At 75.2% G+C, this 115,343-nt stretch carries 91 protein-coding genes; 39 read left to right on the top strand and 52 right to left on the bottom strand.

The genetic code is table 11. The annotated features are described in order from the left end of the window. Positions 1-27 precede the first annotated feature (27 nt). Positions 28-690: a DedA family protein gene (locus ABT014_RS16395; RefSeq protein WP_350639434.1), complete on the bottom strand. Its 663-nt coding sequence runs from the start codon at positions 688-690 to the stop codon at positions 28-30. Between the two features lie 496 nt (positions 691-1,186). Between ABT014_RS16395 and ABT014_RS16390 the strand changes: the two genes are divergently transcribed. Then, positions 1,187-2,557, top strand: coding sequence for an MFS transporter (locus ABT014_RS16390; protein WP_350639433.1), 1,371 nt, complete (start codon positions 1,187-1,189; stop codon positions 2,555-2,557). Between the two features lie 80 nt (positions 2,558-2,637). Here ABT014_RS16390 and ABT014_RS16385 read toward each other — a convergent pair whose 3' ends face one another. The 10 genes from ABT014_RS16385 to ABT014_RS16340 form a co-directional block, all read right to left on the bottom strand. Continuing rightward, on the bottom strand, positions 2,638-3,501 hold the full coding sequence (locus tag ABT014_RS16385; protein WP_350639432.1) for a class I SAM-dependent methyltransferase: 864 nt from the start codon (positions 3,499-3,501) through the stop codon (positions 2,638-2,640). Between the two features lie 71 nt (positions 3,502-3,572). Beyond that, a complete protein-coding gene (locus tag ABT014_RS16380; protein ID WP_350639501.1) occupies positions 3,573-4,358 on the bottom strand; it encodes a spermidine synthase in 786 nt (261 codons plus the stop codon). 62 nt (positions 4,359-4,420) lie between these two features. Then, the gene (locus ABT014_RS16375) at positions 4,421-5,377 is read right to left on the bottom strand and encodes an alpha/beta hydrolase (RefSeq protein WP_350639431.1); all 957 of its coding nucleotides are present in this window, start codon (positions 5,375-5,377) and stop codon (positions 4,421-4,423) included. Positions 5,378-5,431: 54 nt separating this feature from the next. Beyond that, positions 5,432-5,998 (bottom strand): flavoprotein, encoded by a 567-nt coding sequence (locus tag ABT014_RS16370; protein ID WP_350639430.1) that lies wholly within the window; start codon positions 5,996-5,998, stop codon positions 5,432-5,434. Next, complete coding sequence (locus ABT014_RS16365) at positions 5,995-6,570, bottom strand: GNAT family N-acetyltransferase (protein ID WP_350639429.1); 576 nt, start codon at positions 6,568-6,570, stop codon at positions 5,995-5,997. Before ABT014_RS16365 ends, ABT014_RS16370 begins: the two co-directional genes overlap by 4 nt. A gap of 56 nt (positions 6,571-6,626) precedes the next feature. Next, positions 6,627-7,742 carry an AI-2E family transporter gene (locus tag ABT014_RS16360; protein ID WP_350639428.1) on the bottom strand — a complete coding sequence of 372 codons (1,116 nt, stop codon included), beginning with the start codon at positions 7,740-7,742 and terminating at the stop codon, positions 6,627-6,629. A gap of 124 nt (positions 7,743-7,866) precedes the next feature. After that, a complete protein-coding gene (locus ABT014_RS16355) occupies positions 7,867-9,018 on the bottom strand; it encodes a winged helix DNA-binding domain-containing protein (protein WP_350639427.1) in 1,152 nt (383 codons plus the stop codon). Continuing rightward, positions 9,015-9,716 (bottom strand): glycerophosphodiester phosphodiesterase, encoded by a 702-nt coding sequence (locus tag ABT014_RS16350; protein WP_350639426.1) that lies wholly within the window; start codon positions 9,714-9,716, stop codon positions 9,015-9,017. Before ABT014_RS16350 ends, ABT014_RS16355 begins: the two co-directional genes overlap by 4 nt. 55 nt (positions 9,717-9,771) lie before the next feature. Further along, on the bottom strand, positions 9,772-10,188 hold the full coding sequence (locus ABT014_RS16345; protein WP_350639425.1) for a TOBE domain-containing protein: 417 nt from the start codon (positions 10,186-10,188) through the stop codon (positions 9,772-9,774). A gap of 134 nt (positions 10,189-10,322) precedes the next feature. Next, on the bottom strand, positions 10,323-11,519 hold the full coding sequence (locus tag ABT014_RS16340; protein WP_350639424.1) for an ROK family transcriptional regulator: 1,197 nt from the start codon (positions 11,517-11,519) through the stop codon (positions 10,323-10,325). Positions 11,520-11,607: 88 nt separating this feature from the next. Between ABT014_RS16340 and ABT014_RS16335 the strand changes: the two genes are divergently transcribed. The 11 genes from ABT014_RS16335 to ABT014_RS16285 all read left to right on the top strand — a co-directional run bounded on the left by ABT014_RS16335 (position 11,608) and on the right by ABT014_RS16285 (position 27,679). Then, positions 11,608-12,825 carry an MFS transporter gene (locus ABT014_RS16335; RefSeq protein ID WP_502894984.1) on the top strand — a complete coding sequence of 406 codons (1,218 nt, stop codon included), beginning with the start codon at positions 11,608-11,610 and terminating at the stop codon, positions 12,823-12,825. A gap of 117 nt (positions 12,826-12,942) precedes the next feature. Beyond that, a complete protein-coding gene (locus ABT014_RS16330) occupies positions 12,943-13,497 on the top strand; it encodes a hypothetical protein (protein WP_350639422.1) in 555 nt (184 codons plus the stop codon). 16 nt (positions 13,498-13,513) lie between these two features. Next, complete coding sequence (locus ABT014_RS16325; protein WP_350639421.1) at positions 13,514-15,580, top strand: CHAT domain-containing protein; 2,067 nt, start codon at positions 13,514-13,516, stop codon at positions 15,578-15,580. A gap of 35 nt (positions 15,581-15,615) precedes the next feature. Further along, a complete protein-coding gene (locus tag ABT014_RS16320) occupies positions 15,616-20,817 on the top strand; it encodes a hypothetical protein (protein ID WP_350639420.1) in 5,202 nt (1,733 codons plus the stop codon). Next, the gene (locus ABT014_RS16315; protein ID WP_350639419.1) at positions 20,814-22,133 is read left to right on the top strand and encodes a hypothetical protein; all 1,320 of its coding nucleotides are present in this window, start codon (positions 20,814-20,816) and stop codon (positions 22,131-22,133) included. The genes ABT014_RS16320 and ABT014_RS16315 overlap by 4 nt, the downstream gene beginning before the upstream one ends. A 46-nt stretch (positions 22,134-22,179) precedes the next feature. Next, a complete protein-coding gene (locus ABT014_RS16310) occupies positions 22,180-23,145 on the top strand; it encodes a deoxyribonuclease IV (RefSeq protein ID WP_350639418.1) in 966 nt (321 codons plus the stop codon). A 9-nt stretch (positions 23,146-23,154) separates the two neighbouring features. Further along, positions 23,155-23,895: a TVP38/TMEM64 family protein gene (locus ABT014_RS16305; protein ID WP_350639417.1), complete on the top strand. Its 741-nt coding sequence runs from the start codon at positions 23,155-23,157 to the stop codon at positions 23,893-23,895. A gap of 225 nt (positions 23,896-24,120) precedes the next feature. Continuing rightward, a complete protein-coding gene (locus ABT014_RS16300; protein WP_350639416.1) occupies positions 24,121-24,636 on the top strand; it encodes a DinB family protein in 516 nt (171 codons plus the stop codon). Between the two features lie 269 nt (positions 24,637-24,905). Continuing rightward, a complete protein-coding gene (locus tag ABT014_RS16295) occupies positions 24,906-25,301 on the top strand; it encodes a cell division protein SepF (RefSeq protein WP_350639415.1) in 396 nt (131 codons plus the stop codon). 138 nt (positions 25,302-25,439) lie between these two features. Further along, complete coding sequence (locus ABT014_RS16290; protein WP_350639414.1) at positions 25,440-25,994, top strand: TetR/AcrR family transcriptional regulator; 555 nt, start codon at positions 25,440-25,442, stop codon at positions 25,992-25,994. Further along, entirely contained in the window at positions 25,991-27,679 is a 1,689-nt protein-coding gene (locus ABT014_RS16285; RefSeq protein ID WP_350639413.1) for an MFS transporter, read from the top strand. The genes ABT014_RS16290 and ABT014_RS16285 overlap by 4 nt, the downstream gene beginning before the upstream one ends. 70 nt (positions 27,680-27,749) lie before the next feature. Here ABT014_RS16285 and ABT014_RS16280 read toward each other — a convergent pair whose 3' ends face one another. The 4 genes from ABT014_RS16280 to ABT014_RS16265 form a co-directional block, all read right to left on the bottom strand. Further along, positions 27,750-29,183: a leucyl aminopeptidase gene (locus tag ABT014_RS16280; protein ID WP_350639412.1), complete on the bottom strand. Its 1,434-nt coding sequence runs from the start codon at positions 29,181-29,183 to the stop codon at positions 27,750-27,752. Continuing rightward, complete coding sequence (locus ABT014_RS16275) at positions 29,180-31,675, bottom strand: tetratricopeptide repeat protein (RefSeq protein WP_350639411.1); 2,496 nt, start codon at positions 31,673-31,675, stop codon at positions 29,180-29,182. The genes ABT014_RS16280 and ABT014_RS16275 overlap by 4 nt, the downstream gene beginning before the upstream one ends. A gap of 304 nt (positions 31,676-31,979) precedes the next feature. After that, on the bottom strand, positions 31,980-33,092 hold the full coding sequence (locus ABT014_RS16270; RefSeq protein ID WP_350639410.1) for an aminotransferase class V-fold PLP-dependent enzyme: 1,113 nt from the start codon (positions 33,090-33,092) through the stop codon (positions 31,980-31,982). After that, positions 33,089-34,327 (bottom strand): MFS transporter, encoded by a 1,239-nt coding sequence (locus ABT014_RS16265; RefSeq protein ID WP_350639409.1) that lies wholly within the window; start codon positions 34,325-34,327, stop codon positions 33,089-33,091. Before ABT014_RS16265 ends, ABT014_RS16270 begins: the two co-directional genes overlap by 4 nt. 268 nt (positions 34,328-34,595) lie before the next feature. On the opposite strand from ABT014_RS16265, the gene ABT014_RS16260 reads away from it, so the two are divergent. Then, positions 34,596-35,153 (top strand): DUF3291 domain-containing protein, encoded by a 558-nt coding sequence (locus ABT014_RS16260; protein WP_350639408.1) that lies wholly within the window; start codon positions 34,596-34,598, stop codon positions 35,151-35,153. Between the two features lie 54 nt (positions 35,154-35,207). On the opposite strand, the gene ABT014_RS16255 is transcribed toward ABT014_RS16260, so the two are convergent. From ABT014_RS16255 to ABT014_RS16215, 9 genes are all read right to left on the bottom strand, one after another. Next, a complete protein-coding gene (locus ABT014_RS16255) occupies positions 35,208-37,685 on the bottom strand; it encodes a SpoIIE family protein phosphatase (RefSeq protein WP_350639407.1) in 2,478 nt (825 codons plus the stop codon). A gap of 207 nt (positions 37,686-37,892) precedes the next feature. Then, entirely contained in the window at positions 37,893-38,510 is a 618-nt protein-coding gene (locus ABT014_RS16250; protein ID WP_350639406.1) for a TetR/AcrR family transcriptional regulator, read from the bottom strand. A gap of 55 nt (positions 38,511-38,565) precedes the next feature. Further along, the gene (locus ABT014_RS16245) at positions 38,566-40,152 is read right to left on the bottom strand and encodes a 4-coumarate--CoA ligase family protein (protein WP_350639405.1); all 1,587 of its coding nucleotides are present in this window, start codon (positions 40,150-40,152) and stop codon (positions 38,566-38,568) included. A 129-nt stretch (positions 40,153-40,281) separates the two neighbouring features. Then, positions 40,282-41,466, bottom strand: a complete 1,185-nt coding sequence (locus ABT014_RS16240; protein WP_350639404.1) for an acyl-CoA dehydrogenase family protein — start codon at positions 41,464-41,466, stop codon at positions 40,282-40,284. 23 nt (positions 41,467-41,489) lie between these two features. Beyond that, on the bottom strand, positions 41,490-43,421 hold the full coding sequence (locus ABT014_RS16235; protein WP_350639403.1) for an acetyl/propionyl/methylcrotonyl-CoA carboxylase subunit alpha: 1,932 nt from the start codon (positions 43,419-43,421) through the stop codon (positions 41,490-41,492). 11 nt (positions 43,422-43,432) lie between these two features. Then, positions 43,433-45,031, bottom strand: coding sequence for an acyl-CoA carboxylase subunit beta (locus tag ABT014_RS16230; protein ID WP_350639402.1), 1,599 nt, complete (start codon positions 45,029-45,031; stop codon positions 43,433-43,435). Next, on the bottom strand, positions 45,028-46,650 hold the full coding sequence (locus ABT014_RS16225) for an acyclic terpene utilization AtuA family protein (RefSeq protein ID WP_502894989.1): 1,623 nt from the start codon (positions 46,648-46,650) through the stop codon (positions 45,028-45,030). Before ABT014_RS16225 ends, ABT014_RS16230 begins: the two co-directional genes overlap by 4 nt. A gap of 170 nt (positions 46,651-46,820) precedes the next feature. Next, positions 46,821-47,681, bottom strand: coding sequence for an ABC transporter permease (locus ABT014_RS16220; RefSeq protein ID WP_350639400.1), 861 nt, complete (start codon positions 47,679-47,681; stop codon positions 46,821-46,823). Beyond that, complete coding sequence (locus ABT014_RS16215) at positions 47,678-48,589, bottom strand: ABC transporter ATP-binding protein (protein WP_350639399.1); 912 nt, start codon at positions 48,587-48,589, stop codon at positions 47,678-47,680. Before ABT014_RS16215 ends, ABT014_RS16220 begins: the two co-directional genes overlap by 4 nt. A gap of 134 nt (positions 48,590-48,723) precedes the next feature. Here ABT014_RS16215 and ABT014_RS16210 point away from each other — a divergent pair, with 134 nt between their 5' ends. After that, positions 48,724-49,932, top strand: coding sequence for a sensor histidine kinase (locus ABT014_RS16210; protein ID WP_350639398.1), 1,209 nt, complete (start codon positions 48,724-48,726; stop codon positions 49,930-49,932). Positions 49,933-50,009: 77 nt separating this feature from the next. Next, positions 50,010-50,630: a response regulator gene (locus ABT014_RS16205; RefSeq protein ID WP_502894988.1), complete on the top strand. Its 621-nt coding sequence runs from the start codon at positions 50,010-50,012 to the stop codon at positions 50,628-50,630. Between the two features lie 176 nt (positions 50,631-50,806). Here the strand turns inward: ABT014_RS16205 and ABT014_RS16200 are convergent, their stop codons facing one another. Further along, positions 50,807-50,953, bottom strand: a complete 147-nt coding sequence (locus ABT014_RS16200; RefSeq protein ID WP_350639396.1) for a hypothetical protein — start codon at positions 50,951-50,953, stop codon at positions 50,807-50,809. A 146-nt stretch (positions 50,954-51,099) separates the two neighbouring features. Between ABT014_RS16200 and ABT014_RS16195 the strand changes: the two genes are divergently transcribed. The 3 genes from ABT014_RS16195 to ABT014_RS16185 all read left to right on the top strand — a co-directional run bounded on the left by ABT014_RS16195 (position 51,100) and on the right by ABT014_RS16185 (position 52,743). Then, the gene (locus tag ABT014_RS16195) at positions 51,100-51,828 is read left to right on the top strand and encodes a class I SAM-dependent methyltransferase (protein ID WP_350639395.1); all 729 of its coding nucleotides are present in this window, start codon (positions 51,100-51,102) and stop codon (positions 51,826-51,828) included. Between the two features lie 61 nt (positions 51,829-51,889). Next, complete coding sequence (locus ABT014_RS16190) at positions 51,890-52,273, top strand: VOC family protein (RefSeq protein ID WP_350639394.1); 384 nt, start codon at positions 51,890-51,892, stop codon at positions 52,271-52,273. An 83-nt stretch (positions 52,274-52,356) separates the two neighbouring features. Further along, complete coding sequence (locus ABT014_RS16185; protein WP_350639393.1) at positions 52,357-52,743, top strand: VOC family protein; 387 nt, start codon at positions 52,357-52,359, stop codon at positions 52,741-52,743. 76 nt (positions 52,744-52,819) lie between these two features. Here the strand turns inward: ABT014_RS16185 and ABT014_RS16180 are convergent, their stop codons facing one another. The 3 genes from ABT014_RS16180 to ABT014_RS16170 form a co-directional block, all read right to left on the bottom strand. Next, on the bottom strand, positions 52,820-55,021 hold the full coding sequence (locus ABT014_RS16180; RefSeq protein ID WP_350639392.1) for a M4 family metallopeptidase: 2,202 nt from the start codon (positions 55,019-55,021) through the stop codon (positions 52,820-52,822). Positions 55,022-55,272: 251 nt separating this feature from the next. Continuing rightward, positions 55,273-57,210: an RICIN domain-containing protein gene (locus ABT014_RS16175; protein WP_350639391.1), complete on the bottom strand. Its 1,938-nt coding sequence runs from the start codon at positions 57,208-57,210 to the stop codon at positions 55,273-55,275. A 128-nt stretch (positions 57,211-57,338) separates the two neighbouring features. Beyond that, entirely contained in the window at positions 57,339-58,340 is a 1,002-nt protein-coding gene (locus ABT014_RS16170) for an Lrp/AsnC family transcriptional regulator (protein WP_350639390.1), read from the bottom strand. Between the two features lie 142 nt (positions 58,341-58,482). Between ABT014_RS16170 and ABT014_RS16165 the strand changes: the two genes are divergently transcribed. Together ABT014_RS16165 and ABT014_RS16160 are read left to right on the top strand one after the other, a co-directional pair. Beyond that, a complete protein-coding gene (locus ABT014_RS16165) occupies positions 58,483-60,042 on the top strand; it encodes an MFS transporter (RefSeq protein ID WP_350639389.1) in 1,560 nt (519 codons plus the stop codon). Between the two features lie 24 nt (positions 60,043-60,066). Further along, positions 60,067-61,155, top strand: coding sequence for a PP2C family protein-serine/threonine phosphatase (locus ABT014_RS16160; RefSeq protein ID WP_350639388.1), 1,089 nt, complete (start codon positions 60,067-60,069; stop codon positions 61,153-61,155). A 19-nt stretch (positions 61,156-61,174) separates the two neighbouring features. Here ABT014_RS16160 and ABT014_RS16155 read toward each other — a convergent pair whose 3' ends face one another. After that, positions 61,175-62,191 carry a phosphatase PAP2 family protein gene (locus ABT014_RS16155; RefSeq protein WP_350639387.1) on the bottom strand — a complete coding sequence of 339 codons (1,017 nt, stop codon included), beginning with the start codon at positions 62,189-62,191 and terminating at the stop codon, positions 61,175-61,177. 278 nt (positions 62,192-62,469) lie between these two features. After that, positions 62,470-63,369 (bottom strand): Gfo/Idh/MocA family protein, encoded by a 900-nt coding sequence (locus ABT014_RS16150; RefSeq protein ID WP_350639500.1) that lies wholly within the window; start codon positions 63,367-63,369, stop codon positions 62,470-62,472. A gap of 210 nt (positions 63,370-63,579) precedes the next feature. Here ABT014_RS16150 and ABT014_RS16145 point away from each other — a divergent pair, with 210 nt between their 5' ends. Beyond that, the gene (locus ABT014_RS16145; RefSeq protein WP_350639386.1) at positions 63,580-63,864 is read left to right on the top strand and encodes a DUF427 domain-containing protein; all 285 of its coding nucleotides are present in this window, start codon (positions 63,580-63,582) and stop codon (positions 63,862-63,864) included. Between the two features lie 35 nt (positions 63,865-63,899). Here ABT014_RS16145 and ABT014_RS16140 read toward each other — a convergent pair whose 3' ends face one another. The 5 genes from ABT014_RS16140 to tdh all read right to left on the bottom strand — a co-directional run bounded on the left by ABT014_RS16140 (position 63,900) and on the right by tdh (position 69,308). Beyond that, complete coding sequence (locus ABT014_RS16140) at positions 63,900-64,817, bottom strand: LysR family transcriptional regulator (RefSeq protein ID WP_350639385.1); 918 nt, start codon at positions 64,815-64,817, stop codon at positions 63,900-63,902. Between the two features lie 113 nt (positions 64,818-64,930). After that, positions 64,931-66,541 carry an alpha/beta hydrolase gene (locus tag ABT014_RS16135; protein WP_350639384.1) on the bottom strand — a complete coding sequence of 537 codons (1,611 nt, stop codon included), beginning with the start codon at positions 66,539-66,541 and terminating at the stop codon, positions 64,931-64,933. Then, entirely contained in the window at positions 66,538-66,843 is a 306-nt protein-coding gene (locus tag ABT014_RS16130) for a hypothetical protein (RefSeq protein ID WP_350639383.1), read from the bottom strand. Before ABT014_RS16130 ends, ABT014_RS16135 begins: the two co-directional genes overlap by 4 nt. Before the next feature lie 200 nt (positions 66,844-67,043). Beyond that, positions 67,044-68,231, bottom strand: coding sequence for a glycine C-acetyltransferase (locus ABT014_RS16125; protein WP_350639382.1), 1,188 nt, complete (start codon positions 68,229-68,231; stop codon positions 67,044-67,046). A gap of 48 nt (positions 68,232-68,279) precedes the next feature. Then, the gene (tdh, locus tag ABT014_RS16120; RefSeq protein WP_350639381.1) at positions 68,280-69,308 is read right to left on the bottom strand and encodes an L-threonine 3-dehydrogenase; all 1,029 of its coding nucleotides are present in this window, start codon (positions 69,306-69,308) and stop codon (positions 68,280-68,282) included. 355 nt (positions 69,309-69,663) lie between these two features. Here tdh and ABT014_RS16115 point away from each other — a divergent pair, with 355 nt between their 5' ends. Further along, a complete protein-coding gene (locus ABT014_RS16115) occupies positions 69,664-70,452 on the top strand; it encodes a metallophosphoesterase (protein ID WP_350639380.1) in 789 nt (262 codons plus the stop codon). An 18-nt stretch (positions 70,453-70,470) separates the two neighbouring features. On the opposite strand, the gene ABT014_RS16110 is transcribed toward ABT014_RS16115, so the two are convergent. The 3 genes from ABT014_RS16110 to ABT014_RS16100 form a co-directional block, all read right to left on the bottom strand. Beyond that, the gene (locus ABT014_RS16110) at positions 70,471-71,328 is read right to left on the bottom strand and encodes a carbohydrate ABC transporter permease (protein WP_350639379.1); all 858 of its coding nucleotides are present in this window, start codon (positions 71,326-71,328) and stop codon (positions 70,471-70,473) included. Then, positions 71,328-72,224 (bottom strand): carbohydrate ABC transporter permease, encoded by an 897-nt coding sequence (locus ABT014_RS16105; protein ID WP_350639378.1) that lies wholly within the window; start codon positions 72,222-72,224, stop codon positions 71,328-71,330. Before ABT014_RS16105 ends, ABT014_RS16110 begins: the two co-directional genes overlap by 1 nt. A gap of 69 nt (positions 72,225-72,293) precedes the next feature. Next, a complete protein-coding gene (locus tag ABT014_RS16100) occupies positions 72,294-73,574 on the bottom strand; it encodes an ABC transporter substrate-binding protein (protein WP_350639377.1) in 1,281 nt (426 codons plus the stop codon). Between the two features lie 406 nt (positions 73,575-73,980). Here ABT014_RS16100 and ABT014_RS16095 point away from each other — a divergent pair, with 406 nt between their 5' ends. The 8 genes from ABT014_RS16095 to ABT014_RS16060 all read left to right on the top strand — a co-directional run bounded on the left by ABT014_RS16095 (position 73,981) and on the right by ABT014_RS16060 (position 85,417). Next, on the top strand, positions 73,981-75,021 hold the full coding sequence (locus ABT014_RS16095) for a LacI family DNA-binding transcriptional regulator (protein WP_350639376.1): 1,041 nt from the start codon (positions 73,981-73,983) through the stop codon (positions 75,019-75,021). A gap of 102 nt (positions 75,022-75,123) precedes the next feature. Then, complete coding sequence (locus tag ABT014_RS16090) at positions 75,124-76,398, top strand: glycoside hydrolase 5 family protein (RefSeq protein WP_350639375.1); 1,275 nt, start codon at positions 75,124-75,126, stop codon at positions 76,396-76,398. A gap of 122 nt (positions 76,399-76,520) precedes the next feature. Beyond that, entirely contained in the window at positions 76,521-78,956 is a 2,436-nt protein-coding gene (locus tag ABT014_RS16085) for an endo-beta-N-acetylglucosaminidase (protein ID WP_350639374.1), read from the top strand. 52 nt (positions 78,957-79,008) lie between these two features. Then, positions 79,009-83,256: a glycoside hydrolase family 38 N-terminal domain-containing protein gene (locus ABT014_RS16080; protein WP_350639373.1), complete on the top strand. Its 4,248-nt coding sequence runs from the start codon at positions 79,009-79,011 to the stop codon at positions 83,254-83,256. Further along, complete coding sequence (locus ABT014_RS16075) at positions 83,253-84,008, top strand: DUF7158 domain-containing protein (protein ID WP_350639372.1); 756 nt, start codon at positions 83,253-83,255, stop codon at positions 84,006-84,008. The genes ABT014_RS16080 and ABT014_RS16075 overlap by 4 nt, the downstream gene beginning before the upstream one ends. A 215-nt stretch (positions 84,009-84,223) precedes the next feature. Next, positions 84,224-84,580: a DUF805 domain-containing protein gene (locus tag ABT014_RS16070; protein ID WP_350639371.1), complete on the top strand. Its 357-nt coding sequence runs from the start codon at positions 84,224-84,226 to the stop codon at positions 84,578-84,580. A 166-nt stretch (positions 84,581-84,746) separates the two neighbouring features. Continuing rightward, complete coding sequence (locus tag ABT014_RS16065; RefSeq protein ID WP_350639370.1) at positions 84,747-85,121, top strand: hypothetical protein; 375 nt, start codon at positions 84,747-84,749, stop codon at positions 85,119-85,121. A 74-nt stretch (positions 85,122-85,195) separates the two neighbouring features. Beyond that, on the top strand, positions 85,196-85,417 hold the full coding sequence (locus tag ABT014_RS16060) for a hypothetical protein (protein WP_350639369.1): 222 nt from the start codon (positions 85,196-85,198) through the stop codon (positions 85,415-85,417). A 42-nt stretch (positions 85,418-85,459) separates the two neighbouring features. Here ABT014_RS16060 and ABT014_RS16055 read toward each other — a convergent pair whose 3' ends face one another. After that, on the bottom strand, positions 85,460-86,521 hold the full coding sequence (locus tag ABT014_RS16055) for an ATP-dependent DNA ligase (RefSeq protein WP_350639368.1): 1,062 nt from the start codon (positions 86,519-86,521) through the stop codon (positions 85,460-85,462). An 87-nt stretch (positions 86,522-86,608) separates the two neighbouring features. Beyond that, on the bottom strand, positions 86,609-87,331 hold the full coding sequence (locus tag ABT014_RS16050; RefSeq protein ID WP_350639367.1) for an SDR family oxidoreductase: 723 nt from the start codon (positions 87,329-87,331) through the stop codon (positions 86,609-86,611). A gap of 95 nt (positions 87,332-87,426) precedes the next feature. On the opposite strand from ABT014_RS16050, the gene ABT014_RS16045 reads away from it, so the two are divergent. Further along, positions 87,427-88,347, top strand: a complete 921-nt coding sequence (locus ABT014_RS16045) for an AraC family transcriptional regulator (RefSeq protein ID WP_350639366.1) — start codon at positions 87,427-87,429, stop codon at positions 88,345-88,347. Positions 88,348-88,424: 77 nt separating this feature from the next. On the opposite strand, the gene ABT014_RS16040 is transcribed toward ABT014_RS16045, so the two are convergent. From ABT014_RS16040 to ABT014_RS16010, 7 genes are all read right to left on the bottom strand, one after another. Next, positions 88,425-89,453 carry a hypothetical protein gene (locus ABT014_RS16040; RefSeq protein ID WP_350639365.1) on the bottom strand — a complete coding sequence of 343 codons (1,029 nt, stop codon included), beginning with the start codon at positions 89,451-89,453 and terminating at the stop codon, positions 88,425-88,427. Continuing rightward, on the bottom strand, positions 89,453-92,710 hold the full coding sequence (locus tag ABT014_RS16035; protein ID WP_350639364.1) for a hypothetical protein: 3,258 nt from the start codon (positions 92,708-92,710) through the stop codon (positions 89,453-89,455). Before ABT014_RS16035 ends, ABT014_RS16040 begins: the two co-directional genes overlap by 1 nt. Beyond that, positions 92,707-95,280: a hypothetical protein gene (locus ABT014_RS16030; RefSeq protein ID WP_350639363.1), complete on the bottom strand. Its 2,574-nt coding sequence runs from the start codon at positions 95,278-95,280 to the stop codon at positions 92,707-92,709. Before ABT014_RS16030 ends, ABT014_RS16035 begins: the two co-directional genes overlap by 4 nt. A gap of 107 nt (positions 95,281-95,387) precedes the next feature. After that, positions 95,388-96,719, bottom strand: a complete 1,332-nt coding sequence (locus ABT014_RS16025; RefSeq protein WP_350639362.1) for a DUF4407 domain-containing protein — start codon at positions 96,717-96,719, stop codon at positions 95,388-95,390. Positions 96,720-96,779: 60 nt separating this feature from the next. Next, a complete protein-coding gene (locus tag ABT014_RS16020) occupies positions 96,780-97,253 on the bottom strand; it encodes a hypothetical protein (RefSeq protein WP_350639361.1) in 474 nt (157 codons plus the stop codon). Positions 97,254-97,444: 191 nt separating this feature from the next. Further along, a complete protein-coding gene (locus tag ABT014_RS16015; protein WP_350639360.1) occupies positions 97,445-98,260 on the bottom strand; it encodes a response regulator in 816 nt (271 codons plus the stop codon). Positions 98,261-98,262: 2 nt separating this feature from the next. After that, a complete protein-coding gene (locus ABT014_RS16010; RefSeq protein ID WP_350639359.1) occupies positions 98,263-99,450 on the bottom strand; it encodes a sensor histidine kinase in 1,188 nt (395 codons plus the stop codon). Positions 99,451-99,686: 236 nt separating this feature from the next. Between ABT014_RS16010 and ligD the strand changes: the two genes are divergently transcribed. Together ligD and ABT014_RS16000 are read left to right on the top strand one after the other, a co-directional pair. Then, entirely contained in the window at positions 99,687-100,688 is a 1,002-nt protein-coding gene (gene ligD, locus ABT014_RS16005) for a non-homologous end-joining DNA ligase (RefSeq protein ID WP_350639358.1), read from the top strand. 73 nt (positions 100,689-100,761) lie between these two features. After that, positions 100,762-101,652, top strand: coding sequence for an aminoglycoside phosphotransferase family protein (locus ABT014_RS16000; RefSeq protein ID WP_350639357.1), 891 nt, complete (start codon positions 100,762-100,764; stop codon positions 101,650-101,652). A 55-nt stretch (positions 101,653-101,707) separates the two neighbouring features. Here ABT014_RS16000 and ABT014_RS15995 read toward each other — a convergent pair whose 3' ends face one another. Continuing rightward, positions 101,708-102,721 (bottom strand): helix-turn-helix transcriptional regulator, encoded by a 1,014-nt coding sequence (locus ABT014_RS15995; protein WP_350639356.1) that lies wholly within the window; start codon positions 102,719-102,721, stop codon positions 101,708-101,710. A gap of 107 nt (positions 102,722-102,828) precedes the next feature. Between ABT014_RS15995 and ABT014_RS15990 the strand changes: the two genes are divergently transcribed. After that, complete coding sequence (locus tag ABT014_RS15990; protein ID WP_350639355.1) at positions 102,829-103,932, top strand: winged helix DNA-binding domain-containing protein; 1,104 nt, start codon at positions 102,829-102,831, stop codon at positions 103,930-103,932. A gap of 53 nt (positions 103,933-103,985) precedes the next feature. Here the strand turns inward: ABT014_RS15990 and ABT014_RS15985 are convergent, their stop codons facing one another. Both ABT014_RS15985 and ABT014_RS15980 read right to left on the bottom strand, forming a co-directional pair. Continuing rightward, positions 103,986-104,153, bottom strand: coding sequence for a hypothetical protein (locus ABT014_RS15985; RefSeq protein ID WP_350639354.1), 168 nt, complete (start codon positions 104,151-104,153; stop codon positions 103,986-103,988). Between the two features lie 83 nt (positions 104,154-104,236). After that, positions 104,237-104,710 (bottom strand): MarR family transcriptional regulator, encoded by a 474-nt coding sequence (locus tag ABT014_RS15980; protein ID WP_350639353.1) that lies wholly within the window; start codon positions 104,708-104,710, stop codon positions 104,237-104,239. Positions 104,711-104,800: 90 nt separating this feature from the next. Here ABT014_RS15980 and ABT014_RS15975 point away from each other — a divergent pair, with 90 nt between their 5' ends. The 3 genes from ABT014_RS15975 to ABT014_RS15965 all read left to right on the top strand — a co-directional run bounded on the left by ABT014_RS15975 (position 104,801) and on the right by ABT014_RS15965 (position 106,211). Next, positions 104,801-105,196, top strand: a complete 396-nt coding sequence (locus tag ABT014_RS15975; protein WP_350639352.1) for an HGxxPAAW family protein — start codon at positions 104,801-104,803, stop codon at positions 105,194-105,196. A gap of 25 nt (positions 105,197-105,221) precedes the next feature. After that, positions 105,222-105,575, top strand: coding sequence for a VOC family protein (locus ABT014_RS15970; RefSeq protein WP_350639351.1), 354 nt, complete (start codon positions 105,222-105,224; stop codon positions 105,573-105,575). A 171-nt stretch (positions 105,576-105,746) separates the two neighbouring features. Further along, a complete protein-coding gene (locus ABT014_RS15965; RefSeq protein ID WP_350639350.1) occupies positions 105,747-106,211 on the top strand; it encodes an ester cyclase in 465 nt (154 codons plus the stop codon). 72 nt (positions 106,212-106,283) lie between these two features. Here the strand turns inward: ABT014_RS15965 and ABT014_RS15960 are convergent, their stop codons facing one another. After that, positions 106,284-107,456: an 8-amino-7-oxononanoate synthase gene (locus tag ABT014_RS15960; protein ID WP_350639349.1), complete on the bottom strand. Its 1,173-nt coding sequence runs from the start codon at positions 107,454-107,456 to the stop codon at positions 106,284-106,286. Between the two features lie 35 nt (positions 107,457-107,491). On the opposite strand from ABT014_RS15960, the gene ABT014_RS15955 reads away from it, so the two are divergent. Continuing rightward, complete coding sequence (locus ABT014_RS15955) at positions 107,492-109,150, top strand: PucR family transcriptional regulator (RefSeq protein WP_502894981.1); 1,659 nt, start codon at positions 107,492-107,494, stop codon at positions 109,148-109,150. Positions 109,151-109,154: 4 nt separating this feature from the next. On the opposite strand, the gene ABT014_RS15950 is transcribed toward ABT014_RS15955, so the two are convergent. Beyond that, complete coding sequence (locus ABT014_RS15950; protein WP_350639347.1) at positions 109,155-111,962, bottom strand: AfsR/SARP family transcriptional regulator; 2,808 nt, start codon at positions 111,960-111,962, stop codon at positions 109,155-109,157. Positions 111,963-112,284: 322 nt separating this feature from the next. On the opposite strand from ABT014_RS15950, the gene ABT014_RS15945 reads away from it, so the two are divergent. Then, entirely contained in the window at positions 112,285-115,179 is a 2,895-nt protein-coding gene (locus tag ABT014_RS15945; RefSeq protein ID WP_350639346.1) for an AAA family ATPase, read from the top strand. Positions 115,180-115,343: the final 164 nt, after the last annotated feature.

Raw genomic sequence — 115,343 nt, 5'->3', positions numbered from 1 at the left:
ACCCTAACCCAGCCGGGTGACGGCGGATCAGTCGGAGACGGCCTCCACCGGCGTGCCGCTCTTGCCGCCGACCACCTCGGGGTGACCGATCCTGGCCTTGGCCGCCCGGCGCTTCATCACCCAGGCCGAGCCGCCGCCGACCAGCACGGCCGCCACCAGCCCGATCCAGGAGAAGCTCTTCAGCCACTTCTCGGCCACCTTGCCGACCTGGTAGACCAGCAGCGTGGTGCCGCCGGCCCAGGCCACCCCGCCCAGCACGTTGGCGATCAGGAACTTCCAGTACGGCATCCGCAGCGCACCCGCCAGCGGCCCGGCGAAGATCCGCAGCAGGGCGACGAAGCGGCCGAAGAAGACCGCCCACATGCCCCACTTCCGGAACGAGCGCTCGGCGCTCTCCAGGTGCTCCGGGCCGAAGTGCCGGGGGAACTTCCGGCCCAGCCGTTCGAACAGCGGCTTGCCGCCCTTGCGCCCGATCGAGTAGCCGATCGAGTCACCGACGATCGCCCCGAGGATCGCGCTGGCCGCCACCCACCACGGGCTGACGTGCCCCTGGGCGGCCAGCAGCGCCGCCGACACCAGGGCGATCTCACCGGGCAGCGGGATCCCGAGGCTCTCCAGTCCGATGATCAGCCCGACGATGGCGTACACCGCCGCCGGTGAGACCCCGTCGATCCACTGGTCGATGTGCAAGGCGGACTACCTCCGTGGGCGTGCTGCGACGACTGCCGTACTGGCGGACCGGGCCCACGCGCGCGGATACGGCGAGGCTCCCCCCTGTCAGGGCAGCCTAACTCGACGGCGACCCCCACCTGCAACGGACCGCCGCCCGGCCCGGTTCCCGCTCCCCCGCCGGGCCGGGACCCGGCGCGAGCAGGGTGAGCAGGGTGAGCAGGGTCACCCCGGGCCTTCTCGCGGCCCGCACCCGGCCGCCGACACCCGTCCGCGGCCCACCGGAACAGGGCCACCGCCGGTCCGGCAGGGCCCGAAGGCCCGTCCGGTTCGGGACCTTGGTCCCGAATTCCGCGGACCTTCGACCCAGCATCCGGCCCCCCGGACCCGGGCAACCGTGGACGGTCGCCCGGTGGAACCCGGGCGCCGGGGCCACCCGCCGGGCGGCCCCGACTTCTGCCGTCTACCCGGCGCACCGTGCGGGAGCACCGTGTGCGCTCCGGAGGACCCGAATTCCATGTCCCGAACGATCGACAACGCCCCGTATACCGGCTTCCACCGCAAGCTCGCCCTGGCCTGCTCAGGCGGGCCGCTGCTCGACGGCTACATCCTGAGCATCGTCGGCGTGGCCCTGATCGGGATGCGCCCCGACCTCGGCCTCTCGACCTCCGAGGTCAGCCTGATCGGTGCCGCCGCCCTGCTCGGCATGTTCGTCGGCGGCGCGCTCTTCGGCGTGCTCACCGACAAGATCGGCCGGGAGGTGATGTACACCGCCGACCTGCTGGTCATGGTCGTCTGCTCGGTGCTCTCCTTCTGGGTCGACACGGTGTGGGCGATCGCCCTGCTGCGCTTCGTGCTCGGCCTGGCGGTGGCCGCCGACTACCCGATCGCCACCTCGCTGCTCGCCGAATGGCTGCCGGCCCGCCACCGCGGCCGGCTGCTCGGCCAGCAGATCATCGCCTGGTACGCCGGCTCCGTCCTCGCCTACGTGACGGGCTACCTGTTCCTGCGGTTCGGCGGCGAGGGCAGCTGGCGCTGGATGCTGGCCAGCTCCACCGTCCTGTGCGTGGTGTTCCTGGTGATCCGCCGCGGCTCGCCGGAGTCGCCGCGCTGGCTGGCCGCCCACGGGCGGGTCGGCGACGCCGTCCGGGTGGTCGAGAAGCACCTGGGGGTCCGGGTGGACGGCCGGGAGCTGATGCCCGATCCGGCCGAGGCCGGACGCAGCAGCGGCCTGCGGCTGCTGATGACCCCGCCCTACCGCCGTCGCACACTGTTCTGCGGCCTGTTCTTCCTGTGCCAGGTCGGCCCGCTGTTCGCGATGCTGACCTTCGGACCGCAGATCCTCTCGTCCTTCGGGATGCCGGGCGGCACCGTGCTCGACACGCTCGGGACCGGCCTGGTCAGCCTGGTGTTCCTGCTGGGCTGCTTCCCGGCGCTGCGGCTGATCGACAGCTGGGGCCGCCGGCCGGTGATCATCTGGTCGTTCGCCCTGATGATCGTCCCGCTGGCGCTGCTGGGCGTCTGGCCCGCGGCGCCGGCCGCCGTCGCCGTCATCGCGCTGTGCGCGTACGCCTTCCTGTGCGGCGGGCCGAACGTGCTCGACTGGACCTACCCGAACGAGCTCTTCCCGACCGAGATCCGGGCGACCGCGGTCGGGGTCGCCACCTCGGTGAGCCGGATCGGCGCGGCCGTCGGCACCTACCTGCTGCCGCTGTCGCTGACCGGGCTCGGCACCGGGCCGACCATGCTCATCGCGGCCGGCACCACGGCCGTCGGCCTGCTGGTGTCGGTGCTGTGGGCCGAGGAGACCCGCGGCACCGCCCTGGGGGCGGCCGCCTCGGGCAGCTCCGAGGTACCGGCGCAGCACTCCCCGCAGCCGGTGCACTGACTCCCCTGCCTCTGACCCGCCGCGCCCCGACCGGACCGCCCGGTCGGGGCGCGGCTGCGCCCGGCCCTAAGCGCCCGGCTCTATGCCTGCGCCGGCCGGCCGGCGAAGCGCAGTGCCACCACCGAGGGGCGGTAGCGGGAGACCACGGGCAGCCGGACGGCCGTGTCGACCACCGCGCCCAGCAGGCCGGGTCCGCCGATCGGCCGGACGTCGCGGATCTCGACCACCCCGGGGTGGGCGGTGGCCAGCTTCGCCCGCTCGCCCGCGTCCATCGCCCACGGCATCGGCGGGGCCTGGTAGCTGCGGCTGCGCATCTTTCCCTCGACGGTGAGCCGGCCGAACCAGCGCGGCACGGTGTCGAAGACCATGCCCGCCCCGGGGAAGCGCTCGGCGCACCCGGCGATCAGGTCGCGGACCTCGGCCGGGCGCAGGTACATCAGCAGGCCCTGGGCGGTGATCAGCACGTCCTGCCCGGGGTCGACCTGGTCGGCCCAGCCCAGGTCGGTGGCCGAGTGGGCCAGCAGCCGCTGCCGGGGCGCGGGCGGGAGCAGCCGTTCGCGCAGCTCGACCAGGTCCGGCAGGTCGACCGAGAGCCAGTGGGCGCGCCCGTTGTCGACCCGCCAGTACTGGGTCTCCAGGCCCTCGCCGAGGCAGACCACGGTGCCGCGCGGGGAGCGGGCGAGGAAGTCGGCGACCTCCCGGTCGAAGCAGCGCACCCGCAGGCCCTGCAGCCGGCTCTGGATCCGTCCGGCCCGCCCGTCGCCGGAGCCGAACCGCTCGGCGAACGGGAAGTCCAGCCGGTCGAGCAGCTCCACGGCCCGCGGGTCGGGGAGCACCGTGTCCGGGCGCCGGGCCTCGCAGGCCCGGTGGTAGAGCGTCCACAGCGCGGTCTCCGGCACCGCCGCCAGCTCGGCCCTGACCCCTGTCGGCTGATCGCCCGTCATGTCCCGCTCCTCCACCCGTCCGGTACTCCGGGCATTGTGACATCCGCCCGCCCGACCGGCAGCGCGGGCGCTCAGCCGACGCTGAACGCGCCCTCGGGCGGCGGCGGCGAGTCCTCGGCCCGGTCGTCGGTGACCGGGGCCACGCCGCGGACCAGGGCGGCGAGCTCGGCCCGGTCGGCGAGCCGGGCCGGGAAGGGGTCGGCGGCCAGCCGGCGGCTCAGCTCCTCCACCGGGAGTTCCGCGGTGGAACCCACCAGCAGGACGTTGCCGTACCGGCGGCCGCGCAGCACCGAGGGTTCGGCGATCAGGCAGGTGTGCGGGAAGACCGCGCGCAGGGTGGCGGCCTGGGCCCGGGCGAAGGCCAGCGGCGGGCCGTCGGCGAGGTTGGCGGCGTAGCACCCGCCGGGTCGCAGCGCGGCGGCGGCCAGGGCCAGGAATTCGACGGTGGTCAGGTGGGCCGGGGTGCGCGAGCCCCGGAAGACGTCGGCGACCAGCAGGTCGGCCGAGCCCGCCGGGGCCTCGGCGAGCGCCGCGCGGGCGTCGCCGACGGTGACCTCGATGCCGTCGGGCCAGGGCAGCTGCTGCTGGACGAAGCGGACCAGCGGGCCGTCCACCTCGACGGCGCGCTGGCGCGAGCCGGGGCGGGTGGCGGCCAGGTACCGGGGCAGGGTGAGGGCGCCGCCGCCCAGGTGCAGGGCGGTGACCGGCTGCCCGGCGGGGGCCAGCGCGTCGGCCAGGTGGGCGAGCCGCTGGACGTACTCGAACTCCAGGTGGGTCGGGTCGGCCAGGTCGACGTAGGACTGCGGGGTGCCGTCCAGGGTGAGCAGCCAGCCGCCGTCGTGGTCGAGGTCGGGCATCAGCTTGGCGGTGCCGAGGTCGACCGGCCGCTCGACCGGGCGCGGTTCCTCGGCGGCCGGGCTCACGCGGGGGCGGGCAGGTAGGCGGTGAGCCAGCGGTCGAGCTCGGTGAAGACCTGGGCCCTGGCCTGGTCGCCGGAGAGCACCAGGTCGTGCATGCCGCCCTCGATCCGCACCACGGTGACGTTGCGGCCGAGCCGGGGGCCGAGCGCGGCGATGTCGTCGGCCCGCAGCACGGCGTCCGTGCGGTGCAGGGCCGGGTCCCAGCGGTTGGTGCTGGTGCTGGCGGTGGAGGCCATCAGCAGGACCGGGCAGTCGATGGCCAGGCCGTGCCGGACCTGGCGGTGGCCGCGCTGGATGGCGGCGAGCCAGCCCGCGTAGAGCGGGAAGCCTTCGGCGGGCTTGAGGGTGAGGTCGAAGTCCCAGCTGCCGCGGTGGTCGCGGTGCAGGCTGTGGACGTAGTGCGGGTTGAGCGAGGAGGGCAGTTTGCGGGTGCCGGCCAGCCGGCCGAGCGCGTCCACGGCGGGGGCGCCGAGGGTGCGCACGGCGGGGGCGGCGGGCATGGCGAGGAACGGGCTGTTGAGGAACAGCCCGTCGATCAGGCCGCGGCCGGCGCGCCGGCCAGCCCACAGGGCGGTGATCAGGCCGCCGGTGGAGTGTCCGTTGACCAGCAGCCGGGTGTGGCCGTCGACCTCGCGGATGATCCGGACGGCCTCGTCCAGCTCCTCGTCGTAGGCGGTCAGGTCGCGGACGAAGTTCGGCGACTGGTGCGCCTTCAGCGAGCGGCCGTACTTGCGCAGGTCGAGGGCGTAGAAGGAGTAGCCCGCCGCGGTGAAGTGGTCGGCCAGGTGGGTCTGGAAGAAGTAGTCCACGTAGCCGTGGACGTAGAGCACGGCCTGCTTGGCGCCGGGCACCGTACGGCGGACCAGGGTGGCGCTGACCGCCCCCTCCTCGTCGGGCCGCAGGGGGAGCTCGACGGCCTGGTAGGGCTCGCCGAGGATGTCCGTCCGAAACTCCATGCTCTGGTCCGCACCCATCTGGTTCCGTGCCGCGCCGCCGTGACGGGTCCGACCCTACCGTTCGGGCCGGTGGAGGTGCGTGGCGAGGGTCGGCCGCAGCAGGGCGAGCGGGCCGGTCCAGTCGAAGGCGTTCGCGCCGCCGATCTCCTTGCCGCCCATCGGTGGCTGACCGCCGATCAGCACCCCCATCGAGCGCAGCACCGCCAGGCTGGCGGGGTAGGCCGGGTGGGCGGCCTGGGCCGCGTTCAGGCAGGGCTGGACGGCGGTGGGGGTGCCCAGGCCGGGGGCCTCGCAGAGGATGCCGAGGGCGAGGGTGTCGCTGATCCCGGCGGCCCACTTGTTGACCGTGTTGAAGGTGGCGGGCGAGGCGAGGACGGCGTCGGCCGGGGGCAGCGGCTTGGGTTCGCCCGGACGGCGCAGCGCCGAGCGGACCGGGAAGCCGGTCCGCCGTTCGACCGCCGGCAGGTCGAGGAAGCCCAGCGCGGTGGGGGTGGCCACCACGCCGACCCGCCAGCCCTCGGTGTGCGCGGCGTCGATCAGTTCGCCGACGCCGGCGGCCACCCCGGCGGCGCAGACCACCACGTACAGGAACGGGCCCGCCCCGCCGTCGCCGCCGCTCACCGGCTCCGCCGCTGCTCGTCCCGCCGCTGCTCGGCCAGCGACTCCCCGGCCTGCCACTCCTCGGCCAGCAGGCCGAACAGCACCTCGTCGAGGAACTCGCCGTAGACCCAGGCGGAGCGCCGCAGGATGCCCTCCTGGGTGAAGCCGGCCCGCAGCGCGGCGCCGCGCATGGCGGGGTTGTCCACGAGCGTCTCGATGCCCAGGCGCTGCAGGCCGCGGACGGCGAAGCCGTACTCGCAGAGCGCCCGGACCACGTCGGTGCCCAGGCCCCGGCCGCGGGCGGCGGGCCGGAGCGCGAGGCCGAGGTGGCCGACCCGGTTGTGCTCGTCGATGCCCCACAGGACGGCCTCGCCGGCCAGGTCGCCGGTGGCCAGCTCGACCACGGAGAAGACCGCGGCGCGCTCCTCGGGGCCGCCCGGGGCGAACGGCGAGTGCGGGCCGGCGGCGACCGGCCGCCAGGGGCGGGAGTCGCCCCGGGAACGTCCGAGCACGTCCTCGTACAGCTCGGTGTGCAGCACGGGGACGTCCGCCTCGGTGCGGGCCCGGAGTCCGACCTTCTCGCCTCGAATCATGCGGCCAGTGGTACTCCCCCGGGCCCGGGCGCCGCAAGGCAATTGCGGCCGGGCGGTCAGTCGCGGCGGCTGCCGAGGCGGCGGGGCGTGCCGCCGCCGCGCAGCACGCCGACCACGCCGAGGGCGGCCGCGCAGATCGGGACGGCCAGCAGGGCGCCGATGATGCCGGCGATCCCGGCGCCGGCGACCACCGCGAACATGATGGTGGCCGGGTGCAGTTCGACCGTCCGGCTCTGGATCAGCGGCTGGAGCACGTTGCCCTCGACCATCTGGACGGCCAGCACCACGCCGAGCGCCCACAGCGCGATGCTGAGGCCGCCGTCGGCGAGCGCGACCAGCACGGCGACGGTGCCGGACAGGAAGGCGCCGATGAACGGGACGAAGGCGCCGAGGAAGACCAGCGCGCCCAGGCCCGCCGCGCCGGGGACGCCGAGCACCAGCAGGCCGACGGTGATGAAGACGGCGTCGATCAGGGCGATCAGCGTGGTGCCGCGCATGAAGCCGGCCATCGCCGCGAAGGCCTGCTGCCCGCAGGCGACGACGAGTTCGGCGCGTTCAGCGGGGACCACCGAGCGGACCAGGTCGGCGGTGCGGTGGCCGTCCCGGAGGAAGAAGAAGACCAGGGCCAGCGCCAGCACGCCGCCGGTGACCAGCTGGACGGCGACGCCGAGGCCGGAGAGCACGCCGCCGGCCAGCGAGTTGACCAGCGAGCCGCCGGCCGCGCCGCCGGAGCCGGCCGAGTCGGTGACGGCCCGTTGCAGCCGCGTCCCGGCGGGGCCGAGCCAGGCGGCGAGCTGGTGGCCGGCCTGTTCCAGCGAGTCGCCGATCTGCCCGGCGCTGTGCACCAGCGAGTTGGTGAGCAGTGCCAGCACGGTGCAGACCGCGGCCACCAGGACGGCGCAGGTCAGGCCGGCGGCCAGGCCGCGCCCGAGGCCGCGGCGGACCAGCCAGGGCATCACCGGTTGGAGCAGGGCGGTGCCGAGCAGGGCCACGATCATCGGGATGGTGGCGGCGCGCAGGGCGACGAAGGCGTACACCACGAGGGCGGCGACGGTGATGAAGAGGATCACGGCGGTGGACCACGCGGCGGCCGTCCGTACCGCGGGGGGCAGCGACTGGTAGGGCCGGCGGCGGTCGTCCGCCGGCCCGGGGGGCGTGGGCTCCACCGACATTCCCGCCTCCGCCCGGCCGGCCGCTGCTGACCGACCCATCCCAGCATATGATCTGACGGAATGTCCGAAAGGTCCGGTCCGGGCGCGTCCGGCGTGCGGGCCGGTCGGGCCGGTCAGGCCCCGGTCAGGCGTCCTGCTCCACCGCCACCCGGCCGCCCTGGTCGCCGGTGAAGGCGAGCACCCGGGCCCCCTCCGCCTCGATCCCCGCCAGCTCGGCCCGGCCGGGCCGCCCGAAGGCCAGCACCCGCAGCACCCCGCCGTCGATCCGCCAGGACCCGGCCACCAGCCCGTCCAGCAGCAGGGCGCCCAGCACGATGCCGTTCACCGTCATGATCCGGGGCCGGTACTCCTCCGGGAGCACCCGGCCGCGGTCGGCGTGCGAGAGCAGCAGGTTGTCGAACGGCGCGAGCAGCCGGACGGGCGCGGGCACCGAGCGGTCCGGGCGCGGGGCGTGCGGCAGGTCGTACAGGGTGCGGCCGCGGCCGTCCCGGAACAGCACCAGGTCGGGCGCCAGCCGGGCCAGCACCGGGCCGAGACCGGTCAGGCCGCTCCACTTGCCGACGTCCGCCGCGGTGGCCGGGCCGAACGCCGCCAGGTAGCGCAGCACCAGGGCGTCCAGGGACGGTTCGCGGTCGAGCGGGCGGCCGAGCCAGTGCTCGGCGGTGGTGTGCGCGGCCGGGCCGCTGCGGCCCCAGATCCCGCGCGGCGGGACCTGCACCAGCGGCAGCCGGGCGCGGGCCACCTGGGCGAGCGCGGCCGGGTCGCCCGCGGGGAAGCGCTCGGCCAGCAGGGCGCCGAGCAGCTGGAAGGTCAGCGGCTGCTGCTCGACCAGCTCGCGGGCGGCGGCCGCGACCGCGTCCAGGTCCACGCCGGGCAGCCGCTTGGCCCAGTTCCCGGCCAGGCCGCGGTCCAGGACCGGCTGCAGCAGCGGGCGCAGCGCGAGGCAGTCCTCGGCGGTGACCAGGTGGATGGTGCCGCGCTGGAGGCCGATCCGGACCACCTCGCGGTCCTCGATCAGCCGGCTCAGCTGCTCGGGCCGGAAGCCGTCGAGCCGGGAGAGCAGTCCGAGGTACGGCGGTTCGGGCGCGGCCTGCGCCTGCAGGCCGACCAGGTGTCGGACCAGCTCGGCGGGTGCGAGGTCGGTGCGCTCCAGCAGGTGCTGGCGGGCCAGCAGGGCGCGGCCGAGGGCGCGCGGGTCGAGTTCCCGGCCGGTCGCCGGGCCGCCGGCCACCGGACTGCCGGTCACCGGGCCGCCGGCCACCGGGCCGCGGGTCACCGGGATGCTGCGCGGTCGAGTTCGGCGCGCAACAGGGAGACCCGGTTGGAGGTGATCGAGTCGACCCCGGCCCGCAGCATCCGGCGCACCGTGCGGCGCAGGTCGACGGTCCAGGTGGAGACCTCCAGCCCGGCCTGGTGCGCGGCGCCGGTGAACGCCTGGTCGACCAGGCCGAACGGCGGGTTGATCCAGCGCGGGCGCAGGTCGGCCAGCAGGGCGCCGCCGGGCAGCCGGGGCTGCTTCCAGGTGAGGGCCAGCTCGGCGTCCGGGGCGAGCGCGCGGACAGCCAGCATGGCGGTGGCCGAGCCGCAGAAGGCCACCCGGCTCTCGGCGCCGAGCGCGGTGACGGCCTGCCAGGCGGCGGCCGCCGGTCCGGCGTCGTCCAGGTCGATCATCAGCCGGCCGGCCGGGGACTCGGCGGCGGTCTTGAGCGCCTCGGTGAGGGTGGGCACCCGCAGGCCGGGGGCGCCGAGGTCGGCGAGCTGGTCGAGGGTGACCCGGTCGATCGGGCGCGGGTCGCCCCAGAGCCGCTCCAGGGTCCGGTCGTGCAGCAGCACCGGCACGCCGTCCCGGGTCAGCTGGACGTCCACCTCGACCGCGTCGGCGCCGGCGGCGAAGGCGGAGCCCACGGAGGCGAGGGTGTTCTCACGGTGGCGGAAGGGGTCGCCGCGGTGGGCGACGGCGAGCACGCGGCTCATCGGCGGGGCCTCTCTCGGGTCGCGGGTGGGCCGCCCGGTCCGGGACGGTCGGGGTTCAGGCGCGTTCGATCACGACGTTGGTCGACTTGATCACCGCGATCGCGGGGGCGCCGGGCACCAGGCCGAGCTCCTCGGCGGAGTCGCGGCTGATCAGCGAGACCACCCGGAACGGGCCGGCCTGGATCTCCACCTGCGCGGCGACGTCCCCGAGCACCACGTCCGTGACGATGCCGGGGAAGCGGTTGCGGGCCGAGGACGGACGCCCTTCGGCCGCGGCGGTCTCCGGCTTGGCGAGTTCGCGGGCGAAGGAGGCGAGCTGGGCGCCCGGGATGATCCGGTGGCCGTGCTCGTCGCGTTCGGCGGCGACCCGGCCGGCGTCCACCCAGCGGCGCATGGTGTCGGCGCTGACACCGAGCATCGCGGCGGCCTCGCCGATGCGGTACGGGTGGACCGGCCGGTGGGGCTGGGCCATGGGTGTGCTCCTGGCGTGCTCGGCGGACTGTCGCCGCCATCCTGCCCTACCGGGGCCCGGCGGGGCGACGCGCCGTCACCTCGGCGGCGGCGCAGCCGCGCCGGGCGGGCACGGGAGCGGGCGCCCCGGCGGCCTCATTCGCCGCCGAACAGGTCCCGCCGGGCCGCGTCGCCCGCCGTGAGGACGGCGCCCGCGAGCACCGCGCCGCCGCCCGCGGTGCCGACCCGGACCTCGGTGCGCAGCGGGGAGAGCGCGGCCAGCCGGCGTTCCACCCGGGCGGCCAGGTCGGCCCCGCCGGCCAGGCCGAGTTCGCCGCCGAGCACCACGCAGCCCGGGTCGAGCACCACGCAGATCGCCGAGGCGCCGATCGCGATCCGTTCGGCGAGCTCGTCCAGGAAGGCGTCGGCGCCGTCCCGTACCGCGGCGCGCAGCACCAGCTCGGCGCGGCGCACCGGGCCGGCCTCGCCGTCCAGCGCGAGCCCGTGGCGCAGCGCCAGCTCGCCCACGGCGGCGCTGCCGACCAGCGAGTGGTAGCCGCCCTCGCACCCGGTGGAGCTGGGCAGCACGGCCGTGCCGGGCACCGGCAGGAAGCCGATCTCGCCGGTGCCGCCGGAGGCGCCGCGGCGCAGCCGTCCGTCCAGCACCACGGCGGCGCCGGTGCCGTGGCCGAGCCAGAGCAGGGCGAAGGTGTCGCGGTCGGCGGCGGCGCCGATCCGGTGCTCGGCGATGCCGGCGAGGTTGACCTCGTTCTCCAGGATCACCTCGGCGGCCTCGAGGGTGGCGACGCCGGAGCTGGAGCGCAGCGCGGCCAGCAGTTCGGTGTGCCAGCGCGGCAGGCCGCCGGAGTTGCCCAGCTCGCCGGTGGCCGGGTCGACCAGGCCGGGGGCGCCGACCGCGACGGTGTGCAGCCGTTCGGCGCCGGCCTCGGCGGCGGCCCCGAGCAGGGCCTCGACGGTGCGGCCGGCCAGGTCCTGGTCGTCGGGGCCGGCCGGGACGGACGCGGTGGCCAGGGTCCGGCCGGTGAGGTCGGCGACCACCAGGGTGATCCCGGTGGCGCGGACGTCGATGGCGGCCAGGTGGGCCCGGTCGGCGGCCAGGGCGTACAGCCGGGCGTTCGGCCCGCGGCGCAGCTGGGCGCTCTCGCCCGCGGGGGTGACCAGTCCGGCCCGCTGGAGGCGTTCCAGCAGGTCGGCGACGGTCGGCCGGGAGAGGCCGGTCAGTGCGCGCAGCTCGGACGCGGTCAGCGGCCCCCGTTCCAGCAGCAGGTCGAGGGCGAGCCGGTCGTTGATGGCGCGGGCGGTGCTCGGCGTGGCCGTACGCGCGGTGGTCATGAAGCTGCATCCTTCCAGAGGTTTCTATCAGGATCCCTTCCTGATAATTTATCGGACATCGGGCAGTCGACCACGGGGAGGGCCCGGCATGGGACAGCAGCCGCCAGGAGGACCGGGAGGACCGCGGGTGAAGGACGTCCGGCGCGCCAGGGTGAGCATCGCCCTGGTGTTCGCCGTGCACGGGGCCGTCACCGGCACCTTCGTCACCCGCATCCCGTGGATCCAGGACCACCTGGGGCTCAGCCCCGGCCGGCTCGGCCTCGCCCTGGTGCTGCCCGCCGTCGGCGCCTCGCTGGCGATGCCCCTGGCCGGGCGGATCGTGCACCGGTACGGGGAGCGCGCCGCGGTGCGCTGGCTGCTGACGCTCTGGTGCCTGTCGCTCGCCCTGCCGGCGCTGGCGCCCAACCTGGTGACGCTCTGCCTCGCGCTCTTCGTGTACGGCGCCACCGCCGGGATGGCGGACGTGGCGATGAACGCCCAGGGCGTGGAGGTGGAGGAGCGGCTCGGCCGGTCGATCATGTCCGGCCTGCACGGCATGTGGAGCCTGGGCGGCCTGGTCGCCTCCGGCTTCGGCGTGCTCGCCGCCCACCAGCAGACCGACGCCCGCGTCCAGTTCGCCGTCACCGCGGCGGTCCTCGCGCTGCTGGCGCAACCGGTCTGCGCGGGGCTGCTGGACGTCCGGCCGGCCGCCGACGAGGAGGCTCCGCCGCGCTTCACCCTGCCACCCCGGGCCGCCCTGACCATCGGGCTGGTCGGCTTCTGCGCGGTCTTCGCGGAGGGCGCCTCGATGGACTGGAGCGGCGTCTACCTGCGCGACGTCACCGGCTCCTCGGCCGGGACGGCGGCGGCCTGCTACTCCGCGTTCGCGGCCACCATGGCGGTGGCCCGGCTGGCCGGCGACGCGGTGGTGCGCCGGCTGGGGCCGGTGCGCACCGTCCGGCTGGGCGGCGCCACCGCGGCGGTCGGCGGCCTGCTGGTGGTGCTCGCCGGGACGCCGTACGTGGCCATCCCCGGCTTCGCGCTGATCGGCATCGGGATCGCCGTGGTCGTCCCGCTCGCCTTCGCGGCCGCCGGGCGCGCCGGCAGCAACCCGAGCCGGTCGATCGCCGGCGTCGCCACCATCACCTACACCTCCGGCCTGGTCGCCCCCGCGATCGTCGGCGGGATCGCCCAGGCCAGCTCGCTCACCGTCTCGTTCGCGGTGGTCGCCGTACTGGCGGCGGCCCTGGTCCCGAGCGCGGGCGCCCTGCGGCACCGCCGCCCGGCGCAGCGCGAGCAGGTGCCGGGGCTGGAGCCGGCCGCCTGAGCCACCGCCGGGCCCGGATCTGACGTCACGTCAATCGCGTTCTGTCGAAGTCTGCTTGATCTCGCACACCGCCGAAGGCGACCTGGCATCCTGGAGCCGCACCGGGAGGGGTGGGAGATGGCCGACCAGGCGGGCGGGGTCACGGAGCTGGCCGGCGGCGCGCGCAGACCGCGTCGCGGTGCGGGCACGCAACGGGTACGGGCGACGGGGGCGGGGACGGCGGGCGGACCGGGCCCGACGCAGCTGATCTTCGCCGCCCTGGTGCTCGCGGGCTACTGCGTGCTGGTCGGGTTCCTCGCCGCGCACCGCGCGGACCTGAACTGGGACCGCCTGGTGTTCCTGTTCTCGGGCGTCGAGGCGATCGTGTTCGCCGCGGCCGGGATGGTGTTCGGCACCGCCGTGCAGCGGTCGCAGGTGCAGACCGCCCGGGCCGACACGGCCGCGGCCAGGGCCGAGGCCCAGGCCGGGACGGAGGCCGCGGTCACCCTCGACAACGTGGTCGCGCTGATCCGCTCCCGGGCCGCCGAGGAGCGCGCGGCGCAGCCGGCCGGGTCGGCCCAGGGTGTGCCGCCGGAGGCCTACGGTGCGCGCGGTGCGTCGTCCACGGTCGCCGCCACCGCCATGGCGGACCTCGAACGGGCGGTCCTCGCGATGGTCGAGGGACGCAGCTGACGCGATGGAGCCGCCCATGCGCTTCGTCGTCGTGCGGGTCGGCCCTGCCGACGGCACCGGCCATCCGGTCGAGATCTTCGAGGACGCGATGCCCACCGAGCAGCAGGGCGCCCGCCCGCCCCGGCCCCGCCGGTCCGGCCGGCTGCCCGCCGCAGGGTCGTCGCAGGCGCGCTGGACCGCCGAGGACGTCGAGAGCGCCAAGGCCCTGCTCGGCGGGGCCGGCTACGACCGGGACCGTGCCCGCCGCACCCGCGACCTGCTGCACAGCATGCTGGAGTCGACCGGTGCGATGGCCGTGTGGCAGGAGGCGGTGAGCACCGCCGAGCCGACCGACCCCCCGGTCCGAACCCTGATCGAGTCGCACGATCCCGCGCTGGCCGACCTCCCGTGGGAGCTCCTCCAACTGCTGCCCGACCGGCGCGCCGGACAGCCGCACCGCTTCCGGCTGTCCCGTGCGGTGGAGTGGCCCTGGCCCCGGCCGACCGTGCCGTTGCAGCGTCCGCTGCGCGTCCTGGTCGCCGTCGGCAGCCCGGAGGACCAGGCGCTGCGGGCCGAGGAGGAGATCGAGGCCATCCAGTCGGCACTGCGCCGGCACCCCGGGGAGTGGCACGTCGAGGTGGTCCGCGGCCCCACCGGCGAGCAGTTCTTCGACCGGGTGGAGGTCCTGCGCCCCCACGTCCTGCACTTCATCGGCCACAGCGGCGCCGACCTCTACGACGATGTCGTGCTGCAGTTCCGGCCGCCGTGCGCACCGCCCTGGAACCTGCTCGGGGAGCAGGTGGCGCTGCAGTTCCCGCCCGACTCGCCGCCGCGGCTGGTCGTCCTCAACTCCTGCCACAGCAGCCCCGGAGCACTGGTCGGGACGGGCTCGAGCAGGGTGGCCGAAGCGTTCCTGCGGCTCGGCGCCGGAGCCCTGGTCACCATGCAGGGCGAGGTGGCCTCGGACGGGGCGGCTCGGTTCGCCGGCGCTTTCTACCGCGCCCTGGCCGAGGAGGAGCCGGTGGACGAGGCGCTGTGGCAGGCCCGGCGGGTGGTCGCCCAGCAGCCCGACGGCCTCGACCGGCCGGACCCGGCCCTCCCCCGCCTCACCCTCGCCGCACTGCCGGACCGGATCCTGCACCGGGAGCCGGGGGCGGACCGCAAACAGGCCGCCGAGCTCTTCGCGGTGGAGGAGACCAGGCTGGACCTGATGGTCGACCGGACGGCCGCCCGCCGCACGCTCCTGGGCGGGCCCGGCTGGGCGCAACCGCTCGGGCCGAGCGGCCTGACCGTGGTCCGCGGGCAGGCCGGGACGGGCAAGACCGTCCTGGTCAGAAGCTGCCTGCTGAGCTGGCACCTGAACGGGGGCAGGACCACCCACGTCGACTTCACCTCGCAGGGCCGGACCCTGAACTGGCTGGACGCCGTGCGCCACCTGTGCGCGCGGGTCCGGGTGGAGGTCGGCGACGGCTCCGCCGATCCGCTCGACCGGTTCGCCCATCAACTGCAGCACCGGCGCCGCGGCCTGGAACCGCCCGCGGGACCGCCGTGGCAGCCGGACGATCTCGGCCCCTGGGAGCCGGAGGCCGACGCGGTCTGGCCCGGTTCCGCCGCCGACCGGCTGTTCGCGGACCTGCACGAGGCCCTCCGCACGATCGCGCTGCCGTCCCGGCTGACCATCGTGCTGGACCAGTTGGAGGGTCTGGAGGAGGGCGCGCTCGCCCAGCGGTTCGGCCCCCTGCTGCTCGGCCCGGTGCGCAGGGACGCGGCCGGACCGCTCGCCCTGGTGGTCGTCGAGGACTCCCGGGCGGGCGAGCGGGCCAGGCTGAGCGAGGACCTGCTGCGGCGCACCGACCAGCGGATCGAGGTCGGACCGTTCGCCCCCGACGAGGCGGCGCACGTGTTCTCGGAGTACCGGGTGGCGTGGTCGGTCCGCGACGAGGCGGGCGCCGCGGACGGGCGCCGGCGCGGCCGGGCGGAGTGGATCCGCAGGTTCGGCGCGATGCTCGACGGCACCCGGGCCCAACTGGGGCCGACCATGCTGCTCCAGGCCGAGCACTTCGCCGACGGCATGCTGGACGCCACGCAGGGGGAGGCGCCGTGAGCGCGGGCGGTCGGAACGCAGCACTCCTCGGATGGTTGGCCGGCGGTCACCGCCTCGACCGCGCGCTGTTCGACGCCCTGCCCGCCGGGGTCAGGGCCACCCTGCGGCGGTGCGCCACCGTGCCGCGCTTCGGCCCCGAGCTGTTCGACACCCTGCTGTGCCCGCCCGGCGGGCCACCGCTGCTCCACCTGCTGGAGCGCCGGCAGGTCGAGCACGTCCCGCAGACCGACGGCGGGTTCCGGATCGCCGCACCACTGCGGCAGGCGGCCTGGGAGAGCTGGTGGGGCGGCTCCCTGCCCGAGGCCGCGCCCGTCGCCGTCGACGACGAACTCCTCACCCTGGCACGGGCGCTGGCCGACCACTACCGCACGCTGGGGCAGCCGGTGGACGAGCTGCGGCAACTCCTGCTGTCCGATCCAACCGAGGCCCTGCGGCTGTTCGAGACCGAGTTCGCCGCGGCCGACGCCGGGTACGACCTCGCCCGCGGCCAGGACCTGGTGGAGGTGGTGAGCGAGGACGCCCGCGCCTTCCTGGTGAGCGGCCCGCTGGCCCGGGCCCGGCAGGCGGCCGCGCTCCGCCTGCGCGCGCGGGACCTGTGGCGGATGGCCCACAACCGCTCGGCCCGCTACCTCGCACGGCCGGCCGCCGAGGCCCCGCTGCTGCGGCTGCTGGAGGACGGCGAGCCCCGGCTGCTCCGGCTCTGGGCGACGGCCGGCACCGGGAAGACCATGCTGCTCAACTGGTTCACGGCCCGCCACTGCATGGAGCTCCGGCCCCCCGTGCCGTGCGCCCGGGTCGATTTCGACACCGTGGACGCGGTCCAGGTCGACGCCCATCCCTGGCTGCTCCTGGCGGAGTTCGCCGGACAGCTCGACCGCCAGCTGCCCGGCTCCCCGTTCCACGAATTCCTCAGCTCGGTCGCCGAGTTCGACGGTGCGCTCGACCCGCCCGACGCGGACGAGCCGGAGCGCCCCGGCCGGGCGGCGCTCGTGGGTCTCGGCGACCCGGCCGCCACCGCCGCCGAGGTCGAGTCCCGGTTCGCCACCGTCCTGCACGAGGCCGCCACCGAGCGGCCCGTCGTCCTGATCCTCGACACGCTGGAGGAGCTCGCCCTCCGGACCTCCGGCGGGGCCCGTGCCCTCGGCGGCCTGCTCCGGCGGATCCTGGACGCCGTGCCCTCGGTCCGCCTGGTGCTGTCCGGCCGCTACGAGCCCGCCGAGAAGGCCCCCGGCCTGGCGACGGTGACCGAGGGCATGCCCCCGCTGCGCCTCGACGCGTTCACGGACGAGGAGGCGGACCGCTACCTCGGCGAGGTGCGCGCCGTCCGGGACGAACGGCTGCGCGCAGCCATCGTCCGGGCGTCCGGCGGACTGCCGTTCACGCTCGCGCTCTACGCCGATCTGGCACCCCGGCTGACCCCCGACCAGGTCGTCACCGAGCACGGGCCGGGGCTGCTCTACGCGATCGACCGGGTGCTCGAACGCATCGAGGACGACCGGCTGCGGTGGATCCTGCGCTACGGGGTCGTACCGCGCCGCCTGACCTTCGAGTTCCTGCGCGACGTGATGGCACCGCGACTGGCCCGGGCACTCCGGGCGGAGGGCGACGACGACCGGCCCGAGCTGGACCGGCGGCCCGTCCTGCGCCGGCAGATCTTCCTCCCCCAGGACCCGGGCCTGCCGACCGCCGAGGACGGCCTGCGGGAGCTGTGGGACGACCTGACGGCCTACGCCTCCGATGTCTCGTGGCTGCACTGGGACGAGCAGGTACCGCACTCGGTGGTCGTCCACCCCGCCGTCCGCGAGCCGCTGCGCCGGCTGATCGCCGACCATGCCGTTCACCGCCTGCTGCACCGGGACGCGGCGGCCTACTACCACCGGCTGTCCGAGGAGGACCGGTGGAACTGGCCGCTCTGGCGGGTCGAGGAGCTCTACCACCACGTGCACCTCGGGGATCAGGAAGACATCCTGACCGCTTGGCGGGCGGCAGTCGCCGATGCCGACTCCGCGGGCCGGCCCGAGTGGGCCGTGCACGTGGCGCGCGAGCTGCTGGGCGACGGCTTCGGCGAGGAAGCCGGTACGGCGCGGTCCGAGCGCGTGGAAGCGGCCCCCCGACTGGTGCTCGGCGAGGCCCACCTCGTACTCGCCGGGGCCGCGCACCGGGCGGCGCTCGGTGGCGACCGCAGCAGCTGGCGGGCCGTCCTGAGCTCGGTGCTGCGTGCCGAGGAGCTCGCCGGCGCCCTGTTCGACGCTCGCGCGCGGGAGCTCTGCCTGACGCTGACGGCCGAGGCCGCGCTGCGGATCGAGGACCCCTCGCTCTTCGACGACGTGGTCGTGCGGGCCGGCGCCTGGCTCGCCGCGGACCCGGCGACGCAGTGGCCCGCGCTCTCGTCACTCCTGTCCCTCCCGACCGCGCCGCTGGTGCTGTTCGCCCGGAACGCTCTGCGCACGGGCCGCCTGGAGAGCGTCAACGCCCTGCTCACGGCGGCCTACCAGGACGGGCTCGACCGCGACCCGGACCGGGCCGGGGCGGTGGCCGAGGCCGCCGTGACCGCCGTCCTCGAGGCCGGCCGGGTCGACCTCGCCGAGGACTGGGGGCGCATCCTGCACCCGCCGGGACCGGGATGGGCGCAGCTCGGGCGGATCCGCCTGGCCGGCGGCGCGTTCGAGCAGGCCGTCGAGGTCTCCCGAGCGGCCGTCCGGGCCCCCGAGGTGCCGCCCGGACAGCGCTCGGCGGCCGCGGCCGCCGCCGTCGGCGCCCTGCTCGCCCTGCGCCGCCCGCGCGAGGCGGCCCGGCTCGCCCGTGCCCGGTCCGACCGCCCGCCCGCGGCGCACCCCGGCTTCGCCGACGCCGTCGTGACCGCGTGCGAGACCGAGGCCGCGGCGGCCGCCGCGGTCGGCGACACCGCGGCGGCGATCCGCGCCTGGGACCCGCTGCGGCGGCACGACGACCTGGCCCTGGCCCACCGTCAGGTCCGGCTCGCCGAGCTGCAACTGCGGCTGGTCGGCGACCGGCAGGCGGCCCGCAAGGAACTCGGCGAAGCCGCCCGGCGGGGCGCGACCCGCGCCGCAACGGCCCTGCACACCGACTGGCTGCTCGCCTCGGCGGAGGCCGCCGACCCGTCCGACGGCGAGCGTGACGACCTCTTCCGGACCGTGCGCGAGGTCACCCGCCGGTCCGGTTCCGCGGCCCTGCTGGGCCGGGCGGCGCTGGCCGGTCTCGCCCTGCAAGGCGCGGAGCACCGCGACGCGCACCTCGCGGACCTCGTCCGCGCACTCGCCCCCGTCCCCGGGGCCTCGGCCCGGCTGGCCGCGCTGACCGGGCTCGCCCGCTGCCCCGGCCCCTGGCAGGACGGGCAGACCGAGCCGCTCTGGCGGGCGCTGGGCCAGGACGCGCCGCGCCCCTTGCCGGTGACCGGGCCCGACGACGCCGCACTCGGACTCACCCTGGTGGAACTGCTGCGCCTGGGCGGGCGGCGCCGGCAGGCTGCCGAGCTGCTGAACCGGTGCGCCGAGGTCCTGCTGGCCGGGGAACCGCTCGTGCTGCGCGACCGGGCCGCGGCCCTGGCCAGGCTCGGGCTGGCCGCGGAGGTCACCGACGAGGAGGTCGGGACGCTGCTCGCGGCCTACCCCGACAACCCGGTGCCCGCCGCGGAGTTGCTGGTGATCGGGGCGGAGACGGGCGGCGGCCCGGACCAGGCGCAGCGGGCCCTGGACCTGCTGGCGGACATCCCCCGACCGTCCGCCCTGCTCAACCGGGCGCACGCGGCGCTCCCCGGCTCGATCCCTCCCCGCAGGGGGCGCGGTGCGGCGTCCGCACCGCGGGTGCGGCGGGCCTTGCGGTACTCCGAACGCCACGTGCCGGAGCACCTGGTCACGGCCGCGGCCCCACCGGACCCGGCCCCGTCGGCGGCGGTCAGCGGTCCGGGGGCCGAGCTCGGCCGCGAGATCACCGTCCGCATCGACAACCACACCCACCGGCCCGCCGACCACGAACTCGCCATCACCGTCGTCGGACCGAACGGTCGCACCAGGTCGCAGCCGACCACCGTCCGCGAACAGCGGCTGGACCAGTTGCTGGCGGCCGACCCGGACCCCGCGGCGGTGTCGGACCTGCCCCAGCTGGTGGGCCGGATGCTGAGCACGATCGACCGGCCCCTGCTGGTCGCCCTGCTGGTCGGTGCCGCGGCGGCCGCCGCGCCGGTGGCGGCCATGGCCGCGTACGGACTGTTCGCCGCGACGATCGGCCGCCGCGGCGCCGATGTCCGACTGGCCGTCGGCGACCAGCCACTGCTCGCCAGGCTGCCCTGGGAGGACGGCACGCTGGGGCACGCCCCGCTCGCCCGCCGCCGGGGCGTGCGGTACGTGTACCGGGACGGCCCGCGGGCCTTCTCCGACCGCTGGATCCTCCGGGCGGCGGAGTTCGCCCGCCCGGAGCTCGGACCGGACGGCACCGCACGGCTCGCCCGCAGCCTGGAGCACCACCTGCTCGCCCCCGACCGGGACGCCGCCCTGCGCGTTCCGGCCGCAGGAGGCGGATCGCCCCTGGTCGACCTCGGGAACCGGCTCCGCGGGCTGCGCCCTGACCGGCCCGGCCGGGTGCTGTTCCTGCACGGCTCCGACCGCACGCTCCGCGCCAGCCGCTCCGAGTACGGACCCGAGCCCTGGTCGCAGTACCGGAGCGCGGATTGGGAACTCCTGGGGGTGGGCGACCGCGACTACCTGGAGGAGGCCGGTCCCGCGGCCCGACGGCCGGCCGACCTGGTGCACGTCCGGGGGCCGATGGTCGCGGTCCGCGGGGCCGCCGCGGTCGATCTCGCGGCCGAGCGCCGGCCCCCGGTCCTCGCGGAGGAACTGTGCGACCTGCTGGGGGGCTTCCTGGTCGGGCGTCAGCCGTTGATCGTGCTGGAGGTGCCGCCGGTCGGACCGCCGACCGAACGGGCGCGGCAACTCCTGCTCCGCAACGAGCTGGCCCACCGGCTGCTGGCCGACGGGCGGGCCGCGGCGGTCCTCGCGCTCGGCCCGTTCCGGGCGGACGCGAACGGCGGGGCGGGCGGGGCGCCGCTCGACGTCGCCGCGAGCCTGGCGGGCAATTCCCCGCGCAGGGCCTGGCGGCAGCTGGCGAACGCGACCGCGCGGATCTCCCGGCCCGCCGACGGGAGCACGCCGGAGGTACTGCCCGCGCTCTTCAGCCACCTGCCACCCGACCTGCTGGTGCCGCTGGGAGTGCCGGAGTGAGCCCCTCGCGCGACGAGCGCCTCGACGCCGCACTGGCCGCCAAACGCGAGGGTCTGCGGGACGAGTTCGAGCACTGGCACCGGACGACCGCACCGGACGGCCCGCTGCCCGAACTCCACTCCGCGGTCGGCGCGGTCACCCGGCCGCTCGGGGCGGCGCTGGCGCGGCTGGAGGCGGAGGGCGGCGGCCCGGGGGTCGACCGGGGCGCCGCCGAGTCCCGGATCGTCGGACTGCACCAGCTCTGGGGCCACTTCCGCGACCGGCTCGCACCGAGGCTCCTGCCGTTCACCCGCGACTTCCTCGGGTTCGCCGACGACGTGGCCTGGGCCTGCTACGAGCCCGCGCTCCGCGCGGTCACCGCCGCCTGCGCGGGCGAGGTGCTCCCGGTCGAACCGCCACTGATCCACCTGGCGCCGTCCGCCGTGCCGTTCGCCCAGGTCCGCGGCGCCGCCTTCGCCGGCGTGGACGGGGGCCGGCCGCACGCACCGTCCGCGGAGCACCTGGCGCAGGCGCTACGCGTCCTGCCGGTGCCGTTGATCGGCCTCCCGTGGTTCCAGCTGGGCCACCTGCCCGAGGTCGGCTTCGTCGCGCACGAGGTGGGCCACGTGGTGCTGGCCGACCTGGGCCTGCACGGCCCCGTGGGGGCGCTGGTCGACGACGCCTTCGGCGCGCACACGCCCGGCGCCCGGTACTGGCGGTCGGTGCTGCACGAGGCGTTCGCCGACGTGTACGGGGTGCTCGCGCTCGGGCCGGCCTACGCGGCCGCACTCGTCGATCTCGTCACCGTCGGCCCCGACCTGCCCGCTCCGGCGGGCTACCCCCGGTCCGAGGCCCGGGTCGCGCTCGCCGTCGACGCGCTGGAGACCCTCGACCTGACGGCGGAGGCCGAGACCGTCCGCGACCGTTGGCACTCCGGGTCCGCCGCCCACCCCGCCCTTCCGTCCACCGGCCGGTTCACCGGGGCCGTGCTCGGCGAACCGCTCGCCCGGCTCGGCGGGCAGCCCCTGCGGGCACTGTTCCGTACGGGCGACACCGCGGTCGCCGGCCGGCGGGTGGCGGGCGCGCTGCTGGCCGGGGACGCCCTCCCCCAGCAGCAGCCGGTGATCCTGGCCGCCGCCTGCGCCCTGGCGTTCGCCGACGACTTCGCGCGCTACCGCGAGCGGCAGCGCCCGACGGTCACCCGCCGGGTGCTGGACCAGCACGCCGCCCACCGGCAGCGCGGCCCGCGGCCGCTGGAGCCCGACAGTGACGCGCTCGACGCGCAGCGCGACGAGCTGCTCTGGCAGCAACTCGGCGGCGCTGCCGCGGCCGGCTGAGGTCGAGGATTCCCGCCCTCCCCGGCCGGCGTGCGATGCTCGGCGGATGACCGCCGCAGCCGCCCCCCGCAATCCGATCGGTGCCCACGTCCCCGTCGCCGGGCGGGGGCTGGCCGGGACGGGGCTGGCCTACGCGGAGCGGGTGGGGGCGGAGGCGGTGCAGGTCTTCGTGGCCAATCCGCGGGGCTGGGCCACGCCGGCCGGGAACCCCGCGCAGGACGAGGCCTTCCGGGAGGAGTGCGCCCGGCGCGGCATCCCGGCGTACGTGCACGCGCCGTACCTGATCAACTTCGGCTCCGGGTCGGCCTCCACCCGCGAGCGGTCGGTGCAGTCGCTGCGGCACTCGCTGCTGCGGGCGCACGCGATCGGCGCGCTGGGCGTGGTGGTGCACACCGGTTCGGCGCTGTGCGACGGCGGCCGGGCCGGGGCGCTGGCCCAGGTGCGGGCCGACCTGCTGCCGCTGCTGGCGGAGCTGGACGACCTGGGCCCGGACGCGCCCTGGCTGCTGCTGGAGCCGACCGCCGGGCAGGGCAGCTCGCTGTGCGCGCGGATGGGGGACCTGGCCGCGTACGGCGAGGCGCTGGGGCACCACCCGAAGCTGGGGGTCTGTCTCGACACCTGCCACGCCTTCGCGGCCGGGCACGACCTGGCCGCCCCCGGCGGGGTGGCCGCGATGCTGGACGAACTGGTGGCGGCCGTCGGACCGGGACGCCTGCGGCTGATCCACGCCAACGACTCCAAGGACGTGGCCGGGGCCCGCAAGGACCGGCACGAGAACATCGGCGCCGGGCACATCGGCGCCGGACCGTTCGGGGAGCTGCTGGCGCACCCGGCGACGGCCGGCGTCCCGCTGATCATCGAGACGCCGGACGGCCGGCACGACCCCGACCGCGTCGAGGGGGCCCGGCATGCCGCGGACATCGCCCGGCTGAAGGGTCTGCGCACCCCGCTGCCCGGCCCCCGCACCCCGGCGGCCGACCTCGCCGCAGCCGCCCGCGGGGCCGCTGGTTAGGCTCACCGGGTGCCCAAGCTCCCCCGGCTCCCCGCCCTGCCCGCGCTCGACCGCCCGGCCCGGACGCGTCTCGCCCTGCTGGTGGTGATCCTCGCCGCGCTGGCCGGCTCGCTGCTGCTCTGGGACCCGACGGCGGTGATCTCGCACGCGGCGGGCCCGTGGCGGCTGCCGATCGCCGTGCTGGTGTACGCGGTCGGCACACTGGCGTTCGTGCCCAAGCCGGCCCTGAACGCCGCCGCCGGCCTGCTGCTCGGCATCGCCGAGGGCCTGACCATGGCCGTGGTCGCCACCACGCTCGGCGCCGTGCTCGCCTTCTGGCTCGGCCGCGGGCTCGGCCGCGACGCACTGCGGCCGATGCTCCGGGCCCGGCCGCTCGCCGCGTTCGACCGCCGGCTCACCGAGCGCGGGTTCGGCACCGTGCTGCTGCTGCGGATCGTCCCCGGGGTCCCGTTCCAGCCCGCGAACTACGTCTGCGCGCTCTCCGGGGTGCGACTGTGGCCGTACACCTGGGCCACCCTGATCGGGGTGGCGCCGGGCACCGCCGCGTACGTGGTGGCGGGGGCGAGCGCGGGCTCGCCGAGCTCCCCGGCCTTCCTGATCTCGGCGGGCGTGATCGTACTGATGTGCCTGGTCAGCCTGGTGACGCTCTGGCGGGCCCGGGTGGCCGCCCGCCGCGCGCCGCTGCCGGCGGCCGTACCGGAGCCTGGACCGGTCCCGGAGGCCGTACCGGTCCCGGGGGCCACCGTCTGACCGAGGGGTGCCACTCGCCGAGCCGCCACAGGATCGCGGTGTCGACGACCGCCAGCGCGCCGAACGCCACCACCCACGGCCGGTGACCGGAGGGCACCAGCGCGGCCGGTCGGCCCGGTCCGTGCGGGGGCCGGCGTAGGGGCAACCGGCGCGGGTCGTACACACTCCGGGCCGACGCCGCTAAATTGCTGGCCGGGTCGGGGACGGGCGAGCATCATGGCCGCCATGACGACGACTTCCCGGATCGATCCCCCGTTCGCCGCCGACGAGAGCACGATGCTGCACTCCTGGCTCGACTTCCACCGCGCCACCCTCGCCCTGAAGTGCGAGGGCCTGACCGACGATCAGCTGCGCGAGCGCTCGGTCGACCCGTCGAACCTGTCCCTGCTCGGGCTGGTCCGGCACATGACCGAGGTCGAGCAGTACTGGTTCCAGGCCGTGCTGGACGGCGTCGACCTCGGCGAGCGGGGCCTGTACTGGACCAAGGAGAACCCGGACGGCGACTTCGACGGCATCGCCGACGCCGACGTGGCCGCCGACCTCGGCGCCTGGCACGAGCAGATCGCCCTGGCCAGGACCGCGGCCGTCGGCCGGCCGCTGGAGACGCCCGGCAAGACGCTGCGCCGCGGCGAGGAGATCACCCTGCGCTGGATCCTGGTCCACATGATCGAGGAGTACGCGCGCCACAACGGGCACGCCGATCTGCTCCGCGAGCGGATCGACGGCGCCACCGGCGAGTGAACCCGTTACACGATTGTTGACAGACAGTCAACCAAGGCCTGACGCACACCGATATGGTCTACGCGCGCAACCACCGAAGGACCTGCGGCGTCGCTTGAATCATCCGGTCCATCACGGATTTCCTGCTCGCCACAACCCGTCCGGCGGTCGCGAGCGGGCACCGGACCGGTGATCAATGCGATACTCGGACAGTTCCAACAAGTGGATGACGTGTCAGGAAGGCACGCTCACCCGGGGGACGCGTACGGGACGGGACAGGGAGGCGCGGCATGGGAGCACTTCGCGACGAGCACCACAACGGGTGGCTGATGCCCTCCGGACACTACCCCGCTCCGGTGTACGAGGATTCGTGGGACAGCGAGGAGACGCTGCAGAACGTCGCACCCGCGCCGGCGAAGATCGTCTCGCTGCGCCCGACCGGCTTCGAGTCCGCCCGCACCGTGGGCGAGCACATCCGGGCCAGCGTCCCGGTGGTGATGGACCTGACCGAGATGAGCGAGCCCGAGGCCAAGCGGATGGTCGACTTCGCCTCCGGCCTGATCTTCGGCACCCGCGGCGGCATCGAGCGGATCGCCCGCCGGGTCTTCCTGCTCACCCCGGCCGACGTCGAGGTCACCGTGATCGACCGGCCGCTCGACGACACCGGCTTCTACAACCAGAGCTGACGCACCTCCCTCCGCACCGGGGACGGCACCCATGCCGTCCCCGGTTTTCGTTGCCCGGATGCCGCCCCGGCGACTCTCAGGTGAGGCAGCCGGAAATCTCCTGAGACATGGATGTCTCAGATGCTCTAGACTCGATGCATGGCCACCGACCGCGACTCCGTCCTCGAAGCCGCCGTCGGCGTGCTTTCCCGCCGCCCGACCGCGCACCTGGACGAGATCGCCCGGGCCGCCGGCATCAGCCGCGCCACCCTGCACCGGATCTTCCCGGGCCGGGAGGCCCTGATCCGCGAGGTCGGTGCGCTCGGCCTGCGGCGCTTCGCCGCCGCGCTGGACACCGCCGGGATCGACGAGGGCGACACCGAGGCCGCCCTCAGACGCCTGATCGACGCCCTGGTGCCGGACGCGGCGCTCTGCGCCTTCCTGGCCGGGGAGAACCAGCTCTACGACGACCCGGAGATCAACGAGCTCTGGGAGATCCAGGACGCCCGGGTCCGCGCGCTGTTCCTGCGCGGGCAGCAGCAGGGCGTGTTCCGGATCGAACTCTCGGCCGGCTGGCTGAGCGAAGCCTTCTTCGACCTCGTCGCGGGCGTCGGCTGGGCCGTCCAGGACGGACGCCTGGCCCCCCGAGACAGCACCTACTCGCTCGCCGAACTCTTCCTCGGCGGCGCTCTCAGGAGAACTGATAAGTCATGACCGGCAAGCCCCTCCTGCCTGCGGGCGCCCGGCGTCGCTGGGCCGGTCTCGGCGTGCTCGTGCTCGCCGTCACCCTGGTGGCGGTCGACGCCACCGTGCTCTCCCTGGCCATCCCCTCCATCAGCGAGACCCTCCACCCCACCGGCACCCAGCTGCTCTGGATCGGTGACAGCTACTCCTTCGTGCTGGCCGGCCTGCTGGTCAGCATGGGTGCGCTGAGCGACCGGATCGGCCGCAAGAAGCTGCTGCTGATCGGCTCCAGCGCGTTCGGCGCCGCCTCGCTGCTGGCCGCCTACGCGCCCAGCGCCGGCTGGCTGATCCTGGCCCGCGCCCTGCTCGGCGTGGCCGGCGCGACCATCATGCCGTCCACCCTGTCGATGATCCGCACGCTGTTCCCGGACGCCCGGGAGCGGGCCACCGCGATCGGCATCTGGGGCGCTGGCGCCACCGCCGGCGCCGCGCTCGGCCCGCTGGTCGGCGGCGTGCTGCTGGAGCACTTCTGGTGGGGCTCGGTCTTCCTGCTCAACCTGCCGGTGCTGGCCCTGCTGCTGGTGCTGGGCGGCTGGCTGCTGCCCGAGTCGCGCGACCCGAAGCCGGGCCGCTGGGACGTGCTCAGCGTGGTGCTCTCGATGGTCGGCGTGATCACCGCGGTCTACGCCGTCAAGGAGGCCGCCGCGCACGGCCTCGGCGACTGGACCACCCCGGCCGCCTTCGTGGTCGGCGTCACCGCGCTGACCCTGTTCGTCCGCCGCCAGCTGCGGCTGGAGAGCCCCCTGCTGGACGTCCGGCTGTTCGCCGAACCCCGGTTCACGGCGGCGGTGGTCGCCTCGCTCACCGCGCTGATCGGCCTGTCCGGTGTGATCTTCTTCATGTCGCAGTACCTCCAGCTGGTACGCGGCTACGCACCGCTGGCCGCAGGCATCGCCGAGATGCCCGCCTTCGTCGGTGCGGTGGTCGGCGGACTGCTGACCGCCCGGCTGGTCCGCCGGACCGGCAACCGGGTCGCGCTGACCGCGGGCCTGCTCGCGATGGGCGTCGGCATCGGCCTGCTCGGCTGGGTCCACCAGGACACCACCTACCTGCTGCTCGGTGCCTCCTTCCTGGTGGTCGGCACCGCCGAGGGCGTGGTCTACACGCTCGCCTCCGACCTGGTGCTGGGCGCCGCCCCGGCCGACCGCTCCGGCGCCGCCTCGGCCGTGTCGGAGACCGCCTACGAGCTCGGCACCGCGCTCGGCATCGCGCTGGTCGGCTCGGTGCTCACCGCCATCTACCGCGGCGCGCTGGTCGTCCCGGCCGGGACGGCCCCGGACGCGGCCGCCCGGGCCGGCGAGTCGCTGGGCGGGGCGGTGGACGCCGCCGCCGCACTGCCCGACCCGGTCGGCGGCCGGCTGCTCGACGGCGCCGAGAGCGCCTTCGTCCAGGGCATGAACACCTCCGCCTGGCTGGCGGCCGGGCTGTTGCTGCTCTCCGCCGGGCTCTCCTGGTACCTGCTGCGCACCCGGCGCCCGCGCACCGGGGCGGGCGACACCGCGGCCCGGGCCGGCGCCGGGGACGGGGAGTCGGGGGCCGACGACCACCCGGCCGAGGAGCTGGACGCCACCGGAGTGCTCGACAACGCCGGGGTGCTCGACAGCGCCGGCGCCGGGGAGCGGCGGGCGCCGGTCTCCGTCCGGCAGGGCGCCTGAACGCTCCGCCCGGAGCTCGTGGCGCTCGTCCTCGTCCGTCCGCCGCTCCGGCGGGCTGCCGACCGCCTGGTCAGCCGCCCGAGGTCAGCAGCTCGACCAGGGTGCGCACGCCGAAACCGGTCGCACCGGGCGTCCACTCGCCCTCGTCGGTGTCGGCCAGCGCAGTGCCCTGGATGTCCAGGTGCGCCCAGGGGAGGCCGTCCGGCACGAACTCGCGCAGGAACAGCCCGGCCAGCAGGGCCGTGCCGTGCCGGGTGCCGATCGTGTAGTTGACCAGGTCGGCCACGCCCGAGCCGAGCCGGGCGCGGTAGACCTCGGGCAGCGGGAGCGGCCAGTTCGGCTCGCCGGCGCGGGCGCCGGCGGACTGGAGCCGGCCGGTCAGGGCCGGGTCGGTGCCCATCAGGGCGGCGATCCGCCGGCCCAGCGCGACCGCCGCCGCGTCGGTGAGGGTGGCGATGTCGATGATCGTGTCGGGGCGGCTCTCGCCCGCTAGCACCAGCGCGTCGGCGAGGATCAGCCGGCCCTCGGCGTCCGCGTTGCGGATCTCGACCGTCCGGCCGTTCCGCATCCGCAGCACGTCGCCGATCCGGGCCGGATCGGCGTTCGGCATGTTCTCGGTCAGCGGCAGCCAGCCGTCCACCGCGACCGGACAGCCCAGGTCCGCCAGGACCGACATGGCCCCGAGCACGGCCGCGGCGCCGGCCATGTCGGCCTTCATGTCGACCAGTTGGGCATTGGGCTTGAGCGAGAGGCCACCCGCGTCGAAGGTCACGCCCTTGCCGACCAGCGCGATCCGGCGGGCGGATCCGGCCGCCTGGCCGGGCCGCGCCGACCGGGGCGGCCGGTACCCGAGCCGGACCAGCCGGGGCGGCTCCAGCGAGCCCCGCGCCACCCCGAGCAGACCGCCCAGGCGCTCGGCGGCGATCCGGTCGGTGTCCCAGACCTCGCACTCCAGGCCCGCCCCGGCGGCCACCTCCACCGCCCGCTCGGCGAACACCCGCGGCGTGAGCACCCCGCCCGGCTCGTTGACCAGGTCGCGGGCGAGCAGCACCGCCTCGCCCAGCCGGCGCCCGGCGAACAGGCCCGCCCTGGCCTCCGGCCGGTCCACGGCCAGCACGTCGATCCGCTGGTCCGGCGGCTCGGCGCCGGTGGTGCGGTACCCGGCGAAGCGGTAGCCGCCGAGCAGGTACCCCTCGACCAGCGGTCCGAGGTCGGCGCTCGGCGGCCGCAGCGCCAGGTGCCGGTAGCCGGCCACCGCGCGGGCCAGCCGGGCCGCCGCCCCGCGCACCGCCGCCCGGTCGAGGTCCCCGCGCGGGCCGCAGCCGAGCAGCACGGTGACCGGGTCCCCCGGCAGCTGGAGGCTCTGGCCGACCGCGCCGGTGAAGCCGCTGCCCGCCAGGAAGGCGGGCGACAGCGACCGCGGCAGGTCGCCGGAGTGCACCGGCAGCACCACCGCCTCGGCGCCCGGCCCCGGCTCCGGGCGCAGCCGCCACTCCACGCTCATGCGCCCGGGCCCCGGCCACGGGCGGCCGTGCGGGCCGCGCCCCAGGCCTCCAGGCCGGCCAGGTACTCGGCCGCCGTCCCGGCCGTGGTGCCCGCCCCCGCGGTGTCCGCCCAGCCACGGGCGGCCGAGACGGCGTACGGGTCCAGCCGCAGCGCCTGCAGGGAGCAGTCCTCGGCGAGCACCGGCTCGCCGGCCCGGGCGAAGCAGTCGGCCGCCGCCGCGTACCCGAGCGCGGTGGAGACCGGGCCGAGCCGGGCGGTGCGCAGGTAGCTGTCGGCCGCCTCGCGGTGGCGCCCGCGCCTGACCAGGCTCTCGGCCTGCTCGATGTGGGTCTTGGGCTCGTACGGGTCCAGCGCGAGCGCCTCGGCGACCAGCCGGTGCCCGGCCTCGTCCTCGCCGAAGGCGTAGCACTCCTTGGAGCGGCTCTCCAGGCAGGCGCGGAGGTTCTCGCGCCGCAGGAACTCCTGGTACTCACCGTCGGCGGGCACGGCCCGGGCGAGCTCCTCGGCCCGGTCCATGTCCTGGCGCAGCAGGTCGCGGTCGCGCTCCAGGAACGGGACGTAGCTGACGCTGCGGTAGAACCGGCTCTCCATCATCATCTTCTCGAACGGGGACCAGCCGTCCTGTGCCAGCAGGTCGGCCAGCGCCTGCGCGCCGATCCGGCGCCAGCGCCGCGCCTCCTCGATCGACCGGGTCTCCCGGGCGTGGAAGACCACGGCGAAGACCGCGATCACGAATCGCAGGTGGGTCGGGCAGTCCGGCCGGTCGGCGATCTCGAAGGAATGCACCGGCGCCACCACCTGCCCGCCGACCGAACCGACGTAGCGGACGGTGTCCAGCCAGTGGTGCAGCCGGAGTTCCTCCGGTGTGCCGAGTTCGGCCACCGGAATGTCGGGGATCAGGTCGAGCACGAGTTTCCCGAAACCGAGCCGGTAGAGCACCACGGCGATCCGGTGGCGGCCCTCGGTGTCGAATTCCTGGAATTCCTCGACCCACCGGCAGAGTTGGTCCCAGGCCGGGGTGCGCAGCCGTTCCGGCAGGTCGGCGGGGTGCGTCACGGCGAATTCGGTGAGGCCGGATTCCCGGATCAGATTGCCGCGGAACGCCGGCGGCATGAGCCGCTGCCAGTTGACCTCGGGCCGGGCGCCGCGCTCGGCGAAGGCGAAGGCGAGGCCCGGCAGCCGGGCGTAGAGCCCGGGCGACTGCGATTCGCCGAGGTTGAAGTACGAGGCGTACATCCGGTAATGCCAGTTGTTCTCCCACGGGCGGCCGGGTTCGCGGTGGGCGGCGCGGCGGGTCACCTCGGCGAGCGGCTCGTCGCCGGCGGCGAGGCAGGCCTCGACCAGGCGGTCGCGGGTGAGGACGGCGCGCGGGGCGGCCCGGAAGGCCCGCTCGGTGAGCACCCGGGCGAACTCGTCGTGGCCGAGCCGGCGGGCCGAGCCGGCCGCCTGGAGCAGTGCGAAGGCGGTGCCGAACGGGCCGAGCCGGGCCGCGTGGAGGTAGCCGGCCAGGGCCTGCCGGTGGTCGCCGGCGCGCTCGTCGGCCTGGGCGGCCTGCATCCGGATCTTGACGCACCAGGGGTCGAGGGCGATGCCCTCCTCGATCGCCCGGCGCTCCGCCTCGGTGTCGCCGAGCCGGACGGCGATCTCCACCCGGCGGTCGACCAGCCGCCGGCGGGACTCCAGCAGCACGGCCTTGTCCTCGGGGCCGGCGGCGGTCAGTCCGGCGACCGTGGAGCGGGCCGCCTCCAGCAGGGCCCGGGCGTCGGCGAAGTCGCGCCGGCGCTCGGCGTGCATCACCTCGCGCAGGGCCAGCCGGGCGGTCAGGATGCCGTGCTCGAAGTCACCGAGTTCGGCCGAGACGTCCTTCAGCAGGCGTTGGGCCTTGGCCAGTTGGGGCGCGATCGCGCTGTCGTCGCCGGAGTGCCGGGCGAGCAGGTAGCCCCAGCCGGCGACCGACTGGACGTGCGTGACGGTGGGCACCGGGTGCTCGACCAGCGGCCGGTAGGCCGCCACCGTCCGGGCGGACAGGCCCTCGGAGCCGAACAGGGCGACCGCCCGGGCGGCCTGCAGGCCGGCCACGACCGGCTCCCGGCAGGCCTCCTCGGAGAGGTCCTCGGGGACGACCTCCAGCACGGCCGGCAGCAGGCAGGCGGCCACCAGCCAGTGCGCGAGGCCGGCCCGGTCGACCGGGTCGAGGCCGGCCCGGTGGCGGTAGGCCTCGGCCATCCGCTGCCAGGCCGGGGAGGCAAGCCGCGCCGGCAGGTCGGTCGGGGCGGTGACGCGGTAGGCGCTCAGCCGCGACTCCTCGACCAGCAGCTGCCGGTAGCTGGCGGGCATCGTCATGCCGAACCGCAGGGCGGTCGGCGTGCGCTGTTCGAAGCGCCGGGCGGCCAGCACAGCGGCCCGCGCCTGAACGGTCGTGCACGGCGACTGCGCGCCGTCGAAATAGGGCCGGTGCACCTCGAAGGTCAACCAGCTCGGTGCATTCACACCGACGATTCCGCGACTGAACTCCCAGCGGTCCACGCGCCCATTCCCCCCTCGTCGCCCGCACCCGGAGGCACGCCCCGCGGCCGGAACCGAAGGGCGTGTCCGAAGTGGATCAGTTTCAGGCCGCGTCGTCGATCAGACAGGTCCAGCAGTCCGCTGCGCCGGTGCTGATCTCGACCTCGTCCGCGAGGGACTCCCAGGTCTCGTAAGCCATTTCGCAACTCCTTTCACTGATTGTCCGGCAGCCGGGGATTCGGACACCGGTTCGGGCGATTCGAAAGCTATGACACCCCGTCAGGCAGCGTCAAGGCTTGAGCGTTGCCAATCGCGCCAGCAGGAGATCGACCTCGCGGTCGGTGGTCCAATAGTGCGCGGAGATCCGCACCAACCCGTCCGGGGTGGATACCTGGATACCTTCGGACACCAGTTTTTCCGCCATTCGCACACCACCGGCATTCGGCGCGGAAAGGCTGACGATGCCGGAGTCGGCGGCCGGGTCGGGCGGTGTCGCCAGGGTGTGGCCGAGCTCGACCGCAGCCGTCCTGATCCGGTCGGCCAGCAGCAGCACCCGGGCGCCCACCGCCTCGATGCCGACCGCCGCCAGCTCGTCCAGCGCGGCGGCGAACCCCGCCGTGCCGAGCAGGTCGTACATGCCGCCCTCGACCTTGGCGGCGGCGGCCCGCTCGGGCAGGTCGTAGCGCAGCCCGCCCGGCCCCTTGGAGACCTCCGCGGCACCCTCGAAGCCGAACCAGCCGGTGGGGGTGGTGCGCAGCAGCTCCAGCCGGTCGGCCCGGCAGTAGAAGACGCCGGTGCCCGGCGGGCCGCCGAGCCACTTGTGCGCCCCGGCGGCCAGGAAGTCCACCGGGGTGTCGGCCACCGACAGCGGCAGCGCGCCGAGGCTCTGCACCGCGTCCACGCACACCAGTGCCCCGGCCGCGGCGGCGAGCGCGCAGACCGCGGCCAGGTCGCAGCGGAAGCCGGTGGCGAAGTTGACGCTGCTCACCGCCACCAGCCGGGTGGCCGGGCGGATCGCCGCCGCGATGTCCTGCGGCCGGTAGCCGCCGTCGCGCATCGGCACCCGGTCCAGCACCACGCCGTGCCGCTCCAGCCGTTGCCAGGGGCGGACGTTGGCGGGGAAGTCCCGGTCGAAGACCACGACCCGGTCGCCGCGGCGCCAGTCCAGGCCGTCGGCGACCAGGTGGACACCGGTGGAGGTGTTGGGCACCAGGGCGACCTCCGCCGGGGTGCAGCCGAGCAGCTGGGCGAGCGAGCGGCGGGCCGCCGCCCGGGCGGCGAACAGCGGGCCGACCCCGGCGCTGCCGTGCGGCAGCGCGTCCAGCGCGGCGCGTACGGCGGCGACGGCCGGCGGGCGCAGCGGTCCGAGGCCGGCGTGGTCCAGGTAGGCGCCGGCGCTCACCCGGCGGTCTCCGCCGCTGCGGCGGTCCGGGCCGGCCGGGCGGCGGCCAGTGCGGTCCAGCCGGCCAGCAGGAACGGCAGCCCGTGCAGCAGCAGCACCCAGGCCGGCAGCCGGTCCGGGCGCAGCACGGCGCTGGTGGCGAGCAGGCCGGCCATGAACCCGCCGTTGACCACGATCTGGGAGAAGCCGAAGGCCCGGCCGCGCCGGTGGTCGGGCAGCCGCTGCATCGCCTGTTTGAAGGTGATCTCGCTGAGCGCGTCGCCGAGCCCCGCCAGCGCCCCGCAGGCCAGCCGCGGCCACCAGCCGGACAGCCAGAACACCCCGATGAAGCCGACCGACATCACCATCATCGCCAGGCAGAACACCACCCGGGGGTTGCGGTCGATCAGCCGCTTGGCCAGCGGGCGCAGCACGAACCCGGCGATCAGCAGGCCGGCCGCCCAGCAGCCCCAGACCGCGCCGGAGACCTCGGTGGGCGAGCCGGGCCGCAACTCGGTGCCCAGCATGGGCAGTCCGACGTGCTGGGAGGAGCTGCCGAAGGCGTCCAGGCCGCGCAGCAGGACCAGCGGGGCGAGTCCGGCGGCGAGCAGCAGCGGCCAGGACGGGACGGGTACGGCGGCGCCGGCACCCGGGCCGGTCTCCTCGCGCAGGCGCGGGCGCAGGGCGAGCAGCACCAGGGCGGAGAGCGCGTAGCTGCCGGCGTCCAGGGCGAAGACGCCGCGGTAGCCGATCAGCGGGACGGCGACGGTGGCCAGCCCCATCCCGGTCATGAAGGCGATCCCGCGCAGCCCGGCCAGCACGCTGTTGACGCCCTGGGTGCGTTCGCCGGCCAGCACCGGCGTCGCGGCGGAGAGCGTGGCCTCGAAGACCGAGCGGCCGGTGCCGACCAGGAACACGGCCGGGTAGAGCCACCAGTTCTGCTGGTGGTCCGGCAGCAGGGTGAGCGCCAGCAGCGCGAGCATCCGGACCAGGTCGGCGCCGACCATCACGCGCAGCCGGTCCCAGCGGTCGCCGTAGCGGTGGCCGAGCCGGCCGCCGGTGATCGCCCCCGCGTACAGCGCCACGCTCACCAGGCCGGTGGCCGCGGCGGAGCGGGTGCGCTCCCAGACGAACACCGAGAGGCAGATGAAGTCGAGCGCGTAGCCGATGTCGGAGATCGCCTTGGCCGTGAGGAAGACCCCCAGGTCGCGGCGGGTCACGGAGGCCGTCCGGGTCACCGGATCCGTTCGGGTCACGCCAGCACCACCGGCATGCGCCGCACCTCCGCACCTCCCGCTCCGGTGATCGACATGCTGCCGCACCGGCCGGGCCACCACAAGGGAGCTGACGGACAATCTCTTTCCGTCCATCTCAGTACGGTTGGCGATCGGGGTGGCGGCGCCGTTGCGACGGAGGCGGCCACGCGGACCGGGAAAGCGCAACTTCGACACGGCCCGCCGAGGCGGCTACCTTCACGTGGTCCTCGGCGATCGCCCACCAACGACCCCCACCAGGGAGGCACGCATGCCCCAGGTCGCGCTGTACACCTTCGGCGTCCTGACATCCCCACTCGCCGATCCCGGGCCGCTCACCCGCGAGTTCTACGACCTGGGTGAGGCCGTCTACCGCGAGATCGCCCGGCGTCCCGGGTACCTCGCCCGGGCCGAAACGGCGGACGGCGCCCGGGGCGCGCTCTTCGACGCCGACTGGGGTGCGTGGGGCGAGTTCGCCGTACCGACCTGGTACGGCAAGGGCCGTACGGTGGACACCACCGCCCTGGCCGCGACCCTCTCGCTCTGGACCGGCCTGCGCCCGGCCTTCGACGCCGTCCACACCGGCCTGCACCGTGCGGCGTTGAGCAGGCGTCACGACTGGTTCGAGCGGACGGGGCACCCGAGCCACGTGATCTGGTGGGTCCGCGACGGCCTGACACCGACCTGGCAGGACGGGGTCGCCCGGCTGGAGCACCTCCACCAGCACGGCGCCGCGCCGCACGCCTTCACCTTCCACCATCCGTTCGCGCCGGACGGAACTCCGACCAGGATCACCGGCAGCGGGCCGCAGGGCGAGCCGGTCCACTGACCCCCGGTGCGGGGTCGGCCGGCGGCCCCGGGCGGGCGGCGGGCCGTCCGGTGGTCAGAGCTGCTGGTCGCCCCGGTGGCCGAGGTCGATCTCGGCCCAGACCACCTTGCCGCTCCTGGTCTGCCGGGTTCCCCAGCGGTGGGCGAGTTCGCTCACCAGGTGCATGCCGCGGCCGCCCTCGTCCTCCTCGGCGGAGCTGCGCAGCCGGGGGGCCTGGCGGCCGGCGTCGGAGACCTCCAGGGTGAGGTAGCGGTCGCGGAACAGCCGCAGCCGGCGCGGGGCGTCGGCGTGCAGCATCGCATTGGTGACCAGCTCGCTGACCATCAGCTCGGCGTAGTCGCTGACCGCGGACAGGCCCCAGGCGGAGAGCGTGGCGCGGGTGAAGCGGCGGGCCCGGCTGGGCAACGGACCTTCGCCGGTCAGCGGGAGGGTGGCGATCCGGTCGGCGGGCACCGGCAGCACCCGGGCCATGATCATGGCGATGTCGTCGTCCGTGCCGTCCGCCACCAGTGCCTCCAGGGCCGCGTCGCAGCTCTCCTCCAGGGTCCGGCCGCGGACCGCCAGCGTGCGCGAGAGCAGGCCGATGCCCTCGTCCAGGTCGCGGCCGCGCTTCTCCACCAGGCCGTCGGTGTAGAGCGCGATCAGGCCGCCGGGCGGGAGGGTGAACTCGACCGCTGTGAAGGCCACCCCGCCGACGCCCAGCGGCACCCCCGGCGGGACGTCCAGGGTGCGGGCCGAGCCGTCCGGGGCGACCGCCACCGGCGGCAGGTGACCGGCCGAGGCGATGGTGCAGGTCCGCTCGACCGGGTCGTACACCGCGCAGACGCAGGTGGCGAACTGGCCCTCGCCGATGCCCATGGCCGTCTCGTCCAGCCGGGTCAGGACGTGCTCGGGCGGCAGGTCCAGGGTGGCCAGCGTCCGTGCCACGGTCCGCAGTTGGCCCATGGTGGCGGCCGCCCGGATCCCGTGGCCCATGACGTCGCCGACCACCAGCGCGACCCGCCCGCTGGAGAGCGGCACCACGTCGAACCAGTCGCCGCCGACCTCGCTCACCAGGCTGCTCGGCAGGTAGCGGTGGGCGATCTCCAGGCCCAGGGTCCGGTGGATCTCCTGCGGCAGCAGGCTGCGCTGCAGGGTGAGGGCGGTCTCGCGCTCCCGGCGGTACAGCCGGGCGTTGTCGATCGCCAGCGCCGTCCGGGCGACCAGCTCCTCGGCCAGCGCCACGTCGGCCGCCGTGAACGCCTCCGGGTTGCGGGTCCGGGCGAACTCCGCGCCGCCCAGCACCATCCCGCGCGCGATCACCGGCACCAGCAGGTACGAGTGGATGCCGGCCGCCATCCCGTGCTCCACCCGGTCCGGGGTCGGCACCAGGCCGCTCAGGGTCTCCTCGTCGACGTGCGGCTTCAGCAGCGGCCGACCGCTGACCAGGGTGCGCGCGTACATCCGCTTGGGGTCGTACCGGGAGACCATGCCGACCGCGTCGGCGGCCTGGGTCAGGCCCGAGCCGAAGGCCTCGCCGACTGCGACGGCCCGTACCTGCACCGAGCTGTCCGGGCGCAGCGGGCCGGGCTCCTCGCCGCCGAGCACCGACTCCAGCAGGTCGACGGTGGCGAAGTCGGCGAACCGCGGCACCACCGCCTCCACCAGCTCCTCCGCGGTGCGCTGCAGGTCCAGGGTGGTGCCGATCCGGGCGGTGGCGGCCGCGAGCATCGCCAGGCGCTCCTGGGCGCGGGCGGCGCGGGCCTCGGCCCGGAACCGCTCGGAGACGTCGATGATCGAGGAGCTGACGCCCAGCACCCGCCCGGTGGAGTCCTCCAGCCGGAAGTAGGAGGCCGACCAGGCCCGGTCGCGGCGGGGGTCGCCCGGGGTGTGGCCGTGCGAGCGGGCGTCCACCACCGGGCGGCCGGTGAGCAGCACCTGCCGCATCACGGCCTCGATCTCCGAGCTGTTGATGCCCGGCAGGACGGCGCTGATCCGGCGCCCGAGGTGCTGCTCGACGGGCAGGCCGTTGATCCGGGCCAGGGCGTTGTTCAGCCGCAGGTAGCGCAGGTCGGTGTCGTAGACGGCCATCCCGATCGGCGACTGGGTGAAGAAGCCGTCGAGCACGGCGAGGTCCTCCTCGACCTCGCGCAGCGCGCTCAGGTCGGAGGCGGTGGCCAGCAGCAGCGGGCGCCCGCCCGGGCCGGTCACCGGGTAGGTGTGGAACTCCAGCTCGACCGGGTGGCCGTCCTGGTGGCGTACCGCGTAGGTGCCGGACCAGCCGCGGCCCGCCATGATCTGCCGGAACAGCGCCAGCACCCGGGGGCGCTCGGCGTCGGTGACCATCAGCTGGGCGGCGTACGAGCCGACCACGTGCTCGGCCCGGTAGCCGAGCAGGGCCTCGGCCTCCTGGCTCCAGTGCAGGATCCGGCCGTCCTCCTGGAGCAGGGCGGTGGCGAGCGGCACCAGCCGGTGCCCGGCCAGGCGCGCCGAGGCGGCGCCCGCCGCGTCCCGGCCGGCGCCGTCGGGCGCGGTCTGCTCGAATCCGTGCATGATCAGGTGACCACCTGCCCGGTACCTTCCCGCTCGGAGCCCGGCCAACCCGGCTCCCACCAGACTGCACGGCCCCCGCCCGGACGGCGAGTCAGCTCGGCGCGGCGGGGCATCCGGGGCGGTCACGCGCGTCTCAGCCGGACGTCTGAGCCGTCCGTCTGAGCCGTCCGTCCAAGCGCTCGGGCCGGCCCGCCCGGCTGCCGCCGCTCAGCCCGCGGCCAGTACCGCGTCCAGCATCCGGGCCCACTGCCGGACGATCCCGGCCCGGCGCTGGCCGTCGTCGGTGAGCAGGTTGGCCAGGCCCAGACCGCGCGCCAGGTCCAGGGTGGCCTGGACGGTCTCCCGCACCCCCGGCGCGCTCTCGTCCGCGCCCAGGAACTCCACCGCCGCCCGGTGCGCCTCCCGGCCCACCTGGTTCTCCAGCGCGACGATCCGCTCGCGCAACGGCTCCTCGGTGGCCGCCGCCACCCACAGGTGGAGCGCGGCCCGGAACAGCGGGCCGGTGTACAGCCGCACGATCATCTCCGCCACCGCCTCGGTCCGGGCCGGCCCCGGCGCGGGCAGCCGGCCGCTGTGCTCGCGGACCACCGCCAGCCGCTCGCTCGCCACGTGCTCGACGGCCGCGGTGAAGAGGTCCTCCCGGGTCGGGAAGTGGTGCTGGGCCGCGCCCCTGGTCACCCCGGCCCGTTCGGCCACCACCGCGACCGTGCTGCCGTACCAGCCGAGCTCGGCCAGGCACTCCACGGCCGCCTCCAGCAGCCGCCGCCGGGTGGCGCGGCTGCGGTCCTGCTGGGGGGTGCGGGAGGCGGCGTGGGTGCTGGTCATGGCTGCTTTCCGGTGCTGGGGCCCCGGTCGCGGGGCAGGTGTCCGCCCGATCCTGTCAGACCTGCCGGGACAGGGCGCGCAGCTCCTTGCGGAGGATCTTGCCGGCCACCGACTTGGGCACCGCCCCGATGAACTCCACCGCCCGCACCTTCTTGTACGGCGCGACCTGCCCGGCCACGAAGTCCTGCACCTGCTCGGCGGTGAGTTCGCTGCCCGGGGCGCGCACCACGTACGCCTTCGGCCGCTCCTCCCCGTCCTCGCCGAACACCCCGATCACCGCGGCGTCGGCGATCTCCGGGTGGGTCAGCAACAGCGCCTCCAGCTCGGCCGGGGCGACCTGGTAGCCCTTGTACTTGATCAGCTCCTTCACCCGGTCGACCACGAAGAGGTAGCCGCGCTCGTCGACGTGGCCGATGTCACCGGTGTGCAGCCAGCCGTCCTGGTCGATCACGGCGTCGGTCTCCGACTGGCGGCCGAAGTAGCCCTTCATCACCTGCGGCCCGCGGAACGCGAGTTCACCGTCCTCGCCGGGGCCGAGGTCGGTGCCGGAGCCGTCCAGCGCGAGCACCCGCAGCTCGGTGCTGGCGACCAGCTTGCCGACCGTGCCGGGCGGGGCCGCGTCGTCCTCCAGCGGCACCACGTTGGTGACCGGGGAGAGTTCGGTCATGCCGTAGCCCTGCCGGATCGCCTCCAGCCCGAGCCGGCGCGCGCACAGCTCGGCCAGCTCGGCGTCCAGCGGGGCGGCCGCGCTCAGCACGTAGCGCAGCGAGGACAGGTCGAAACTGTCCACCAGCGGGTGCTTGGCCAGCGCCAGGGCGATCGGCGGGGCCACGAAGACGCCCTCGATCCGCTGCTCCTGGATGGTGCGCAGGAACTGCTCCAGGTCGAAACGGGGCAGCACCACCACCGTGGAGCCACAGCGCAGCGGGTGGTTGAGCAGCGCCGCCAAGCCGTAGATGTGGAAGAACGGGAGCACCGCCAGGATCCGCTCACCGGGGCTGGTGGAGTGCACCGCGTCGACCTGCGCCAGGTTGGAGGCGATCGACCGGTGGGTGAGCATCACGCCCTTGGGCAGGCCGGTGGTGCCGCTGGAGTACGGCAGCACCGCGACGTCCTCCGCCGGGTCGATCGCCACCTGCGGCTCGGGCGCGGTGGTGGCGGCCAGCTCGGCCAGCGACCGGTGCCCGGGGGCCTGGTCGCAGACCAGGATCTCGGCGATCGGGGCGCCCTCGGCCGCGAGCAGGGCGGCGGCCTCGGTGGCCACCGGCAGGAACGGCGAGACGGTGACGATCCAGCGCGCCCGGCTGTCGCGCAACTGGCCGGTCAGCTCCTGGACGGTGCTCATCGAGCTGACCGTGGTGACGGTGGCCCCGGCCCGGGTCGCACCGAAGAAGGCCACCGGGTAGGCGATCGTGTTGGGACTGTAGAGGGCCAGCACGTCGCCCTTGCGCAGCCCGGCCTCCGCCAGGCCGGCCGCGGTGCGGCGGGTGGCGGCGTCGAGTTCGGCGTAGCTGAGCGAGCGCCCGGTGACGCCGTCGACCAGGGCCGGTATCCCGGCGTACGCGGCGGCGCCGCCCAGCACCGCCTCGTGGATGGGCACTTCGAGCGGGGCGACGTCCGGGTAGTCGCTGTGGAACGCCATACGGGCCTCCTGACCGGTGGGGTGGAGCCTCAAGAGTGGCGGCTGCCGGCCGCCCCGGACAGAGGGCGTGCCCGGGTCGGCCCGCGCGGCCACCGGAGACTGCCCGGGGCTCGCAGGTGGCCGGACTGCTCAGTAGGAGCGCGGCAGGCCCAGGGTGTGCTGCGCCACGTAGTTGAGGATCATCTCCCGGCTGACCGGGGCCACCCGGCCGACCCGGGTGGCGGTGAGCAGCGCGCCCAGCCCGTACTCCTGGGTGAGGCCGTTGCCGCCGAGGGTCTGCACCGCCTGGTCGACCGCGCGGCAGGAGGCCTCCCCCGCCGCGTACTTGGCCATGTTGGCGGCCTCCCCGGCGGCCAGGTCGTCGCCGGCGTCGTAGAGGTGCGCGGCCTTCATCATCATCAGCCGGGCGAGTTCGACCTCGATGGTGCACTGGGCGAGCGGGTGGGCGATGCCCTGGTGGGCGCCGATCGGGGTGTCCCACACCGTCCGGGTCCTGGCGTACTCGACGGCGGTGGCGAGCGCCTGGCGGGCCACCCCGAGCGAGAAGGCCGCGGTCATGATCCGCTCCGGGTTGAGGCCGGCGAACAGCTGGAGCAGGCCCGCGTCCTCGTCCCCGACCAGCGCGTCGGCCGGCAGCCGGACGTCGTCCAGGAAGACCTGGAACTGCTTCTCGGGGGTGACCAGTTCCATCGGGATGGCGCGGTACTCGAAGCCCGGGGTCTCGCGCGGGACGACGAACAGGGCGGGCTTGAGGCGGCCGGTGGTGGCGTCCTCGGTGCGGCCGACGAACAGCACGGCGTCGGCCCGGTCCACCCCGGAGATGAACACCTTGCGGCCGCTGAGCACCCATTCGTCCCCGTCGCGGCGGGCCACGGTGGAGATCCGGTGGGAGTTGGAGCCGGCGTCGGGTTCGGTGATGCCGAAGGCCATCCGGCGGGAGCCGTCGGCGAGGCCCGGCAGCCAGCGCTGCTTCTGCTCCTCGGTGCCGAACCGGGCGATCACCGTGCCGCAGATCGCCGGGGAGACGATCATCATCAGCAGCGGGCAGCCGGCGGTGCCCATCTCCTCCAGCACGATGGCGAGTTCGGCGATGCCGGCGCCCCCGCCGCCGTACTCGACGGGCAGGTTGACGCCGAGGTAGCCGAGCTTGCCGGCCTCGGCCCAGACCTCGTCGGCGGGCTCGCCGGCGCGCGCCTTGGCCTGGAAGTAGCTCGGCCCGTAGCGGCGGGCCAGGTCACCGACGGCCCGGCGCAGGGCGCGCCGGTCGTCGCTCTCGATCAGGGGGCTCTCGGTGGTGGTGCGCGGTGCGGACATGGCGGTCCTCCGGGCGGTGGCGGTCAGGTGGTTTCGGCGACGACGGCGAGAACGGTGCCCGGCTCGACCTGGCTGCCGGGACCGACGAACAGGTCGGTGAGGATGCCGTCGGTGGGGGCGGTGATCCGGTGCTCCATCTTCATCGCCTCCAACCACAGCAGCGGCTGGCCCGCGTCGACCCGCTCGCCGACGGCGGCGGCGACCCGGACCACGGTGCCCGGCATCGGGGCGAGCAGGGCACCCGGTTCGGTGTGTTCCACCGGATCGGGGAAGCGGTCCAGCGCGGTGAGGACGGTGGCGCCGGCGGGCGAGTCCAGGTGCACGGTGGCGCCGTACCGGGCGAGGTGGTAGCCGCGGCGCAGCCCGCCGGTCTCCAGCACCACCTGGTCGGGTGCGGCGGTGACCAGCCGGGTGTCGGGGTGGCTCTCCGCCCGCAGGCCGTCCCGGGTGAGGCGGTAGCGGACCTCCAACTCCGTTCCGTCGGCGGCGCGGTAGCGCTTGAGCTGGGGCTGCGAGGGCAGGTTGCGCCAGCCGGAGGGCAGGCCGGTGCGGCGGGCGGCCGCATCGGCCAGGGCAGCCGCGAGGGCGGCGAGCGGGGTGTCCTTGTCGGCGGGGGCGGCCAGTTCGGCGGCGTGCTCGGTGAGGAAGCCGGTGTGCAGGCGGGCCGCCAGGAAGGCCGGGTGGCGCAGCGAGCGGGCGAGCAAATCCCGGTTGGTGCGCGGCCCGTGCAGCCGGGCCCGGGTGAGCGTGTCGGCGAGCAGCCGGGCGGCGGCCGGCCGGGTGGGGGCCCAGGCGATCACCTTGGCGAGCATCGCGTCGTAGTGCACGGTGACGGCGCTGCCGTCCTCGACACCGGAGTCCAGACGCACTCCGGTGGGCCCGGCAGCGGTGGCGAACTCCGCTGTCACGCCCGGGAGTTCGAGGTGGTGCAGGGTGCCGGTCTGCGGCTGCCAGTCCTGGTCCGGGTCCTCGGCGTAGAGGCGGGCCTCGATCGCGCAGCCGGTGGTCGGCGGTGCCTCGTCCGGCAGGTCGGCACCTTCGGCGACGGCGAGTTGCAGGGCGACCAGGTCGAGGCCGGTGACGCACTCGGTGACGGGGTGCTCGACCTGGAGGCGGGTGTTCATCTCCAGGAAGAAGTAGCGGCCGTCGGGGGCGAGCAGGAACTCGGCGGTCCCGGCGCCGGTGTAGCCGATCGCGCGGGCTGCGGCGACGGCGGCGGTGTGCAGGCCCGCGCGGACCTCCGCGGGCAGGCCCGGGGCGGGCGCCTCCTCGATGACCTTCTGGTGGCGGCGCTGGAGCGAGCAGTCCCGGTCGCCGAGCGCCAGCACCCGGCCGTGGGTGTCGGCCATCAGCTGGACCTCGATGTGCCGGCCGGCCGGTAGGTAGGGCTCGCAGAACACCTCGTCGGAGCCGAACGCCTTGGCCGCCTCGGCCCGTGCGGAGGCCAGCGCCTGCGGCAGCTCGGCGAGGGTGCGCACCACCCGCATGCCGCGCCCGCCGCCGCCGGCCGCGGCCTTCACCAGCAGCGGCAGGTCGGACTCGGCGGGCCGGTCGCCGACGCTGAGCACCGGCACCCCGGCGGCGGCCATCAGCCGCTTGGCCTCGGTCTTGGAGCCCATCGCGGCGATCGCGGCGGGCGGCGGCCCGATCCAGGTCAGCCCGGCGTCCAGCACGGCAGCCGCGAACTCGGCGTTCTCGGACAGGAATCCGTACCCCGGGTGGACGGCGTCGGCGCCCGCGGCCCGGGCGGCCGCGATGATCAGGTCGGCCCGCAGGTAGGTGTCGGCGGGCGCCGCGCCCGGCAGCCGGACGGCGGTGTCGGCCTCCCGGACGTGCGGGGCGTCTGCGTCCGGGTCGGCGTACACGGCGACGGTGGCGATGCCCAGGTCACGGCAGGTCCGGAAGACCCGGCGGGCGATCTCGCCCCGGTTGGCGACCAGCAGAGAAGTGATCATGTCGGAGACCCTCACATCCGGAAGACGCCGTAGCCGCGCGCACCCTCGACCGGGGCGCTGTGGATCGCGGAGAGGCAGATGCCCAGCACGGTCCGGGTGTCGCGGGGGTCGATGACCCCGTCGTCGTACAGCCGCCCGGACAGGAAGGCCGGCAGCGACTCGGCCTCGATCTGCTGCTCGACCATGGCGCGGATCGCCGCGTCCGCGTCCTCGTCGTACGGCTGCCCCTTGGCGGCCGCCGACTGCCGGGCCACGATCGACAGCACCCCGGCGAGCTGCTGCGGGCCCATCACCGCGGACTTGGCGCTCGGCCAGGCGAACAGGAACCGCGGGTCGTAGGCCCGCCCGCACATCCCGTAGTGCCCGGCCCCGTACGAGGCGCCCATCAGCACCGAGAGGTGCGGGACCTTGCTGTTGGACACCGCGTTGATCATCATCGCGCCGTGCTTGATGATGCCGCCCTGCTCGTACGCCTGGCCGACCATGTAGCCGGTGGTGTTGTGCAGGAAGAGCAGCGGGATGTCGCGCTGGTTGGCCAGCTGGATGAACTGGGCGGCCTTCTGCGACTCGGGGCTGAACAGCACGCCCTGGGCGTTGGCCAGGATGCCGACGGGGTAGCCGTGCAGGGTGGCCCACCCGGTCGCCAGGCTCGGCCCGTAGAGCGGCTTGAACTCGTCGAAGTCGGAGCCGTCCACGATCCGGGCGATCACCTCGCGCGGGTCGAACGGGACCTTGAGGTCGCCGGGGACGATGCCGAGCAACTCCTCCTCGTCGTACATGGGTTGCTCGACCGGGCCGGCCGGCTGGGGGCCGGCCTTGGTCCAGTTCAGCCGGCGCACCACCCGGCGGGCGAGCCGGCAGGCGTCCGGCTCGTCCAGCGCGAAGTGGTCGGCCAGGCCCGAGGTACGGGCGTGCATCTCGGCGCCGCCGAGCGACTCGTCGTCGGACTCCTCGCCGGTGGCCATCTTCACCAGCGGCGGACCGCCCAGGAAGACCTTGGCGCGCTCCTTCACCAGGATGGTGTGGTCGGACATCCCCGGCACGTACGCGCCGCCGGCGGTGGAGTTGCCGAACACCACGGCCACGGTGGGGATGCCGGCGGCCGACAGCCGGGTCAGGTCGCGGAACAGGGCCCCGCCCGGGATGAAGATCTCCTTCTGGCTGGGCAGGTCCGCGCCGCCGGACTCGACCAGGTTGACCAGCGGGAGGCGGTTGCGCAGGGCGATCTCGTTGGCCCGCAGCGCCTTGCGCAGCGTCCAGGGGTTACTGGCGCCGCCGCGCACGGTCGGGTCGTTGGCGGTGATCACGCACTCGGTGCCCTCGATCACCCCGATCCCCGCCACCATGCCGGCGCCGACCGGGTACTCGCTGCCCCAGGCGGCGAGCGGGGAGAGCTCCAGGAAGGGCGAGTCGGGGTCGATCAGCAGCTCGATCCGCTCGCGGGCCAGCAACTTGCCCCGGCCGCGGTGGCGTTCCACGTACTTGGCGCCGCCGCCGGCGAGCGCCTTGGCGTGCTCGGCGTCCAGGTCGGCCAGCTTGGCCAGCATCGCCGCCCGGTTGGCGGCGTGCTCGGGGGCCGCCGGGTCGAGGCGGCTGGGCAGCACGGTCACAGCAGTGCCTCCGGGATGTCGAGGTGTCGGGAGCGCAGCCACTCCCCGAGCGCCTTGGCCTGCGGATCGAACCGGGCCTGGGCGGCGACTCCCTCGCCGAGCAGGCCCTCGATGGTGAAGTTGACCGCCAGCAGGTTCGGCAGCAGGTGCCGTACCACGGTCAACTCCGCTGTCTCCGCCAGCAGTTCGCGCAGCCGGTCGACGGTCAGGGTGTGTGCCAGCCAGCGCCAGCCGTCCTCGTCGCGGGCCCACACGCCGAGGTTGGCGTCGCCGCCCTTGTCCCCACTGCGGGCGCCGGCCACCAGGCCGAGCGGCGCCCGCCGGGTCGGCCCGGCGGGCAGCGGCGCGGGCAGCGGCGGCACCGGGGCCGGCAGCAACTCCCTTACGGCGGGCGGCGGCAGGACGGCGATCCGCAGGCCGTCGGGCAGTACGGCGGTGTGCTCGATCGCCTTGGCGTCGAGGTAGGCGGACTCGAAGACCCCGTACGGGCTCGCGGCGCCGGGCAGCGCGGTGAGGTGGAAGCCCGGGTAGCTGGCCAGCCCGAGCTCCACGGCGGCGGCGCCGACGGCCCGGCCGACCCGGTCGGCGTCCGGGTCGCGGACGGTGAGCCGCAGCAGCGCGGCCGCGGTCTGCTCGGTGGCGGCGTCGGGGTGGTCGGTGCGGGCCAGGGTCCAGCGCAGCTCGGCCGGCGGGTCGGTCAGCGCCGCGGCCAACTGGTCCTGCACCAGGGCTGCTTTGGCCTCGATGTCCAGGCCGGTGAGGACGAACACCGCCTCGTTGCGCCAGCCGCCGAGCCGGTTGAGGCCGACCTTGACGGTGGGTGGCGGGGCCTCGCCCCGCACCCCGTCGATCCGCACCCGGTCCGGGCCGTCCTCGGTCAGCCGGACGCTGTCGAGGCGGGCGGTCACGTCGGGGCCGGCGTAGCGGGCGCCCTGGGTCTCGTACAGGAGTTGGGCGGTGACGGTGCCGGTGGTGACGGCGCCGCCGGTGCCGGGGTGCTTGGTGATGACGCTGCTGCCGTCCGCGTGCAGTTCCGCGATCGGGAAGCCGGGACGGGTGGTGTCGTGCTCGGTGAAGAAGGAGTAGTTGCCGCCGGTCGCCTGGGCGCCGCACTCCAGCACGTGGCCGGCCACCACGGCGCCGGCGAGCTGGTCGAGGTCCTGCGGGCCCCAGCCGAAGTGCGCGATCGCCGGGCCGACCACCAGGGCCGCGTCGGTGACCCGGCCGGTGACCACGATGTCGGCACCGCCGCGCAGGCACTCGGCGATCCCCTGCGCACCCAGGTAGGCATTGGCCGCCAGCAGACCCGGGCGGCCGAACTCCGTTGCCCGGCCGATCAGATCGTCGCCGACCACCTGGCCGACCCGCACCGGGATCCCGAGGTCGCCGGACAACTCGGCTATCTGCTCGGCCAGTTGCGGCGGATTCAGCCCGCCCGCGTTGACCACGATCTTCACATCCCGCTCGCGGGCCAGCGCCAGGCAGTCGGCCAGCTGGCGCAGGAAGGTCTTGGCGTACCCGAGTTCGGGGTTCTTCAGCCGGTCCCTGGCGAGGATGAGCATGGTCAGCTCGGCCAGGTAGTCACCGGTCAGGACGTCCAGCGGCCCTCCGGTGAGCATCTCCCGGAACGCGCTGAACCTGTCCCCGTAGAACCCCGACGCATTGCCGATCCTCAGCACCGCAAGCCTCCTTGCCGCCGTCGGGAGCAGCCTGGCAGCGGGGCCCGGATAAATCAAGCATGCATGCTTGTTTTGCTCGGCCTGCCGTCAGCGGGTGCCCCCAGCGGGGCTCAGACGTCGCGCCGACTCCCGACGAGGAGCGTCACCAGCACCCCGCCCAGCCCCCAACCGAGGTAGACCCACCATTCACCCCCCGGCCGGGCCGGGAAGGGAATGTGCGAGTTGACCGGCGTGCCGACGAGGTCGTGCAGGACCTGCCAGGCGCGGAACGGTGTCGCGTGGAACAGGCAGGCCGACCAGTGATGGTCCTGACTCAGGAAGTTGGGGATCAGCAGGAGCACGGTGGTGGTGGCGACGATCGTGGCCACGCTGTGCCGGACCAGTGCCGCGATGCCGAGGCCGGTCAGCGCGCAGACCGGCGGCAGCAGCACGGAGGCCAGCAGGCCGCGCCAGATGCCCGGCTCGGTGATCGAGATCCCGGCGTGCTTGCTCGACAGCACGGCTTGGGAGAGCCAGAAGGAGGCCCCGGTCGCCAGTGCGCCGAAGCCGGTCGTCACCACCGTGAGCACGATGATCTTTGCGGAGAGCAGCGCCCGCCGAGCCGGCACCGCCGCGAAGGTGGTGCGGATCTGGCCGGTCGAGTACTCGCTCACCAACGCGACCGCGCCCAGGCTTCCCGCGATCAGCAGGGTGGCGATGCAGGCGTTGTTGGTGAAGGAGTTGGCCAGCGACGAGGAGGGCGCGAACAGCGCCCGCTGCTGGGGCGTGAAGTGCGCCCAGTCGTTCACGTCGGCGATCGCCGCGTTGACGTTGAGGAACACGAGTCCGACCACGCCGAGGACGAGCCCCCAGCGGATCGAGCGGAGCGACCAGAGTTTGAACCACTCGCCGAGCAGCAGGTCGCGGAAGCGAGCGCGCGGTTCGTCGACCGCGAGCGGGACGAGGGGAGCCTCGGGGGTGAGCGTGGTCATCGGGAGTCTCCTGCGAGGTATTCGACGCTGTCGGCGGTGAGTTCCATGAACGCGGTCTCCAGCGAGGCGGCGTGGGTGGCCAGCTCGCGCAGGCGAAGGCCGTGCTGGTGGGCAAGGTCACCGATCGCGTCGGCGTCCAGGCCGGTCACCACGAGCCGCTCCCCGCCGTCGGGAGTGACCTGCGCGCCGGCCCCGGTCAGCACGGCGGCCAGCACACTCGCGTCCGGCGTGCGGACGGCGACGCTGCTGCCTCGGCCACGGGCGGCGAAGGCGGACAGCGGCTCGTCGGCGATCAACTCACCGCGGCCGATGACGACCAGGCGGTCGGCGGTGTGCTCCATCTCGCTCATCAGGTGGCTGGAGACGAAGACCGTCCGCCCCTCGGCGGCCAGCCGCCGGAACAAGCCGCGCACCCAGCGCACGCCCTCCGGGTCGAGACCGTTCAGCGGCTCGTCGAAGAGCAGCACCGGCGGGTCGCCGAGCAGGGCGGCGGCGATGCCTAGGCGTTGCTTCATCCCGAGCGAGTAGCCGCCGATCCGGCGTCGGGCTGCTCCGGTGAGTCCGACCTCCTCCAGCAGCTCGTCCACCCGCCGCAGCGGGATCGCGTTGGTCCTGGCGAGCACCCCGAGGTGGGCGGCGGCGCTGCGGCCGCCGTGGATGTCGGAGGCGTCGAGCAGCGCGCCCACGTGGCGCAGGCCGCGGGGGTGGTCGCGGAAGCGGTGCCCCTGGACGGTGACGCTGCCGCTTGTGGGCTCGTTCAGCCCGATGATCATGCGGAGCGTGGTGCTCTTGCCGGCCCCGTTGGGACCGAGGAATCCGGTGACGCAGCCGGGGCGGACCGTGAAGGTCAGGCCGTTGACGGCAGTCATGTTGCCGTACCGCTTGATGAGTTCGTTGACTTCGATCACGAGGACCACGGTTCCGTGCCGGGCCGTCGTCCCGCGTCGGCCCGCGGCCGACACTGCGGGCGCCCGGATGTCTTCCCCGGTAGTACACCCCTGGTCCGACGTCCGGCGGTGATCCACTGGCTACGATCACCCCCATGCCTGCGAACTCGCCCTCCCTGATCAGACGCGTGACGCCCGGCGGCTGGGCAGCGTTGGCCTGGGCGGCCGGAATCGCGTACTCCCTCGTGGTGCTGGTCCGGTTGCCGGGCGAGTCGCGGCGCGACCACTACCGGGGTCTGCTGATGGCCGAGCCCAACCAGCTGTGGCTGGCGGCCTGCGTGGTGGCCTCCCTCTGCGGGTGCCTGCTACTGCGCCGCAGTCCGCTGGCCGCCCTCGGGCTGCTGCTGACGGGCACGGTCCTCGGCGCAGCCGGGCTGCACTCCACGGAGATCGACGTTCCGCTGGTCCTGGGGACGGACGTGGCCCTGTGGTCCGTGGCGGCGACCCGCCCGCGCCGGGAGGTGATCAGCGCCGCGGCGATGGCCGCCCTGGTACTCCTGGGCTACCCGATCGGCCGCGTGCTCGCGGGCTTCGTCATCGGCACCTCCACCGCGCTCGCCGTCGCGCTGACCGCGGTCGTCGCCGTGCTGCTCGGCAACTCCGCGGGGCAGGCCCGCCGGCACGCGGCCGCACTCGGCGAAAGTGCAGCCGCCCGAGCCGTCGCGGGCGAGCGGCTGCGGATCGCCCGCGAGCTGCACGACATGGTCGCGCACAGCATCGGCATCATCGCCCTTCAGGCCGGCGCGGCGCGCCGGGTGCTCACCACCCAGCCGGAGCACGCCCGTGACGCACTGGGCCAGGTCGAGACGGCCGGCCGAGAGACCCTCTCCGGGCTGCGCCGGATGCTGGTCGCGCTGCGCGCCGCCGAGGACTTCCCCGACGGGGAGGCCCCGCTCACCCCCGCCCCCGGCCTGGCGGACCTCGACCGGCTCGCGCAGGCGACGACCACCGCCGGCGTCGCCGTCGACATCCAGTGGCGCGGCGAACGCCGAACGCTCCCGCCCGAGGTGGATCTGTCGGCCTACCGAATCGTCCAGGAGGCGCTGACGAACGTGGTCCGCCACGCCGGCGCGCGCTCCTGCCAGGTGACCATCGACTGCGGGGAGAACGACGTGTCCATCGAGGTGCTCGACGGCGGCGGTCTGCGCGCCACGCAGCCGGCGGGAGCAGGATTCGGGCTGCTCGGCATGCAGGAGCGGGTGACGCTGCTGCACGGCGGGTTCTCGGCCGGCCCCCGGCCCGGTGGCGGGTTCCGCGTCGCCGCCACACTGCCCGTCCGGCACGTCGCGGCGGGGGCCCGGTGACGACTCCCGAGCAGGCGACGCAGGCCGTGCGCATCCTCCTCGTCGACGACCAGCCACTGGTGCGCGCGGCGCTGTCGATGGTGGTGACCGACGCGCCCGACCTGGAGATCGTCGGCGAGGCCGGTTCGGGCGACGAGGCGGTGCGCCTGGTCGGCGAGTTGGAGCCGGACGTCGTGGTGATGGACATCCGGATGCCGGGCATGGACGGCATCGAGGCCACCCGCCGGATCACCTCCGGCGGCGGTTCCGCCCATGTCCTGGTGCTGACCACCTTCGACGACGACGACTACGTCTACGGCGCGCTGCGCGCGGGCGCATCCGGCTTCCTGGTCAAGGACATGGCCCTGGAGGAGATCCTGGCCGCCGTCCGCGTCGTCGCCTCCGGCGACGCGCTGATCGCCCCGCGAGTCACCCGCCGCCTGATCGCCGAGATCACCTCCCGCCCCGCCGCCGGAAGCGGGACATCCGCCACGACCGCCGCAGCGGCGACGTTGACGGCCATCACCGAGCGCGAACAGGAGGTGCTCACCCTGATCGGGCGCGGCCTGTCCAACACCGAGATCGCCGAGCAGCTCTTCCTCAGCATCACCACGGTGAAGACCTACGTGAGCCGCCTGCTCTCCAAGCTGGACGCGCGCGACCGCGTCCAGCTCGTCATCCTCGCCTACGAAGCAGGGCTGGTGACGACCTCCCGCTGACAGGCCGGGCTCGAACGCGCCGCACGGTGACGGCCGCACCGCCGGGCACCTGTTCCCGAGTGGCCTCTGCACCGGCCACATCGCCCGCCGGAGCGAGCAGTCGTCGATCCGGCTCGCCATTGGCAGGTCACATTTCACTCGGGCCACGTCGGCCCCGTCGAGGCCTCGGCGCGCCGTCAGAGCCGAGCTTGCTCCCGGAACTCGGCAAGCCTGCGCTCGTTGTCCGACAGCCACCCCTCCGGGAGGTCCGCCATCACGGTCACTCGTACGATGCCGCCCTGGCCGTCGGTGAGGGTGATGTCCGCGCAACTCGATGGCGACACATACTGACGATGCACGGCCACAGGTCCGCCCGGGGACGTGCCGACGATCCGGGCGGCCGGTGCCGGTGGGCGGGTGCGGTGGGGCGGCCCGTGCCAGGATGCTCGGCATGGCCGACATGTCTGGGCGTGCACTGAGCTTCGGGGCGATGGCGCAAGCGTACGAACGGTACCGGCCCGGGTATCCCGGTGAGCTGTTCGACCTGGTGGCGGCGTACGCGGGCCGCCCGGTGCGCACCGCGCTGGAGATCGGCGCCGGGACGGGGAAGGCGACCCGGCTGTTCGCCGAGCGCGGGGTCGCGGTGACGGCGACCGATCCGGACCCGGCGATGCTCGCCGAGTTGCGCAAGCACGTCCCCGCGACCGTACGGACCGTGCGGGCCGCCTTCGAGGAGCTGCGGCCGGACGCGCGGTACGGGCTGGTCTACGCGGCCGCCGCGCTGCACTGGACCAGCCCGGAGCGCCGGTGGCCGCGGACGGCGGCGCTGCTGGAGCCCGGCGGCGTGTTCGCCTGCTTCGGCGGACCGGTCGGGCCGGCCGATCCTGAGGTGGAGGAGGCGGTCCGCGCCGCGCGGGCGCCGTACCTGGAGAGCGACGAGATCCCGTCGCCGGACGGGACCCCGGCGGAGCAGGAGATGCAGTGGCCGGGCACCGAACTCCGCGGCGCCGACTGCTTCACCGACGTGCAACAGATCGTCCTGGAACGGCGGTTGACGGTCACGGCCGAGGAGTACGTCGGCCTGCTGTCGACCATCTCGGCCTACCTCGTCCTGCCGCCGGCCGATCGGCAGCAGGTGTTCGACCGCACCCTGCGCTCCCTGCCCGAGCGGGTGGACCTGGCCGCCGACATCACCGTCCACCTCGCCCGCCGCACCTGACCCCAGCGTGACGGCGCCGAACTCCCGTGCCGGGTGCGGCGGTCGACGTAGACTGCCGGGCATGGCATGCCGCATCAGTGAGTTGGTCATCGACGCCGCCGACCCCGAGCGGCTCGCCGCCTTCTGGAGCGAGGTGCTCGGCTTCGTCGAGCTCGGGCGGGAGGGCGACGGGAGCATCGAGATCGGGCCGGCCGGGGTCGGGTTCGGCGGGCCGCAGCCCACGCTCATCTTCAGCCCGAGCAGCGACCCGAGGCCCGGGAAGCTGCGGCTGCACATCGACGTCAACGCCACCGACCGGGACCAGGACGCCGAGTTGGAGCGCCTGCTCGCGCTCGGCGCGGTGCCCACCGACGTCGGGCAGACCGACGAGGCGAGCTGGCACGTGCTGGCCGACCCGGAGGGCAACGAGTTCTGCCTGCTGCGTACCCGGCTGGCACCGCTCTGACCTGGGGGCGGGTACCGGGCGGCACCGGGTGGGCGACCCGAATCGCGTGGACGATCGTATGACCGGGCGTCATAGTGTGCGCCATGGCTTCTCTCGTGCATCACGTGACCATCGACTGTGCCGACACCTACCGGCTCGGGTCCTTCTGGGCCGCGGTCCTCGACAGCAAGCTCGCCGACGACGACAAGCCCGGTGACCCCGAGGCCCTGATCGTTGGTGAGCGGATGGATCTGCTCTTCATCGCCGTCCCCGACGACAAGGCGGGCAAGAACCGTCTGCACTTCGACCTGCAGCCCACCGACCGCACCCGTGACGAGGAGGTGGGGCGGCTGCTGGCCCTCGGCGCCACCGTGGTCGCCGACCGCCGCCGCCCCGACGGCACCGGCTGGGTCACCATGGCCGACATCGAGGGCAACGAGTTCTGCGTGGAGCGCAGCGCCGCCGAGCGCGCCGCCGCTGCGGCGTCCTGACCGCAGGAGAAACGGCGGTGGACCCGGGCGGGACCTCGTGGGTCGACCGCCCGGGTCCACCGGTCAGGGGCCGGGGTCAGCCGGCGGTCACCGAGGCGTCGTCGATCAGGAAGCCGGTCTGGAGGGAGGAGTCCTCGGTGCCGGTGAACTTGATCGTGACGGTCTTGCCCTTGAAGGCCGACAGGTCCAGCGTGCGCTGGACGTAGCCGGAGGTGGCGTCGACGTTCGAGTAGGTGGCCAGGGTGGTCGTCGTGGTGCCGTTGACGACCTGGACCTTCAGGGTGTCGTACGCCTTGTTCCCGGTCTCGGCGGTGGTGATCCGGTTCCAGAAGGTCAGCTTGGGCGCGGCGGCGGTCGCCGGGACGGCCACCGCCTGGGCGAGCGTGTCGGTGTGCGCGGAGCCGTAGCCGTCCAGCCAGGCGTAGTACGAGCCGGTACGGGGAGCCGCGCCCGCATCGTTGGTGATGACGCCGGAGCTACCCGTCCAGGAGGTCGCGCCGGACTCGAAGCCGGGGTTGAGCAGCAGGTTGCCACCGCTCGGCGGCGGGGTGGTGCCGCCGCCGCCGCAGGTGGTGGCGGTCGGGGCGACGGAGACCGCGCCCCAGGCCTTCTCCACCGCGGCGCACTGGGTGCTGCCGGCGCCGTACAGGTCCTTGGCGGCCTTGACGGTGGCGGTGCGGGCGCCCGGGTAGTCGGTGTTGGAGGTCATGTAGGCCGACAGCGCGCGGTACCAGATCTTCGTGGACGCGTCGTTGCCGATGCCCGCGACCGTCGAGCCGTCGCAGGTCGGGCTGTTGCCCCACTGGGACTGGCCGGAGCCGACGGCGAGCAGGTAGAAGAAGTGGTTGCCGACGCCCGACGAGTAGTGCGGGTTGAGGCTCTTGGTCGTGCTCGACCAGCACTTGACGGACTTTCCGTCCTTGCTCGGGTCGTCCATCCAGCGCAGCGGCGTGCCGTTGCCGTTCATGTCGATCTTCTCGCCGATGAGGTAGTCCGGCGTGTCGGCCGGGCTGTTGGCGTTGAACTCGACCATCGTGCCCATGATGTCCGAGGTGGCCTCGTTGAGGCCGCCCGCGTCGCCGCTGTAGATCAGACCGGCGGTGGCGGCGGTGACGCCGTGGCTCATCTCGTGGCCGGCGACGTCGATCTCGGTGAACGGCTTGGAGCCGACCGCGCCGTCGCCGTAGATCATCGAGAAGCTCGCGTCGTCCCAGCCGGCGTTGTCGTAGTTGGTGCCGTAGTGGACGAAGGAGCGGGCGCCGACACCGTCGTTCTTGATGCCGTTGCGGCCGAGGACGCTCTTGTAGAAGTCCCAGGTGGCCTGGATGCCGTAGTGGGCGTCGACGGCGACCGTGGCGCGGTCGGTCAGGGCGTTGTTGCCCCAGACGTTGTCGGCGTCGTTGAACGCGACGCCCCAGCCGGCCGGCGGCGAGTCGTCGGTGGTGGTCTGGTTCTGCGCGTCGCGGGTCTCGCCGTTGCCGCGGACCGGGTCCTTGAGGGTGTAGCTGGTGGTGGAGTTCTGGGTGGTGCTGACGGTGACGTTGCCGACCTGGTAGCCCTTGCCGGTGCCGGTGGAGGCGGCAGCGGCCGCAGCGGCGGGGGCCGAGCCGGCGGCGGCAGCGGCGGGCGCCGACGCGGCGGTGGGGGCCGCCTTGGTCGCCGCGCGCTTGGTGCCGTCGGGCAGGAACGCGGAGAAGCTGTCCCAGCTCTCGCCGGTGGCGCCGGTGGCGGCGTCGACCAGGACGTGGAGGTGGCTGGGCGAGCCGTCCGTGGCGGAGCCGTTGAGCGTGACCTCCCAGACCAGCTGCGGCTGGGCGCCGGTGACGTCCACGGTCAGGACGGCGGTACTGCTGCGGCGCGTGCCCTGGAAGAGCTTGGCGGCCTTGGCGATCGCCTGCTGATCGGTGACTGAGGGGGTCACCGAGAGCGAGAGCGGCGCGGCCTGGGTCAGGCTGGCGGAGTCGAGGGTGCCGTTGGGGGCGGAGTGGACGATCACGTCGCCGCCGCGGACGGGGAGGCCGCGGTAGGTCCGGTTGAAGTGGACGTGGCGGGTGCCGTCCGGGTCGACCTGCACGTTGGTCGCCACGAAGCGGTCGTCGGCGCCGGCCTTCACCGCGTCGGGGTGGGCGGCGACCTGGGCGTCGGCGTCCTGGACGGCCTTGTTCTGCGAGGCCTGGGGCGCCGGACCGGGGGCGGCGACGGCGGGGACACCGGCGCCGGCTATGACCAGGGTGCCGGCCGCGAGGATGAGCGAGCTGCTCAGAAGTGATCTCTTCATGCCGCCGAAGCGTGCTGGTTCATATGAATACCAGTCAACGCATGGCAATTCTGGAAAAATTAACAGACTTCAAGTTGACGGTGATGTGAACGGGCCTCGAACCTGGACGTTTCCTGGGAAGATCCGCCGCTACCTGGGAACTTTTGACCGCGGACAGTCGGACGGCGCCGCCGGGCCGGCCCGCGACTGTGATCCATCTCACGGCGCCGCGGCGCCGCGTGAAGGAGTGTCAGGAGCCTCGATCTGCCTGGTCAGGCCGGGAGGAAGGTCCAGGGCTCCCCCGCCGGCTGCTGGGCGAGGAGTGCGCCGTCGGCGGGGCCGGCCGGGGCGAGGGCGAGGCCGCTGTGTCGGGCCGTGAGGGTGTATCCGCCGCCGGGGGCGGGGACGGGCAGCCAGCGCTGGTTGTCGGCGCCGGTGCAGGTCCACTGGATGGCGGCGGCGCCGGGGGCGGTCGATGCGCCGCTGACGTCCAGGCACAGGCCCGACCTGAGGTTGCGGACGGTCCAGCCGCCGCCGGGGTCGGCGGTGAAGGTCCAGCGCTGGTTGTCGGTGGCGTGCCAGGCCCACTGGATCAGCTGGGTGCCGGTGCTGGTGGAGGAGCCGGGCACGTCGGCGACCTGGCCGGTGGCGGTGCGGGCGATCCGGTAGGTGCCGCCGGAGGTGACCGGGGTGTCGCAGGCGACCCCTGACCCGCCGTACGCACCCTGGGCCGGGGCGCCGGCCGGCAGCGCTGTGCCGAAGTAGTCGAGGGTGCCGGTGGCCGGGGTGCCGGCGCCGATCGCGGGCGAGCCGGCGCACAGCTGGTAGCCGGTGGCGTGCGCCTGGTCGGTGGCGGTGCCGGGGGCGCGCAGTCGCGGGTCGGCGGTGGTGCCCGCCCCGGCCGGGGCGCCGGAGACGCCGACCAGGTCGTTGTGGTCCAGCTGGTAGCCGCCGCCGCGCAGGGTCATCGAGGCACTGCCGGCGCCGGTCTTCACCACGATGTTGTTGCGGAAGGTGACGTTGCGCCGGGTGGTGTTGTTCTCCTGGATCACCGACTGGCTGACGCCCGGTCCCAGGTAGAGCGTGTTGTTGTGGACGTCGGCCGACTCGATCGGCCCGGAGCAGTTCTCGAAGCCGCGGTAGGCGTCGTTCTGGCTGATGTTGTAGCGGATCACGGCGGTGCGCAGGATGCCGGTCGCGTTGCAGAGCAGGAAGAAGCCACCGGCGTTGTCGTGGCTGTAGTTGTACTGGAAGACCGTGCCGACGGTGCCCTGGTCGACGTCGTAGGCCATGCCGTCGCGGGTGTTCCCGCCGCCGCCGGCCTCGTTGTACTGGAACAGCGCGTCGTCCGAATCGTACGTCCACAGGCCGGCGTTGTAGCCGGCCGAGCGGCGCTGGAAGCCGGTGACGGTGTTGTGCTCGATCACCGCGCCGCTGGTGTTACCGGCCACGATGCCGTCGCCGCCGAGGTCGGACAGCCGGTTGCCGCTGATCCGCACCCCGGTCCACGGGACGAAGGTGCCCGCGCTGTGCGCCTCGAAGCCGGAGCGGTTCCAGGTGGAGACCAGGAAGATGCCCTCGCGGTCCACCGTACGGACGGTGTTGTCCCGGATGGTGACCGCGTCGAAGCCGGTCGGGGTGGTGGTGCCGCCGACCGCGAGGTAGATGCCGCCGCTGCCGGCGAGGTCCTTGGTGTCGGTGCCGTTGACGTCGTGGATGTCGAGCTGCTCCAGCACCAGGTGGGTGGCGGTGCCGTAGTCGGAGAGCTCCACCGAGACGCCGCGCCGGGCGGCCGCGCCAATCCCCCGGTTGGTGATCTCCAGATTGCGGATCTCCCAGCCCTGCTGGTTGCGCAGCAGCACCGCGGCGGGCGCGCCGCCGCCGGCCACCAGGGGTTTGGCACCGGTGCCGTAGGCGTCGACGGTGATCGGCCGCTCGGGCGTGCCGGACCCCTTCGGCGCCAGCGTGCCGGGGCAGTTGGTGCCGCGCGCGAGCAGCAGCCGGTCGCCGGGGGCGAGGGTGGTCGTGCCCGCCCGGGTGAGGGTGCGCCAGGCGGTCTGCGGGGTGGTGCCGACGCCCGCGTCGTCGCCGGCCGCGCAGTCCAGGTAGTAGGTGGTCCCCTCGGTCCCCTCCACCGCGGCGGCCGGGCCGCCGGCGGCAGCGGCGCCCAGCAGGCACAGGGTGGCGACGAGCAGGGCGCGCAGGCGCATGACGGGGACCTCCGGGGTGCACCGGCCGGGACGGGGGCGGCACCAGTGCAGCACGGGACTGACACAGCGTCAATATCTGTGCGCAGAGCCATGGTTCCGCGCAGAAGCGCGCATCAGGCCCAGGCCGCTCACACGGCCGGCGGGTCGACCAGCCGCAGGCCGTCCATCAGCATCCCGGCCCGCTTGACCGTGCGCAGCACCGGGACCACCTCCACCTGCTGGACGGCCCGCAGTGCGCCGATCCGCTCGGTGAGGTAGCTGTAGAGCGCGTCGGTGTCGCGGCAGACCACCACCGCGAGCAGGGCGGCCGCGCCGGTGATCGCGGCCGCGAACGGCACTTCGGGGTGGCCGGCGAACGCGGCTCCGGTGGCCGCGAGTTCGGCCGGCGGCACGGTGAGCAGCAGGGCCGCCTGGGCGTGGTAGCCGAGCAGCTGCGGATCGATCTCGACGTCGAAGAAGATCGCGCCGGCAGCCCTGAGCTGCTCCAGCCGGCGGCGCACGGCCGACTCCGACAGGCCGGTGGCGCGGGCGAGTTCGGGGTAGCCGGTGCGCCCGTCGCGGCCCAGCACGGCGAGCATCGCGAGCGCGGCGTCGTCCAGCTCGACCCGGGTGCCCGGGTCGAACGCCCACGGTCGCTCCAGCGCCCGCAGCTGCTGCTCGGAGAGCACGTCCAGTCCGGCCCAGTGGCCGGGGCCGCCGTTGAAGGTGCGCAGGATGCTGTGCGCGGAGATGCCGGTCACCCGCCGCGTGCCGGGCAGTTTCTGGAGCAGCAGGGCGTCCCGGTCGGCGCGGTTGCGGGCCCGGGAGACGCAGTGGATCTCGGTGCCGCCGGAGTTCAGGGTGACCCAGGCGATGTCGGGGCGCCGGGCCAGCCCGTCGGCCACCTGGACGGCGGCGTCGGGGGTGCACTGCACGCGCAGCCAGGACTCGAACAGGCCGACCCGGTGGCCCACCGGCAGTCCGACCACCCGGAGCAGCCCGGCGGTGCGCAGCCGCCGGTAGCGCCGGATGACGGTCTGGTCGGAGACCTCCAGCACCTCGGCCAGCCGGCTGTACGGGGTGCGGCCGTCCGCCATCAGCGCCTGGACCAGGGCCTTGTCCAGGTCGTCGAGCTCTTCCGTCTGCTGCATGGTTTCCATCATGCCAGGGGCCGTCCATGTCGGATTCCGGCGCGAGGAGCCGTCCGGGTCATCGGATCCGCGAGCCGGCTGCGAGATTCAGGGGGTGAGACCGGGCAACGGGTGCCCGGCCGCGAGATCGAGGAGTGTTCCGATGCGCAAATGGCTGCCGCTGACCGCGGTCTGCCTGGGAGCGTTCATGCTGCTGGTGGACGTCACCATCGTGACGGTCGCGCTCCCCGACATGGCCACCAGCCTGCACACCGGCTTCGCCGACCTGCAGTGGGTGATGGACGGGTACGCGCTGGCGCTGGCCGCGCTGCTGCTGGGCGCCGGCGCGCTGGCCGACCGGGTCGGACGCCGGCGGGTCTACCTGGCCGGGCTGGTGCTGTTCGCCCTCGCCTCGCTGGCCTGCGGCCTGGCCTCCGGGCCGGACCAGCTGATCGCCTTCCGGGTGCTCCAGGGCGTCGGTGGCGCCGCGATGTTCGCCACCACCATGGCCCTGCTCAGCCACGCCTACCAGGGCCGCGACCGGGGCGTCGCATTCGGGGTCTGGGGCGCGGTGAACGGCGCCGCGGCGGCGGCCGGCCCGATCGTCGGCGGCCTGCTCACCGAGCACTTCGGCTGGCGCTGGATCTTCCTGGTCAACCTGCCGGTCAGCGTCCTGGCGGTGGCGGTCACGCTGCGGGCGGTCAAGGAGTCGCGCAACCCGCACGCCACCGGCGTCGACCTGCCCGGCATGGCGGCCTTCACGGTGGCCGCCGGCTCGGTCACCTACGCGCTGATCACGGTCGGCGAGCACGGCTGGGGCTCCACCCGCACACTCGGCCTGTTCGCGCTCGGCGCGGTGGCGCTGCTCGCCTTCGTCCTGGTGGAGCTGCGCAGCAGCCGCCCGATGCTGGACCTGGGGCTGCTGCGCAACCCGGCCTTCGTCGGCATCATGATCGGCGGTCTGCTGCTCTCCGCCGCCGCCTTCTCCTACCTGGGCTACGCCTCGCTGTGGCTCCAGTCGGTGCGCGGGATGGGCCCGGTCGCGGCCGGGCTGGCGCTGCTGCCGATGAGCGTGGTGGCGTTCCTGACCGCCGGGATCGCCGGGCGGCGGCTGCACGGCGTGCCGGCCCGGCTGACGGTCGGCGGCGGACTGCTGCTGATCGGCGCCGGCGCGCTGCTCCAGGCCATGATCGGGGCGGACTCCGGCTGGGCCGTACTCGCGCCGGGGCTGGCGGTGACCGGGGCGGGCGTCGGCCTGGCCACCCCGGCGATGGCGGCGGCGGCGATGTCGGCCGTGCCGGCCACCCGGGCCGGGATGGCGGGCGGCGCGCTGAACACCGCCCGCCAGCTCGGCAACGCGCTCGGGATCGCGCTGCTCGGCGCCGTCTTCCAGGCCGGGATGGTGCACTCGCTCGACCGCTCCCCCGCGGCCGGCGACCCGCAGGGCCTGGCGGACGCCCTGACCGGCGGGCAGGCGGGCGCGGTGGTCGCCCGGGCGGCGGCCGGGACGCGGCCCGCGGTCGAGCAGCTGGTGCACACGGCCTTCGCCGACGGACTGCGCGACACCTTCCTGGTGTCGGGTGCGTTCGGGCTGGTCGGCGGGGTGGTCGTGCTGCTGATGCTGCGCCGCCCGCCCGCCCCGGTGCCGGTGCCGGCCTCGACGCTCGGTGCCGAGCCGGCGCGGGCAGGCGGGGAGCGCCCGGCGGTGGCGAGAATGGAGTGATGTCCCGCCTCGGCTGGAGGCTTCATGGCGAGCGAGTTCGACTCCGAACGGCGGCTGCCGGCGGCGGCCTCCCCCCGGTGGGGGAGGCTGATCGCGTTCGCCTACCTGCTGATCCTGCTGGCCCTGGTCACCGATCTGGTGACCGGGCCCAGCTTCACGTTCTCCCCGCTGCTGGCCGCGGTGCCGGTGCTGGCGGCGGCCGAGACCCGCAGGCCGTGGGTGCCGCTGGCGGCGGGCGCGGTCGCGCTGGCGGGGGTCTGGCTGCTGGCCGCACTCAACGACGAGGTGGGCACGGTCGTGCACGCCACCTCGGCGGCGGCGGTCGCGGCGGTGGCGGTGGCGAGCGCCGCCTCGGTCGCCCTGGTCGCCGACCGCGAGCGCCGGCTCGCCGAACTGCGCTCGGTCGCGGAGGCCGCCCAGGAGGCGCTGCTGCGCCCGGTGCCGTCCCGGATCGGGCGGCTGCGGACGGCGGTGCGCTACGCCCCGGCCGCCGCCGAGGCCAGGATCGGCGGCGACCTGTACGCGGTGGCGGAGTCGCCCTACGGGGTCCGGGTGCTGCTCGGCGACGTCCGCGGCAAGGGGCTCGGCGCGGTGGAGACGGCGGCGGACGTGCTGGGGGTGTTCCGCGAGGCGGCGGTGCTGGAGAGCGACCTCGCGGAGGTGGCCGGCCGGCTGGACGCGGTGGTGGCCCGGCGGCCCGGCGAGGAGGAGTTCGTCACCGCCGTCCTGCTGTCGGTGCCGGCGGCCGGCCCGGCCGCCGTGGTCAACTGCGGGCACCCGCCGCCGATGCTGTGCACCGGCGGGCGGGTCACCGGGGTCGACCCGGCCGCCTGGTCACCGCCGCTGGCCCTGCTCGGGCTGACCGGCGGCCGCTACCCGGTGCAGGCGCTGCCGCTGGAGCCCGGCCAGACGCTGCTGCTCTACACCGACGGCATCTCGGAGGCCCGGGACGCCACCGGCCGGTTCTACCCGCTGGCCGAGCGGCTCGCCGGGATGCCGCCCGAGGCCGGCCCGGACGCGCTGCTGGAGCAGCTGCTCGCCGACGTCCGCCGCTACACCGTGGACGGGCTGACGGACGACGCCGCCGTGCTGGCCCTCACCCGCACCGGCTGACCGACCCCGGGCGCGCGGCTCAGCCGACCCGCTCCGGGACCCGCTGCCGCTCCCGGTCGCGGGCGGCACGCCGCAGCGCCCGCCGGTCCAGCACCCGGGTCAGCACGTACCAGATCACCACCGCGTAGGCCCAGCCGGCCAGGATGTCGACGATGAAGTGCTCGGCGCCGTAGACCAGGGTGAACGCCATCGCCAGCGGATAGGCCACCAGCACGACCCTGGTCCAGCGGCCGGCGCCGGCCCAGAAGAACAGCGCGATCAGCATCGGGTACGCGGCGTGCAGCGAGGGCATCGCGGCCACGTCGTTGGCGAACTGGCTGCCGTTCTCGAACACCGAGCCGGCCCGTGGCAGCCCGCTCTGGTTGAGCACGTCCGAGACGATCCGGGTGACCGCCGGCAGGTGGCCCTCCTGCGCCGTCAGCCACGGCGGGTCGGCCGGGTACAGCACGTAGGTGGCGAAGCCGGCGAAGGTGACGGCCAGGTAGAGCGCCAGCAGCCGCCGGAAGCGCGGGTACTGACGCTTCCAGAGCACCGCGAGCACCAGGAAGACCGTGAAGAAGTGCGACATGTAGACCATGACGGCCGCGTAGTCGTACCAGTGCGGGGAGCCGGGCGTGTAGAGCCAGTGCTGCAGCCGGACCGTCCAGGTCTCGCCGCCGCCCAGGAAGGTGTCGATGCTCAACTGGGGCTCGTAGCGCACCGGCCACGGGGTGTGCGCGCCGTACCCGCGCAGCAGCGAGTACGCCCAGACCACCGCCATCACCGGCACCCAGTCCCGCAGCACCAGCAGCCAGCCGGTGCGGCCGCCGCTGTGCACCGAGGCGGCGACCAGCGCCGCGATCAGCCAGCAGAACACCACGTCGTTGGCGTACGGCAGGCCGTAGGTCCACAGGTACCAGGCGAAGGCGAGCGCGAACAGCGGCCAGGCGAGGTGGCGGGGCCGCAGCCCGTGCCACACCGCGCCCGTTCTGCTCGGCCCACCCTGCCGCAGGTCGTTCCGGGTCGCCGAATGCGCAGGTCGGAGCAGGTCGGTCATGGCGCTCGAAGCTAGCACCGGATTCTTGGAAGAACCTATGGAAGCTTCTCGCCACGCCCAGGAAACAATCAGGAGGCGAACCTTTCGCGGGCGGGCGCCCGAGGCCGTCGCTCCCACCGGGGCGGGAACCGCCCGCGGGAGCCCGTTCGCCAGCTGCTGCCTGGGTTCAAGCATGGCCCACCACCGCCCGGCGGGGGCCCGGCGGGTGTGCCGGCGCCCGCCCGGACGGACCGCGCTCGGGGACGGATTCCTTGCTCCGAGGCTACGCCCGAAAGAGGTCAGCCCGCCTGTGCGTTGACGCGCTCCACGATCGATTCGCACAGCTCGTGGGTGCGCAGCGCGTCCCGGGCCGAGAGCGTCTTGCCGGCCCGCACGGCGTCCAGGAAGGTGGTCACGATCTGCTCGATGCCGCGCTGGCGGGCCACCGGCACCCAGTCGCCGCGGCGGCGGATGCTGGGCTGGCCCTTGTGGTCGATCACCTCGGACAGGTTGACCACCACCCGCTTGGCGTCACCGCCCGACACCTCCAGCACCTCCTCGGTGGAGCCGCTGACCCGGTTCATGATGCCGAGCGCGGTGAAGCCGTCGCCGGCCAGCGTGAGCACCAGGTGCTCCAGCAGGCCGCCCCTGGTCCGGGAGCGGACGTCGACGTGCTCGATCTCGCCCGGCACCAGGAAGCGCAGGGTGTCCACCACGTGGATGAAGTCGTCCAGCACGACGCTGCGCACGGCCTCCGGCAGGCCCTCGCGGTGCTTCTGCAGCACGATCAGGTCGCGCGGGCGCTCGGCCGCCAGCAGGTAGCCGGGCGCGTGCCGGCGGTTGAAGCCGACCAGCAGCGAGCGGCCGGTCAGCTCGGCCAGCTCGACCAGCCGGCGGGAGCCCTCCAGGTGGTAGTCCAGCGGCTTGTCCACGTAGACGTCGACACCGGCGGTGAGCAGCCGCTCGACGATCGTCACGTGCTGGTCGGTGGCGGCGTGCACGAACGCGGCCCGGATGCCGCTGTCGATCAGCTCGCCGAGATCGGTGAAGCGCTGCGGCAGGCGGTAGGCGTCACCGATCCGGTCGAGCTTGGCCCGGTCGCGGGTCATCAGCCGCAGGTCGAGACCGGGCTGGGTGGCGAGCACCGGGAGGTAGGCCTTCTGCGCGATGTCACCGAGCCCGATCACCCCCACCGGCAGGGCGGCGCTGTCGAGGTCGGGGTGGCGGTCGCTCATCGGGTGCTCCTGGTGAGGGTGGGCGGACGGCCGCGCCGGTCACCGGACCCGACCATCCGGCAGCATATGCCAGAACCATCCCTGAGCAGTCAGAACGCACCACCCTGGCCGGACTTGGCCGGTCGGCCGCGGGCGGTTGCGGACGCGCGGCGCGCGGGCGGGCACAATGTGCGCATGACTACTGCTCGTTGGAACGGCCGGATCCTCGCGGACAGCGATCGCACCGTGCTGGTGGAGGGCAACCACTACTTCCCCGCCGACTCGGTGCGCGCCGAGTTCCTCGGCCCGTCCGCCACCACCACGCGCTGCCCCTGGAAGGGCGACGCCTCGTACTACACGGTGCGGGTGGACGGAGCCGAGAACCCGGACGCCGCCTGGTACTACGCCGATCCGAAGCCGGAGGCGGCGCACCTGACGGGGATGGTGGCCTTCTGGCGGGGCGTGCAGATCACCCACTGAGCGCGCGGAACACCCCAGGGGCCCGGGGCCGCGGGTCAGTGCTCCGCCAGCTCGCCCGCGGCCTCGGTGAGCGCGGCGAGCACCGGCCGGATCAGCGGGTGCCGCTCCGCCCCGCTGCGGACGGCGGCGAACACCTTGCGGGTGGCGAGGGCACTGTCCACCGGGCGGACCGCGACCCGGGACAGGTCGGTGTCGCGCAGCGCCGAACGCGGCACCAGCGCTACCCCGGCCCCCGCCGAGGCCAGCGCCAGCACCGCCCGGAAGTCGTCCGAGGAGTGCACCAGCCGGGGCTGGAAACCCGCGTACTCGCAGGCCAGCAGCACCACGTCGTGGCAGGGGTTGCCCGGGTAGGGGCCGATCCACGGCTCGGCCGCCAGATCGGCCACGGCGACCGGGCCGCCCCCGGCGGCCAGCGGGTGCCCGAGCGGCAGCACCGCCTCGAACGGCTCCGCGTACAGCGGCACCCGGGTCAGCCGCTGGTCGTCGGCGCGCGGCGCGCCCCGGTACTCGACGGCGACCGCGATGTCGGCACCGCCGTCCAGCAGCATCGGCAGGCTGGCGTCGCCCTCCGCGTCCAGCACCTTGAGCCGCACCCCGGGCGCGGAGCGGGCCAGGCCGGCGATCGCGGGGGCCAGCACCAGCGCGATCCCGGTCGCGAAGGCCGCCACCGTGACCTCGCCCGCCGCGCCGTCCCGGTACGCCGCGAGGTCCGCCTCGGCCCGCTCCAGCTGGGCCAGCACCGCGTCCGCGTGGGTCAGCAGGATCTCGCCGGCCGCCGTCAGCCGGACGCCCCGGCCGTCGCGGGCGAGCAGGTGGTGGCCGGTCTCCTGCTCCAGCGCCGCCAGCTGCTGCGAGACGGCGGAGGGGGTCAGGTAGAGCGCGGCCGCGGCGGCCGTCACGGTCCGGTGGTCGGCCACGGCCCGCAGGGTCCGCAGCCGTCGTGCGTCGATCACCCGGCCATTGTGCCAGCGTGCGGGGTGCCGGCGGGGCGGGGAGTCCTGCGGGGGCCGGGGGGCGCCGTACGGGGGCCGGGCGGGCGCCTGGGCGGCGGGGTCAGCGGGGCAGGTCAGCGGGGCAGGTCGGGGACGGTGGTCGGGGGGCGGCCGGTGATGATCCGGCCCTGGTTGCGCAGGCTCTCGCTGCCGGGCTCCCAGTAGCCGCTGTGCCCGCTGGTGTCGACCTCGATCCGCCGGGCCCCGAACGGGCGGGACTGCGGCTCGGCGCCGAACACCGTCCCCGCGACCGCCTGGATGCCGTCGTCGCGGGCGGTGCCCACCCAGACGTGCGCGGGGTCGGCCTGGAGGCCCGAGGCCCGGTCCACCCCCAACCCCGGCGCGGCCAGCGCGACGATCTCGTCCGCGTGCAGCCCGCCGCCGCCCCGCGCCGCGGCGCCGACCGCGTAGCAGCCGTAGCTGTGGCCGATCACCGTGGTGTGGCCGGGTGCCCCACCCCGCGCGGCGGCCAGCCCCGCGGTGAAGCGGCGCAGCGGTTCGGCCGCCGCGTCGCCGCGGCCGGTGCCGGCGACGCTGCCGTTGCCCCATTCGGGGGCGTCGTAGCCGAGCCAGGAGACCACCGCGACCGGTTCGCCGGGTGCGGTCGCCTCGGCGGCGCCCTGAAGGCGGCGGATGTGGTCGATCTGGCCCGGTACCCCCGCCAGCACGGTGCCGGTGCCGGGGACGAACACGGCGGTGTGCCGGGCCCGGTCCGGATCGCCGGTGGCGACCACGGCCCGGCCGTCGCCCTCGGGGTCGAGGCCGAGCAGGAACAGCCGGTGCGGCGGCGGGTCGCCGTCGCCCTGGTCCAGCTTGAGCTTGATCGCCTTGAGGGCGGCCACCCGCTCGTTGTACGCCGCGTCGGTCAGCCCGAAGGTGCCGGGGCCGCCCTGCTGGAGCGCGTCCAGCCGCTGGTCCAGGACCAGCCTGTTGGCCCGGTCGCGGTCGGCGGCGGGCAGCCCGTCCAGCCGGCCGAGCTCGGCCGGCTGCAGCGCCAGCCGGCTGCGCCGCTGCTCGGGGGTGAGGTGCGCCCACCAGGCGGCGGTGGCCGCCGGGTCGGTGCCGTCCGGCAATGCGGTTTCGACCAGGCCGAGTTCGCGCACCACGGCGGCGGCGTCGGTGGCGGTCTCGGCGGCGGGGCCGAACGGCCGGGGTGCGGTGAGGATGTCCGCGTCCAGCCGGGCGAGGGCCCGGTCGCCCTGCTCGCTGGCGTCCAGCGCGGCTCGGTGCGCGGCGTCGATCCGGGCCTGCAACTCGGCCGATCGGGCCTGGAGTTCGGCGTACTCGGCCGGGAGCGCCGGCGGTTCGGCGGGCGGCCCCACCCGGCCGTCGGCGGAGACCGGCAGGCCGCCGTCCTCGGCCCGGCGCACCGCGTTCACCAGGTTGGTCTGCGCCTGGTACATCCGCTCCGCGACGGTGTCCAGGGTGAGCGCGGCCGCCTCGGCCTCCACCCGGACCACGTCCAGCAGGAGTTCGGTGCGCTCCATGGTGCGGAACGCGGCGTCCGCGTCGGCGCCCTGCCAGCCGTGCCGCAGCGGGCCGTTGACCGCCGTGCGGTGCCGGGCACCGGCCTCGTCGACGGCCTGGGCCAGGGTGCGCCAGCCGTTCGCCGCCGAGCGCAGGTCGGCCGGGTCCAGGCCGAGCAGCAGCGCGTGCACGCCGTCCACCGGGCCGGCGGGGCTCACCGGGCCACCGGGGCCTTCCAGGCGTCGGCGATCGCCCGGTCGGTCCGGAGGTAACCCTCGGCGTTGGCCTCCAGGTTGGCGGCGGTGTCGGCGAGGCGGTCGCGGACGGCGGCGAGCGGGGCGGCCCAGCCGTCCGCCAGCCGCCCGAGGCCCTGCGCCACCGCCCAGCCGGCGAGCCGGCCGGCGCCCGCGGCGCTGGCGCCGAGCGCCACCCCGACCGGGCCGTCCAGCTCCGCCCCGAGCGCCCGGGCCACGCCGGCGGAGGCCCGCAGCTCCCCCGGGTCGACCTTGATCCCGTCCAACTCACCACTCCCGCAGCTCGGTTCGGGAGCCAACCTTACACGGATCGGTCACGCTGCGTGTTCGTGCGATGACCCGATCGGGAGCGGGCCGGGCGCACGGCGGGGACGTACGGCCGACGGCCGGCACCGGGTGGTCCGGGCCGGCCGTCGGGCGGGGCGGGCGGGGGGTCGGCCCCGCGGTGCTCAGGTACGGCTCAGGGTCACTCGCCGAGGGCGGCGCGGGCGTCCACGAAGGCCGCCACGGCACGCTCGACGTCCTCGGTGGAGTGCGCGGCCGAGAGCTGGACCCGGATCCGGGCGGCGCCGTGCGGCACCACCGGGTAGGAGAACCCGATCACGTACACGCCGCGCTCCAGCAGCAGTTCGGCAAGCCGGCCGGCCTTGGCCGCGTCGCCGATCATCACCGGGGCGATGGCGTGCTCGCCCGGCAGGATCTCGAAGCCGGCCTCGGTCATCCTCGACCGGAACAGCGCCGTGTTGGCGGCCAGCCGCTCGCGCAGGTCGCCGGACTTCTCCAGCAGGTCGAGCACCGTGAGCGAGGCCGAAGCGATCACCGGGGCCAGCGAGTTGGAGAACAGGTACGGGCGCGAACGCTGGCGCAGCAGCGCGACGATCTCGCGGCGGGCGGCGACGTAGCCGCCGGAGGCGCCGCCGAGCGCCTTGCCCAGGGTGCCGGTGATGATGTCCACCCGGTCCATCACGCCGTGCAGTTCGGGGGTGCCGCGGCCGGTCGGGCCGACGAAGCCGACGGCGTGCGAGTCGTCGACCATCACCATGGCGTCGTAGCGGTCGGCCAGGTCGCAGATCTCGCGCAGCGGGGCGATGTAGCCGTCCATCGAGAACACGCCGTCGGTGACGATCAGGCGGCGCCGGGCGTCCTGGGTGTCCTTGAGCTGCTGCTCCAGGTCGGCCAGGTCGCGGTTGGCGTAGCGGTGCCGGCGGGCCTTGGAGAGCCGGATGCCGTCGATGATGCTGGCGTGGTTGAGCGCGTCGGAGATGACGGCGTCGCGCTCGTCCAGCAGGGTCTCGAAGACGCCGCCGTTGGCGTCGAAGCAGGAGGAGTAGAGGATGGTGTCCTCCTGGCCGAGGAAGGCGGAGAGCCGCTCCTCGAGCTCCTTGTGCACGTCCTGGGTGCCGCAGATGAAGCGGACCGAGGCCATGCCGTAGCCCCAGCGGTCCAGGGCGTCCTTGGCGGCGGCGACCACGGCGGGGTGGTCGGCCAGGCCGAGGTAGTTGTTGGCGCAGAAGTTCAGCACCTGCTCCGAGCGGCCGGTGACGGCGACCGCGGCGTTCTGCGGGGTGCCGATCACGCGCTCGGGCTTGAACAGGCCGGCCTCGCGGATCTCCTCGACGGTGGCGGCGAGGTCGTCGCGGACGTTGTCGAACACAGTGGCTCCTAGGGCTTGTCAGGGGTCAGCGGGTCGGACGGTCCGGTCTCAGGCGGTCCAGTCGAGGATGACCTTGCCGCAGTTGCCGCCGGCGGCCTCGTCGAAGGCGGCGCCGAACTCCGAGGCGGGGTAGCGGCCGGTGATCACCGGGGTGAGGTCGAGGCCGCCCTCCAGCAGGACGGACATCGCGTACCAGGTCTCGAACATCTCGCGGCCGTAGATGCCCTTGATGGTGATCATCGAGGTGACGATCCGGGCCCAGTCCACCGGGAAGTCGTCGGCGGGCAGGCCGAGCATGGCGATCTTGCCGCCGTGGGTCATGTTGGCGATCATCGACTGCATCGCCTCGGGGCGGCCGGACATCTCCAGGCCGACGTCGAAGCCCTCGCGCAGGCCCAGCTTCTGCTGGCCCTCCTCGATGGTGTGCTCGGCGACGTTCAGCGCGAGCGTGACGCCGACCTCGCGGGCGAGGTCCAGCCGGTACGGGGAGACGTCGGTGATCATCACGTTCCGGGCGCCGGCGTGCTTGGCGACGGCGGCGGCCATGATGCCGATCGGGCCGGCGCCGGTGACCAGCACGTCCTCGCCGACCAGCGGGAAGGACAGCGCGGTGTGCACGGCGTTGCCGAACGGGTCGAAGATCGCGGCGACGTCCAGGTCGACCGGGACCCGGTGCACCCAGACGTTGGAGGCGGGCAGCGCCACGTACTCGGCGAACGCGCCGTTGCGGTTGACGCCCAGGCCGACCGTGTTGCGGCACAGGTGGCGGCGGCCCGCCAGGCAGTTGCGGCACTTGCCGCAGACCAGGTGGCCCTCTCCGGAGACCAGGTCGCCGACGTTGATGTCGGCGACGGCGGAGCCGATCGCGGCGACCTCGCCGACGAACTCGTGGCCGAGGACCAGGGGGGTCTTGATGGTGTTCTGCGCCCAGCCGTCCCACTTGCGGATGTGCAGGTCGGTGCCGCAGATGCCGGTGCGCAGCACCTTGATCAGCACGTCGCCGGGGCCGATCTCGGGCTCGGGGACGTCCATCAGCCAGAGCCCGGGCTCGGCCTTCTGCTTGACGAGTGCCTTCACGGGGTGAGCTCCTGACGCACGCGGGGACGTGGCCTGGTGTCGACAGGCCGAAACCGCCCGGCCTCACCGCCCGCACTCCGACGGAGCCGCGCGCCCGACCGGACACGAGCAATCTGCCTGGTCGGCGGGGGTGCGGTCCATCGAGGAATTCTTAACGGCGGCCACAGCAGGGCTTCACGATCGTCCCCGAGCAGCACCCCGCCCCCGCAGCCCACACCCCCATCTCCACCCGTTCGGCCCACGCCGGCGGGCAGCCGGCCGGGATCTTCCCACCGACCCCCGGGCCTCGTAGGTTCGTACCCGACAGCTCGCAGCCGGCCGCACGGCGGCCCCGCCCCACGGAGGAACCCCACCGGTGATCGTGATCGCCCACCTCAGCGACGTCCACCTCGACCTCGGCCCGCGCAGCGCCGAGCGCACCCGCGCCGTGCTCGCCCACCTCGAGGGCCTGCCGTACGACCTGGCGGCGGTCCTGGTCACCGGCGACATCGCGGACCACGGGTTGCCGGCCGAGTACGAGCAGGCGCGCGAGCTGCTGCAATCGCGCCACCCGCTGCTGGTCTGCCCCGGCAACCACGACGACCGGGCCGCCTTCCGCCGCCACTTCCTGGGCGAGCCGGGCCCGTCGGCGGCTCTCGTCGACCAGGCTCCGGTCGACCAGGGGCCGGTCAACCAGGTGCTCCGGGGCGAGGGGTTCACCGTCGCGCTGTGCGACTCCTCGGTGCCCGGCGAGGACCACGGTCTGCTGGAGGACGACACCCTCGACTGGCTCTCCCGCGTCATCACCGACACACCGGACGGCACACCGGTGCTGGTCGGCTTCCACCACCCACCGGTCCCGCTGCACGCCCCGTACGTGGACGGCATCCGGCAGTTCGGCGAGGAGCGGTTGGCCGCGCTGGTGGAGCGTCACCCGCGGATCGCCGGCTTCCTCGCCGGCCACGCGCACACCGCCGCTGCCACCACCTTCGCCGGGCGGCCGCTGCTGGTGGCGCCCGGGGTGGTCTCGACCATCCGGCTGCCGTGGGAGCAGCGCGAGCACCCCGAGGACCACGTCCACCTGGACCACCCTCCTGCGCTCGCCTTCCACGTGCTGGACGGGGACGGCCGGATCACCACGCACGTCCGCCCGGTCCTCGGGTGACCGGACGGCGCGGCTCCGTCAGCCCTTGACCGCGCCCTGTTCGACGCCGCGGAAGAAGAAGCGCTGGAGTGCCGCGAAGACCAGGACGATCGGCAGGAAGGCGATCATCGTGCCGGCGGCGATCAGGCGGGGGTTGGCGCTGAAGGTGCCGTTGAGGTACTGGAGGCCGACGGTGAGGGTGTAGTGGTCGGGGTCGTTGAGGACGATCAGCGGCCAGAGGAAGTCGTCCCAGGCGCCGATGAAGGCGAAGATCACCACCACGCTGAGCATGCCCCGCACGTTGGGCAGCCCGACGTGCACCAGCCGCTGCCACACGTTGGCCCCGTCCACCAGGGCGGCGGCGTCGAGTTCGGGCGGTACGGCCTGGAAGGCGGTGCGCATCAGCAGGACGTTGAGCATGCCGATGGCCCCCGGCAGCGCCACCCCGAGCAGGGTGTCCGCCAGACCCAGGCTGCGCACCGTCACGTACTGGGAGACGATGGTGACCTCCCCCGGCAGCACCAGCGTGGCCAGCAGCAGCCCGAGCACCGCCCGCCCGCCGCGGAACCGCAGCCGGGCGAGCGCGAAGCCGGCGAAGGTGGCGCCGATCGCGTTGCCGGCCACCGTGACCGCCGCCACCAGCAGCGAGTTGACGGCGTAGGTCCACACCGGCACGGTACGGGCGACCTCGGCGTAGTTGGCGAGCGTCGGGTGGCGCGGCAGGAAGTCCGGGGTGCGGGTGTAGACGTCCTCGCCCGCGCCCTTGAGCGAGGTGGACAGTTCCCACAGGAACGGTCCGACGGTGAGCAGCAGCACCAGGGCGAGCAGCAGGTAGCGCGCCGCCCGTTCGGCCGGCGAGGTGGTGTTGAAGCCCCGGGCGGGGCGGCCGGTCCGCATCAGGCCTCCTTCCGGTTGAGCCGCAGCAGCAGGAGCATCGGCCCGACCGTGACGGCGAACAGCAGCAGGCTGAGCGCGGAGGCGTACCCGAGGTGGCCGGTGAAGCCGCGGGAGTACATCTGGATCAGCATCACCACCGACATGTCGCGCCCGCCGGGCCCGCCGGTGCCGTCGGAGAGCACGTACAGCTCGGAGAAGACCCGCAGTGCGGAGACCGAGATCAGCACCGAGACCAGCAGCATGGTGTTCCGCACGCCCGGCAGCGTGACGTGCCAGAGCCGGCGCAGCGCGCCGGCGCCGTCGACCGCGGCGGCCTCGTGCAGTTCGCGGCCGATGTTCCCGAGCGCGGACAGGTAGATCACCATGTAGTAGCCGAGGCCCTTCCAGACCGTCAGCCCGATCGCGCTGAGCAGCAGCAGCCAGCGGTCGGTGAGGAAAGGCACCGGCCGTTGCACGGCGCCGAGTTGCTGGGCGAGGCCGTTGACCAGTCCGCGGTCGTCGAGCACCCAGCCCCAGATCAGCGCGACCACCACGGCGGAGGCGATCACCGGTGTGTAGAAGGCGGTCCGGAAGACCGTGATGCCGGGCAGGCGCTTCTCCACCAGGACGGCGAGCAGCAGCGGCAGCAGGGTCAGCAGCGGCAGGCAGACCAGCAGGTACACCACGCTGTTGAGCAGCGCGTCGGCCAACTGGTCGTCGTCGAGGGCGCGGTGGAAGTTGTCCAGCCCGACGAAGGTGCCGCCGCCGAGCGGCCGGGCGTTGGTGAAGGACAGGATCACGGTGTTGAGCGAGGGCCACAGGTTGAAGACCGCGAGCCAGAGCACCGCCGGGCCGACCAGCAGCCAGGGGGTGAACCAGCGCCGGTGGGTGAGCCGGGCGGCCGGGGGTCGGGGCATGGGGACGCCTTTCCGCCGGTTCCCGCCGGTGCCGGTCGGCCGCCCGGGCGGCCCCGCACCGGCCGGGGCCTACTGCGAGAGGAGTTGGTTGCAGCGCGCCACGGCGGTGTCCAGGGCCTGCTGCGAGGTGGCGCCGCCGCTGACGGCGAGCGCGATCTGCTGGTTGACGATGTCGCTCATCGCCCCGTCGACCTGGACCGGTTGGAGCATCGCGGCCTTGGCCAGCGAGGCGAACGCGATGACCTTGGCGTCGCCGGCGTTGCTGCCGTCGCTGCGGGCGAAGAACGGGTCCTGCGCGGAGGCCTTGGTGGAGGGGAAGATGCTGGTCAGGTGCGCGAACGCGGCCTGGTTGCCGGCGTTGGTCACCCAGCGGGCGAGCGCCACCGCGGCCGGGCGGTTCTTGCTCGCGGCGGAGACCGACAGGCCCTGCACGTACAGCGGCGGGGTGCCCATCGCCGGGGAGGGTACGACCTTCGGGGCCAGGGTGGGGTTGTCGGTGGCGAGCGAGCCGATGTAGTTGGCGCCGCCGGTGGTCCAGGCGACGGTGCCGGCGGTGAACAGCTTGGCGTTCCCGGCGTACTTGTCGGTGAGCACGTCCTGCGGCAGCAGACCCCGCTTGAAGGCGTCCCGGTACTTGTCGAGCAGTGCGACGGCCTCGGGCGTGTTGAAGGTGAAGCTCTTGCCGTCCACGGCCATGATCTTGACGCCGGCGTTGGCGAAGTCGCCGAGGCCGGGCTTGCGGCTCATCAGGTAGACCTGGCCGCCGGACCTCTCCTTGACCGTCGCGGCCTGGGCGATCAGCTCGTCCAGGGTGGTCGGCGGCTTCTTCGGGTCGAGGCCGTAGCGCGAGAGCAGGTCGCCGTTCCAGTAGTTGACGTCGGTGTTGAGGTACCACGGGTAGCCGTAGGCGCCGGTGTGCCCGGGGAAGCGGTAGGCGTCGATGCCGCCGGCGACGTAGTCGGCGGTGAGCGCGGGGTCGGCCTGCCCGACGTCAAGCAGCAGGTTGCGGCCGACCAGCGGGAGGGCGAAGTCGGGCGGCAGGTTGACCACGTCCGGCAGGGTGCCGCCGGCGGCCTGGCTGAGCACCTTGTCCGCGTAGCCATCGCCGGGCTGGTCGAGCCAGTCGACCTGGGTGCCCGGGTACTTCTGCTCGAAGGCGTCGATGACGCCCTGCATGTAGTCGGTGAACTTCGGTTTCAGGGCCCAGGTCTGGAGCGAGACCTTGCCCTTCACGGCGCCGGTGACCGCTCCGCCGGTGTCTTCGGAGGCCTTGCTGCCGCCGAGCCCGCAGCCTGCCAGCGCGGCGGTCGCGACCAGCGCCACGGTCAGCCGTGTCCAGTACCTTCGCATGAGTTCTCCCGGTCTGCCCTGACAGGACGCGCGTGCGCCGTCGGTTGCGGAGGAGCTTCGAAAGGAGCGAGGGGTGCGCACCGGGGGACGAGGTGTCGGGGTCCGTCCCGGCGATTCACTAAACCGGTCTAGCGACTGGGGACTATCCTCCGGGCTAGACTGCGGTGTCAAGACGCCGGCACCGGTGCCGCACCGGCCCCGCGCTCCTCCCGCACCCCGTCCGCGCGCTCCCCACCCTCCTCCCGCACCTGGGCGGGGCCCCGCCACCGCTCCGTCCCGACCGCCCCTGCCGTACCCTCGCCCTACCCCCGCCGGCCCGGCCGCCCCCGGCCCGGCGCCCCGCACCGATCCCGCAGTGACCAGCAGTGACCAGCGCCCGTGCGTACGGGAAGAGGAGCCGCCGTCCGTGTCCAGACCGACCATCGCCGACATCGCCCAGCGGGCCGGGGTGTCCAAGGGTGCCGTCTCGTTCGCCCTGAACGGCCGGCCGGGGGTCAGCGACCGCACCAGGGAGCGGATCCTGCGGGTCGCCGAGGAGATGAACTGGCGCCCGCACAGCGCGGCCCGGGCGCTCGGCGGGGCCCGGGCCGGGGCGGTCGGGCTGGTGCTGGCCCGGCCGGCCCGCACGCTCGGGGTCGAACCGTTCTTCGCCCAGCTGCTCTCGGGGCTGCAGGCCGGGCTGTCGGCGCACGCGGTCGCCCTCCAGCTGATGGTGGTCGAGGACACCGCCGCCGAGGTGGAGGTCTACCGGCGCTGGGCCTCCGAGCACCGGGTGGACGGCTTCATCCTGGTCGACCTGCAGATGCGCGACCCGCGGATCGCGGTGCTGGAGGAACTCGACCTTCCCACCGTGGTGCTCGGCGGCCCGGGGCGGCACGGGCGGCTGCCGGCGGTCTGGGCCGACGACCGGGAGGCGATGCTGTCGATCGTCGACTACCTGGCCGCGCTCGGCCACCGCCGGATCGCTCACCTGGCCGGGCTGCCCGCCTTCCAGCACACCCAGCGCCGGATCCGCGCGCTGCGCGACGCCTCCCGCCGGCTGGGCCTGGACGAGGCGGTCTCGGTGCCCACCGACTTCAGCGACGCCGAGGGCGCCGCCGCCACCCGGGCGCTGCTGGCCCGCTCGCCGCGCCCGACCGCGATCGTCTACGACAGCGACGTGATGGCGGTGGCCGGCCTCGGGGTGGCGGCCGAGATGGGCGTCCCGGTGCCGGGCGAGCTGTCCGTGGTCTCCTTCGACGACTCGGTGCTGACCAGGATCGTGCACCCCGCGCTCACCGCGCTGTCCCGGGACACCTTCGCGCTCGGCGAGCAGGTCGCCGGCGCGCTGCTCGGCGCGATCGCCGACCCCTCCACGGCCCAGGACCTCAGGACCGCCACCCCGCGGCTGACGGTCCGGGAGAGCACCGCGCCACCCGGTCTTGGCAGGCCCACTAAATCGGTTTAGGCTCCCCCCGAAGCGTACGGCGAAGGAGCCGGCCCGGCCGGCCGCAGCGCCGTGCGCACCGCCGGGGCCCGCCGGGCCCCGACCGGCAGCAGGAGGTCGCGCGTGACCCCGCAGCATCCCGGCCCCGACCGCCTCCGGTTCGGTGCCAACTACGTCCCCTCCTCGGGCTGGCTGTACAGCTGGCTGGACTTCGACGCGGACACCGCCAGACGCGACTTCGAGGACCTGGCCGGCCTGGGCCTGGACCACGTCCGGGTCTTCCCGATCTGGCCCTGGATCCAGCCGAACCGCTCGCTGATCCGCCGCCAGGGCATCCAAGACCTGCTGGAACTCATCGACGTGGCAGCCGAGTTCGAGCTCGGCGTGGCGGTCGACCTGCTGCAGGGCCACCTCTCCAGCTTCGACTTCCTGCCGTCCTGGGTGCTCACCTGGCACCAGCGCAGCGTCTTCACCGACGAGCTGGTCCGCAGCGGTCTGGCCGCGTACGTGGACCAGGTCTGCCGGGCCGTCGCCACCCGGCCCAACGTCTTCGCGGTGACCCTGGGCAACGAGGTGAACAACCTCTGGCCGGCCAATCCGACCAGCGCCGGCGCCTGCTCCGACTGGGCCGCCGAGCTGCTCGCCACCGCCAAGGCGGCCGCCCCGGAGCTGCTCAGCCTCTACTCGCTGTACGACGCGGCCTGGTACGAGCCCGACCACCCGTTCCACCCGGTGGACGCCGTCGAACTGGGCGACCTCACCACCGTGCACTCCTGGGTGTTCAACGGCGTCTCGGCGCTCGACCGCCCGCTCGGCCGCGCCCTCGGACCGGCCACCACCTCGCACGCCGACTACCTGGTCGAGCTGGCCGCGGCCGGGTCGGCCGACCCGGGCCGGCCGGTCTGGCTGCAGGAGGTCGGTGCGCCGCAGCCGGACATCCCGGCGGCCGAGGCGGCCGGGTTCGCCCGTCTGATGATCGAGCAGGTCGCGCCGAACCCCGCGCTGTGGGGCGTCACCTGGTGGTGCTCGCACGACATCGACCGGCGGCTGGTGGACTTCCCGGACCGGGAGTACGACCTCGGACTGTTCACCGTGGACCACCGCCGCAAGCCGCTCGCCGACCAACTGGCCTCCTCGATCACCGAGTTGGGGAAGAGCCGACCGGTCGATCGGGCCCGGCCGGCGATCGTCTGCGAGGTCGACCTGCGCACCGAGCCCGAGCGCCGCGCCGAGGTCGCCCCCGGCAGCGCGTTCCACACCGCGTGGGTACGGCTGCGCCAGGCCGGCCCGCTCGCCATCGTGCCCGCCCACCGCGCGGGCGACCGCGCCTACCTGGCCGCCCGCGGGATCGCCACCGTGCTCCCCCACCCGACGACCCCCGAACCCGCGGCCACCTGACCACCGCCTGACCGCCGCGGGCCCGGCCGGCGCGACCAGCACCACGAGTACCGCCAGCACCATCCGCACCATCCGCACGACCGGCCGACACACCCCCACGTATCGCTGGACTGGAGAGACGGATGCGACGACCACTCACCCTGCTGCTCGGCACCGCGTTAGCGGCCACCGCCGTCGGCGCCGTACCGGCCGCGGCCGATGCCCCTCGCCCCCGGCCGGCCGCGGCCGCCGCCGCCGCGGGCAACCAGCCCTACGCCTCGTACTGGTACCCCGACACGATCCTGAACTGGGATCCGGCCACCGACCCGGACGCCCGCTTCAACCGCTCGCGGGTGCCGCTCCGGCCCCGCACCTCGGACCCGGCGCTGAAGGCCAACCCGGGTGCCCGGGCGGGCGAGGGCCGGATCGCCTCGCTGGTCTCCTTCGGGCCGACCTCGAACAACCCCTCGCAGGGCTCCGCGGGCACCGACTACTACGCCTTCGGCTACTGGCAGTACGTCGACAAGCTGGTCTTCTGGGGCGGCTCGGCCGGCGAAGGGCTGATCCTCGCCCCCAACCCCACCGTGATCGACGCCGCCCACCGCAACGGCGTCAAGGTGTACGGCACCGTCTTCTTCCCACCCACCGCGTACGGCGGCAAGCTCCAGTGGGTGCGCGACTTCGCGCAGAAGTCGGGCGCCCGCTACCCGGTGGCCGACAAGCTGGTGCAGGCCGCGCAGTACTACGGCTTCGACGGATGGTTCATCAACCAGGAGACCGACGGCGGGGACGCCGCGCTGGCCACCGAGCTGCGCAACGAGATCAAGTACGCCAAGGCCCAGGGCCCGACCGACTTCATGTGGTACGACGCGATGACCGAATCCGGGTCGGTCGCCTGGCAGAACCAGCTGGACTCCGCCAACGACGCCTTCCTGCAGGACCCGGCCCGGGTGTCGGACTCCATGTTCGTGAACTTCGGCTGGACCTCCGGCGGCCTCAACTCCTCACGCACGCTGGCCCGTTCGCTCGGCCGCAGCGAGTACGAGCTGTACTCCGGCATCGACACCGAGGCGAACGGCTACAACACCTCGGTGAACTGGTCGGCGCTCTTCCCGGCCGGCCAGCCGCACACCACCTCGCTCGGCCTGTACCGCCCGGAGTGGACCTGGAAGTCCGCCACCGACCGGGCCGACTTCTACGCGAAGGACTCCCGCTACTGGGTCGGCGCCAACGCCGACCCCTCCGACACCACCACCTCCGGCGCCTGGAAGGGGCTGGCCTCGTACGTCGCGGAGTCCACCCCGATCACCGCCAAGCCGTTCGTCACCTCCTTCGACACCGGCCAGGGCGACTTCTGGAACTCCGCCGGCACCCGGGTGGCCACCGGCGGCTGGAACAACCTCTCGCTCCAGGACGTCCCGCCGACCTACCGCTGGCTGGTGTCCTCCACCGGGACGAAGCTCAGCCCCTCGATCGACTTCACCGACGCGTACGAGGGTGGCTCCGCGCTGCGCCTGAGCGGGCGGCTGGACGCCACCAACACCGTGCGGCTGTACCAGACCAGGCTGCCGGTGGCCGCCGACACCAAGCTCTCCGTGGTGCTGAGGACCCCGGCCGCCGGGGCGACCGGCGCGAAGGTCGCGGTCTCCTTCACCGACGCCCCGACCACCTTCACCACCCTCGATCTCGGCGCCACCACCGGCACCGGCTGGGAGCACCGGACGCTGGACCTGTCCGGCTACGCCGGCCGCACCATCGCCCAACTGGGCCTCCAGGTCTCCGGCTCGTCCCCGTCCTACGACCTCAGGATCGGCCAACTCGCGGTGTACGACGGCTCGGTGGACACCACCGCGGCGCCCACCGGACTCACCGTGCTGGGCAGCACCGACGTCTCCGCCACCCGCCGCTCGCTGCGGCTGGCCTGGACGGCACCGACCGGCGGCGCCGTGCACCACTACGAGGTCTACCGCCGCAACCCGGACGGCACCCGGACCTTCCTCGGCGCCACGCCCGACGACGCCTACTTCGTACCGCAGCTGGACCGGGTCGGCGCCGAGAGCACGGCCACGCTGGACGTCGAGACCGTCTCCACCGAGTACGGCCGCTCGGCCCCGGTGAGCACCACCGTCACCTGGGGCGGCACCCCGCCCGCCGAGAGCAACCTCGCGCTCGGGCGGCCCGCCACCGCCTCCGGACAGTGCAACGGTACGGAGGGCCCGGCGCAGGCCGTCAACGGCAGCGTCGGCGGCGGCAACGGCGACAAGTGGTGCACGCTGACCGACGCCAAGTGGCTGGAGGTCGACCTCGGTTCGGCCCGCACGCTGTCCCGGTTCGTGGTGAAGCACGCGGCGGCCGGCGGCGAGAGCGCCGCGTGGAACACCCGCGACTACTCCGTCCAGGTCCGCAGCTCCACCACCGACCCGTGGACCACCGCCGCGACCGTCACCGGGAACACCGCGGCCACCACCACCAGCCCGGCCGCGGTGACCGCCCGCTACGTCCGGCTGGTGATCACCAAACCGACCCGGACCACCGATCCCGCCGCCCGCATCTACGAGTTCGAGGCCTGGGGCTCCTAGGCCTTCTCGCGAACGTCCGCGCCCGCCCACCCGAGCGAGAGGAAGTCGGCCCGTGCCGGTCACCATCACCGCGGTCGAGAACACCGACCTGTTCACGGGGACCGAGGAGGCACCGCGCCAGGTGCTCCGCGTGACCCTCGACGGCCCGCCCACCCGGATCACCGTCAGCGGGCCGGGCGTCGAGGGCGGGGCGACCGGCACGGGGGTGGTCGAGGTCCCGCTCGCCGTGGCCGATCCGGTGCCCGGCACGAGTCGGCCGATCACCGTCACCGCCGGGCCCGCCCGGGTGGAGGCGCGGTTCGAACCCGCCGAGCCCGGCTGGACGATGTACCTGGTCTCGCACTTCCACTACGACCCGGTGTGGTGGAACACCCAGGCCGCCTACACCTCCCCGTGGGAGCTGCTGTCCGGCGACGCCACCACCCGCCCGCTCTGGGAGCGCAACGGCTTCGCCCTGGTCGACACCCACCTGGACCTCGCGCTGCGCGACCCGGTGTACAAGTTCGTGCTCGCCGAGATCGACTACCTCAAGCCGTACTTCGACCAGCACCCCGAGCGCCGGGCCGATCTGCGGCGGCTGCTGGCGAGCGGTCAGGTCGAGCTGGTCGGCGGCACGTACAACGAGCCCAACACCAACCTCACCGGCGCCGAGACCACCATCCGCAACCTGGTCTACGGCATCGGCTACCAGCGCGACATCCTCGGCGGCGACCCGCAGACCGCCTGGCAGCTCGACGTGTTCGGCCACGACCCGCAGTTCCCCGGCTACCTCGCCGACGCGGGCCTGACCGGCAGCGCCTGGGCGCGCGGCCCGTTCCACCAGTGGGGGCCGATCCAGAAGAACTTCCGGGAGGCCAAGGACGACGCGACGGTGATGCAGTTCCCGAGCGAGTTCGAGTGGCTGTCGCCCTCGGGCCACGGGGTGCTGACCCACTTCATGCCGCACCACTACTCGGCCGGCTGGTGGATGGACTCCTCGCCCGACCTGGCCACCGCCGAGCAGGCCGTGTACGAGCTGTACCGCAAGCTCAAGCCGGTCGGCGCGACCCGGAACCTGCTGCTGCCGGTCGGCACCGACTACACGCCGCCGAACAAGTGGGTCACCGCGGTCCACCGTTCCTGGGCCGCCCGCTACCTGTGGCCGCGCTTCGTCTGCGGCACCCCGCGCGAGTTCCTCACCGCCGTCCGCGCCGAACTCGCCGCCACGGGACGCCGGCCGAGCCCGCAGACCCGCGACATGAACCCGGTCTACACCGGCAAGGACGTCTCCTACATCGACACCAAGCAGGCCCAACGGGCCGCCGAGGTCGCCGCGGTGGACGCCGAGAAGCTCGCCACCCTGGCGGCCGTCCAGGGCCTCGGCCGCTACCCGGACGCCGCCCTGGACAAGGTCTGGCGCCAACTCGCGTACGGCGCCCACCACGACGCGATCACCGGCTCGGAGTCCGACCAGGTCTACATCGACCTGCTGAGCGGCTGGCGGGAGGCGCACGACCTGGCCGCCGAGGTCCGCGACACCGCACTGGACGCCCTGGTGGCCCGGATCGACACCACCGGCGAGGGCAGCGCGATCGTGGTCACCAACACGCTCTCCTTCGACCGCAGCGCCCTCACCGCCGTCCGCCTGCCGGCCGGCACCGAGGGCGGCCGGGTGCTGGACGACACCGGCGCCGAGGTGCCGAGCGCCGTCGACCGGGGCACCCTGTGGTTCCTGGCCGCGGACGTGCCCGCGCTCGGCTGGCGCAGCTGGCGGCTGACCGCCGGCGCCGCCGCCCCGCTGTGGTCCCCCGCCGAGGGCGTGGTGGCCGAGAACGCGCGCTACCGGGTCGCCGCCGACCCGGCCCGCGGCGGCGCCCTGACCTCCGTCCGGGACAAGGCGCACGGCCGGGAGCTGATCCGCGCCGGCCAGGTCGGCAACGAGCTGCGGGTGTACGAGGAGTACCCGCAGCACCCGGACTTCGGCGAGGGGCCCTGGCACCTGGTCCCCAGCGGTCCGGTCACCGGCGCCTCCGGGGCGCCCGCCGCGGTGCGCCGGGAGAGCGGCCCGCTGGGCGAACGGCTGGTCGTCACCGGCAGCGTCGAGGGCATCCGGTACGAGCAGACGGTCACCCTGTGGCACGGCGTCGACCGGGTGGACTGCCGGACCAGGGTGGTGGACTTCGCGGGCGCCGACCGGCTGCTGCGGCTGCGCTTCCCGGTGGACCTGCCCGGCGCGCTGCCGGTCAGCGAGGTGGCGGACGCCGTGGTCGGGCGCGGCTTCGCGCTGCCCGACGTGGACTCCGCCACCTCGCCGTGGACCCTCGACAACCCCGCCAACACCTGGTTCGGGCTCGGTGCCACCGCCCGGGTGCGGCTCACCGACCCGGCCGGCGAGGCGCTCGGCGAGCGGGCGCTCGGGGTCGCCGAGGTGGTCGTCGCGGACCTGCCTTCGGCCGCCGACGCCCGCGACCTGGTGGTGGCGCTGGCCCGGGTCGGGGTGACCGCCACCACCGGCAGCGCCGACCGGGCCCGGTACGGCTGGCTGGACGTCGACTCCAACCTGCCGGACTTCCGGATCGTCCTCGGCGGCCCGGAGCACAACGAGGCCGCCCGCGAACTCCTGGAGCGGGCGGGCGCCGAGTACGCGGCGGCGCTGGCCGCGCACGGCCGGGTCTGGGTGCCGGCCGAGAAGCCGCTGCACGAGGTGTGGCAGCCCGACGCGGACCTGCGCGACCTGCGGGCGCTGCCCGCCCTGGTGGTCACCGACCCGGCCGCGCTCGCCGAGGACCTGGCCGACGCCGTCGTGCACGCGGTCTGCCCCGGCCGGCTGCCCACCTCCGAGCAACTCGCGGACCACACCGTGGCGTTGCTCACCTACGGGCTTCCCGGCTTCGCGGTGGACCCGACCGGCGCCCTGCACCTGTCGCTGATGCGCTCGTGCACCGGCTGGCCGTCCGGGGTCTGGGTCGACCCGCCCCGGCGCACCCTCCCGGACGGCGCCTCCTTCCAACTCCAGCACTGGACGCACGAGTTCAGTTACTCGCTGGTCTCCGGTGCGGGCGACTGGCGGGCCCTGACGCTGCCCGCGCAGGGCCAGGAGTTCAACCATCCGCTGCTCCCGCGGCTGGTGCCCGCGCACGGCGGCGAGCTGCCCGGCACCCGCGCCTGGCTGCGGGTGGAACCGGCCCGCGAGGTGCTGCTCGGCACCCTCAAGCCGACCGGGAACCCGATCGCGCACGGTTCGGCGGCGGTCACCGATCCGGCGGCCGGCGGGATCACCCTGCGGCTGGTCGAATCGACCGGGCTCGGCCGCACCGCGAGCCTCGGCGGCGCGCTGCGGCTGACCGGGGCGCACCGCGCCGACCTGCTGGAGCGGCCGCTCGCCGGAGCCGGCGGGAGCATCGCGGACGGTGGAAGCATCGCGGCGAGTGCGGGCAACGCGGCCGGCGGCGGCATCGAGCTCGCCGGCTCGGCGGTGTCCACCGTGACCGCGCGGGTGGCCGGCGCCCGCTCGGCCGGCCCGCTGCTGGGTCAGGCCGCCGAACTCGCCCAGCCCGTGCACGCCCGCTACTGGCTGCACAACCGTGGACCTGCCCCCATGGGCTACCTGCCGGTCTCGGTGGGACTGTCCCCCGGCCTGCTGCGGACCGCCGGCGAGCCGGTGGAGCTGTCCGCGGTGCTGGCCTCGCACCTGCTGGACGCCGAGGTGGAGGGCACCGCCGAGGTGCTCGCGCCGGAGGGCTGGCGGGCGGGCCCGGGCCGCCGGCCGTACCGGCTGACCGCCTCCGGTCAGGTGCGGTTCCCGGTGACGCTCACCCCGCCGGACGGGGTGGAGCCCGGACTGTACTTCGCCGCCGTGCGGATCGAGCACGCCGGACAGTGGATCGAGGACGTGGCCACCATCGCGGTCGGCGAGCTGCCCGCGCTGCTGCCGGTGCCCGGGGAGAGCCCCGAGGACTGGACCGCGGCGCAGGGCACCAGGGCCGCCACCGGGCGGGACACCGGACTGACGGTGACGGCGGCGGCCGAGCGGCTGGTGCTGCGGCCGGGCGGCCGGGCGACCCTCGAGCTGCTGCTCGGCAACCGGACCCGCGGCGAGATCCGCGGCGAGCTCCAGGTGGTGGCGCCGTGGGGCGTCTGGGACACCGTCGGGGCGCCGGTGCGGGGGTTCCGGGTGGCGGCCGGGGAGGAACTGGCCGTCGGATTCGAGCTGGTGGCGCCGCCGGACGCCGATCCGGGGGCGTTCTGGGCGCTGGCGAAGGTGATGTGGTTCGGCTGCTGCCAGTACGCGCCGACCGTCGAGCTGGTGATCGCGCCGTGAGCGGCCGGCCGGAGCACGACCACGCGGACGGGCACGCGCACGGGCAGGCCGGGGTGCTCGGGTTGCTCGACGGCCGTCCGCTGGACCGCGCCGAGCTGGACCGCCGGCTGACCGCGCTGCGCGGGGGGCCGCGCTCCGCCGCACTGCCGGTGCCGGGCAGTGCCGAGGACCGCCAGCTGACCCGCTGGGTCGCCCAGGTGGTGCTGACCGAGGAGCTGTGCGCCGCCGAGGCCGCCGAACGCGGCCTGGACCGGGCCGAGGCCGAGCCGGTCCGGCTGGACCAGCGCGCCGCCGTGGAACTGGGCTCGATCACGGCGGCCGCGTTCGAGGGCAGCGCCGCCGTCCGCGCCGTCTACCGGGCCGTGACCGCCCGGGTGGTGGCCGACCCGGAACTGCGGGCGCCCGCGGACCAGCGCCCGCCGGTGGAGATCTGGCGGCTCGCCACGCCCGACGGGGAGTTCGACGCGGCGCCCGACACCCTGCCGGCAGCCCTGGTCACCGCGCTCACGGCGGCCGGACCGGGCCGGGAGGTCTCCGCCGGCGGCTGGCGGGCCACCCTGCTCGGCCGCCACACGCACCCGCACGACGGGGCCGCGGACGCCGCCCGCGCCGCCGACCAGCTGCTGGACTCCGCCCGGCGGACCGCCTTCGCGCACTGGCTCGACCGGACCCGGGCCGCCCGCCTCACCCTCGTCCCCGGCCTGGAGCACCCCGGCGACCCCGGTCAGCCGGACAACCACCACCGGCACTGAATTCGGGCACCGGATTCACCGGACCCAATATGACGATTCGTCAGAATTGGTTGGGGTACCTGTGGAAATTCCCTCCGCAGGTACCCCAAACCGGACAGCATCGGAGGCCCCCAATCACGGTTGCGCATCGGGCCGGGATAAACGGGTTGACCCCCCGTCGGGCAAGCCATAGGTTCGCTCCGCTCAGCAGCCATGAAAAAATAGGAGCAACACCGGTGGACTGGTACCTGGCCGTCGTCAAGAACTACGTGGGATTCAGCGGCCGTGCGCGCCGTCAGGAATTCTGGATGTTCGCCCTCTTCAACATCATCATCTCGGTCGTCCTGGCGATCGTCGACGGCATCGCCGGCACCTCCGGCCTGCTCGGCGGCCTCTACTCGCTGGCCGTCCTGCTGCCGTCGCTGGCCGTGGGCTTCCGCCGCCTGCACGACACCGGCCGTTCCGCCTGGTGGCTGCTCATCGGCCTGGTCCCGGTGGTCGGCCCGATCGTCCTGATCGTGTTCGCCGCCTCCGAGGGCCAGCCGGGCGACAACCAGTACGGCCCCAACCCGAAGCTCGTCGCGCAGGTCTGACGGGTCTTCGACAAAACAAGCGCCGGTCCCAGTCGAATTGGCTGGGCCCGGCCTTTTCCTTTCCACCGGCCGGGCCGACGGGCGGCCGACGGTGAAATCAGTGCGGCCGGTCGGTGAATTCCCGTCCGAGCAATTCCCCCACCGGGCAGGCCGGGGCAGCATCACCGTGAACACCGACACCGTGAACACCCGTACCGCGAACACCGCCACCGTGGTCCCGGCCGGGATCGTGCCGCACCCGAGGGAGTCCCCCGTGCTCGACAATTTCCGGAGTTACGCCCCCGAGCGGGCCGCCCGGCTGGCCCTCCTGGTGGAGCAGAGCCTGCCGCTGCTGGAGCGGGAGGACGGCATGGAGGCCGTGCAGCACCTGCTCCGCAGCCAGGGCACCTCCGTCATCGACTCCATCATCGTCACCCGCGAGCTGCTGGGCGGCGGGGCGAGCGCGCTCCCCGAAGCCAAGTCCGTCGTGCTGCTCAGCGCCGCCCGCAGCCGGGAGCTGCGGATCCACCACCAGCTGGTCGAGGAGCTGGAGAAGGCCTGACCGATATTCCGTTGCCCCGGCCCGGCGGGCCTGGCAGGGTACCCGGCGGCCGCACCGTCCCACGAGAGGAACCCATGCCCGCACCCACCGGCTTCAGCTACCAGCAGCACCCCGACGGCACCGTCGTGGTGTGGCACCACGGCAAGGTGGCGGCGCGACTGCGCGGGCCGCGGGCGGCGGAGTTCGTCGAGGAGGCCGGCGCCGGTGACGCCCAGCTGGTGATGGCCCGCTGGACCGGCCACTACAAGCACGGCAACGAGCGGACGGCCCGCCAGCACCCGCGCAACCGGCGCTGAGACCGGGCCGGGCGTCCCTACCTGGCCAAGGTCGGGCCGCGGTCAGGACCCGAGCAGCTCCGCCAGGTCGTACGAGACCGGCTCGACCAGCTGGTCGTACGAGCAGCTCCGCGGGTCGCGGTCCGGCCGCCAGCGGCGGAACTGCGTGGTGTGCCGGAACCGGCTGCCCTCCATGTGGTCGTACGCCACCTCGCAGACCCGCTCGGGCCGCAGCGGGATCCAGGAGAGGTCCTTCTTGCCGGTCCACCGGCTCGGGCCACCGGGCAGCCGGGAGGAGGACTGCGCGCCCTCGTCGGTCCAGTCCGCCCACGGGTGCCCGGCGAAGCCGTCCATCCGCAACTCCTCCAGCTCCTCGACCAGTTCGCGGCGGCGGGCCATCGGGAACGAGGCGCACACCCCGACGTGCTGGAGCCGCCCGTCCGGGTCGTACAGGCCGAGCAGCAGCGAACCGACCACCGGGCCGCTCTTGTGCTCGCGGTAGCCGGCCAGCACGCAGTCGGCGGTCCGCTGGTGCTTGATCTTGAACATGGTGCGCTCGCCCGGCCGGTACGGCTGGTCCAGCGGCTTGGCCACCACCCCGTCCAGCCCGGCCCCCTCGAACCGGGTGAACCAGGTGCGGGCGAGGTCGAGGTCGGTGGTCGCCGGCGCCAGGTGGACCGGCGCACCGGCCCCGGCGAGCGCCTCGGTCAGGACGGTCCGGCGCTCGGCCAGCGGCAGCTGGTCCAGTGCCCGGTCACCGAGCGCCAGCAGGTCGAAGGCCAGGAACGAGGCCGGGGTGCGCTCCGCGAGGGTGCGCACCCGGGAGGCGGCGGGGTGGATCCGCTCCAGCAGCTCCTCGAACCGCAGCCGGCCGTCCCGGGCGATCACGATCTCGCCGTCGACCACGCAGCGCTCCGGCAGCTCGCGCCGGCAGGCCTCGACCACCTCCGGGAAGTAGCGGGTGAGCGGCTTGCCGGTGCGGCTGCCGAGCTCGACCTCGTCGCCGTCCCGGAACACGATCGCCCGGAACCCGTCCCACTTGGCCTCGTACTGCATGCCGGGCGGGATCTCGGCGACCGACTTGGCGAGCATCGGCGACACGGGCGGCATCACGGGTAGCTGCATGCTCCGATGGTGGCCGCCCGCGCCCCCGCCCGCCCGCCGGCGCCGCCCGGTCGGCGTAACGGGCGGCCCGGCGGAAGCAGGCGGACGCTAGACGATCGACCCGCCGCCGTCGAGGGTCAGCACGGTGCCGGTCGCGAAGGGGTTGTCCAGCAGGAAGAGGTAGGCCGCCGCGGCATCCTCGGGCCGGCCGACGCGGCCGGCAGGGAGGGCGCTCCCCTGGCTACGGAAGAACGTCTCCGGCTCCGGGACGAGACCGTCCCACAGTTCGGTCCGCACCACGCCGGGGCGCACCGCGTTGACCCGGATCCCCCGCGGGGCGAGGTCCAGGGCGAGCGCCCGGGTCAGGGATTCGATCGCCCCCGTCGTGCTGGCGGGGATCGGCGAGCCCGGCAGCGGCCGGGTCGCGGCCACTCCGGAGGTGAGCACGATCGAGCCGCCCGGACGGATGCCGGGCAGCGCGTGCCGTACCGCCAGGAAGGCTCCCCAGTAGCGGACTTCGAAGGCGGCGCGGGCCTCGGCCGAGGTGAGCTCCTCGATCCCCTTCAGGAGCAGGGTGTCGCCGGCCGTGTGGACGAGGTGGTCGAACTCGCCGAGTCCGGCGAAGAACGCGGCGATCGAGGCCTCGTCCGTCACGTCGATCCGGCGGCCCTCGGAGGTGCCCGGCAGCCTGCTCGCGGCCGCGTCGACGCGTTCCTGATCGCGCGAGGCGACGACGACGTGCGCCCCGTCCTTCGCGGCCCGCTCGGCGACCGCGTAGCCCATGCCCGAGGTGCCGCCGATGACGACAATCTTCTTGGTGTTCGGTGTCATGCTGCGAAGCTACGGCGGCTCGGCGAGACGATGAATGGCCGAACATCTCGATCCACTGTCAGATCGTCTCGATTCCCCGCCGCTACACTCGCGTGGTGGACATCCTCAGTGACACCCTGGCCGCGCTGAGAACGGGACGCCCGAGCGCCGTCCGCACCGAGGCGCGCGCGCCGTGGGGCTTCCGGATCCAGGCCGTCGTCGGAGCCGCGTTCCACGTGGTCGGGGAGGGCCGGTGCCTGCTCGTGCCGCCGGCCGGGAGCCCGATCGAGCTCGGCGCGGGCGATGTGGTCCTCCTGCGCCGCAGCAGCGGCCACGTGCTGACCGACTCGCTCGCCAGCCCGGTCGTGGACTTCGCCCCGGAGCCGGTCGGCGCGGGCTCGCCGATCGGCCACCTGGTCGCCGACGGCGTCGGTGCGCGGACCCGGCTGGTGTGCGGCGCGTACAAGCTCGACGTGGACCACCGGCATCCGCTGCTGCGCGAACTCCCGGAGGTCATCCACCTGCCCGCACGCCCCGGGCGCCATCCGGCCCTGCGGTCGACGGTCGATCAGCTCTGCGCCGAGATGGACGCCCCGGCCCCCGGATCCGACGCCGTGGTCAGATCGCTGATGGACCTGCTGCTCGTCCAGATCCTGCGGTGCTGGTACGACGAGCAGTCGCGCGAGCGCGCCGGGGGCTGGGCGGCGGCCCTCACCGATCCGGTGATCGCGCCGGCGCTGCAGGCGATCCACGAGGATCCGGGGCATCCGTGGACCGTCGAATCCCTCGGCGGCAGAACGGGACTGTCGCGGGCGGCGTTCGCGCGGCGGTTCACCGCCGTGGTCGGCGACCCGCCGTTGAGCTACCTGACCACCTGGCGCATGACGACGGCCGGACGCCTCCTGCGGGACGGCGGCCTCCCGTTGCGCACGGTCGCGGCGAACACCGGGTACACCTCGGAGTTCGCCTTCGCCAAGGCGTTCAAGCGCCACTTCGGCACGCCGCCGGGCGCGTACCGGCGCGGCACGCTGACCTGATCACCCGGTCCGGTCCCGTCCCCTCCGCGGGCGGTGATCGGTCCACCGCCGATCACCGCCCGCGGACGGGTCCCGCCTCAGCCGAGCGGGTGCTCGGTGAACACCACCCTGGCCCGGCGGACCGGGACCTGGCGGCCGCTGCTCCCGTCGATCAGCCAGCCCTGGTACGCCCAGACCACCCGGTAGTCCTCCGCCGTAGCCGGGTACGGCGGTTGGGCAAGGCAGCTCTCCTCGGCCAGCAGCTCGCTGTCCCGGTGGCGGCGGAAGTCGCTGCCGGGTTCGGGCACGCCCACCGTCAGCCGGCAGCCGCGCTCCCCGGTCAGGGCCAGCTGGACCGCGAGGCTGGCGTCCAGCAGCTCGGTCCAGCGACCGGGGGCGGGCGGCGCGACCACCAGCAGCCGGCCGGAGCCGTCCGCGGTGACCGGCACCAGCTCGCGCAGGTGGCGGTCGAGCAGGTTGAGCGCCTCCAGGCGCTCGGCCGTGGACGATGCCGCCACCGTCTCGGCGAGCGCACGGAACAGGTCGTCGCGGTACGCGCCGAGGTGGGCCCGCGCGTCGAACCGGGCGAGTGCGCCCGCTCCCCCGCCCCGGCCGACGTCGATCCTGCCCAGCCCCTCCCCCAGCTCGGCGAGCGCGAGCAACCCGCTGACCGCGTGCAGCAGTTGGGGGTAGGAACCCGCCAGCAACTCGGCCGCCCCCGGGGCGGGGGTGGCGGCGCGGAGGATCAGGTCGTAGCGCTCGGCCGGGGTCGGGGGGACGGCCGGGGCCGCAGGGACGGCAGGGGCGGCGGGGACGGCAGGGGCAGCGGCGACGGCGGCGGGTGCGGGGGGCTCGGCGGGGAGACCAGCGGGAGGATCGGCGGTCACCTCACTCGTTCCGGTGGCGGCGAGCGCGACCCGCGCCCCCCGGACGGCGGCGTCCACCGTGTCCACCAGGGCGAGCGCGCCCGCGAGATCGGCGAGCCGTTCCTCGTCCTGCAGGCCGGACGGCCCGGAGCCGAGCCGGTGGAGGGCGCTGCGCAGGGCGTCCCACGCCTGCGCCGGCCCCCCGCCGACGGACGGGTCGGCGAGCAGCCGGGCCAGCGCCCGCAGCTGGTGCTCTGTCATCAGTGGTCTCCTGTGAACGGGTCCCAGTCGTCGTTCCAGTCGGAGATGCCCGGGTCCATCGCGGTGCGGAAGACGTAGCCGGGCATCGCCTCCATCTCGGCGAGCGAACGGGCCTCCAGGTGGGCGGGGTGGCCGCGGTGCAGCCGCAGCCGCCCCCGGCCGTCCAGCAGCGCCCAGACCGGGACCGGCCCGATCGGGGGCTGCGGGAGGTGCTCGACCTTCGGCGACCGCAGGCGGCCGAGCGCCACCGGCCCCCCGGGGGTGTCGGCCCACAGGTCGTACTCCTCGGGCACCAGGTGGTCGGGCCCGGTGGTGGGCAGCGGGCCCGGCGAGACCGCGCCGGGGGTCTCCACCTCCCCGGGGGTCGGGAAGCCGGGCCGCGCCGCGGCGGCCGGGCCGTCGGTGACGAAGTCGTACTCCAGCACGGTCAGCGCCTCGCCGGGCGGGAAGACCGGGACGGGCGTGCCCGCCTCGCCCGCCGGACGGGCGGACAGGCCGGGGACCCGCACCAGCCGGCCGTCCTCGAAGCAACCGGCCAGTGCGGGGACGGTGGCCAGGTCGACCGGACGGCTCTCCAGGTCCCCGCCGTCCCACGGGGCGTGCGCCGGATCGCCCGCGTGGAAGGGCTGGAGCCGGGGCCGCACCCCCTGCCGGTCGCCCCGGCAGAGCAGCAGGGTCGGGATGAGTTCCTGGTCCAGCTCGATCCGGAACCAGACGTCCTCGGGCAGCACCGCGCCGTCCTCGGGCCGGCTGTGCGCGAGGTAGCGGTAGCGGCCCCACTCCATCGAGCGGTCCCGGCCCATGATCCGGTGCAGGTCGATGGAGGGGATCAGCCGCCGCCAGGCGGTGCGGACGAAGTAGCGGCCGGTGGGGTCGCACAGGTCGATCGGGCGGCCGGCCCGCAGCCAGGGCATCGGCAGGCCGCGGTTGGTGGCCAGGCCGAAGCCGCTGGGCAGGGTGAGCAGCAGGTTCTCGATCCGCATGTCGAGCCGGTCCACGCCGAGGTGGCGCCGGCCGTCGTTCTCGGTCCGGTAGTCGAGGGTGCCGCGGGCCCAGCAGGCGCCCAGCACGGCGGCCTGCTTGGCGTACCGGCCGGCGCCGATCAGCCGGGCCGGGTCCCAGGCCAGCGGGCGCCGCCCGTCGGCGCGGCCGGAGAACTCGCGGACCAGCCGCTTGCCGACGATCCGGCGCACCTGCGGCATCTCGGTGGTCCGCCCGGAGAGCGCGACCAGGTCGACCCGGTCGTCGTACGTGCCGCCCAGGCACTGGCGGGCCAGGTCGGCGGCCATCCGGACGGCCTCCTCGACCATCGGGCGGACGATCGCCTCGAAGCCGGCCACCGGCAGCCGGACCGGTCCGGGCAGCGCCTCGACGTCCTTGCGGAACGGGCAGTCGGCGGGCAGGTCGGCGGCGAGCGGCTTGGTGATCGAGCCGTCCTGCTCGGCCGCGAAGTCGTCCTTCTTGGTGTACTCGGCGAAGTTCCACAACGCGTCGAACGCCCGGGAGCGGGGCAGCACCGGCCGCGGCCCGGCGCCCGCCGGAGTGCCTGCCGGGGTGCCTGCCGGGCTGCTCGCCGGGCGGTCGGTGTGGGTGGGCAGCAAGGTCCGCAGCAGGGCCCGGACGTGCGGCGGCACGGGCTCGGGCCGGTGCGAGGCGAGCACCTGGGGGGCCAGGTCGGTCCACTCGGAGGCGGCGGCCTCGGCGATCGCGGGGCTGAAGCCCTTGGTGCTGCCGCCGCCGGCCTGCCGCTTGCGGGCGGCCGCCACCAGGGCGTCGGCGAGCGCGGCCTTCATCCAGTAGAAGATCCGCAGGGTGACCAGGTCGCCGCCGAGCTGCGGGTGGCCGGTGCTGCCGAGCACCCGGGGGCGCAGCAGGTAGCGGCGGCCGGCCAGCCGGATGCCGTCCTGCTCCTCCGGCGCGTCCGGCCGGGCCGGGCCCGCCTCCGGGTCCGGGCGGCCGGTGTGGTCCTCCAGGTCGACCGCGAGCAGGGCGATGTCGGTGGTGCCGCCGCCGATGTCGGTGACCGCCATGATCTGCCGCCAGGTGGGCGGTTCGGCGCCGGGCAGCGGTTCGGCGCGGGAGCGGAACTCGGCGAGGCCGGCCTCCAGGTCGCCACCGAACCCCTTCAGCAGGAAGTACAGGGCGGCGGCGGTGGCCTCGTCGAACTTGATGTCCACGTCGTTCGGGGCGCGCAGCCGCAGCGCGTCCTGGACCAGCCGCTGGAGCCTGGTCCGGGCGGCCGGCGGGGTGCTGACCGGGTAGGTGACCACGACCTGGTCGACCGGCAGGCCGACCAGCACGGCCTCCTCGGGGGTGGCGGTGCCGCGCCGGACGGCCTCCGCGAGCGCCTGCTCGGCGCGGCGCGAGAGGTCGTGGTAGGCCTGCGCCACCAGCAGGTCGGTGTCGGCCGGCCAGCCGGGCGGCCGCGTGCGGTCCGCCAGCGCGGGGAACGGCTGCGGCCGCAGCAGCCAGCGCTTGAGGCCGGGGACGATCAGGTGGTGGTCGCTCCCGGCGGCGCCGACCCGGTCGGTCAGCACCGAGGCGCGGATGTCCCGCAGGTCGGCGGCGAGCACGCTGCGGATCTCCGGGCGGTCCCAGCTCTGGCTGATCCGCAGCAGGATCATCCGCAGGCTGCGCAGCGCGTCCTGCCGGAAGGCCGCGTCGTGGACCTCGTGCACGGCCGGCGCGAGGTCGGCCCGGCGCTCGGTCAGCTCCTCGACGGCGAGGGTGACGGCGTGCCGCAGCGCCGCGTCCCGGTACGGCTCCGCCGGGTCGGCGACGTACGGCAGGGCCGGGCCGGTCGCCGCGCCCTTCGCCGGGCCGGGTGCGGCCGGGTCGGTGCCGGACCGGTGGGGGTCGAGCAGGTCGGCCAGTGCGCCCGGGTCGGCGGGGCGGGCGGGCAGCCGGTCCTCGGGGAGCATCCGGGTGAGCAGCTCCCAGCTGCGCTCGACGATCGCCGGGGCGAGCGCGCCGAGCGCGGGGCCGGTCAGCAGCTCGGCCAACCCGGCCAGCAGGGCGGCTTCCTGGGCCGGGTCGATCGGGTGGCCGGTCAGCTGCTCGTTGCTGAACAGCGCGAGGGTGGAGGAGTGCGAGCCGAGGTCGATGGTGAGCGGGTGGAGCACGGCGGCGCCGGCGGGCCGGGCGGCGCGCAGCGGTTCGCGGACCGCCGGACCCTCAGGGGCGGGCGGTCCGGCGGTGGCGGGCGGTCCTGCGGCGCCGGCGGCGGCCGGGGCGGTGGGGATGGTGTGGTCGGTCAACGCGGGTCCTCGTCTTCCGTGCCGGGGTCGGGCCATGACGGGTCGTCGAGCAGGGTGTGCAGGTCGGCGGCCGGGTCCGGGTCGGCGGCGGGGCCGGCCGGGCCGGCGGCGTGGAGCATCCGCTCCAGTTCGCCGCCGGTGGGCAGGCCCGCCTCGATCGCCTTGAGGCCGCGCAGCAGGTCGGCGGTGAGTGCGGCGAGCCGGGCGTGCAGCCGGCGGCAGGCGTCGTGGTGCAGCCCGCGGACCAGGTCGCGGCGCAGCCGCAGCAGGCGTTCCAGGTCGGTGCGGACCAGGTCCTCGGCGGCCTGGTCGGCCAGCCGGGGTGCCAGGGCGGGGTGCCAGGGCAGCGCCTGGGCGGCGGCCAGCGGGTAGTGGACGGGCTCGGCGGTGGCGGGCCGCCGGGCGGCGACCTTGTCGAGCCGGGCGGCGGCCAGACCGGGGTCGACCAGCTGGCCGAGCATCCGGACCCGGTGGGTGACCAGCGCGGGCGGGTCCAGCACGGCCAGCCGGGCGGCCAGCAGCGACCGGCCGGCGGCGAACAGTTCGGCGGCGCGGGCCAGCGGGGTGCCGGTGGCGTGCGAACCGAGGCCCCACTCCTTGAGGGCCGCGGTGAGCAGGGTGCCGGTGGCGTCGTCCAGCGTGGTGAGCGAGGCGAGGTACTGCTCGTGGAAGTCCTGCGTGGTCAGGGCCGGGCGCCTGCCGGGCCCGGTGTCCCGGGTCGGTCCGCGCCAGTCGTCCCAGTCGTCGTCCCCCTCGTCCTCGAGGTCGCCGGGCCCGGGGGTGGCCCAGTGGTCGACCGAGGTGTCCTGGGCCTCGATCCTGATCCGGCCGGTGGATCCGTGCCGGAGGGTGTCGAGCCAGATCTCCCAGCCGTGCACCTCGCGGGCGGCGGCGTCCAGCAGCGCCTGTTCCAGGGTGGTGCCGTCGGCGGCGGGCAGCTGGGCGAGCAGCGGGAGGGTCTCCAGCCGGTGGCCGAGGTCGGTGGTGGCGGCCCGGAGCGCGGCGCGCAGTTCGGTGAGCGCCGCCTGTTCGGCGGGCGCGGCGGACGGCGCGGCGGCGCGCGGCGCGGTGCCGAGCGCCACCTCGCCGAGCGCGGCGCGCAGCGCCCGGGCGGCGGCCCGGAGTTCGGCCCGCCAGATCCGCAGGCCCGCGCCGCCCATGTGGTCGGCGATCAGGGCGCGCAGCCCGACCAGGCCGCCGTCGGCGCAGTAGGCGCCGAGCGCGGCGGTCACCGGGTGGTGCGGGTCGGTGGCGGCCAGGTGCTGCCGGACCCGCTGCCAGCCGGCCCGGCCGTCGGCCGCCCGGCGCTGCTCGGCCGCGCTGGTCTCGCCCCACGGGGCCTGTCCGCGGACGGCGGTGGCGGCCAGCGCGGAGGTCAGCGCGACCCGGTCGTGGCGGCCGCGGGTGAGCAGTCCGGCGGTGCGGTGCAGGGCGGCGAAGGTCTCGTGGACGGGCGAGGCGGCGTAGTCGGCGACCGTGTCGGGCACCGGGTCGGGCACCGGGACCAGGTCGAAGCGGTTGGCGGCGACCAGCACCGAGTCGGCCAGGCCGCTGCGCAGGAAGCGGCCCTGCTCCAGCATGCTGTGGAAGGCGGAGACGTGGTCGTTGACGGCCCGGTCGGCCTGCAGCACGATCAGGACGGCGCTGGCGCGCGGCAGTTCGCGCTCGACCAGGAACCGGTCGCGCAGCGAACCGGAGTCCAGGCCGGGGAAGTCCAGCAGTTCGACGGTGCGCCCGCCGAAGTCCCAGACGTCGGTGGGGAGTCGGACGTCGATCGCGATCTGCCGGATCAGCGGGAAGGTGGCCCGCAGGGCGGCCGCGTCGAGTCCGGTGTCCGGGGTGACCGGGAGCACCGGCCGGGCCGGCGGCACCTGGGCGGGCAGCGCCCGGCTGTCGCCGATCTCGGTGGCGGCCCGCAGCAGGTCGGTGCTGATCGCCACCGGCGGTCCGAGGTGGGTGCGCGGCAGCAGTTCGGCGCCGACCGCGAGGGCGTCGCGCAGCTGGAGCAGCTCGTGGCCCCAGTGGCGCAGCTCGATGTTGTCGGAGTGCCAGATCCGGCGGCAGAACTCCTCGACCCGGGACCAGTCCGAGCGGGCCGGTTCGGCCAGGTTCACGGGCTGGTGGTCGACCAGGCCGGTGATGTCGTAGCCGAGTCCGCGGCGGCGGACCACGTCCACGATGCCGTCCAGCACGAACCGGGCGAGGTCGGCGACGGCTTCGGCCGGCAGGTAGGAGACCGAGGCGGTGCCGAGCGCCGGCTCGCCGCCGGCGGGGGCCGGGTGCAGCCGCAGCGCGGTGAGGTTGCCGGTGGTCTGCACCCGGGAGACGGCGAGCAGGCCGGGCAGGCCGGTGAGCAGGCAGATCAGCAGGGTCTTGCCGGCCGCGTAGCCGCCCGCCAGGGCGAGCGAGGGGTGGCGCTGGGCGGCGGCGTGCAGCAGGCGGGCGGCGGCGCGGGCCCGGTCGGCGGCCCGGCGCTGGCCGGGTCCGCCGGGCGGGACGGCGGTGAGCGCGGTCAGGGCGCGCTCGGCCAGCCTGCGGAGCTCGTCCCGTTCCTGGTGGTACTGGTCCATGGTCTCCCCTCCGGGGTGGTGCAGCGGTCGGGTGCGGGCGGCTCAGGGGTGCGAGCGCTCAGGGGTGCGGGCGGCGTCGGGGTGCAGGCGGCGTCGGTGCGGGCGGTTCAGGGGCCGGGGCGGCGCAGGTGGTCGGTGCGGGTGTCGTGGAAGCGGCGGTCGCGCTCGCGGGCGAGGTCGGCGGCCAGCCGGGTGCGGCGCACCTTCTGGTCCACCGCCAGGTCGAGCGAGTGGAGGGTGGCGGCGTACTCGATCCGGTCGGCGTAGCGCACCAGCTCGGCCTGCTCGCGCACCCGCCGGTGGTGCAGGGTGTTGCCGCTGAGCAGCTTGAGGGTGAGCGGCAGCAGGTCGATCAGCAGCAGCAGGCCCTGGACCAGCCTGGGCAGCCACACCACCACCGGGTCGTCCTGGTTCTCCGCGCGGAAGGTGCGCAGGGCGCGTTCCTGGGCCAGCCACCCGGCCTTGGCGTACGCGACCTGGTGGGCCGCCAGGAGCGGTTCGCTCGCGGCGAGCGCCTGGTACTCCGGGGATCCCGGGGTCCGGAGCGCGGTGATGGCGGCCTGGTCGGTGGCGTTCTGCTGCCGGAGCGCGGCGTTGTCGCGGTCGCGCTGCTCGCCGGCGGCGCGGTAGGCGGCCTCGGCGGCGGCGACCTTCTCCTTCTCGGTGGCGGCCAGCGGGCCGAAGCCCGGGCGGTCGGCGTTGCCGGTCTCCCGGTAGTAGTGGTCGTTGGCCTCGTCCAGGGCCGTCTTGCTGGCGTCCACCGCGCTGTCGGCGGCGGCGATCTGCTGGTTGCGGCGGTCGATGCCCTGCTGGAGCGCGGCCACCCGGGTGTCGGCCTGCGCGGTGACGGCGTCCTGGTAGCCGGTGCGGGCGTCGCGGGCGATCACCTGGCGGATCTCCGGCTGGAAGATCACCAGGCAGACCGAGTCGCTGATCAGCAGGGCGACGATCACCGCCAGGACGATCCGCAGCGCGTAGGCGAACCAGCGGTACAGGCGCGACCAGCCGGGCAGGAACGACCGGCCGCGCCGGACGGGGGCCGGTTCGCGCGCGGGCGCGCCCGCCGCGCCGGCGGCGTCCGCGGCGGCCCGGTCGGCGAGCGTCTCGGCGGGCCGCAGGTCGCCGTAGTCGGGCTCGGCCAGGATCGCGCGGTCGATGCCGTACACCAGCGCGCCCCAGAACAGTGCGAGGGGCACGAACCAGAGCCGGGGCGAGCCGCTCACCAGGCTCATCAGGACGGTGGCCGATCCGGCGGCCATCACGGCGACCGCGACCATCAGACCTCCCACCCCGGCCGCCCGGGTGCGCTCGCCCGGGGTGAGCAGGTGGGCGGGGTCGGCGCCGGAGGTCCAGCGCAGGAAGCGGGTGGCGCGGCTCGCCGGTACGGCCTCGGGCTCGGCGCCGCGGACCTCGCCCCAGGGGATCGGTTCCGGTGACATGACGGCCTCCTCTCCACGGCCTCGGTGCGGCCAAGTGTGCGAAGGGGATGGCCGGTTGCGTCAGTCCCCGATTCGGGGACGGTGCAGGCCGGCGAGCGGGGAGGCGGTGGCCCGGGCGGTGGCCCGGGCGGCCAGGGTGGCGAGGGCGGGGCCGGGAGGGACGGCGTCCTGCCCGGGGGCGCAGACCAGGCGCGCGACCACCAGGCCGAGCAGCAGCACCCGTTCGGCGGCGGCCGCCGGGGCGCGCAGCTCGGTCCGCAGCCGGCCGGCGGCGAGGACGGCGTGCCGGGGGCGGGCGAACAGCCAGCGCAGGTCGTCGATGCGGTGCAGCGCGGCGTCGCCGGGGGCGGCCCAGACGGCGGCGCCGCTGGTCACCACCCCGATCAGGGGCGGGGCGAGTTCGGGCGGCCGGCGGCCCCCGGGCGGGCAGATCAGGTCGAGCGGGCCGGGCAGGTCGGTGCGGTCCAGGAACAGCGCGAGGAACTCCTCGGGCTCGGGACCCGGGCGCCCGGACAGCCGGCTCCACCGCACCACCGCCGCCACCTCCCGGGCTCTCGGACGACGGCCGATCCTCCCGTACGGCACGGCGCCCGGGCAGTCACCGTTTCGGGGATGGCCCGCGCCGCGCCCCGGGCCCCGCCTGCACGGCCAGGGTCCGGATCCGGCCACGGGACGCCGCTCCGCCGGCCCGGGCCCGTTCCACCGCTCGGACCGTCCGGTCGCGGTCATGCCGGGCTGCGGCCGTCCAGTTCCTCGGCCCAGCGGCGGGCCGCCTCGCGCGGGGTGACGGCGGGCCGGGCGCCGCTGTGGGTCTCCAGGTACTTGCGGCGGATGCTCTCCAGGTGGGTCTTGAGCGTCGACTCGCCGATGAACAGCCGCCCGGCGGCCTCCCGCGCCGGCAGGCCCTGCCGGCCGACCAGCTCGATGATCTCGTACTCCCGCGCGGAGGGCAGCTGCACCCGCCGGCGGCGCCCCTCGGCCTCCAGCACCCGGTCCAGCAGCCGGTCGGCGCCACCGGCCGCCAGCCCGGCCCGCTGCTCGTACTCGGCCGGTGCGTCACCCTGCGCGAGGGCCCGCAGCAGGTCGAGCTCGGCCCGGCCGATCTCGTGGTGCGCCAGCGGCCGCAGGGCGACCTCCCGCAGCAGCGCGCCGGCCAGTGCCGGATCGATCCAGTGCCCGCCCCCGGCCACCTGGGCGACCGCCCGGCAGAACACCGCCGGGTCCTCGGACTTGGGGACGAAGCCGCGGGCGCCGGCCGCGAGCGCGTCCAGCTGGGCGTCCGCCCGGGCCAGGTGCGAGAAGGCGATGACCTGGCAGCCGAGGCCGACCACGTACGCGACGGCGGCCCGGCCGGACCGCAGGCCCGGCGGGAACTCCAGGTCGCACAGCACCACGTCGGGCCGCAGGGTGCCGAGCTCCTCGGTGCTGCCGACCGCGCTCAGCTCCCGGAAGCCCGCGGTGGACAGCGAGGAGAGCAGGCCGGCCCGGAAGGTGGGGTGGTCGTCGACCACGCCCAGTCTGATGTCCGCCGGGGTGCGCATGGTCACTCCTCCGCTCCGCCGCCCGCCGGGCGGTCCCACTCCCACAGGACTTTGGTGCCCCGGCCGGGCCGGGAGTCGACGGTCACCCGGCCGCCGTGGTGCTCGATCCGGCGCAGGCTGCGGCCGAGCCCGCCGCCGGGGGTGATCCCGGCGTGGTCGAAGCCGCGGCCCCGGTCCTGGACGCTGACCACCACGCCCTGCGGCCCGGATTCGGCGAACAGCACCACCGTCTGGCCCTGCGCCCCGGCGTGCGCGACCACGTTGTTGAGCGCCTCGGCGACCGAGCCCTCCAGCGCGTTGACCACCTCGGGCGGCGGCTCGGTGAACGCGATCAGGGTCTCGGTGACGATCAGCCCGCGCAGGGTGAACTGCTCGACCACGCCGCGCAGCGCCGCCTCCAGCCCGTGCGCGTCGGCCTCCCTGGGGTCCTCCAGCCAGCGGCGGGCGCGGGCCACCGTCCAGCGCGCCCAGCGCACCTCGGCCTCCCCGATCGGGCGACCGGAGGCCACGTGGTTGACGACCGGCAGCATGATGTCGTGGATGGCGCTGTGCAGTTCGTCCCGGTGCCGGGCCTCGCGCTGCTGGCGGTGCTGCTCGGCGATGGTGCGCCGGCGCTCCTCGCTCTCGGCCTGCGCCCGGCGGGTGGCCTCGGCCAGGTCGCGCCAGGTGATCGCGATCCGGCGGCCGAGCACGTACCAGAGCGCGAAGCCGAGCAGGTCGGAGGCGAGCTTGAGCTGCACGTCCGGGTAGACCGCGGCCGTCCAGGCGGCCATCATCGCGCCGACGGCGACGAGGCCGAGCGGGCGGCCGACCCGCGAGATGCCGACCACCGCGGCGGAGCCGAGGCTGAACGGCACCAGCTCCGTCATGATCACGTTGCGCAGGTCGGGTGCGGCGGCCCGCGAGCCGACCGCCATCAGCAGCACGCAGAACCCGGCGTCCAGCAGCACGGTGCCGCGGTCCAGCGGGCCCGCCGCCAGGGCGGCCCGGCGGTCGAACCAGAGCGCCTCGCCGATCGCCGCGGCGGCCGCCGCCACCGCGATCCACGGGTGCTCCAGCCGCCCCCAGGCGAGCAGCGGCAGCAGCATGAAGGCCGAGGTGCCGAGCCGGATCAGGCGCATCATCCGCTTGATCCGGTCCTCGGTGCCGTCCGCGACGGTACCGGTGTCACCGGCGCGCGAGGGCAGCACCCACGACGCCGTCCATCTGCCGCGCAACCCGCCCCCCAGCGCTCACAGCTTGATCGGGCGACCAGCATGGCACAGAACCTTCACGCGGAGACCACCATGGAAGAACAACTTCCGGCATTCACACGGGAGTTGACGATGTACACACCACCGGGTCGAGGTCTCGGCAGCTCGGCGCGCGGCACCGCGGGAGCGCGCCAATGCGGGGCGACATGTCCGGTACGCCCTAGCGTGGCCCCATGGCTGGAGCTGTGGAACTGGACGTGGACGGCCGGGCGGTGCGGCTGTCGAACCCGGACAAGGTGTACTTCCCGGAGCGGGGCTACACCAAGCTGGACATCGCGAACTACTACCTCGCGGTCGCACCCGGGGTCCTGCGCGGCCTGCGCGACCGGCCGACCACACTGCAACGGTTCCCGGACGGCGTCGAGGGCGAGTTCTTCTACCAGAAGCGCGCCCCCAAGGGCCTCCCCGACTGGCTGCCGACCGCCCGGATCGCCTTCCCCAGCGGCCGCACCGCCGACGAGATCTGCCCGAACGAGCCGGCCGCCGTCCTGTGGGCCGCCAACCTCGGCTGCCTGACCTTCCACCCCTGGCCGGTCCGCCGCGACGACACCGAACACCCGGACGAGCTGCGCATCGACCTCGACCCGCAGCCCGGCACCGACTTCCACGACGCCGTCGCCGCCGCCCAGGAACTGCGCCCCCTGCTGGAGGAGTACGGGCTGCGCGGCTGGCCGAAGACCTCCGGCGGCCGCGGCCTGCACGTGTACGTCCCGCTCCAGCCCCGGTGGACCTTCACCGACTGCCGGCACGCCGTGATCGCCCTCGGCCGGGAGCTGGAACGACGGATGCCGGGCAAGGTCACCACCAAGTGGTGGAAGGAGGAGCGCGGCGAGCGGATCTTCGTCGACTACAACCAGATGGCCCGGGACCGCACCATCGCCTCGCCCTACTCGCTGCGGCCCCGCCCGGAGGCCACCGCCTCCACCCCGCTGCGCTGGGAGGAACTGGAGGCGGTCGCCCCCACCGACTTCGACCTGCGCACCGTCCCCGAGCGCTTCGCCGAACTCGGCGACGTGCACGCGGACATCGAGGACCACGCCTTCGCCCTCGACCAGGTGCTGGAGCTCTACCACGCGCAGGACCAGGGTGACCTGCCGTACCCGCCGGACCACCCCAAGATGCCGGGCGAGCCGGCCCGGGTCCAGCCGAGCCGGGCCCGCAAGCCCGAGGCGTAGGCCCTGTCCGGCCGTAGCATGGGCCCGTGCTGATCAGGGACCAGGGCGCCGCGCGCAGCGCCGGTGCGGACGGATGACCGGGGCCCGGACCGACCTCGAGGCCGGGACCGGGACCGAGGGCGAGGCCGAGGCCGCTGAGGCCGCCGCGGCCGCCCGGCTGGTCCGCCGGTTCGGGCCGGGCGTGCTCGGCTGGCACCGGGAGCTGCCCGGGCTGGTCACCGAGCTGTCGCGGCGCTGGGGCCTGCGGGTGCTGGACGCCGGCGGCGGCGGGACGGCCCGGGTGTACCGCTGCGTCCGGGCGGCCGACGGCGCGACCGTCCGCCTCAAGCTGACCCCCGACCCGCTGATCGCCCGCCAGGAGGCGGCGGCCCTGCGGTGCTGGGCCGCTCTGCCGTCGGTGGTCACGCTGCTCGCCGACGATCCGGACGCCGGGGCGCTGCTGCTGGCCGAGGTCGAGCCCGGCACGCTCCTGCACGGGGCCGGCCCGCGGCCGGCCGAGGTCGGCGCCCTGCTGGCCGGCCTGCGCACGCCCGTCGAACCCCCCGCCGGACTGCCGCGGCTCGCCGAGCGGACGGCCCTGCTGTTCGACCTGGCGCGGCGGCGGGACGTGGCGGTGCCGGAGCGGTGCGTCCGGGCCGCCGCGGAGCTGGCCGGGGACGGCCCGGCCGCCCTGGTCCACGGCGACCTCCACCCGGGCAACGTGCTGATCGGCCCGGGCGGCCGGCTGGTCGCCATCGACCCGCGCCCCTGCCTCGGCGACCAGGACTTCGACCTGGTGGACTGGGCCGTCGACGGCGTCACCGACCCCGCCGGGCTCACCGCCCGGATCGAGGAGCTCACCGCCGTGGTCCCCGACGCCCGCCCCGACCGCCTGCTCGCCTGGTGCCGCGCCCTCGCCCCCGTCCTGCTCACCCCCGGCCGCGACGACCCCCTCGCCCGCCACCTCACCCTGCCCACCGGCTGACCGGCCACCGCCCGAAAGGAACGTGCCCGTGCAGGTCCTCGCGGGCAGGTAACCGTCAGGCGGTAGGCGGCGCGGTCGGCCCGTCCGCGGCGGCGGCGTAGCGGCGGGCCAGGTGGGCGAAGGCGGCCCTGAGTTCGGGTGGGCCGATCACCTCGATGTCGGCGTCGAACCGCCCGACGGCCGCGGCCAGGCCGGGCCAGGACCACGAGCCCAGGACGACCCGGCAGCGGTTCGGGCCGATCTCCTCGACGACCGCGTCGTGGGCGTGGCGGGAGACCACCGCGGCGGCCAGGTCGAGGATCACCTCGCCGCGGCAGGGCCAGTCGCCGGAGCCGTCCGAGCCCCGGAACCTGCCGGCCACGAAGGCGTCCACCGCGCCCCCGGGGAGCTCGCGCGCGGTGAAGCGGGGCCCGGTGGGGGTGCGCGGGGTGATCCGGTCGGCGCGGAAGGTGCGCCAGTCCGCGCGGTCGAGGTCCCACGCGACGAGGTACCAGCGTCCACCCCAGGTGACGAGGTGATGGGGCTCCACCCGGCGCGGCGGGACGCCGGCGCGCTCCTCGCGGGCGGTGCCCGCCGCGGCCGCGGAGGCGTAGTCGAAGCGCAGCACCTCGCGGGCGTGCACGGCGGCGCCGAGGACCGCCAGCACACCGCCGGCGACCTGCGGCTCCGGCCGGGCCGTGGGCGGCCGGACGGCGGTGACCCGGACGCTGTCGATGCGGTGGCGAAGCCGTGCGGGCATGACCTGCCGGACGGTGTGCAGCGCGCGTGCGGCGGCCTCCTCGATGCCCGCACCGCTGGTGGTGGCGGCCTGGAGGGCGACGGCGAGGGCGACGGCCTGGTCGTCGTCGAACAGCAGCGGGGGCAGTTCCGCGCCCGCGTCGAGCCGGTACCCGCCGTCCGGCCCCTTGAAGGCCGTCACGGGATAGCCGAGCTCGCGCAGGCGCTCGACGTCCCGGCGTACGGTGCGCGGGCTGATGTCGAGGCGCTCGGCCAGCAGCGCACCCGGCCAGTCGCGGCGCGCCTGGAGCAACGAGAGCAACGCGAGCAGGCGTGCCGAGGTCTTCTGCATGGCACCCATCCTGCCCGGGGAAGCGGTCACGTCCTGGCCGCTTCGCCTGCGATCGTGGGAGCAACCGGAGGGACCGGCGACCCGACAGCAAGGACCGAGCACCGACGATGCGCACCGTTCTCGACACCCGGTCCCTCAACCGCGCCACGCTGGCCCGGCAGTTGCTGCTCGACCGCGCCGACCTACCGGCCCTCGACGCCGTCGCGCACCTCGGCGGCCTCCAGGCGCAGGAGCCGCAGGAGCCGTTCGTCGGGCTCTGGTCGCGGCTGCGCGCCTTCGACCCGGTGACCTTCTCGGAGTTGCTGACCGGGCGGCAGGTGGTGCGGACCCATCTCATGCGCCGCACCGTCCACCTGCTCACGGCGACGGACGCCCTGGCCTGGCGGGCCCGCCACGACACCATGCTGCGCCAGCGCGTCCTCGGCACCTACCGCCGCGAGCTGGACGGGGTCGATCTCGACGAACTCGCGGCGGCCGGGCGGGCGTTGCTGGCCGACGGTGAGCCCCGTTCGATGACCGAGGTCGCCCGGGCGCTCGCCGAACGGTGGCCGGGGCCGGGGCCGCGGCCGCTCGGTGAGATGGTGATCGCCGCCCTCGTCCCGGTCTGCCAGCTGCCGCCGCGCGGGCTCTGGCGGACGAAGGCGGGGGTGCGCAACGTCCCGCTCTCGTCCTGGCTGGGTCGCGAGGTCGACCCGCCGTCCGCGGACCGTTCCGACCCGGTGGGCCAGGCGCTGCTGCGGCGCTACCTGGCAGCGTTCGGCCCGGCCGCCTCTGCCGACCTGCGCGCCTGGTGCGGGCTGGCCGGGCTGCCGGCGGCGGTCGGCGCGATCCGCGCGGAGCTGGTGACCTTCCGCGACGAGCGCGGCCGGGAACTGCTCGACCTGCCCGACGCGCCCCGACCCGACCCCGACACGCCTGCGCCGGTGCGGTTCCTGCCGGCGTTCGACAACGCGGTCCTCGGCTACCACGACCGCACCCGGATCATCGACGACGCCCACCGCGGCCTGTCGGTGACCGGCGCCCGCTTCGTCCTGGTCGACGGCCGCGCCGCGGCGACCTGGACGGTCGAGGCGGGCACCGTGACCGTCAACCCGCTGCGGCACCTCTCCGCGGCCGACCGCAGCGCCGTCACCGACCAGGGGCAGGCGCTGGCGTCCTTCCTGTCCGACGGCGAGAGCGACGGCATCCGGATCACCGCGTCCGCGTACTGACCCGCCGGCCGTCGACCCCACCGCGTCCGGACGGGCACGACGGAGGTGCTGGTTCAGCCCTGGCGGGCGACCTGGACTCCCGAGACCGCGTCGACGAAGCTGACGGCCCCGGACGGGGCGCTCTCGCCGGGCGCGACGAGGTTGACGGCCCAGCAGGGGAGCCACCGGCCGTCGACCTGCTCGGCCAGCAGGAAAGCCGAATCGGCGCGGCTGCCCGGCATGGCGGTGGCGCCCGTTCGTCGGCGTCACAGGGTGCCGATCGCCGTGGACGGAATTCCTCGACCCGGGCCGCTACCGGCCGGGTTCAGGTGGTGCGGATGCGGTCGAGGTGGGTGCGCATCAGGTCCGTGGTGCGGGCGAACCAGTCGTTCAGGACGGCGATCTCGTCCGGTGAGTAGTCGGCGAACTGCTCGCCGAGGCTCAGGTAGAAGGGTTCGTAGAGCTCGTACACCCGGACGTTGGCGGAGGCGTCGGGGACGATCCGGACCCGGCGGCGGTCGGCCGGGTCGGGGCGGCGGTGGGCGAAGCCGGCGCGCTCCAGGCGGTTGATCACGCCGGTGACGGCGCCGGTGGTCAGGCCGGCGAGGGTGGCGAGGTCGCCGGCGGTGATCGGCTGGTCGGCGGCGCCGATGATGTGGCCGAGGCAGGTCAGGTCGGTGATGTTCAGACCCAGGCGCTGGGCCATGTCCTGCTGCCCGATGTGGCTCAGCGCGATCATCCGGTCCATCGCCGCGTGCGCCTGTGCAGCCGTCGCCGCAGGGCGGGGCTTGCCCTCCATCAGAATTCCCCTTAGCCTCTAAGATACTTAGCTCGTGAGATAAACGGTCTCTCCAGCCTATCCGTCTGCCCTGATACCCCGGAGGAAGCGATGAGCGCCCTGCACGGCCACCACGACATGGGACACACCGTCGCCGGCTGGACCGGCAGCGCGATCGCGCTGGTCGGGTTCACGGTGGCCGGGCTGGCGATGTGCGCCGGGCAGCCGGCGGGCCTCTGGGCCGGCGGTGCGCTGGTGGCCCTGAGCGCCTTCGTCACCTGGGCGCTGCACCTGGCGGGGTGGGGCAAGCCGAGCGGCCCGCGCCCGGAGGCGCAGTGGGACTGGCGGGTGCGGGACACCATGGCGGGGCACACCGGCTGCCTGGGCTGCCGCCTCGCCGGTCGCGGACGGCGGCCCGCCGGCGCCCCGGCAGCAGCACCGTCTCCGGCGCCCGCACCCACCGCACCCGCACCCGCTCGGGCGAAGGCCGCCGCCGAGCAGAACTGACGCACGGCCTGGCAGGATGGGCCGCATGGAACGTGTGGTGGGAATCGGCGGTTACTTCCTGCGGGCGACCGACCCGGCGGCGCTGGGTGCGTGGTACCGCGACTGTCTGGGCCTGGATGCCGACGAGCACGGGCTGTGGCGCCAGGAGGCCGGCCCGACGGTGTTCGCGACCTTCGAGTCCGGGACGGACTACTTCGGCTCCCGCACCCAGCAGACGATGCTCAACTTCCGGGTCCGCGACCTGGACGCGATGCTGGCGCAGCTGCGCGCCAAGGGCGCGGACGTGGCCGAGGAGACCCAGGAGATGGACGGGGTCGGCCGCTTCGGCTGGGTCACCGACCCCGACGGCAACCGGATCGAGCTCTGGCAGCCCAGCTGACCGGCCGCCGGCCCGCCGGTGGTGGACAGGGGTGGGTGGACAGGGGTGGACAGCGGCGGACGGTCCCCGGTGCCGTCCGCCCTGGAGAGTGGACAGTCCCCCGGACGAGACTGCGGGCAACGCGACCCCGGCCATCCGCGGCCGGGGCCGGCTCCCCGCAGAGGATCAGCCATGACCGACACCGCGAACGCCCCGCAGCCCTCCGCTCCCGAGCACCCCGACGCCGTCCGGGCGCGGCTGGACGCCTGGGTCGGGCTCTGGAACGGCGACCTGGACCGGGCCGGCGAGGTCGTCACCCCCGACTTCCAGGTGCACGCCGCCATGCTCGACGGCGGTGACGGCAGTGAGGTCGAGGGCGCGGTGGGCCTGGTGGGCTGGATCGCCGGCATCCGGACGGCCTTCCCCGACCTCCGCTTCACCGTCGAGGTCCCGCCGCTGGTCGACGGCCGTTACGCCGCCGTGCGCTGGACGGCCACCGGCACCTACGTGGGCGGCTTCCCGGGCGCCACGGCCGAGCCCGGCACCGTGGTCGGCTTCACCGGCACGGACACCCTCCGCAGCCAGGGCGGCCGGTTCGCCGAGTACTGGCTCAACTCGGACACCCTCGCCATGGTCACCCGGCTCGGGGTGCGGTAGCCCGCGGCAGCGACGGGCCCTCAGGCGCCGCGGCAGCGACGGGCCGTCAGGGCGCCGTGACAGCGACGGCCGTCAGGGCGCCGTGGCGGCGATCACCGCCACGGCCCGGTCGATCTGGGCGTCCGTCAGGTCGCCGCGGGCCGTCAGCCGGAGCCGGGAGACGCCGTCCGGCACCGACGGCGGGCGGAAGCAGCCGACGGCGAGGCCCGCCGTCCGGCAGTCGGCGGCCCAGCGGACGGCGGCCTCCGGGCCGGGTGCGCGGACCGAGACCACGGCGGCGTCCGGGGTGCTCGCGTGCAGCCCGGCGGCGGTGAGGCCGGCCGCCAGCAGGCGGGCCACCTCGCGGGCCCGGTCGGCACGGTGCGGCTCGGCCCGCAGCAGGCGCAGCGCCGCGAGGGCGGCGCCGGCGGCGGCGGGGGCGAGTCCGGTGTCGAAGATGAAGGTGCGGGCGGTCTCGGTGAGGTGCCTGACGACCCGTCGGGGGCCGAGCACCGCCCCGCCCTGCGAGCCGAGCGACTTGGAGAGCGTCACGGTGGCGACGGTGTCCGGCTGCCCCGCGAGGCCCGCCCCGGCGAGCGCGCCGCGGCCGCCCGGGCCGAGCACGCCGAGGCCGTGCGCGTCGTCCACCAGCAGGGCGGCGCCGTGCGCGCGGGCGGCGGCGGCGAGGCCGGTCAGCGGGGCGGCGTTGCCGTCGACCGAGAAGACCGAGTCGCTGACCACCAGGGCCCGGGGGTGGTGGCGGGCGGCGAGCGCCGCGCCGACGGCCTGCGGGTCGGCGTGCGGGGCGCGGGCGACCTCGCTGCGGGACAGCCGGCAGCCGTCGATCAGCGAGGCGTGGTTGTAGGCGTCGGAGACGATCAGGGTGTCCGGGTCGGTGAGCGCGGTGAGCGCGGCGAGGTTGGCCGCGTACCCGGAGGAGAACACCAGCGCGGCCTCGAAGCCGCAGAACTCGGCGAGTTCGTCCTCGAGTTCGGTGTGCAGGGCGGTGGTGCCGGTGACCAGCCGGGAGCCGGTCGCCCCGGCGCCCCAGCGCAGGGCGGCCTCGGCGGCGGCGCCGGTGACGGCCGGGTGGTGCACCAGGCCCAGGTAGTCGTTGCTCGCCAGATCGAGCACCGGGTCCTCGGCCGGACGGCTGCGCAGGGTGCGGGTGAGTCCGGCGCGGGCGCGCAGCTCGGCGGCCTCGTCGAGCCAGTCGAAGACGGCGGCGGGCGCGAGCGCGGTCGGCGGCACGGTGGGGTGGACCATGGTCGCACTCTGTCATCCCCGGCCCGGGGCGGGCAATGTGCGCCGGGGCACACCGCGGGCCCGGGCGGCGGCATAGACTCCGACGATCACCCCGAGGGGAGGCGCAGGTGGACGACGGCCGCCTGACCGTGCGGGACGTGCTGGGCCTGGAGCCGGTGGCCGCGTCCGGGCCCGAGGTGGCGGCCGGCCGCGGCCGGCTGGACCGCCCGGTGCGCTGGCTGCACGTGGCGGAGGCGACCGACGTCGGCGTGATGCTCTCCGGCGGGGAGATGGTGCTGACCACAGGGGTGCTGCTGGCGGGCGACGAGCGCCGGCAGGTGGAGTACGTGGAGGCGATGCAGCGGGCCGAGGCGGCGGCGGTGGTGCTCGGTCTGGGCCGGGCGTTCCGGACCACGCCGGAGCCGATGCGGCGGGCGGCGGAGCGCTGCGGGGTGCCGCTGATCGTGCTGCACCGCCCGGCGCCGTTCGCCCGGCTGACCGAGGAGGTGCACGCGCGGCTGCTGCACGGCCGGTACGCCGCGCTGGACCTCTCGGACCGGATGGGCGCCGCACTGGCGGCGCTCAACCTCGCGGGCGTGCCGTTGCAGCGGCTGCTGGAGGAGGTCGCCGCGTACGGCGGCGGTCCGGCGGTGGTGGTCAACCTGGCGCACCGGGTGCTGGCCTCGGCCGGCGGGCCGGCCGCGCTGGGCGGGCTGCTGCGGGACTGGGAGCTGGTCTCCCGGCAGGTGGCCGCGCTGGTGGGCAACGGGCCGGTGACGCTCGGCCCGGACGGCTGGGTGGTGGCCCGGCTGGAGGCCAGGGGCCGGCAGTGGGGGCACCTGGTGCTGTTCGGTCACCCGGGGAGCGCGGAGACCGCGCGGGTGGTCGGGGCGCGGGCCGCGGAGGCGCTGGCACTGCACCGGTTGCTCGGCGAGGGCGGCCTGGGCTGGGAGGAGCAGGCCACCGAGGCGCTGCTCACCGAGCTGGCGGCGGGGACCGCCCGGCCGCAGGAGCTGCTCCCCCGGCTCCGGGCGGCGGGGCTGCCGACCGGGCGCCGGGTCTTCGTCCCGGTGGTGTTCCGGGCCCGCGGGGAGCTGCCGGAGCTGCGCGAGCTGGTGGAGCGGAGCCTCGCCGAGGAGGGGCCGGACGGTGCGGCGGGGCTGGCGGCCCGGATCCGGCCGGAGGCCGTCGCCGTACTGCTGAGCCTGCCGCCGGAGCGCGACCACGAGGGCGAGGTGCGGCGGCTGGTGGTGCGGGTGCAGGAGCGGCTGGCGGCGCGCGGGGCGGTCGCGGTGGCCGGGGCGGGCTTCGGCTGCGCGGTGCTGGACGAGCTGCACCGCTCGTTCGTGGAGGCGGTGCACGTCGCGGACGCGGCGCTGGCGGGGCCGCCGGCCGGGCCGGTCGCGCGGCTGCGGGACGTCCGGCTGCGCGGGCTGGTGCGGCTGCTGCGCGACGACCCGGAGCTGCAGTCGTTCATCGAACGCGAGCTCGGGCCGCTGCTGGACCGGCCGGACCTGCTGGAGCTGCTGCGCGGCTACCTGAGCACCGGCCGCAACAAGTCGCTGACGGCGCAGGAGCAGCACATCAGCCGGCCGGCGCTGTACCGGCGGCTGCAGTGCATCGAGGCGCTGCTCGGCATCGACCTCGCCGACCTGGAGCAGCTGACCTCGCTGTACGTGGCGCTGCTGGCGCACGACGCCCAGCGCGCCCCGTGAGCGCTCAGAGCCGGGCCAGCAGCTCCCGCGCCCGGCGCAGCCCCGCCGGGTCCCCGAGGTCGTCGAGCAACGCCTCGGCCCGGGTGCCGAGTTCGCGGGCGCCGGCCGGGCGGCCGGCGTCCAGCTGGGCGACGGCGGCGGCGAGCAGGGTGTGCGCGCGCTGGGTGTGCAGGCCGTGCTCGGCGCAGACCGCGAGGGCCTCGGTGTAGCGGTCGGCGGCCTCGTCGTGCCGGCCGAGCCCGTTGAGTGCGAGCCCGGCGCCGCGCAGGGCGAGCGCGGTGCCGAGCGCGCAGTCGGCCTCCCGCCACAGGGCGAGCGAGTCACGGCTGTGCTCCAGGGCGCGGGCGTGGTCGCCCTGGGCGAGCCGGGCCTGGGCGAGGCCGAGCGCGGCCTGCGCGGCCATCCCGGGTTCGCCGACCTGGAGCGAGGCTGCGCGGGCCGCCTCGAAGTGGCGCACCGCCTCGTCCCGGCCGTCCGGGTCGAGGGCCGCGACGGTGCCCAGGGTGTACAGGGCGCGTTGCGGGAAGACGGTGTTCGCGGGCCGGGCGAGCTGGTGGCGCTGCGCCCGCAGGGCCAGGTCGCGGGCGCGCGGGTGTCGGCCGGTGTACGCGTACGCCACGGCGAGGACGGTGCAGGCGTCGGCCGCCACCCCGGGGTCGCCGCCGAGCTCGGCGGCGCGGACCAGTTCGGTGACGGCGGGCAGCAGGGCGGCCCAGGGCAGCCGGAGGTCGGTGCAGGGCAGCAGGCCCGCCAGCGTCGCCGCGAGGACCTTGACGTCGGCGGCGGCGACCTCCCTGGTGGGGTGCAGCAGGATCTGGGTGGCCACCCGGATCATCGCCGGGAGTTCGGAGACCACCCAGCGCTGGGCCTCGGCCTGGTCGGCGAAGCGCGGGCCGCCGGGGATCCGCGGATCGAGTGCGTCGGGGAGCCGGCTGTAGGGCCGCTCCAGCCGCAGTGCGGTGCACACCCCGGCCTGGTGGTGCAGGGCGAGCCGGCTCAGCACGGCGGCCCGCTCGGCCGGCGGGTCGGTGTCCAGGGTGCGGTGGCGGGCGTACAGCCGCAGCAGGTCGTGGTACCGGTAGCGGCCGGGGTCGGTGGACTCCAGCAGGCCGACGTCGGCCAGTGCCTCGAGGGTGTCCTCGGCCGCCCGTTCGTCGCAGCCGAGGACGGCGGCGGCGGTCGGCGGGGAGAGGGTGGCCGGCTCGGGGATGGCGAGCAGGCGGAAGGCGCGGGCCAGCTCCGGTTCCAGGGCGGTGTACGAGAGTTCGAAGGCCGCGTCGACGGCCAGGCTGCCGGCCTCCAGCTCGACCAGCCGGCGGGCCCGGTCGGTGAGCCGGTCGGCCAGCGCGCCGACCGTCCAGCGCGGGCGGGCGGCCAGCCGGGCGGCGGCGATCCGGACCGCGAGCGGCAGCAGGCCGCAGGCGCGCACCAGGCCGAGCGCGGCCTCGGGTTCGCGGCGCAGGCGCTCGGGGCCGGCGATCCGCTCCAGCAGGGCCAGCGCCTCGGGTTCGCTGAAGGGTTCCAGCGCGATCCGGCCGGTCACCGGCAGGCAGACCAGCGGGGTGCGGCCGGTGACCAGCACCGCGCACCGCGAGGCGCCGGGCAGCAGCGGCTCGACCTGCTCGGTGTCGGCGGCGTTGTCCAGCACCACCAGCAGCCGGCGCCCGGCCAGCCGGGAGCGGTAGAGCGAGGTCCGCTCCGCCGGGGCCAGCGGGATGTTCTCGGTCGGCACGCCGAGCGCGCGCAGGAACTGTTCCTGGATGCCGTACGGGTCGGCCGGGTCGGCGCCGGCCCCGCGCAGGTCGGCGTGGAGCTGGCCGTCGGGGAAATGGTCGAGGGTGCGGTGCGCGGCGTGCAGGGCGAGCGCGGTCTTGCCGACCCCGCCCATGCCGTGCACCGCGCTGACGGTGGCACCCGGGCGCTCCAGCAGCCGGACCAGCTCGGCCGCCGCCTCCGAGCGACCGGTGAAGTCCGGTACGTCGAAGGGGAGTTGGGCCGGCACCGGAAGCGCCGGAGCAGCGGCCGGAATGGCCGCGAGGGCGGGCTGCGGGGCGGCCAGCGCCGGGTCGGCGCGCAGCATCCGGCCGTGCAGGTCGGTGAGTTCGGGCCCCGGGTCGACGCCCAGCTCCTCGGCCAGCAGGCGGCGGGTGCGCTCGTACCCGGCCAGTGCGGCGGCCTGCCGGCCGGCGCGGTGGAGCGCGGTCATCTGGAGCGCGCGCAGCCGCTCGCGCAGCGGGTGCTCGTCGGCCAGGACGGTGAGTTCGGGGACGGCCCCGAGGTGCCGGCCGAGGTCGAGTTCCAGCTCCAGCCGGGTCTCCAGCAGGGCGAGCCGCCGTTCGGCCAACCGGTCGCGCTGGCGCCGGGCGTACTCGCCGGGCACGCCGGTGAGCGGGACGCCGTCCCAGCAGGCGGCGGCCTCGGCGAGCAGCCGGACGGCCCGTTCCGGATCGCCGTCGGCGCGGGCCCGGCCGGCCTCGGCGGCCAGCCGGTCGGCCCGGGTCGCGTCCAGCGCGCCGTCGTCGAGCCGCAGCGCGTAGCCGCCGGCCACCGAGAGCAGGACGGCCGGGGACCGCGGATCGGTCTCCAGCGCCGCCCGCAGCCGGGAGACGTGGTTGCGCAGGGCCACCACCGCGCTGGCCGGCGGCTCCCAGCCCCACAGGCCCTCGACCAGCTCGGGGACGGAGGCCACCTGCCCGCCGCGCAGGGCGAGGGCCGCCAGCACCGCGCGCTGCTGGGCGGTGCCGGTGTCCAGCTCGCGGTCGGCGCGCCAGGCCCGTACGGGGCCCAGCACCGCGATGCGCAGTCCGTCCACATCCACTCCTGTCCTGCTGTCCGGACCGGCCCGGACCTGCGAGGAGCCCGCCGTGCTCCGACCTACCGGAAAATTACCGGCGCGTGACACCGGACCGGCACCATCGGGTGTCCCGATCCCCTGCCCACCGAACGACCTTGCCTGCTGACACCGTTGTGACGCCTCGCCGCCCCGCCGCCCCGGCCGGGTGCCGCCGTACGCTGCCCACCTGCGCAAACGCCGCGAACCCCGCCGAACCGACCAGGGGATGCTACAGGCGTTCGATCGCCCGTTCCGCCCACCGGTGGGCCCAGGGCGTGCGGCGCCCCGATCGGAGGCGTACGTGCTGATCGAGCGGGAGTGCGAACTGGAGCGGCTGGTCGCGCTGCTCGGCGGGCCGGTCACCGGGACCGCGGTCCTGGTGCACGGCGACTCCGGCAGCGGCAAGAGCGGCTTCCTGCGGGCCGCCGTCGAGCGGGCCCGCCGGGACGGCGACACCGTGGTGGTCGCCTCCGGGGACGCGCTGGAGGCCGGGTACCCCTTCGGCGTGGTCAAGCAGCTGTTCGAGCGGCTGGCCGTCGACGCGGCGGCCGGCCCGGGCGGCGCGGACCGGGCGGACGGCCTGCTCGGCGGGCCCGCGGCCGCCGCGGCGCGGGTGCTGGCCCCCTGGCTCCCGGCCGGCGCGCCCGGCGCCGACGGCGCCGATCCCGGTCCCCACCCCGACGCCGACCCGACCACCCTGAACGGCCTGTACTGGCTGGCCGTCCACCTCGCCTCGGCCGGCCGCCTGGTGATCGTCGTCGACGACCTCCAGTGGGCCGACGCCCCCTCGCTGCGCTGGCTGCGCTACCTGCTGCGCCGGGCCGGCAGCCTGCCCGTGGTGGTGATCGCCACTCTCGGGCCGGGCCGCGCCGCCGCGGACAACGAGGAGCTGGGCGCCGTCCTGCCGCTGTTCCGGCACCAGTTGACGCTGAGCGGCCTCGGCCCGGAGGACACCGCGGCCGTCGTCCGGGAGCTGTTCGGCTCGCCCGCCGACCCGGCGTTCACCGCCGAGTGCCACCGCGCCACCGGCGGCAACCCGTTCCTGCTGTACGCGTTGCTGCGCTCGCTGCGCTCGGCCGGCCTGGCCCCGGACGCCCGGACCGCCGCCGACCTGCTCCGGCACGTACCGCCGGACGTCGGCCGCGCCGTCTACACGCTGCTCGCCAACACCGGCCCGGACGCCGCGGCGGTGGCCCAGGCCGTGGCCGTGCTCGGCGGGTCACCGGCCGTCGAACTGCTCGCCGGGGCCACCGGGCTGACCGAGGGCCGCACCGCCGACGCCGGCGACGCGCTGGTCCGGGCCGGGCTGATGGTGCGCTGCGGGGACGGCCTGCGGTTCGTCTGCGCCACCCTCGCCACCGCGGTCGCCGACGGGGTGGTGCCCAGCGCCCGGCAGGACCTGCACCTGCGGGCGGCCCGGCTGCTGGCGGCCCGCCAGGCCCCGCTCGACCGGATCGCCGGGCACCTGCTGCGCGCCCCGGTGGGCGAGCCGGACACCGCCGAGGTGCTGCGCCGGGCCGCGGTCGCCGCCGTCCGGGACGGCCGGCCCGACCTGGCCGCCGCCTACAGCCGGCGCGCCCTGCGCGAGCCGCTCGGCGAGGACGACCGGGCCACCCTGCTGATCACCCGGGGCGAGGCGGAGCTGGCCACCAGCGTGCCGGCCGCCGTGGACCACCTCCGGCGCGGCCTGGCGCTCTCCCGCCGTCCCGAGGAGCGGACCAGCGCCGCCCGGACCCTGGCCGGCGCGCTGTTCGCGCTCGACCGCTACCCCGACGGCCTGGAGGTGCTCAGCAGCACCAGCGAGGCCGTCCGCGCGCAGGACGCCGCCGGCGCGCTGCACCTGGAGGCCGAGCACGCCTTCGCCGCCCTGAGCCGGGCCGGGTCGGCCGCCGCCGCGCTGCCCCGGCTGCTGGACATGGACCTCGCGGACGCCGCGGGCGGCGCCGCCGAACGTCCGATGGCCGCCCTGCTCAGCCTGCGGGCCGCGATGGCCGGGGAGGATCCCGCCCGGGTGGTCGCGCTGGCCCGGCAGGCGCTCGACGAGGGGCCGCACCCGGTCGAGGACCGGTCGGGGGTGTACCTCGCCGCCGTCCTCGCGCTCGGCGCCGTCGGGCAGGCCGGGCTGGCGCTCGCCCACGCCGAGGCGGCCGTGGCGGCCTCCCTGGCCCGCGGCTCCGCCCTGGCCAGGGCGCGGGCCCGGGTCGCCCGGGCCGGGGTCCACAGCCGGCTCGGGCGGGTGCCGCAGGCCAGGGCCGACGCCGAGGCCGCGCTGCGGGCGCTGGCGGAGATCGGGGTCGGCCCACGCAACAGCTACTGCGTCGCACCGCAGGCCGTCCTGATCGACTCGCTGGTCAAGCAGGGCCTGCCGGCACAGGCCGCGGCGCAGCTCGGGGACGCCGGGCTGGACGGTGACCTGGACGGCCACTGGGGCAACGACTACGTGCTGCTGGTCCGCGGCCGGCTGCTGGTCGCGTCCGGCCGCCCGCAGGACGCGCTGGCGGACTTCCTGGCCTGCGGGCGCCGGATGACCGCCCGCTCGATGCCGGGCCCCGGCTTCCTGGCCTGGCGGGCCGAGGCGGCGCTGACCCAGGCGGCGCTGGGCCGGCACGAGGCGGCCCGTACGCTCGCCGCCGAGGAACTGGACCTGGCCCGGGACCTGGGCGTACCGGAGTGCGTCGGCGGCGCGCTGCGCGTGGCGGGCGCGGTCACCGGCGGCCCGGAGGGGCTGGCCATGCTGCGCCAGGCGGTCGAGCTGCTGGCCGGCACCACGGCCGCGCTCGGCCACGCCCAGGCACTGGCCGACCTCGGCACCCACGCGCGCCGGGCCGGCCGGTTCGACGAGGCGAGGGAACACCTCCAGCAGGCCGCCGACCTGGCGCACGGGCTCGGTGCCACGGCGGTGGCCGACCGGGCGCTGGCGGAGCTGCGGGCCATCGGCGACCGGCCGCGCACCCGGACCTTCAGCGGCGTGGCCGCACTGACCCCGACCGAGCGGCGGGTGTCCGCGCTGGCCGCCCAGGGCCTGACCAACCGGGAGATCGCCCAGCAGCTGTTCGTCGGGCTGCGCACCGTCGAGGTCCACCTGACCAACACGTACGGGAAGTTGGGGATCGGCGGCCGCCCGGAGCTGGCCGCGGCGCTCGGCGCCGAGGGCGGGGCCGGGGACGAGGACGGGGGCGGGGCCGGAGCCGGGTGACGGCGGCAGCACGCGGCCGGCCCTCGCGTGGGGTGGTGCGGGGGCCGGCCGGGTGGTGGTGGTGGTGGTGGGTCAGCTCTTGCTGTCGGTGGTGGGGAGTTGGGCCTGGATGAGGTTCATGACGGTGGTGTCGGCGAGGGTGGTGGTGTCGCCGATCTCGCGGC

The sequence above is a fragment of the Kitasatospora sp. NPDC094015 genome (genome assembly GCF_040304075.1).
Taxonomy (GTDB): Bacteria; Actinomycetota; Actinomycetes; order Streptomycetales; family Streptomycetaceae; genus Kitasatospora.
This window is presented reverse-complemented; position numbering and strand designations above follow the sequence as displayed.

Coding starts and splice junctions, on each gene's coding strand:
- ABT014_RS16105 (WP_350639378.1), bottom strand. CDS start 72,224: ATGCCCCGACCCCCGGCCGCCCGGCTCACCCACCGGCGCTGGTTCACC.
- ABT014_RS16385 (WP_350639432.1), bottom strand. CDS start 3,501: ATGACGGGCGATCAGCCGACAGGGGTCAGGGCCGAGCTGGCGGCGGTG.
- ABT014_RS16025 (WP_350639362.1), bottom strand. CDS start 96,719: ATGTCACCGGAACCGATCCCCTGGGGCGAGGTCCGCGGCGCCGAGCCC.
- ABT014_RS15975 (WP_350639352.1), top strand. CDS start 104,801: ATGAGCGCCCTGCACGGCCACCACGACATGGGACACACCGTCGCCGGC.
- ABT014_RS15955 (WP_502894981.1), top strand. CDS start 107,492: ATGTGCGCCGGGGCACACCGCGGGCCCGGGCGGCGGCATAGACTCCGA.
- ABT014_RS16235 (WP_350639403.1), bottom strand. CDS start 43,421: ATGATCACTTCTCTGCTGGTCGCCAACCGGGGCGAGATCGCCCGCCGG.
- ABT014_RS15995 (WP_350639356.1), bottom strand. CDS start 102,721: ATGCAGAAGACCTCGGCACGCCTGCTCGCGTTGCTCTCGTTGCTCCAG.
- ABT014_RS16220 (WP_350639400.1), bottom strand. CDS start 47,681: ATGACCACGCTCACCCCCGAGGCTCCCCTCGTCCCGCTCGCGGTCGAC.
- ABT014_RS16330 (WP_350639422.1), top strand. CDS start 12,943: ATGGCCGACCAGGCGGGCGGGGTCACGGAGCTGGCCGGCGGCGCGCGC.
- ABT014_RS16260 (WP_350639408.1), top strand. CDS start 34,596: ATGCCCCAGGTCGCGCTGTACACCTTCGGCGTCCTGACATCCCCACTC.
- ABT014_RS16190 (WP_350639394.1), top strand. CDS start 51,890: ATGGCATGCCGCATCAGTGAGTTGGTCATCGACGCCGCCGACCCCGAG.
- ABT014_RS16165 (WP_350639389.1), top strand. CDS start 58,483: ATGCGCAAATGGCTGCCGCTGACCGCGGTCTGCCTGGGAGCGTTCATG.
- ABT014_RS16310 (WP_350639418.1), top strand. CDS start 22,180: ATGACCGCCGCAGCCGCCCCCCGCAATCCGATCGGTGCCCACGTCCCC.
- ABT014_RS16030 (WP_350639363.1), bottom strand. CDS start 95,280: ATGGACCAGTACCACCAGGAACGGGACGAGCTCCGCAGGCTGGCCGAG.
- ABT014_RS16290 (WP_350639414.1), top strand. CDS start 25,440: ATGGCCACCGACCGCGACTCCGTCCTCGAAGCCGCCGTCGGCGTGCTT.
- ABT014_RS15985 (WP_350639354.1), bottom strand. CDS start 104,153: ATGCCGGGCAGCCGCGCCGATTCGGCTTTCCTGCTGGCCGAGCAGGTC.
- ABT014_RS16015 (WP_350639360.1), bottom strand. CDS start 98,260: ATGCGCACCCCGGCGGACATCAGACTGGGCGTGGTCGACGACCACCCC.
- ABT014_RS16000 (WP_350639357.1), top strand. CDS start 100,762: ATGACCGGGGCCCGGACCGACCTCGAGGCCGGGACCGGGACCGAGGGC.
- ABT014_RS16340 (WP_350639424.1), bottom strand. CDS start 11,519: ATGACCACCGCGCGTACGGCCACGCCGAGCACCGCCCGCGCCATCAAC.
- ABT014_RS15965 (WP_350639350.1), top strand. CDS start 105,747: ATGACCGACACCGCGAACGCCCCGCAGCCCTCCGCTCCCGAGCACCCC.
- ABT014_RS16085 (WP_350639374.1), top strand. CDS start 76,521: ATGCGACGACCACTCACCCTGCTGCTCGGCACCGCGTTAGCGGCCACC.
- ligD (WP_350639358.1), top strand. CDS start 99,687: ATGGCTGGAGCTGTGGAACTGGACGTGGACGGCCGGGCGGTGCGGCTG.
- ABT014_RS16245 (WP_350639405.1), bottom strand. CDS start 40,152: ATGGCGTTCCACAGCGACTACCCGGACGTCGCCCCGCTCGAAGTGCCC.
- ABT014_RS15960 (WP_350639349.1), bottom strand. CDS start 107,456: ATGGTCCACCCCACCGTGCCGCCGACCGCGCTCGCGCCCGCCGCCGTC.
- ABT014_RS16205 (WP_502894988.1), top strand. CDS start 50,010: ATGGTGGTGACCGACGCGCCCGACCTGGAGATCGTCGGCGAGGCCGGT.
- ABT014_RS16295 (WP_350639415.1), top strand. CDS start 24,906: ATGGGAGCACTTCGCGACGAGCACCACAACGGGTGGCTGATGCCCTCC.
- ABT014_RS16255 (WP_350639407.1), bottom strand. CDS start 37,685: ATGCACGGATTCGAGCAGACCGCGCCCGACGGCGCCGGCCGGGACGCG.
- ABT014_RS16225 (WP_502894989.1), bottom strand. CDS start 46,650: ATGCTCACCGGAGGGCCGCTGGACGTCCTGACCGGTGACTACCTGGCC.
- ABT014_RS16285 (WP_350639413.1), top strand. CDS start 25,991: ATGACCGGCAAGCCCCTCCTGCCTGCGGGCGCCCGGCGTCGCTGGGCC.
- ABT014_RS16250 (WP_350639406.1), bottom strand. CDS start 38,510: ATGACCAGCACCCACGCCGCCTCCCGCACCCCCCAGCAGGACCGCAGC.
- ABT014_RS16100 (WP_350639377.1), bottom strand. CDS start 73,574: ATGCGAAGGTACTGGACACGGCTGACCGTGGCGCTGGTCGCGACCGCC.
- ABT014_RS16055 (WP_350639368.1), bottom strand. CDS start 86,521: ATGCAGCTACCCGTGATGCCGCCCGTGTCGCCGATGCTCGCCAAGTCG.
- ABT014_RS16155 (WP_350639387.1), bottom strand. CDS start 62,191: ATGACCGACCTGCTCCGACCTGCGCATTCGGCGACCCGGAACGACCTG.
- ABT014_RS15980 (WP_350639353.1), bottom strand. CDS start 104,710: ATGGAGGGCAAGCCCCGCCCTGCGGCGACGGCTGCACAGGCGCACGCG.
- ABT014_RS16170 (WP_350639390.1), bottom strand. CDS start 58,340: ATGCAGCAGACGGAAGAGCTCGACGACCTGGACAAGGCCCTGGTCCAG.
- ABT014_RS16360 (WP_350639428.1), bottom strand. CDS start 7,742: ATGTCGGTGGAGCCCACGCCCCCCGGGCCGGCGGACGACCGCCGCCGG.
- ABT014_RS16345 (WP_350639425.1), bottom strand. CDS start 10,188: ATGGCCCAGCCCCACCGGCCGGTCCACCCGTACCGCATCGGCGAGGCC.
- ABT014_RS16060 (WP_350639369.1), top strand. CDS start 85,196: ATGCCCGCACCCACCGGCTTCAGCTACCAGCAGCACCCCGACGGCACC.
- ABT014_RS16195 (WP_350639395.1), top strand. CDS start 51,100: ATGGCGCAAGCGTACGAACGGTACCGGCCCGGGTATCCCGGTGAGCTG.
- ABT014_RS16050 (WP_350639367.1), bottom strand. CDS start 87,331: ATGACACCGAACACCAAGAAGATTGTCGTCATCGGCGGCACCTCGGGC.
- ABT014_RS16375 (WP_350639431.1), bottom strand. CDS start 5,377: ATGGAGTTTCGGACGGACATCCTCGGCGAGCCCTACCAGGCCGTCGAG.
- ABT014_RS16175 (WP_350639391.1), bottom strand. CDS start 57,210: ATGCGCCTGCGCGCCCTGCTCGTCGCCACCCTGTGCCTGCTGGGCGCC.
- ABT014_RS16365 (WP_350639429.1), bottom strand. CDS start 6,570: ATGATTCGAGGCGAGAAGGTCGGACTCCGGGCCCGCACCGAGGCGGAC.
- ABT014_RS16145 (WP_350639386.1), top strand. CDS start 63,580: ATGACTACTGCTCGTTGGAACGGCCGGATCCTCGCGGACAGCGATCGC.
- ABT014_RS16240 (WP_350639404.1), bottom strand. CDS start 41,466: ATGTCCGCACCGCGCACCACCACCGAGAGCCCCCTGATCGAGAGCGAC.
- ABT014_RS16040 (WP_350639365.1), bottom strand. CDS start 89,453: ATGACAGAGCACCAGCTGCGGGCGCTGGCCCGGCTGCTCGCCGACCCG.
- ABT014_RS15970 (WP_350639351.1), top strand. CDS start 105,222: ATGGAACGTGTGGTGGGAATCGGCGGTTACTTCCTGCGGGCGACCGAC.
- ABT014_RS16325 (WP_350639421.1), top strand. CDS start 13,514: ATGCGCTTCGTCGTCGTGCGGGTCGGCCCTGCCGACGGCACCGGCCAT.
- ABT014_RS16185 (WP_350639393.1), top strand. CDS start 52,357: ATGGCTTCTCTCGTGCATCACGTGACCATCGACTGTGCCGACACCTAC.
- ABT014_RS16300 (WP_350639416.1), top strand. CDS start 24,121: ATGACGACGACTTCCCGGATCGATCCCCCGTTCGCCGCCGACGAGAGC.
- ABT014_RS16210 (WP_350639398.1), top strand. CDS start 48,724: ATGCCTGCGAACTCGCCCTCCCTGATCAGACGCGTGACGCCCGGCGGC.
- ABT014_RS16350 (WP_350639426.1), bottom strand. CDS start 9,716: ATGAGCCGCGTGCTCGCCGTCGCCCACCGCGGCGACCCCTTCCGCCAC.
- ABT014_RS16160 (WP_350639388.1), top strand. CDS start 60,067: ATGGCGAGCGAGTTCGACTCCGAACGGCGGCTGCCGGCGGCGGCCTCC.
- ABT014_RS16110 (WP_350639379.1), bottom strand. CDS start 71,328: ATGCGGACCGGCCGCCCCGCCCGGGGCTTCAACACCACCTCGCCGGCC.
- ABT014_RS16180 (WP_350639392.1), bottom strand. CDS start 55,021: ATGAAGAGATCACTTCTGAGCAGCTCGCTCATCCTCGCGGCCGGCACC.
- ABT014_RS16280 (WP_350639412.1), bottom strand. CDS start 29,183: ATGAGCGTGGAGTGGCGGCTGCGCCCGGAGCCGGGGCCGGGCGCCGAG.
- ABT014_RS15990 (WP_350639355.1), top strand. CDS start 102,829: ATGCGCACCGTTCTCGACACCCGGTCCCTCAACCGCGCCACGCTGGCC.
- ABT014_RS16335 (WP_502894984.1), top strand. CDS start 11,608: ATGGGACAGCAGCCGCCAGGAGGACCGGGAGGACCGCGGGTGAAGGAC.
- ABT014_RS16380 (WP_350639501.1), bottom strand. CDS start 4,358: ATGCCCGACCTCGACCACGACGGCGGCTGGCTGCTCACCCTGGACGGC.
- ABT014_RS16390 (WP_350639433.1), top strand. CDS start 1,187: ATGTCCCGAACGATCGACAACGCCCCGTATACCGGCTTCCACCGCAAG.